Below are 112,073 nucleotides of genomic sequence, written 5' to 3'. Positions count from 1 at the left end.
GAAGCACAACATGACGCCGCTGGGCACCATGGCGCACGAGTACCTGCAGGCGTGCCAGTCGCTGGGCCCGCGCCTGCGCGATTCACAGGTCTTCGCGCTGGAGACCTGGGCCCGGGAATACCGTGGCGACCTGGGCATCGCGTTGTCCGACACCTACGGCTTCGACGCCTTCCTGCGCGACTTCGACATGTTTTTCTGCAAGCTCTTCGATGGCGTGCGGCACGATTCCGGTGATCCGTTCGAGTGGGGCGAGCGCATGCTCAAGCACTACGAGGGCATGCGCGTCGACCCGCAATCCAAGGCGCTGATCTTCTCCGACAGCCTGGACATGCCCAAGGTGGTGCGCCTGTACGAGCGCTTCCGCGGCCGCTGCAAGCTGGCCTTCGGCGTCGGCACCAACCTGACCAACGACCTCGGCTACACGCCGCTGCAGATCGTCATCAAGATGGTCCGCTGCAACGGCCAGCCGGTCGCCAAGCTGTCTGACGCGCCCGAGAAGACCATGTGCGACGACCCGGCCTACCTGGCCTACCTGAAGCAGGTGTTCGGCGTGCAATGAGGCTCATGCGGGTGTCGAATACCTTTCAGCAGCCGGGCGCGCGATACCCGCGCGGCCGGCTCGTATAATCGACCGATTCCACGCAAGCCGCCCGGACATGGACCCACGCGCCGACACACCCGAGCCCGTTCCCGCCGACCCGCTCGACACGCGCCACGCACGCGATGCCATCTTCGCGCGCATCCGCAACGCGCAGCGCCGGCCCGAGCAGCCGACGCAGGGCGAGCACGACGCGGTGGCCGATTATCTGGCGCGCCATCCGGCGGGGCCGCGCCCGCCGGTCTCCGGCAACCTCGCCGCGCATTTCGCCGAGCAGGCGCGGAAGATGGCCTCGACGCTCGATACCGTGGCCACCCTGGCGGAGGTGCCGGCCGCCGCGGCGCGCTATCTGTCCGGCCTGGGGCTGGGGTCGCGCGCGGTGGCCTGGAGCGCACTGCAGGCGCTCGACTGGACGGGCGCCGGCATCGCGGTCGAATGCCGTCCGCCCGTGCGCGATCCGCAGGCCGACCAGGACCACGGCGATCTGGTCGGCATCACCGGCTGCTTCTGCGCGATCGCGGAGACGGGTTCGCTGATGCTGTTGTCCGGTCCGGAGCAGGTGGCCTCCACCGCGCTGTTGCCCGAGACGCACATCGCGGTGGTGCCGCAGTCGCGCATCGTCTCCGATCTGGAAGCGGCCTACGCGCTGGTGCGCGCGGAGCGGGGCGAGCTGCCGCGCGCCACCAACGTCATCAGCGGGCCGTCGCGCACCGGCGATATCGAGCAGACCATCGTGCTCGGCGCGCACGGGCCATACCGCGTTCACGTGATCGTCGTGACGCAGGCCTGAGCGGCAAGAACCGCTGCCTGGGCGGCTACACTGGCGTCTTTGTCCATCCGGCGCGCCGGATGGCGCTGCTTTCGGAGAACGCTTTCGTGAAACGCCTCTGGCCCCTCGCTTTCCTGCTGTTCTGTCATCTGGCGCGGGCCGCCGATATCAACGGTGCCGAGCTGTCGCTGGGCTGGGGCGTGCCGTTCGCGGGCATCCTGCTGTCGATCGCGGTGGCACCGCTGCTCGCGCCCAGGCTTTGGCATGCGCACTACGGCAAGGTGGCGGCGCTCTGGGCGCTGATCCTGCTGGTGCCGTTCGGCATCGTGTTCGGCGTGGAGGCGGCCGTGGCCTGCGTCGTGCACGCGGCGCTCGGCGAATACATTCCGTTCATCGTGTTGATCGCGGCACTGTACGTCGTGGCCGGCGGCATCTGCGTGCGCGGCAACCTGCATGCCACGCCCCGGCTCAACACCGGCCTGATCGCGCTGGGCACCGGCCTGGCCAGCATCATGGGGACGACCGGGGCGGCCATGCTGCTGATCCGTCCGCTGCTGCGCGCCAACGAGGCGCGCCGGCATCGCGCGCACGTGGTGGTGTTCTTCATCTTCCTGGTTGCCAATGCCGGCGGCGCGCTGACGCCGCTGGGCGATCCGCCGCTGTTCCTCGGCTTCCTGCAGGGCGTGGACTTCTTCTGGACCGCCGCCAACCTGTGGCGCGAGACGCTGATGATGTGGGGCCTGCTGCTGGCGGTGTTCTTTGCGATCGACAGCTACTACTACCGCATCGGCCGGGAAGCGCTGCCCAACCTCACCGACGCCTCGCCCGACGACGCCGGCCCCCTGCGCTTCGAGGGCATGGTCAACTTCGTGCTGCTGGCCGGTATCCTGGGCCTGGTGCTGATGAGCGGGCTGTGGAAACCCGGCATCGTTTTCCACGTGATGGGGACCGAGGTGCTGTTGCAGAGCGTGGCGCGCGATGTCGGCCTGGTGGCGCTGGCCTTCGCCTCGCTGCGGCTGACGCCGGCCACGGCGCGCGCGGGCAACGCGTTCAACTGGGCGCCGATCCTGGAGGTCGCCAAGCTGTTTGCCGGCATCTTCATCACCATCGGCCCGGTCATCGCCATGCTCAAGGCCGGCGTGGACGGGCCGTTCGCCGCCGTCGTGCGGCTGGTCAACGACGGCGCCGGCCAGCCCGACAACGCCATGTACTTTTGGGCGACCGGACTGCTGTCATCGTTCCTCGACAATGCGCCGACCTACCTGGTGTTCTTCAACACCGCCGGCGGCGACGCGCGGATGCTGATGGCCGAAGGCGCGTCCACGCTGGCCGCGATCTCGGCCGGCGCGGTGTTCATGGGGGCCGGCACCTATATCGGCAATGCGCCCAACCTGATGGTCAAGGCCGTCGCCGAGAGCCGTGGGCTGCAGATGCCCAGCTTCTTCGGCTACATGCTGTGGTCAGGCGTCATCCTGGTCCCGATCTTCGTCCTGATGACCTTCGCTTTCTTCCGATAACCGCACGGTATTGCTGCGTATGAAACCCGGAATCCTTGTCACCCGCGCGATCTTTCCCGAAGTGCTGGCGCGGCTGCGCGAGACCTTCGACGTGGCCGACAACCAGGCGGATGCGGTCCATCCGCCCGAGGCATTGGCCGAGCGCCTGCAGGGCCGCGTGGGCCTGCTCGCCAACGCCGCCGATGCCATCAACGCCGACCTGATCGCCCGCGTGCCGACCCTGCGCGCGGTCGCCAACATGGCGGTCGGCTACAACAACCTGGACCTGCCGGCGATGACCCGCGCGGGCATTCTCGCCACCAACACGCCGGACATCCTGACCGAGACCACCGCCGATTTCGGCTGGGCACTGCTGATGGCGGCCGCGCGGCGCGTGCCGGAATCGGAGCGCTGGCTGCGCGCGGGCCACTGGAAGCGCTGGACGTACGACATGTTTCTCGGTGCCGAGGTCCATGGCAGCACGCTGGGCATCCTCGGCATGGGGCGCATCGGCCAGGCGCTGGCGCGGCGCGCGAGCGGCTTTTCGATGCGCGTGATCTATCACAACCGCAGCCGGCTGTCGCCCGAGATCGAGCGGGACACCCGCGCCACCTACGTCGGCAAGGACGAACTGCTGGCCCAGGCCGACCACCTCGTGCTGGTGCTGCCGTATTCCAGTGAGAGCCATCACGCCATCGGCGCGGCGGAACTGGCGCGCATGAAGCCGACCGCCACGCTGGTCAACCTCGCGCGCGGCGGCATCGTCGACGACGCGGCGCTGGCGCGGGCGCTGGCCGAAAAACGCCTCTTCGCGGCCGGGCTGGACGTGTACGAGGGGGAGCCGGCGGTGCATCCGGCTCTGCTGGAGGCCGAGCCTGTCGCACTGACGCCGCATATCGCCAGCGCCACGCACGGCACGCGGCTCGGCATGGCCAACCTGGCCGCCGACAACCTGATTGCCGCGCTGGGCTTCGGTCCGCGCGCCGGGCAGCCGCCCAATTTGTTGAACCCGGAGGCGCTGTCGGTACGGCGCGCCTCCGCCTGATCGGAAACCTATGGACTGGATGGTATTACTGACGTTGCTGGGCGTGGCCGTGGTGGCCGTGCTGTGTGTGTTGATCTGGCGCAGCGTATCGCGCCCGGCCGACAGCGATATGGCGCCGATGCTGGCGGCGCTGCGCGATGAGCTGGCGCGCGGCAACGAGCGCATCGAGCGCGAGCTGCGCGGCGCGATCGGCGAGACCGCGCGCATCGGCCGCAGCGACGTCTCGCAGCAGCTCGGGCAGTTCCAGCAGGTGCTGGCCACGCAACTGACCAGCGTCGCCACGGTGCAGAACAACCAGATCGACACCTTCGCCCAGCAGCTGACCAAGCTGACCGAGTCGAATACGCAGCAACTGGAGGCCGTGCGCCAGAACCTGCAGCAGCAGGCCCTGCAGGCCCGCGAAGAACAGGCCGGCGCGCTGCGCCGCTTCGGCGAGACCATGCAGCAGCAACTGGCGCAGCTGGCCGACGGCAACGAGCGGCGGCTGGCCGAAGTGCGCGCCACGCTGGAGCAGAAGCTCAAGGACATCGAGGCCAACAACGCGACCAAGCTCGACGAGATGCGGCGCACCGTCGACGAGAAGCTGCATGCCACGCTGGAGCAGCGCCTGGGCGAGTCGTTCAAGCTGGTGTCCGACCGGCTGGAGCAGGTGCATCGCGGCCTGGGCGAAATGCAGGCGCTGGCGCAGGGCGTCGGCGACCTGAAGAAGGTGCTGACCAACGTGAAGACGCGCGGCACCTGGGGCGAAGTCCAGCTCGAGATGCTGCTGGAGCAGATGCTGACACCCGAGCAGTACGACAAGAACGTCGAAACCGTGCGCGGCACCGGCGCGCGGGTCGAGTTCGCCATCCGCCTGCCCGGCAAGACCGATGCGGACCGCGAGGCGACTGTCTGGCTGCCGATCGATGCCAAGTTCCCCAAGGAACAGTACGAGCGTCTGCTCGATGCGCAGGAGCGCGCGGACGCGGAGGGCGCCGCCGTGGCCAGCCGCGAGCTGGAGGCGGCCGTGCGCAAGGAAGCGCAGACCATTCACGAGAAGTACATTGCGCCGCCGGCCACCACCGACTTCGCCATCCTGTTCCTGCCGACCGAGGGTCTCTATGCCGAGGTGCTGCGCCGCCCCGGCCTGACCGACGAGCTGCAGCGCAAGTTCCGCGTGACGGTGGCCGGGCCGACCACGCTGACGGCCATCCTCAACAGCCTGCAGATGGGCTTCCGCACGCTGGCGCTGGAGAAGCGCTCCAGCGAGGTCTGGCAGGTGCTGGGCGCGGTCAAGAGCGAGTTCGGCAAGTTCGGCGACGTGCTGGCCGCGACCAAGAAGACGCTGGAGCGCGCGGTCAGCAACATCGAGCAGGCCGAAGTCCGCACGCGCCAGATGAACCGCAAGCTCAAGGCGGTGGAAGCCCTGCCGAGCGATTCCGCGCAGACGCTGCTGGGGCTGGAGACGGCGCCGTTGCAGGACGACGCAGCCGAGGCGGATTGAACCAAAACGAAAGGGGCGGAAATTTCCGCCCCTTTTTTCGATGCGTGGATCGCGCTGCTGCCGTTTTCAGATTTCGTCCGGAACGTCGCGCAGGACGATCTCGATGCCGCCGAAACGCGCGGCCACCCAGTTGTAGGCGCGGCATGCCAGCCAGAGCGCGCCGAAGCCGACCAGCGCGTTGAGGATCAGGCCGCTCAGGACCACGATCGTCGGCAGTTCGCCGTAGCGGACGAATCCCACGAAGAAGAACAGCGCCACGACCGGCAGCGAGAAGCACAGATACACCAGCACCAGTGCACGCGCGGTGTGGGCAGGGTGAAGGTAGGCAATCTCCTTGGTCATCATGGCGTCAAGCAAATTGAGAGCAATCAAATTGGCGCAAAGTGTAGCGAATCGACCGACCCGCCGATACCCGCGCCCCGGGGGTGACGCAAAAAACCGACAGCCGGCGCCGCTGCAGGTAGCGTAAGGATCGCGTGGACGCCCGCCAGCGCTGGGTTGGCGGGTATCCGCATGCCGGCGCGGCCGGGTTCGGGCGGTCGCTCAGATCAGCCCGTCGAACAGCAGCAGTTGGACGGTGTCGCCCGCGTTGACCGGCCCTTGCTCGTGGGCGAGCACGACAAAGCAGTTGGCCTCGCTCATCGAGCGCAGCACGCCGGAGCCCTGCTGGCCGGTCAGGCGCACCTCCAGTTGCCCGCTGCCGTTGAGTGCAGCAATGCCGCGCTGGTATTCGGTGCGGCCGGGCCGCTTGCGGATCGGCGCCGCGCTGGTGGCCGGCACCAGCGGCGCGCCGGTCTCGGCCGCGCCCATCATGCGCAGCAGCGCGCCGCGCACGAAGTGGTAGAACGTCACCATCACCGCCACCGGATTGCCGGGCAGGCCGAACAGGACAGCGCTGCGGCCGTTCGAGGCGATTCGGCCGAAGGCCATCGGCCGCCCCGGGCGCATGGCGATTTTCCAGAAGGTCACGTCGCCCAGCTGCGCCATCATCTGCTTGGTGAAATCCGCTTCCCCGACCGAGACCCCGCCGGACGTGATGATCGCATCCGCGTTTTCGGCCGCGCTGCGGAACGTCGCTTCCATCGCGCCGGGGTCGTCGCGCACCACGCCCATGTCGATCAGCTCCACGCCCAGGTGCGACAGCATGCCGTGCAGCGTGTAGCGGTTCGAGTCGTACACGCAGCCGGCGTCCAGCGGCTCGCCGATGGAGCGCAGTTCGTCCCCGGTCGAGAAGAAGGCCACGCGCAGCCGCCGGCGCACCGGCACCTCGGCGACGCCGAGCGAGGCCAGCAGGCCGATGTCGGCCGGGCGCAGGACGCGGCCGGCGGTGAGCGCCGCGCTGCCCTTGGCGAGGTCTTCGCCGCGCAGGCGGCGGTTGTCGCCGGCGCGGACGGCATCGCGGGCAAAGCGCACCGTGGCGGCATCGCCCTGCGTGAATTCCTGCGGGATGACCGTGTCGCAGCCGGCCGGCATCACGGCGCCGGTCATCACGCGCAGGGCTTCGCCCGGGCCGGGCGCGCCGTCGAAGGCGGTGCCCGCGTAGGCGGTGCCGATCACGCGCAGCGCGAGGTCGTCACCGCTGCCGCCGTCGCGCGACAGCTCCGCGCCGGCAAAGGCGAAGCCGTCCATCGCGGAGTTGTCGTGCGCCGGCACGTCAATCGAGGACAGCACGTCTTCGGCCAGCACGCGGTCCAGCGCGCTGCGGATCGGCACGCGGGCCACGCCCGTCACCGGCTGCACGAAGTCGCGCATGATGGCTTGAGCCTGCGCCACGGGCAGCGCGTTCGGATCATAGTCGGACAGACAGGAGACGACAGAGGCTAGGGTGGTCATGGGAGGGCGGCGGCGCCAGCGGTGCTAGCGCCGTTCGGCGAGCTGGCGCAACTCGGCCAGCGTGTTGATGTTGGCAAAGGCGGCGGCATCGTCGAAGACGACCTCGACGCTCGGGTGGCGCGCGGTCCACGCATCGATCTTGCGGCCGCCCTGCTGCAGGTAGGTGATCAGGTCGTCGGCGAGGGCGGCATCGATCAGGCAGAACACCGGCTGCACTTGGCGACGCGGCCGGCCGTTCTCATCCGGCTCCAGCGTGACCGGCATCGCAATGCGCGCCCCGGCTTCGGCCAGCGCCGTCGAGAGCCTTGCGGCCAGGTCGGTTGGCACGAAAGGCGAGTCGCACGGCGCGGTCAGCAGGTAGGGTGTCTGGCATTGCTCGAGTCCCGCCAGGATGCCGGCCAGCGGCCCGGCAAAGTCGGGCACGGCATCCACCACCACCGGCACGCCGAACGACTCGTAGGCGGCCAGATTGCGGTTGGCATTGATCAGCACGTGGCCGACCTGCGGCGACAGGCGCATCAGCGCATGCATCGCCATCGGTGCGCCGTTGAACACCTGCAGGCCCTTGTCGACGCCGCCCATGCGGCTGCCCCGGCCGCCGGCCAGGATCAGGCCGGTGATGTCGGAAGTCGGAATCATGTGGAGGGATGCCGGCAACGTTCAGCCGCCGATATAGGACATTTCGATGCGCCGGCCGGTCGGCGGGGCGGTGCCGCTCGCGCGCAGTTCGGAATAGCGGTCCGTGCGGGCCTGCCAGACGGTGCGGATGGCGTTGGACACCTCCAGGTCGGACGCCCCGCCGCGCAGCAGGGCGCGCAGGTCGAAGCCCTGGGTGGCGAACAGGCACAGGTAGAGCTTGCCTTCCGTCGACAGCCGCGCACGTGTGCAGTCGTGGCAGAACGCCTGGGTGACGCTGGAGATCACGCCGATCTCGCCCGCGCCGTCCGCATAGCGCCAGCGCTCGGCCGTCTCGCCTGCGTAGTTGGCCGACAGCGGTTCCAGCGCGAACGCTGCCGACAGCCGCCGGATGACTTCGGCCGACGGCACCACCGAGGCCATCTCCCAGTGGTTGGTCACGCCCACGTCCATGTATTCGATGAAGCGCAGGATGATGCCGCTGTTCCGGAAGTGCCGCGCCAGCGGAACGATCTGGTCGTCGTTGTCGCCTTTCTTGACCACCATGTTGATCTTCAGCGGCGCCAGCCCGACGCGCTGCGCGACTTCGATGCCGTGCAGCACTTCGGCGACGGCAAAGTCGACATCGTTCATGCGTCGGAAAGTCGCATCGTCGATGGCATCCAGGCTCACCGTCACCCGCGTCAGGCCGGCGTCCTTGAGCGCCTGGGCCTTGCGGGCGAGCAGGGCGCCGTTGGTCGTCAGGGTCAGGTCCAGCGGCTTGCCGTCGCGGGTGTTCAGGCGCGCGAGCATCTCGACGAGTCGCTCGATGTCCTTGCGCAGCAGCGGCTCGCCGCCGGTCAGGCGGATCTTTTCGACACCGTGCTCGATGAACAGGCGGACCATTCGCTCGATTTCCTCGAACGACAGGAGTTCGCTGTGCTGCAGGAAGCGGTAGTCCTTGTCGAATACGTCCTTCGGCATGCAGTAGATGCAGCGGAAGTTGCAGCGGTCGGTGACGGAGATGCGCAGGTCGTGCAGGCGGCGACCGTACGTATCGGCCAGCCAGCCTTGCGCGGGCACGAGCGTGTCCGGTACGGCAGGCACCGTGGCGCGATGGTGCTGGCCGTCGCGCAGGTCGTAAAGGGGGATGACGGTTTCGGTCATGACGTGATGCAGCGCAGTGGGCCGGCTGATGCGGCGGCCACGCGCGTAGACAACTCCGAGTGTAGCGCACCCCCTCGTTTTGCGCGGGGGTCGCCAACCCGGCATGGTGTGCAGCGCACAGAAAAAAGGGCGGCCGAAGCCGCCCTCAGGCAATGCGTCGGCGGCTGGGCCGCCGGGGTCCCGCTGGCTGATTACTGGTCGGCGCCGTCCGTCGGACGGCTGGTTTCGACCAGGACCATCGGCCCCTGCTGGATCGGCGGCAGCGGCTTGCGCTCGCGCGGCACGCGCGGCGGCGTGACGGTGCGGGCGGCGTCTTCCTTCGCTGCCTGCAGCTTCTGCTCGTCGGTGTGGACCCACGTCATGCCGGCATCGGCCACCACGGCCTGCAGCGTGCCGATCGGCAGCGCCGGAGCCTTGGCCACCGTGCTGGCCACCGGTGCCGGCACTTCGGCAAGGGCCGTCACGATGGTGTCCGCGGCCGTTTCCGCCGGGGGCGTTGCTGCCACCACCGCAGCGACCGGCTCGGCCGGCTGCGCGGCCGGCAGCGTCGGGGCAGGCGTCACAGCCTCGGCGGCCTGCACCGGTTCCTGCACGACCGGCGCAGCGGTTTCGACCGGTGCCGGCGTTTCCACCGGCTGCACCGGCGCTGCCACGGTTTCGTGCTGCACCGGGGCTGCAGGCTGTGCGGCTTCCACCGCGGGCGGGGTCTCCACTGCCGGCTCGCCGGCTGCGGTCTCGCCCTCGCCCTCACTTTCGCCCTCGCCTTCGGTGCGCACGCCTTCCGCGCCCTCACGGTCACGGCGATAGCGATTGCGGCCACGGCGGCCGCGGCGACGGCGCTCTTCGCCTTCACCGCTGCCTTCCGCGTCCGGTGCTGCAACCTCGGCAGTGATTGCTTCGGCAGGCACGGTGGTGTCCAGCAGCGTTTGCGGGACCTGGGCGGCTGCGGTCGGATCGATCAGGCCTTCCACCGCAGTTGCGGCTGCGGCGCTGGCACCTTCCTTGGCCTGCTGCGTGTCGCGCTCGCGGCCTTCACGGTTGTCGCGGCTTTCGCGCGGTTCACGGCCCTCACGCGGTTCACGGCCCTCGCGGCCTTCGCGCGGTGCGCGCTCGCGGCGTTCCTGGCTGCGTTCGCGGCGGCCCTGGCCTTCGCGTGCTTCCTGGCCCTGCTGCGGCTGACGTGCCTCGACCGTTTCGCGCTCGGCGGTTTCTGCCGGCTGACGGTTGCGGTCGCGGCCGCCGCGCTGGCCTTCGCGTTGACCTTCACGCTGGGCCTGGCCCTCGCGGGCTTCGTTGCGGCCGCCGTCGCGGCCTTGGCCCTGACGCTGGCCGTCGCGGCCGGCTTGTTGCTGGCCCTGGCGTTCACCACGCTCCCCGCGCTGGCCGGTGCGGCCGCCGCGGTCCTGGCGGTTGCCGCGGTCGCGGCGGTTGCCGTCTTCAGCGCGCTTGGGCGTCTCGACGGGCGCGGCGACCACCGGCTCGGCCGGCTTGCCGCCAAACAGCGACTTCAGCCACGACACGAACCCGCCCTGTGCGGGCACCGGGGCCGGGGCCTGCGAGGCGGCCGGAGTCGCCTCGGCGCGGGCCGGCCGCTCGGAACGCGGCACCGACACCGGCGCCGGCTGTTCCGGCGTGATGCCCTTGACCGCCGCTTCCTGGCGCGGTTTGGCCGCTTCCTTGCGGGTGCTGTAGGCGGTGTCGGCCTCCAGTTCCTTGGCGGCTTCCTCGGCCATCTTGTAGCTGGCCTTGTTGTCGTCCAGGCGCGGATCGTCGTGACGCAGGCGCTCGAGCTTGTAGTGCGGCGTTTCCAGGTGCTTGTTCGGGATCAGCAGCACATTGACCTTGAAGCGCGTCTCGATCAGGTTGATGTCCGGGCGCTTCTCGTTGAGCAGGAACGCAGCCACTTCCACCGGCACCTGGCAGTGGATCGCGGCCGTGTTTTCCTTCATCGCCTCTTCCTGGATGATGCGCAGCACCTGCAGGGCGGACGATTCGGTATCGCGGATATGGCCCGTGCCGTTGCAGCGCGGGCAGGTAACGTGCGAGCCTTCGGACAGCGACGGACGCAGGCGCTGGCGCGACAGCTCCATCAGGCCGAAGCGGCTGATTTTGCCCATCTGCACGCGGGCGCGGTCATGGCGCAGCGCGTCCTTCAGGCGGGTCTCCACGTCCTTCTGGGCCTTGCTCGACTCCATGTCGATGAAGTCGATCACGATCAGGCCGCCCAGGTCGCGCAGGCGCAGCTGGCGGGCAATCTCATCGGCTGCTTCGAGGTTGGTACGCAGCGCGGTTTCCTCGATGTCGGCGCCCTTGGTGGCACGCGCCGAGTTCACGTCGACGGCGACCAGCGCTTCGGTATGGTCGATCACGATGGCGCCGCCGGACGGCAGCATCACCATGCGCGAATACGCCGATTCGATCTGGTGTTCGATCTGGAAGCGCGAGAACAGCGGAACGTCGTCGCGGTACTTCTTCACCCGATTCATGTTGTCGGGCATCACCACGCTCATGAAGGCGCGGGCCTGATCATAGATATCGTCGGTATCGATCAGGATCTCACCGATGTCCGGCTGGAAGTAGTCGCGGATGGCGCGGATCACCAGGCTCGATTCGAGATAGATCAGCAGCGGCGCCTTGTTCTCGACCGCGGCGCCGTCGACCGCCTTCCACAGCTGCATCAGGTAGTTCAGGTCCCACTGCAGCTCTTCGGCCGAGCGGCCGATGCCGGCGGTGCGGGCAATGATGCTCATGCCTTCCGGAACCTGCAGCTGCGCCATGGTTTCGCGCAGTTCCTGACGGTCTTCGCCTTCGATCCGGCGCGACACGCCGCCGCCGCGCGGGTTGTTCGGCATCAGCACGAGATAGCGGCCGGCCAGCGAGATGAAGGTGGTCAGGGCCGCGCCCTTGTTGCCACGCTCTTCTTTTTCCACCTGGACGATCAGTTCCTGGCCTTCGGCCAGCGCGTCCTGGATGCGGGCGGTGCGCACATCCACGCCGTTCTTGAAGTAGGCGCGGGCGACTTCCTTGAAGGGGAGGAAACCGTGCCGCTCTTCGCCGTAATTGACGAAGCAGGCTTCCAGCGACGGTTCGATGCGGGTGATGACACCCTTGTAGATGTTGCCTTTGCGCTGTTCGCGCCCGGCGGTCTCGATGTCGATGTCGATCAGTTTCTGGCCATCGACAATGGCGACGCGCAATTCTTCTTGCTGCGTCGCATTGAACAACATGCGTTTCATTGTTACCTCACTCCAATGCCGTGCGTACACGGCGCTGCATGGAGCACGCGCAGGCGGAGCGGGTGGTCAACGAATTGCCGGGGTGTCGGCCGACAAAAAACGGCGCGACGGGGCGCGGGCGAAAGAAATGAGGACGTCACGGGGCAGGGCGAGGCTCGCGTATGCGATTGGCGTCCTGTCACTCGCGCCGGGCCTTCGCGTTGTGCGGTCGGGCCAGCGGCGGCGAGTCGCGTGAAGCGACCACAAAGAGCGGATTGACGGACGGCCTGTCCGGGCGGAACCCGCGGCGGGGTGATCGGGCGGCATGCTGCTTGTTAGAGTTTTGCCGCCGGACCGCCATGGCAACGCGGTAACCGGATGGTCAGCCGGCCGGCACCAACTTTGGTGCGGCAAGGGCTTCTTTCACCAAGCGGGCGCCGTATGGATGTCCATTGGCGCCCGCCTTGAATTCTGTTCTACCAGCTGCTCGTTCCTCGCTGGCCGATGTTGCCGACGTGATCTTTGGTTCACGTCCTGCGCGATGGGACAACGGTGCGTGCTGCTTTTTCCGTACCGATCAGGACCGGCCACGTGTTTAGCTTTGTAACACACTTGGGCGGAGGATCGGCATGTTCCGGACGGAAACGGTGGCTGTGTACAATACCTGTTGTTTCGTCCCGACCGGCTCTTGCTGGCGCATAGACAACTGTCCAGCGAGAAAATTATATTGAAAATGAATGAGTTACGCCATCCATTTGATGGCCGCATTCAAGCGGCGGTGCGCGAGGCACTCGACGGCAAATCGGTCGCCTACGTTGAAATCGGCGAAGACGCGCAAGGGCAGCGGATCGACAACTTTCTGATGCGCTTGGCCAAGGGCGTGCCCAAGAGCCACATTTACCGCATCCTGCGCTCCGGCGAGGTGCGCGTGAACAAGGGCCGCATCGACGCGGAATACCGTCTGAACCTCGGCGATCTGGTGCGCATCCCGCCGCTGCGCATCGCCCAGCAATCGCCCGGGCAGGCCGAGGCAGCGCGTGCCGTGCCGGCCGCCGAATTCACGATTCTCCACGAAGATACGCACCTGCTGGTGATCGACAAGCCGGCCGGCGTGGCCGTGCATGGTGGTTCCGGCGTGGCGTTCGGTGTCATCGAGCAACTGCGCCGGTCGCGTCCGGAAGCGAAATTCCTCGAACTGGTGCACCGGCTGGATCGCGAGACCTCCGGCGTGCTGCTGCTGGCCAAGAAGCGCTCGGCGCTGGTTGCGCTGCACGAGCAGATCCGAGAAGGCCAGCTGGACAAGCGTTACTTTGCCGCCGTCAAGGGCGTCTGGCCGCATCAGCGCCAGCACATCAAGGCCCCGCTGTTCAAATACAGCACGCCGGAAGGCGAGCGGCGCGTGCGCGTGCAGGCCGACGGGCAGCCGTCGCACACGGTGTTCAACAGGGTGGGGGTGTTCGGCCCCTACACGCTGCTGGAGGCCGAGCTGAAGACCGGCCGCACGCACCAGATCCGCGTGCACCTCGCGCACGCCGGCTTCCCGATTCTCGGCGACGACAAATACGGCGATTTCGCGCTCAACAAGGCGCTGTCGCGCGCGAATGCGTCGCCACGGCTGGCCCGCATGTTCCTGCATGCGCACACGCTGCGGCTGACCCATCCGCAGAGTGGTGAAATCGTGACCTTCAAGGCACCGCTGCCGGCCGAGTGTGCCGCGTTCCTCAACGCGTTCTCCCCGCAGGATCCCGATCCCGATTCCGATGCCGCAGCAGCGCTTTGACCTGATCGTCTTCGACTGGGACGGCACCCTGATGGATTCGACGCCGGCTATCACCCGGTCGATCCAGCTGGCGTGCCGCGATCTCGGCCTGCCGGTGCCGGACGATGCGCATGCCCGCCACGTGATCGGCCTGGGCCTGCGCGATGCGCTCGAGTACGCGGTGCCGACGCTCGATCCGGCCGACTACGGCCGGCTGGCCGAGCGCTATCGCTTCCACTATCTCAACCGGGACGCGCAACTGGTGCTGTTCCCGGGCGTGCGAGAGATGCTGGAGGCGCTGCGCAAGCAGCACTACCTGCTGGCCGTGGCGACCGGCAAATCGCGCGTCGGTCTGCAGCGGGCACTCGAGACGACCGGCCTGATCGGCGTGTTCGACGATACGCGCTGTGCCGACGAGACCTTCTCCAAGCCCCATCCGGCCATGCTGCTGGAGCTGACCCGCGAGCTGGGCATGGACGTGGAGCGCACCGTGATGGTCGGCGACACCACGCACGATCTGCAGATGGCCGCCAACGCCGGGGCCGCCGGGGTGGCGGTCTCCTACGGCGCGCATCCGGCCGATGTGCTGCACGCGCTGGACCCGCTGTTCTGCGCCGGATCGGTCACCGAACTGCATCGCTGGCTGGCCGACCATGCCTGATTCCGCCGTGCCGACCGAGCCCGTGCGCATCTGTGCCGGCGCCGATCTGCTGGACGGCGGCCTCGGCGTGCGCTTTCCTGTTGAGGTGCGCGGGCGCCCGATGGGGGCATTCGTGGTGCGCTACGCAGGCGGTGTCCACGGTTATCTGAACCAGTGCGCCCATGTCCCGATGGAAATGGACTGGCAGGAAGGCCAGTTCTTTGAAAGCTCGGGCCTGTACCTGATGTGCGCGACGCACGGCGCGATCTACGAGCCCGATACCGGCCGCTGCGTCGGGGGACCGTGCCGGGGTGCGCATCTGACCAAGCTCGACGTCGCCGAGCGCGATGGCGACGTCTGGTGGCGGCCCGACGCGCTGTGCCGCCTGCCCGCCGCGCCCGACCCCGCCCCGGTACCGCCGGCGGCCTGACAACGACTCTCTTCGACTGCATTGTCCTAGTCCATGACCGATCCGACCCCGCCGAAATCGCCGGAAGAAGGCGCCGGCAAGCCCGATGAACTGGAGTTCACGCACCAGGCGGACCATCCGCTGGAGGCCGAGCTGCGCGATGCCGCTGCCGGCAAGCCGGCGTCCAGGCCCGGTCTGTTCGGCCGCTTCCGACATGGCGAGAGCGGCGCGCCGCGCGCATCGGGCGCCCCCGCCGGCTGGGAGCGCGACGTACTCGAGCGCGTCCTCCTGGCGGCGATCCGCGAGCAGCGCGCCGCCCGCCGCTGGCGCATCTTTTTCCGCTTCGTGACGCTGGGCATCATCGGCGGGCTGCTGTATCTGTTCGCCAGCTTCGAGGGCGAGACCGTCAGCTCCGGCCGCCATACCGCGCTGGTGACGCTCGATGGCGAGATCGCCGCCAACACCAACGCCAGCGCCGACAACATCAACGCCTCGCTGGAAGCCGCGTTCGCCGACGACAACACCGCCGGGGTGATCCTCAAGATCAACTCGCCGGGCGGCTCGCCGGTGCAGGCCGGCATGATCAACGACGACATCCGCCGCCTGCGCGCCAAGTACAAGAACATTCCGCTGTATGTGGTGGTCGAGGAGATGTGCGCCTCGGGCGGCTACTACGTGGCCGCCGCTGCCGACAAGATCTATGTCGACAAGGCCAGCATCGTCGGCTCGATCGGCGTGCTGATGGACGGCTTCGGCTTCACCGGCCTGATGGACAAGCTGGGTGTGGAGCGGCGCCTGCTGACGGCCGGCACCAACAAGGGCATGCTCGACCCGTTCTCGCCGGTGGCCCCGCAGCAGCGGCAATTCGCTCAGGCGATGCTCGACGAGGTGCACCAGCAGTTCATCGATGTGGTCAAGCAGGGGCGCGGCAGCCGCCTGAAGGACGATCCGCAGCTGTTCTCCGGCCTGTTCTGGACCGGTGCCAAGGCGGTCGATCTGGGCTTGGCGGACGGTATCGGCGGCACCGATTTTGTCGCCCGCAACATCATCAAGGCGCCGGACTTGGTCGACTACACGGTCAAGGAGAACTTCGCCGAGCGCGTGGCACGCAAGTTCGGCACGGCCATGGGCGCAGGGGCCATCAAGGCGCTGGCCGCGACCGGCCAGCTCAAGCTCCTGATGCAGCAGTAGGGGCGGCGCGGCGCCTCAGCGCGCCAGCAGCGAGAAGATGGTCGGCCGCTTGTGCAGGGCCAGCCGATCCGGGCGCCAATCGCCCACCGGCAGGGTCACCACCTGCTCGCTGGGCAGCGTCAGGTCCACCGCCACCGAAAGCAGCGTGCCCGGCGAGCAAGCTGCCTGGATCGCCTCCAGCAGTGCGCCGTTGCGGTAGGGCGTCTCGATGAACACCTGGGTCTGCCCCGCCGCGCGCGACGCCTGCTCCAGCGCGCGCAGCTTGCGCACACGTTCGCCCGCATCGACGGGCAGATAGCCGTTGAACGCGAAGCTCTGGCCGTTCAGGCCGGAAGCCATCACCGCCAGCAGGATCGAGCTCGGTCCCACCAGCGGTCTCACGCGCACGCCGTGTCGATGCGCCAGCCGCACCAGGTTCGCCCCGGGATCGGCCACCGCGGGCACGCCGGCCTCCGACATCAGTCCGCCATCGCGCCCGCCGACCACTGGTGCCAACAGGGCTTCCAGCTCCGATTCCGGCGTCTTGACGTTGAGCTCACGGATCGTGATGTCCTGCAGTGCGTGCGTCAGCGGCGCGGTTTCGGCCAGCTTCTTCAGCAGGGCGCGCGCCGTCTTGGCGTGCTCGGCGACAAAGTAGTCGAGCCGCGCGGTGATCTGTTGGACGCCGGCGGGAATCACCTCCGGCAGCGGATCGTCGGCGTCGCGCAGGCCGAGCGTGTTGGGGATCAGGTAGAGCGTGCCGGCCATGGCTTACGCGAACAGGGGGTAGTGCACGTTGCGCAGCATGGTGGTCAGCGCGATCAGCGGCAACCCGACCAGCGCGGTCGGATCTGGCGATTCCACGCGTTCCAGCAGTGCAATGCCCAGTCCCTCGGACTTCGCGCTGCCCGCAACGTCATAGGGGTGCTCCAGGTGCAGGTAGGCATCAAGCTCCTCGTCGGAGAGGCTCCGGAACGTGGCCAGCGTCCTGACGTCCTCGCTCTGGTGCTGGCCGGTGCGTCCGTCGTAGAGGCACAGCGCGGAATGGAATGTGACGGTGCGTCCGCGCATCCAGTGCAGCTGCGCCAGCGCGCGTGCATGGTCGCCCGGCTTGCCGACCTGCTTGCCGTCCAGCGTGGCGACCTGGTCTGAGCCGATCACCAGGGCGCCCGCATGCGCCGCGGCGACCTTCTCCGCCTTCTGCCGGGCCAGGCGCAGCGCGGTCTGGTCGGGCGATTCGCCGGGCGCGGGCGTCTCGTCGACCGCCGGCACCACGATCTCGAACGGCAGGCGCAGCCGTTCGAGCAACTCCCGGCGGTAAGGCGAACTGGACGCGAGAATCAGCGGCGGACGCATGGCGTGGGTCATAAGTGCTTGAAGATGCAGTGGATTTTGTGCGAAAACCTTTTGACGCCAGAGGTTTTTGCCCGTTATAATCCCGCGTTTCGCGGTTTGGCCGCGCAGTGTCGCAAACCGGGCGCCCGCGCGCAAGATGCGGGGAAGGTCTGGCGAAGCGGCGTGCACCAGGGTTTTTGCGCGGCAGCGAGGCGTTCAGCGGGTTCGATCTGTGAATTTTCGTGCATTCGATCTTTTCGCGTTCATCCGCGGCGGCGAGCAGGTGAGCGGTAGTCTCGGCTTGGCCGAGATGCCGCGCCTGCTGGCTGAGCAGGCTGCCGATGTGTCTACCGATGCGGGCAACCTCTTCCGCTGGCGGATGCAGGGTGTCATGCGCGACGAAGCGGTCGCCGCGGGTCAGTCGCCTCGTCAGCGTCTCTTCGTCGATCTGGAGGTGGGTGGCGCCGTGTGGCTGCAATGCCAGCGTTGCCTGCATGCCTATGAGCAGCCGCTGTCGGTGCGCACGCGCCTGGAAGTCGTTCGTTCGGAGTCGGAGGCCGATGCGGCCCCGCTGGACGACGACGAGGCGGATGTCATCGTCGGTTCGCGCGACTTCGACCTGATCTCGCAGATCGAAGACGAGCTGCTGCTGGCGTTGCCGGTGTCGCCGCGTCACGAAACCTGTCCGGACGCGGTGGAGCCGGAAGCGGCGGAAGCCGAGAAGAAGCCGTCGCCGTTCGCGGTGCTGGCAAACCTGAAGACAAAACATTAGGCATGCGCAAGCTTTGCGCGTGCCGATGGCGGTACGTTTCACACGCCTACCGGAATGGCTACGCTCCGGCTCCGTGTGATGTGATAAAATTGATCAAATTGCTTAGGAGTCATCATGGCTGTTCAACAAAACAAGAAGTCGCCGTCCAAGCGCGGCATGCATCGTTCGCACGACTTCCTCACCTCGGCCCCGATCGCTGTCGAGGCGACCACGGGTGAAGTCCACCTGCGTCACCACGTGAGCCCGAACGGCTACTATCGCGGCCGTAAGGTCGTCAAGACCAAGAACGACTGATGCGGTTTGCCAGTCTTCTGGCAAGCGTGTTGGGTTGGTCTGAACGCACCGGTTCATGATGCAAGCAAAAAAGCGGCAAGCCAATTTGCCGCTTTTTTGTTGATCGGGGTCCGGCGAATCGCGTACCGCACTGTGCACCGAGTTGTGTAGCATGGGCGCGCGCGCCATTGGCCTGAAGCACGTGAAACCGCACATCAGACTCGCATGACCATCAAGCTTGCCATCGACTGCATGGGTGGCGATCACGGCGTTGCCGTGACGATCCCAGCAGCGATCCAATTTCTCGCCGCACACGAAGACGTCGAAATGCTGCTTGTCGGGCAGCCCGATGTCATCGCGGCGGAGCTCAAGCGACTTCACGCCACGGCGCACTCCCGCATTCACGTCGTCGCCGCCTCCGAGGTGGTGTCGATGGACGATCCGGTTGAGGTCGCGCTGCGCAAGAAGAAGGACTCTTCGATGCGCGTGGCCATCAAGCAGGTCAAGGACGGCGCCGCGCAGGCATGCGTGTCTGCCGGCAACACCGGCGCCCTGATGGCCGTGTCGCGCTATGTCCTGAAGACGCTGGACGGCATTGATCGTCCGGCCATCGCCACCGCCATTCCCAATGAGAAGGGCGCAGGCACCACCGTGCTCGACCTCGGCGCCAATGCCGACTGCGAGCCCGCGCACCTGCTGCAATTCGCGCAGATGGCGTCCGCCATGGTGTCGGTTGTCGAACACAAGCCGCGTCCCACGGTCGGTCTGCTCAATATCGGCGAAGAGGTCATCAAGGGCAACGAGGTCGTCAAGCAGGCGGGCGAACTGCTGCGCGCGTCCGATCTCAACTTCTTCGGCAATGTCGAAGGCAACGATATCTTCAAGGGCACGACCGACATCGTCGTCTGCGATGGCTTTGTCGGCAACGTGGCGCTCAAGAGCACCGAGGGCCTGGCCAAGATGATCGGCGCGATGCTGCGCGACGAGTTCAGTCGCTCGTGGTTCACCAAGCTGCTGGCGATAGTGGCGCTGCCCGTGCTGACGCGCTTCAAGCGCCGGGTCGACCACCGCCGCTACAACGGCGCGGCGCTGCTCGGCCTGCGCGGGCTCGTCATCAAGAGCCACGGCTCGGCCGATGCCTATGCGTTCGAGTGGGCGATCAAGCGCGCCTACGATGCCGCGGCCAATGGTGTGATTGCCCGCATCGCGCAGGCATTCGAATCCCATCATGACCCGGCGGGCGCCGCGGTGCCGCTTTCCACCTCCGCTCCGGCCGCCGACGCCGCATAAGGGCGTCGTACCGGGTCACACGATTCCCACATCACACATGACACGTTACGCAAGGATCATCGGCACGGGCAGCTATCTGCCGCCCAAGCGGGTCACCAATCACGAGCTGGCCGCCCAGCTGGCCGAGCAAGGCATCGAGACGAGCGACGAATGGATCGTCACGCGCAGCGGCATCCGCGCGCGCCATTACGCCGAGCCTGATGTCACGTGCAGCGACCTGGCCGTGAAGGCCGCCGAGCGCGCCATCGAAGCCGCCGGCATCGATCGCGCCGAGATCGACCTGATTCTGGTGGCGACGTCCACGCCGGACTTCGTCTTCCCCAGCGCCGCCTGCCTGGTGCAGCAGAAGCTGGGCCTGTCCAACCACTGCGCGGCGTTCGATCTGCAGGCCGTGTGCTCGGGCTTCGTCTACGGGCTGGCGACCGCCGACAAGTTCATCCGCGCCGGCGGTTACCGCAACGCGCTGGTGATCGGCGCGGAAGTCTTCTCGCGCATTCTCGATTTCAATGACCGCACCACGTGCGTGCTGTTCGGCGACGGCGCCGGCGCGGTGGTATTGCAGGCATCCGACGAGCCCGGCATTCTGTCGACCGCCTTGCATGCCGATGGCAGCCATGCGGATATCCTCTGCGTGCCCGGCAACGTGGCCGGCGGCGCGATCAAGGGCAGTGCCTTCCTGTACATGGACGGGCAGGCGGTCTTCAAGCTGGCCGTCAACGTGCTCGACAAGGTGGCGCGCGAAGCGCTGGCGCTGGCGGAGGTCGAGTCCTCGCAGATCGACTGGCTGATCCCGCACCAGGCCAACATCCGCATCATGCAGGGCACCGCCAAGAAGCTCGGTCTGCCCAGCGAGCGCATGGTGGTGACGGTCGATGAGCACGGCAACACGTCGGCCGCGTCGATTCCGCTGGCGCTGGACGCCGCCGTACGCGACGGGCGTATCCAGAAGGGCCACCATGTGCTGCTCGAGGGCGTGGGCGGCGGCTTCACCTGGGGTGCCGCGTTGCTGCGCTTCTGACCGAATTTCGAGAAAAGACAACCAAACGCGCCATGACATTCGCTTTCGTTTTTCCCGGCCAGGGTTCGCAATCGGTCGGCATGCTCAATGCGTTTGCCGATCATCCTGTCGTCGCCGCCACGCTGGCGGAGGCCTCCGATGCACTGGGCCAGGATATCGGCAAGCTGATCGCTGAAGGCCCGGCCGATGAGCTGAACCTGACCACCAATACGCAGCCGGTCATGCTGACCGCCGCCGTGGCGGTGTACCGCGCCTGGCAGGCTGCCGGCGGTCCGACGCCGGCCGTGGTGGCCGGTCACAGCCTGGGCGAGTATTCTGCACTGGTCGCCGCCGGAGCGATCGCGTTCAAGGATGCCGTGCCGCTGGTGCGTTTCCGCGCCAAGGCGATGCAGGAGGCCGTGCCGGTCGGCGAGGGCGGCATGGCCGCGATTCTCGGCCTGTCGGATGACGACGTGCGTGCCGCCTGTGCCGAGGCATCGAGCGCCGGCGTGGTGGAGGCCGTCAATTTCAATGCGCCGGCCCAGGTGGTGATCGCGGGGGCCAAGGCTGCGGTCGAAAAGGCTTGCGAGATCGCCAAGGCCAAGGGCGCCAAGCGCGCGCTGCCGCTGCCCGTGTCCGCGCCGTTCCACTCCTCGCTGCTGAAGCCGGCGTCGGACCGTCTGCGGGAATACCTGTCCGGCGTGGCGGTCGGCGCGCCGGCCATCCCGGTCATCAACAACGTCGATGTGGCGTTGGTGAGCGATCCCGCCGCCATCAAGGATGCGCTGGTACGCCAGGCCGCTTCCCCGGTGCGCTGGGTCGAGACCGTGCAGAAGATGAAGGCCGACGGCATCGCCCGCGTGGTCGAATGCGGGCCGGGCAAGGTGCTCGCAGGTCTCACCAAGCGCATCGACGGCGACATTGTCGGCGATGCGATCTTCGATCCGGCTTCGCTGGAAGCCGTGCTGGTTCAACTCAAATAACGGAATCCGCATGACCCAAGCATTGAACAACCAGGTCGCTCTCGTCACCGGCGCATCGCGCGGCATCGGCCGGGCGATCGCCCTGGAGCTGGCGCGCCAGGGGGCCACCGTGGTCGGCACGGCCACCTCCGAGGCAGGCGCCCAGGCGATTTCCGCCTACTTTGCCGAAGCGGGTGTCAAGGGCGCCGGGGTGGTGCTCAACGTCAACGATGCGGCGCGCTGCGAAGCCGTGATCGACGAAGCCATCAAGACACACGGCGGCCTGAATATCCTCGTGAACAATGCCGGCATCACCCAGGACAACCTGGCGATGCGCATGAAGGACGACGAATGGATGGCCGTCATCGACACCAACCTGAGCGCCGTTTTCCGCTTGTCTCGCGCCGTGCTGCGTCCGATGATGAAGGCGCGTGGCGGTCGTATCATCAACATCACCTCGGTGGTGGGCTCGGCCGGCAACCCGGGCCAGGCCAACTATGCGGCCGCCAAGGCGGGCGTGGAAGGCATGGCACGGGCGATGGCCAAGGAAATCGGCAGCCGTAACATCACGGTCAACAGCGTTGCGCCCGGTTTCATCGATACCGACATGACGAAGGTGCTGTCGGACGAGCAGCATACCGCGCTGAAGGCGCAGATTCCGCTCGGCCGCCTGGGCATGCCGGAAGACATTGCCAATGCGGTTGCCTTTCTGGCGTCGCCGGCGGCGGGCTACATCACGGGCGCGACGCTGCACGTCAACGGCGGCATGTACATGGGATAAGGAAGCCGTCCCGGCGGCGATGTCATCGATGTGCCGTGCGAGGCATGGCCTTGTGCAGAAGCGGTGAGATCGCCGAATTAACTGGCTTTTAGCATCACGTTGAGCGTATTTTTTGCACGGTTGTCGGCGCGGTTTTTCATCGCGCAAACCTGCTAGAATGCGCGCACTTTTTGTCGAATACTTCCCTGGAGGGTTAAATGGACAACATCGAACAACGCGTCAAGAAGATCGTCGCCGAGCAACTGGGCGTGGCCGAAGCTGACATCAAGAACGAATCGTCGTTCGTCAACGATCTCGGCGCTGACTCGCTCGACACGGTTGAGCTGGTGATGGCGTTGGAAGATGAGTTCGGTATGGAAATTCCGGACGAAGAAGCTGAGAAGATCACCACGGTGCAACAAGCCATCGATTACGCTCGCGCCAACGTCAAGGCGTAAGCGTCGTCTTTCTCTTGGCATCGCGGGCCACAGAAGTGGCGCTCTCCGGCTTGGCCGGGCAGCGCGCTTTCTGTGGCCTTTGTCGCTGATATAGAGTCGCAGGAAAGCATAGTGAGCCGTCGTCGCGTAGTCGTTACCGGCCTGGGGCTGGTCTCTCCGGTAGGAAACTCGGTCGCCGAAGGGTGGGCCAATCTGGTCGCTGGCAAGTCCGGCATCGCCACCGTCACCAAATTCGATCCGTCTAACTTGGCCGTGCACTTCGCCGGCGAAGTGAAGGGCTTCAACGTCGAGGAGTACCTCTCGGCCAAGGATGCTCGCCAGATGGATACCTTCATCCATTACGGCATTGCCGCTGGGGTGCAGGCACTCAAGGACAGCGGCCTGGAGGTGAACGAGGCCAACGCCGAGCGTGCAGGCGTGCTGGTCGGCTCCGGCATCGGTGGCCTGCCGATGATCGAAGACACCCATTCCACGTACGTCGAACGCGGTCCGCGCCGGATTTCGCCGTTCTTCGTGCCGGGGTCGATCATCAACATGATCTCGGGGCACCTCAGCATCATGCATGGCCTGAAGGGGCCGAACCTGGCGGCGGTCACGGCTTGCACGACCGGGCTGCACAGCATCGGGTTGGCGGCGCGCCTGATTCAGGCGGGCGATGCCGACGTGATGCTGGCGGGTGGCGCCGAGTCGACGGTCTCGCCGCTCGGCATCGGCGGCTTCGCAGCAGCGCGCGCGCTGTCGACCCGCAACGACGATCCGGCCACCGCGTCCCGTCCGTGGGACAAGGATCGCGACGGCTTCGTGCTGGGCGAGGGTGCAGGCGTGATGGTGCTGGAAGAGTACGAGTCCGCCAAGGCGCGCGGAGCCAGGATCTACGCGGAGCTCGTGGGCTTCGGCATGAGCGGTGACGCTTATCACATGACTGCGCCCAACATGGATGGTCCGCGCCGCTGCATGCTCAATGCGCTGCGCGATGCCGGCATCAACACCGACCAGGTGCAGTACCTGAACGCGCACGGCACGTCCACCCCGCTGGGCGACAAGAATGAATCCGATGCCATCAAGGCGGCTTTCGGCGAGCACGCCCGCAAGGTCGTCGTGAATTCCACCAAGTCCATGACCGGCCATCTGCTGGGCGGCGCGGGCGGCCTGGAGTCGGTGTTCTCGGTGTTGGCGCTCCACCATCAGGTGTCGCCGCCGACCATCAATATTTTCAACCAGGATCCCGAGTGCGATCTCGATTACTGCGCCAATACGGCGCGTGACATGAAGATCGACGTGGCCGTGAAGAACAACTTCGGCTTTGGCGGGACCAACGGCACGCTGGTGTTCCGACGCCTGTGATGGAACCTGAGGCGCGGCCTGGTGCCGCGCCGTCGCTTCCCGCTGCGGCGGCAGCCTGTTCCGTGCAGTGCTTCGTGTTTTCACGGCAGTACCGGCGGATATGCCTGGTGGCGCGTGTTCTCACAGGGGCTGCGGTCCTGTCCGCGGTGTTTTGGGTCGCTGTGGCGTGGGGCGGCATGCTGCCGTCTTGGGCCTGGTATGCGATTGGCATGTTGGCGGTGACCGGGCTGCTTCCACTGATTTTCGCGCGTTCGCCACGATCGGTGGAACTGATGTGGCGAACCCATCTCAAAGACAATGGCGAGCCGGTCTCCGGGGCTTGGTGCACGGGACTGGTGACGGGTGGCGCCGTTCAAAACGTTCCCCTGCTGTGGTGGTGGGCTCCCGGTGAACGGGTGCTGGTCCTGGGTGTTGCCCAGAGGTGGTGGTGTCCGCGGATTTTCGTGCTGGCATCGCCATGGTTCGCCGCCGAATCGCTGCGTCGGGTGCGCAGGTTGTTGCGCCTCGGGCCACCTGTGTCTGGGGGCCTGGCATCCGGTGTGTCGTAGGTAAAATACAACGTTTTCAAGTCACAAAAATTCAAGGCGATACACTGCAGGTGAAGAATCCGTGAGTGAACGCGAAGCCGACCAGATCCTTGTCGAACGCGTCCAGCAGGGTGACAAGCGGGCGTTTGAACTGTTGGTGGTCAAGTACCACCGCAAGATCATCCGTCTGATCTCACGCCTGATCCGCGATGCCGCGGAGGTGGAGGATGTGGCACAGGATGCCTTCATCAAGGCGTACCGTGCGCTGCCCCAGTTCCGGGGCGAATCTGCGTTTTATACGTGGCTGTACCGCATCGCCGTTAACACGGCCAAGAATTACCTGGCGACCCAGGGCCGGCGTCCCGAGTCGTCCACCGATATCGACACCGAAGAGGCTGAAACTTTTGCCGACGGTGAACAACTAAGGGATATCAATACGCCGGACTCGATGCTGCACACCAAGCAGGTTGCCGAAACGGTCAATCGCGCGATGGAGGCGTTGCCGGAGGAATTGCGTACGGCAATTACGCTCCGCGAGATCGAGGGTCTGAGCTATGAGGAAATCGCTGAAGCGATGGAATGTCCGATCGGGACCGTCCGTTCGCGGATATTTCGAGCACGCGAGGCGATTGCCGAGAAATTGCGCCCCTTGCTGGGAACAGCAGAGGGCAAACGGTGGTAGCCAGCCGATATGACAAACCGGGCTGCCTGCGTCCAGGCTGCAAACGGTGAAATCTCGGGAAGTCTTCTCTCGGATCGTTGATTGAACGTTGGAGTTTTGGGGTCGGGAAATGGGTCAGGCTCAAATGCAGGCAGCAGACGCGGGGTTCGCCGAGCGGATTTCCGCTTTGATGGACGGTGAAGTGGCGGCACACGAAGCGGCCGCGGCCGTGGAGCTCGCCAAGGATGGCGAGGGCGCGGGGCACTGGCGCGAATATCAGCTGATCGGCGATGCGCTCCGGTCGGAGGATCTGCTGGGCGCGCACTCCACCGAAGCATTCCTCGGCCGTTTCTCGGCCAAGCTCGACGCGGAGCCGCACCTGCTGGTGCCGGCCGTGGCGCAGCGCGCGCAGACCGAAGAGAGGCACCGCTTCCTGGTTCGCCCGTCGTGGGTCCGCCGGGTCATGCCTTCGACCGCGGTGGCAGCGGCGGTGGCGGCCGTTAGCTGGGTTGTCGTGCCGCAATTGCGCGGCCCGACCGGCAGTGGCGATGCATCGCCCGCACTGGTCGCCAAGGCGCAGCAAGGCGCTGGTGCCCAGGCCGTGACGGTGTCGGCCGCGGAGAATACGCCCATGATCCGGGATGCGCGTCTGGACGAATACCTGAGCGCGCATCGTCAATCGGCAACCAACGGCGTGGTGGTCCCGTATCTGCGAGCGGTGGCCAATGGCGCGGCGAGCACCCAGGACTCCAGTCAGGAATAATGCGGGAATCCATGTCGAAGGTGTGGCACCCCGTTGCAGGGGCCGGTGCCCGCAAACTCCAGGCCGTCCGTCGGTCCGTCTTCCTTCTTCTTTGTGTCTCGGCGCTGTCGGTTGCGGCCCAATCGCAGCAGCCCGAGCCGATGCCGCGCAAGGAAGCCGCCTCGTGGCTGACGAAGATCCATCGTGCCGCGCTCAAGCAGAACTATGTCGGTACGCTGACGTATCAGCGCGGGTCCGGCATGCATTCGACGCGCATCCAGCATTACACCGACCTGTTCAACAACGAGTATGAACGCGTCGAGGCGCTCGATGGCAAGCAGCGCGAGATGCTGCGCCAGAACGACGTTGTCCGGAACCTGATCTACGAGGTCAAGCTGGTCGTGACCGAGAAGCAGGAGAACAAGGACAGCTTCCCGGCGCTGCTGGCCACGACCAACGGCGACGTCCTGGACCAGTACGACATGCGCCATCTGCCCGCCGAGCGCGTGGCCGGCATGGACTGCGAAGTCTTCCAGCTGGATCCCAAGGATGGCTTCCGCTATGCCTACCGGATCTGGGCGGAGCGCAGCTCGGGCTTGCTGATCCGTGCGCAGACCATCGGCGAGGATGGCAAGGTGCTGGAGCAGGTGGCATTCTCGCAAGTCGAGGTCGGCGTGCCGTCGGAGAAGCAGAAGATCCTGGCGGCCCTGAAGAGCGTGACGGGCTGGAACCAGTACGAAGTTGTTTCGCAGCCGACCAATCTTGCCGAGCAGGGCTGGGCCATCACCAGCCCCATCAAGGGCTTCCAGAAGATTCGCGAAGTGCGTCGGCCGCTGGGCGACATCGCGCCGGCGGGCAAATCGTCGTCGGGGTTCGAAGTGCAGCAGGTTGTTTTCAGCGATGGCCTGGCGGGGCTGTCGCTGTTCATCGAGCCGGTCTCGGAAAAGCGGTCGCGGCGCGAAGGTTTCATTTCGCAGGGCGCGACGCACGTGATGGTGCGGCGCATTGCCGACTTTTGGCTGACGGTGGTGGGCGAGGTGCCTTTTGCTACCATCAAGCAGTTCGGGGCGGCCGTCGACTACAAGCCGGTCTCTGCCAACGCGGCCAGCCGCCCGGCTAGCACGCCTTAATTCCTCTCTCTGGACTGAAGCGGTGTCGCCGCGGCGCCGTTGATGCCGTGCCGATCGCGCTCAGTCCACATTGATCTCACTGTTTCGGGGAGCTTGCATGCGTACCGCTCGAACCGTTTACGCCTTGCGTCTGCTTTGCGTTGCCGCCATCGTCGCTGCCGGTGGCGCGCTGATGCCGGCTTACGCGCAGAACGCCACCGGTAGCGTGGCGACGGGCACCTATGGCCTGCCTGACTTTGCCGATCTGGTCGAAAAGGTCAGCCCGGCGGTGGTCAATATCCGCACCACCGAGAAGGTGCGGATGCAGAACAACCCGAGCGATGACGACATGGCCGAGTTTTTCCGCCGCTTCTTCGGCGTGCCGATGCCGGGCACGCCGGGGCAGGGGCAGGGCCAGAAGCGCCGCAACGCCCCGCCGCAGGCCGAGGAGGAGCAGAGTCGCGGCGTCGGCTCCGGCTTCATCATGTCGGGCGACGGCTATGTGCTGACCAACGCTCACGTGGTCGAAGGCGCGGAGACGATCTACGTGACGCTGACCGACAAGCGTGAATTCAAGGCCAAGCTGATCGGCTCCGACAAGCGCACCGATGTGGCGCTGGTCAAGGTGGAGGCCACCGGCCTGCCGAGCCTGAAGCTGGGCGATTCGGACAAGGTGCGTGTGGGCGAGTGGGTGCTGGCGATTGGTTCGCCGTTCGGGCTGGACAACACCGTCACCGCGGGCATCGTGTCGGCCAAGGGGCGTGACACCGGCGATTATCTGCCGTTCATCCAGTCCGACGTGGCCGTGAATCCCGGCAACTCGGGCGGCCCGCTGATCAACCTGCGGGGCGAGGTGATCGGCATCAACAATCAGATCTTCAGCCAGAGCGGCGGCTACATGGGCATCTCGTTCGCGATTCCGATCGATGAAGCGATGCGCGTGGCCGAGCAGCTCAAGACGCAAGGCCGGGTGACGCGCGGCCGCATCGGTGTGGCGATCGACAATGTGCCGAAGGACGCAGCGGAGTCGCTGGGCCTAGGCCGTGCGCGCGGCGCCTATGTGGGCAATGTCGAGTCGGGTGGCCCCGCCGACAAGGCAGGCATCGAGGCCGGCGACATCGTCCTGAAATTCAATGGGCGCGACGTCGAGAAGGCCGGTGACCTGCAGCGTCAGGTCGGCGAGAGCAAGCCTGGTACGCGCGCCACCGTGCAGGTGTGGCGCAAGGGCGCGACGCGTGATCTGACGGTGACGGTGGCCGAGCTGCAGCCCGATACCAAGGTGGCGCAGCGGGGCAAAGGCGGCCAATCCGACAATGGCCAGCCGGGCGCCGGCAAGCAGAATGCGCTTGGGCTGGTGGTGGCCGATCTGTCGGAAGGCGCGCAGCGAGAGTTCAAGACGAAGGCAGGCGTCGAGGTGCAGGTGGCGGATGGCCCCGCCGCGCGCGCCGGCATCCGCCCGGGAGACGTGATCCTGCGCGTGGGCGACACCGATGTCACCAGCGCCAAGCAATTCAACGACGTGGTCGGCCGGCTGGACAAGAGCCGCATGGTGGCGGTGTTCGTCCGCCGTGGCGATGCCACGCAGGTCGTGACGATGCGACCGAGCACGGCGCGGGCCGGCGGCGGCCAGCCGTGATTCAGCTGACGCTCTACGGACGCGCTTACTGTCATCTGTGCGACGACATGAAGGTCGCGCTGGAATCGTTCCGGCGCGACTTTCCTTTTGTGTTGCACGAAGTGGATGTCGACAGTGACCCGACACTGGAGGATCGTTTCGGTGAGCTGGTGCCGGTGCTGCTGACAGGCACGCCGCAGACGCCGCGTGAAGCGGCGCGCGAGCTGTGCCACTACTTTCTGGATGGGCCGGCCGTGCAGGCGTGGCTGGCGGCGCAGACGCCCTCCGATTGACGCGGATGCGCCGCAAAAAGAGGCGCGGGAGACCCGCTGAAATCCGGTAAAATCGCCTGTTAGCGCCGATTTGCGCATTGCCGCATCGGCTTGGAATCCAACACCTCCCGCTGGCGCCGAAAGTGACGCCAGCCGTGCCGGACCCGCCTTCGCGTGCCTGGCACATGCGCCCGGGAAGGGCGCTTTTCGACGCTTTCGATGGACAATATCCGCAATTTTTCGATCATCGCCCACATCGACCACGGCAAATCGACGCTGGCCGATCGCATCATCCAGTTGTGCGGTGGGCTTTCCGACCGCGAGATGGAAGCCCAGGTGCTGGACTCGATGGATATCGAGAAGGAGCGCGGCATCACCATCAAGGCGCAGACCGCCGCGCTGTCCTACAAGGCTCGTGACGGCAAGGTCTACAACCTCAACCTGATCGACACGCCGGGGCACGTCGACTTCAGCTACGAAGTCAGCCGTTCGCTGTCCGCGTGCGAGGGCGCGCTGCTGGTGGTCGATGCTTCGCAGGGCGTGGAGGCGCAGACGGTTGCCAACTGCTACACGGCCATCGAGCTGGGCGTCGAGGTGGTGCCGGTGCTCAACAAGATCGACCTGCCGGCGGCCGACCCGGACAGCGCGATCCAGGAAATCGAGGACGTGATCGGGATCGACGCGCAGGATGCGACGCGCTGCTCGGCCAAGACCGGCGTGGGTGTGCCCGATGTGCTGGAAGCCCTGATCGCCAAGGTGCCGGCGCCCAAGGGCGATCCCGATGCGCCGCTGCAGGCGCTGATCATCGACTCGTGGTTCGACAACTACGTCGGCGTGGTGATGCTGGTGCGCGTGGTCAACGGCACGCTGCGCGCCAAGGACAAGGTGCTGCTGATGGCCACGGGCGCGCAGCACCTGGTGGAGCAGGTGGGTGTGTTCTCGCCGAAGTCGGTGCCGCGTGAATCGCTGTCGGCGGGGCAGGTGGGCTTCGTCATCGCCGGCATCAAGGAACTGAAGGCCGCCAAGGTGGGCGACACCATCACCCACGTGGCGCCGCGCAAGGCCGACGCGCCGCTGCCGGGCTTCAAGGAAGTCAAGCCGCAGGTGTTCGCGGGCCTGTATCCGGTCGAGGCCAACCAGTACGAGGCGCTGCGCGAATCGCTGGAGAAGCTGCAGCTGAACGACGCGTCGCTGCAGTTCGAGCCGGAAGTGTCGCAGGCGCTGGGCTTCGGTTTCCGCTGCGGCTTCCTTGGCCTGCTGCACATGGAGATCGTGCAGGAGCGCCTGGAGCGCGAGTTCGATATGGACCTGATCACCACCGCGCCGACGGTGGTCTACCAGGTCATGCAGCGCGATGGCACGACGGTCCAGGTGGAAAACCCTGCCAAGATGCCCGATCCGAGCAAGATCGAGTCGATCCTCGAGCCGATCGTCACGGTCAACCTGTACATGCCGCAGGAATACGTGGGCGCCGTGATCACGCTGTGCGAGCAGAAGCGCGGTTCGCAGATCAACATGAGCTACCACGGCCGCCAGGTCCAGCTCACGTACGAAATTCCGATGGGCGAGATCGTGCTGGACTTCTTCGACCGGCTGAAGTCCGTCTCGCGCGGCTACGCGTCGATGGACTACGAGTTCAAGGAATACCGTCCGTCCGACGTGGTCAAGGTCGACATGCTGATCAACGGCGACAAGGTGGACGCGCTGTCGATCATCGTCCACCGCTCCAACAGCGCGTACCGCGGCCGCGAAGTGGCCGCCAAGATGCGCGAGATCATTCCGCGCCAGATGTACGACGTGGCCATCCAGGCGGCCATCGGCAGCAACGTGATCGCGCGCGAGAACGTCAAGGCGCTGCGCAAGAACGTGCTGGCCAAGTGCTACGGCGGCGACATCAGCCGCAAGAAGAAGCTTCTCGAGAAGCAGAAGGAGGGCAAGAAGCGCATGAAGCAGGTGGGCAGCGTTGAAATCCCGCAGGAGGCTTTCCTGGCCATCCTGCGCGTCGAAGAAAAATAACCTGGACGAATCGCGTAACCGCGTCTCTCATTCATGAACTTCGCCCTGATCCTTTTCATTCTCGTCGTCTTCACCGGTGTGGCGTGGGTGGCCGACAAGCTGATGTTCCAGCGCCAACGCCAGGCCGCCGCCACGGCCGCGCTGGCCGAGTTCGACGCCCGTGCCCAGGCCCAGGTGCAGTATGGTGCCGTGGCCGACGTGGGCGCGGCGCGCGCGCAGCTGGCCGAAGAGACGCTGCGCATGCCCTGGTGGCTGGAATATACGGCCAGTTTCTTCCCGGTGATCGCCGCGGTGTTCCTGCTGCGTTCGTTCGTGGTGGAGCCGTTCAAGATCCCGTCGGGCTCGATGATCCCGACGCTGCAGATCGGTGATTTCATCCTCGTCAACAAGTACACCTACGGCGTGCGCCTGCCGATCGTCAACAAGAAGCTCGTCGAGCTGAATCAGCCGCAACGCGGCGATGTGATGGTCTTCCGCTACCCGAAAGACGAGTCGATGGACTACATCAAGCGCGTGATCGGGGTGCCGGGCGACGTGGTGAAGTACGACAACAAGCGCCTGACGATCAACGGCCAGCCTGCCATCTACGCGCCGCAGCAGGACTACATGTACGTGGAAGACACCGGGGACGCGCAACATCCGCGCATCACGTATTCCAAGCAGTACCAGGAAACGCTCGGCAGCGTTGCGCACAACATCCTCAACGATAACGACCGCCCGGCCTATGTGTCCGGTCCGGACGATTTTCCGTTCCGCGAGAACTGCACTTACAATCAGACCGGCTTTACCTGCAAGGTACCTGCAGGTCACTATTTCATGATGGGCGATAATCGCGACAACAGCGCGGATTCCCGCTACTGGGGCTTCGTGCCGGACAAAAACATCGTCGGGAAAGCGTTCTTCATCTGGATGAATCTGGGCGACTGGAAGCGGATCGGCAGCTTCCATTGATGCTGCCAGGGTTATCGGTCAGTCTCTTTTTTAAACTTCGGCAATTGCACAACGGGGGAAATGCAATGCGGATGCATCGGGCCGGTCTGGCGGCGCGTCGGGCGCGCGGTATCACCATGTTCGGGTTTTTGATCGCAATCGTCGTGCTTGTGACGGCGGTGCTGCCGGCGATCCGGGCCGTTCCGAGCCTGCTGGAATACCAGGCCATCCATCACGCCATCAAGATTGCCCGGGAGCGGGCGGCGACACGTGCGGACGTGGCGATCGCGTTCGACAAGCAGGCCGCGATCGACGACATCCAGGCGATCAAGGGCGAGGACCTGGAGGTGATCGAATCCAACGGCTCGGTGCAGATGGTACGGTTCTCCTACAAGCGTGAAGTGCCGCTGTACGGCCCGCTTGCCTTGCTGATCACCTATTCGGGGTCGCAGCGCTGAACATGAGTCTGGAAGCATTGCAGCAACGCCTTGGCTATCGCTTCAGCAAACCGGAGTTGCTGCAGCAGGCGCTCACGCATCGCAGCCACAACGCGATGCACAACGAGCGCCTGGAATTTCTCGGCGATTCGATCCTGAATTGCGCCGTGGCGGACATGCTCTATGGCATGTTCGGCAAGCTGGACGAGGGCGATCTGTCGCGCGTGCGGGCCAATCTGGTCAAGCAGCAGGCGCTGTACGAGATCGCGCAGATGCTGCTGTTGCCGGACGAGCTGCGCCTGGGCGAGGGCGAGCTCAAGAGCGGTGGGTTTCGCCGGCCGTCGATCCTGGCCGATGCGCTGGAGGCGATCTTCGGCGCGGTGTTCCTCGATGGCGGCTTCGATGCGGCTCGTACCCTGATCCGCAAGCTGTACATCCCGATCCTGGAGCAGGTCGATCCGCGCACGTTGGGCAAGGACGCCAAGACGCTGCTGCAGGAGTATCTCCAGGGTCATAAAATCGCGCTGCCGCAATACGCCGTGGTGGCCACGCACGGCGCGGCGCATAATCAGCAGTTCGAGGTCGAGTGCACGATCCCGAAGCTGGAGATCCGTGTCTCCGGCAGCGGGGCATCGCGGCGCGCGGCCGAGCAGTCGGCGGCCAAGCTGGCCCTGGAAGAAGCGCATCGCCTGGTGCCGCAGCTCGTCAAGCGCAGCCGCGCCGAGCGCACCGGCAAGACGCGCAAGCAGGCCACGCCGCCGGATCCGCAGTTGTCTCTCAGGTTGAAGGAATGACCGACACCCCATTGCAGCCTCCGCAGCCGCCGCAGTCACTCCCCGGCGTGCCGGAGGGGTTCCGCTGCGGCATGGTCGCCATCGTCGGGCGGCCGAACGTCGGCAAGTCCACGCTGATGAACGCCCTGGTGGGCCAGAAAGTCAGCATCACGTCGCGCAAGGCGCAGACTACGCGCCACCGCATCACCGGCATCCAGACCACCGACGATGCGCAGTTCGTCTTCGTCGATACGCCGGGCTTCCAGACACGGCATGCCACCGCGCTCAACCGCTCGCTGAACCGCGCCGTCACGTCGACCCTGACGTCGGTCGATGCGGTGCTGTTCGTGGTCGAGGCCGGGCGCTACGGTCCGGACGATGCGAAGGTCCTGTCGCTGCTGCCGCGCGAGACGCCCGTGATCCTGATCGTCAACAAGGTCGACCGGCTCGATGCGTACACGCGCGCCGAGATGGTCGCCGTGTTCCTGCAGGAGATGGCGCAAGTGTTTCCGTTCAAGGAAATCGTGCCGATGTCGGCCAAGAACCGGGACGACATCCTGCGGCTGCTCGGCATCGTCCGGCCGTACCTGCCCGAAGGCGAGCCGATGTATGACCCGGAGGCTCTGACGGACCGCAGCGAGCGGTTCCTGGCCGCCGAGATCGTCCGCGAGAAGGTGTTCCGCTGGACGGGCGACGAGTTGCCGTATTCGAGCACCGTCGTGGTCGACAAGTTCGAGACCGAGGGCCGCCTGCGGCGCGTGTTCGTCACCATCCTGGTGGATCGCGACGCGCACAAGGCGATGATCATCGGTGCCAAGGGCGCCAAGCTCAAGCAGATCTCCACCGAAGCCCGCATGGACATGGAAAAGCTGTTCGACGGCAAGGTCTACCTGGAGGTCTGGGTCAAGGTCAAGAGCGGCTGGGCCGACAACGAGGCCGGTCTGCGCGCCTACGGCTACGAATAGCCTTTCCCACGCACGCGTCGATGGCGGGACGATCCGATCCGATTCCGGACGAGGCGGCGGAGTGGCTGGCCGAGGAGGGCGTTGCCGGCGCCGCGCCGCGCAAGGGCTTTCCCGCCGCGCGCGCCGAGCATCGCGTCTCGCAGCAGCCGGCGTTCGTGCTGCACAGCTATCCCTATCGCGAGACCAGCCTCATCATCGACGTCTTCACGCGCGATCACGGTCGGATCGCGCTGGTGGCCAAGGGCGCCAAGCGGCCGCATTCGGCCTTGCGCGCCGTGCTGCAGACGTTCCAGCCGCTGTCGCTGTCGTGGAGCGGGCGCGGTGAGGTGAAGACCCTGACGCGCGCCGAGTGGGTCGGCGGCATGCTGCCGCTGGGGGGCGAGGGGCTGCTGTCAGGCTTCTACCTGAACGAGCTGCTGGTCAAGTTCGTTGCGCGGGAGGACGGGCACCCGGTGCTGTTTTCGCACTATGTGGAAACGCTCAACAAGCTCGCCCACGGCGAGCCTGTTGCCTTCACGCTGCGCGCCTTCGAGCGCGTGCTGCTGCGCGAGACCGGTTTTGCCGCCCAGCTTGACCGCTGCGTCGACGGCGAGCCCGTGCAGCCCGACGGCGACTACGTCTATCACCCCGAACGAGGCATCCGGCGCGCGCTGCCGAGCGATCCGTCCTCGTGGCCGGTGCTGCGCGGACAGACGCTGCTCGACATGGAGCGCGACGATTATTCCCGTCCGGCCACGGCCACGCAGAGCCGCAGCCTGATGCGGTTCCTGCTGCATTATCATTTGCACGGCACGCCGCTTTCGACGCGCCAGATCCTGATCGACTTGCAGAAACTATGATCTTTCATGCCTCGCCGGGTGTCATCGACCTTGGGGTCAATATCGACCACGTCGCCACGCTGCGCAACGCGCGCGGCACCACCTACCCGGACCCGATCGCCGCGGCGCTGCTGGCCGAGGAGGCCGGCGCCGACCTCATCACGCTGCACCTGCGCGAAGACCGCCGGCACATCAAGGACGCCGACGTGCGCGCATTGCGGCCGCAACTGCGCACGCGGATGAACCTGGAGTGCGCCGTCACGCAGGAGATGCTCGACATTGCGTGCGATATCGGTCCGCAGGACGTCTGTCTGGTGCCCGAGCGGCGGCAGGAGGTGACCACCGAGGGCGGTCTGGACGTGGTGGGCGGCTTCGCCAAGGTGCAGGCCGCGTGCCAGCAGTTGGCGGGCGCGGGCATCCGCGTGTCGCTGTTCATCGATCCGGACCCGGCGCAGATCGAGGCCGCCGCGGCGACCGGGGCGCCGGTCGTTGAGCTGCATACCGGCCGCTACGCGGAGGCCACCGACGACGCTGAAGTGAAGGCCGAGCTGGTGCGCATCGAGCGTGCGGTGGAAGAGGGCATCCGCTGGGGGCTGCGCGTCAATGCCGGGCACGGCCTGCACTACACCAACGTGCAGCCGATCGCGGCGATGGCGGGCATCCACGAACTCAACATCGGCCACGCCATCGTCGCGCATGCCGTGTTTGCCGGCTGGCAGAACGCGGTGCGCGAGATGAAGGCCATCATGGTGGCGGCACGCCTGTCGGCGACGACACCCGCGGCGGCGCATCCGGGCGTACCGGCATGAGCGAACCGCCCGCCGTCCCCTCGGTGTCCGGTGCCATCTATGGCATCGGTACCGACATCATCCAGATCGAGCGCGTCGAAGGCGTGATGCAGCGGACTCACGGCCGCTTCGCCGAGAAGGTGCTCGGCCCCGATGAACTGCGCATCTACCAGGCCCGCAAGGCCCGCTCGGAGCGGCGCGGCCTGGCGTTCCTTGCCACGCGCTTTGCCGCCAAGGAGGCGGTCTCCAAGGCCATCGGCCTCGGCATGCACTGGCCGATGACGTGGCGTGCCGTGCAGACCCTCAACCTGCCGTCCGGCCAGCCGGTGGTGCGATACAGCGGCGAACTGGCCGACTGGATCGCGCAGCGCGGCCTCCATATCCAGATCAGCGTGACGGACGAGCGCGACTACGCGGTCGCCTTCGCCGTCGCCGAACTGCAATCCAAGCCCTCCGCATGAATTCCATCACCAACAAGCAGAAGCGCCCCGGCCCGATCGTCCTCGACGTGGCCGGGCTCGTGCTCGGCCCTGACGATGTCCGCCGGATCGTGCATCCGCTGACCGGCGGCGTGATCCTGTTCGCGCGCAATTTCGAGTCGCGCGCGCAGTTGACGGCACTGACCGCCGCGATCCGGGCCATACGCGATGACGTGCTGATCTGCATCGACCACGAGGGTGGGCGCGTGCAGCGTGCCAAGCAGGACGGCTTCACGCATCTGCCGGCGATGTCCGCGCTGGGGCAGCTGTGGGACAGCGACGTCCTGGCCGCCACGCGCGCGGCCACCGCGTGCGGCTATGTGCTGGCGGCGGAATTGCGCGCCTGCGACATCGACCTGAGCTTCACGCCGGTGCTGGACCTGGACTATGGCACCAGCGGCGTGATCGGTGACCGCGCTTTCCACCGCGATCCGCGCGTGGTGACGATGCTCGCCAACCACCTGACGCTGGGCCTGCGCCTGGCCGGCATGGCCAACTGCGGCAAGCATTTCCCCGGCCACGGCTGGGTTCAGGCCGATTCGCACGTCGCCGTGCCGGTCGACGAGCGGCCGCTGCAGGCGATCCTCGACGAGGATGCCCAGCCGTACGGGTGGATGGGCATCGGCCTGCAATCGGTGATGCCGGCGCATGTCATCTATTCGGCGGTCGATCCGAACCCGGCGGGCTTCTCGCGCTTCTGGCTGCAGGACATCCTGCGCACGCATTACAACTTCGACGGCGTGATCTTCAGCGACGACCTGAGCATGGAAGGCGCCAGCGTCGCGGGGTCGGTGGTCGACGGCGCGCGCGCGGCGCTGGCGGCCGGCTGCGACATGGTGCTGATCTGCAATGCGCCGGACAAGGCCGACCAACTGCTGAACGAACTGGACGTGAGGATCGGCAAGGCTTCGCAGCGACGCATCCGCCGGCTGTTCGGCACCAAGGCGGCCAAGGACTGGTCGAAGCTGGCGCAGCAGTCGGCGTACCGGCAGGCGCTGCGGACACTGCGCGAGGCACGGCTGATCGCCTAGCGCGCAGGCGGGTGGGGTGCGAGGCCTTGCCGCGCCATCGCCCGCTCCGTCGTTTTTTCGCGGGCAACAAAAAAGGCAGCGCCAGGCTGCCTTTTTTGTTTGCAGAACGCCGAATCAGTTGGCGCGGCTGCGGTACTCGTGCGTACGGGTGTCGATTTCGATCTTGTCGCCGGTGCTGCAGAACAGCGGGACCTGGATCTCGAAGCCGCCCTTGATCTTGGCCATCTTCAGCACCTTGCCCGACGAGGTGTCGCCCTTGACGGCCGGCTCGGTGTATTCGATTTCGCGGACCAGCGTGGTCGGCAGTTCGACCGAGATGGCCTTCTCGTTGTAGAAGGTCACTTCGGCGGCCATGCCGTCTTCCAGGTAGTGGATCGCGTCGCCCATGCTGTCGGCTTCCACTTCGTACTGGTTGTAGTCGGTGTCCATGAACACGTACATCGGATCGGCGAAGTAGGAGTAGGTGCACTCCTTCTTGTCGAGGATGATCTGGTCCATCTTGTCGTCGGCCTTGAACACCGATTCCGACGGCGCGCCGGTCAGCAGGTTCTTGTACTTCATCTTGACGACAGCGGCGTTGCGGCCGGAGCGGCTGTATTCGGTCTTGAGCACGACCATCGGGTCGTTGCCGATCATGAAAACGTTACCAGCGCGGAGTTCTTGCGCGATTTTCAAGGCCATTTCTAATTTCCTGAAAAGTAAGAGGGTTCGATGCGTGCCGAGCAACGATGCAACCGCGCGATACCCTCGGGTCGCGCGAACCAGGTGAAAGCCGGGGCCGCACTCAAATTAGCCCGCTATTTTACCTGTTTTTCGCAGAACGCCACCAGATTCGCCGCGAGATCGCCCAGACACAACAGCGTGTGTTCCCACGTGGCGGCGCGGTCGCGCAGCGGTGCCAGGGCGGTGGCGAACGCGGGCCAGTCGAGTGAGGTGGGCTGCGCGTTCCAGGCATGCCAGAAGGTGGCGAGCGCATCGGCCGCCGCCTGCGGCAGGGCGGGGGCATAGCGGGCCAGAAAGGCGTCCAGCTTGGCGAGGTGGGCGTCGTCGCTTTGCGGGTAGATGTGCCAGACGAACGGGCGCAGCGCCCACTGGGCGCGCACGAAGGAATCTTCGCCCCGGACGAAGTTGACGTCGCAGGCCCACAGCAGTGCATCGTAGTGCTCTTGCGGCACGAAGGGCACCACGGCAACGCTCAGGGGGCCCTGTGTCCAGCGCGCGCCGGCTGCGGGGGCGGTTGCGCCGAGCTGTTCCGCGATCTGCGCCGCCGCCAGTCCTTCGGGGACCAGGCAGATCACCGGGCGGGCAGATGCCGCCCATTGCGCGATCAGCGAAGGCAGGGCGGGGTTGGGGTAAGCGAACAGGCTCACGCGCAGCGCGTCGGGCGCGTGCTGCATCAGGTCGTCCACGCCCAGCCGGTGCCAAAGCGTCCGGTGTGCCGTCGGGCTGGCTTCGAATGCCGCCCGCTGCGCGCCCAACTGAGCTTCGCGCAGCACGCCGCCCGTGCCGCGCGCCATGCCGGGAAAGAAGAAGTGCTTGACCAGCGGCAGCCGTGGATGCGGCGACTGCATCGCGTGGTGCGTGGCCACCCAGTCTTCCGCGCTCAGATATTCGAGGTTGATCCAGATCGGCGCCCGGCCTTGGCGGGCAGCATCGGCCATGCGCTGCAGCATGGGCTCGGGGATGTCGCAGGCGAAGGCTTCGACCACCACGTCATGCGGCGCGGCATGCGCATCCGCGGCCAGCAGCGCCGCGACGCCGGCGTCGTCGCTCCAGCGGCGGATGTCCACGCCCGAGACGCGCTGCGCAGCGGCGGCCGTGTCGACCGCCGGGCACAGCCGTTCGAATGCGCGCAGGTCGTCCACCCACAGCCGCACCGTATGGCCGTGCTCCTGGACCAGTTGCCGGGCCAGGCGCCAGCACACGCCGATGTCGCCGTAGTTGTCGACGACGCGGCAGAAGAGGTCCCAGGACGAGAGGTTGCGCATGCGCGGGGCGGGAGAGGCGAACGGGGCGACATTGTAGTCCGCCGCTTGCTCTACACTTGCAGCCTCCGCCAGCGCGAACGCCATGCCGTCCGACCCCACGCCACCCGATTCCCCCGAAGTCCCCGGGGTGCCGCCACCGGGCGCCCAGACGCCACCCGCACCCGCCGTCGACCCGAGCGAGGCGGCTTTCGATGCCAAGGCCCACATCGCCCGCCTGCCCAGCCTGCCGGGCGTCTACCGCTACTTCGATGCGCAGGGCAGCGTGCTCTACGTCGGGAAGGCACGCGATCTGAAGAAGCGCGTCTCGAGCTATTTCACCAAGACGCTGCTGTCGCCGCGCATCGCGATGATGGTGGCGAAGATCGCGCATATCGAGACCACCGTGGTGCGCAGCGAGGCCGAGGCGCTGCTGCTGGAGAACAACCTGATCAAGGCGCTGGCGCCGCGCTACAACATCCTGTTCCGCGACGACAAGTCGTACCCCTACCTGAAGCTCACGCAGCATGCGTATCCGCGCATGGCGTACTACCGCGGCGCGACCGATCGCAAGCACCAGTACTTCGGCCCGTTCCCGAGCGCGCATGCGGTGCGCGAGAGCATGCAGATCCTGCAGAAGGTGTTCCAGCTGCGCACGTGCGAGGACACGGTGTTCAACAACCGCACGCGGCCGTGCCTGCTGCACCAGATTCACCGCTGCACCGCCCCATGCGTGCAGGCGATCAGCGCGGAAGACTATGCCCGCGACGTGGCCAACGCCGCGGGCTTCCTGCTGGGCCGGCAGGATGAGGTCATGCAGACCCTGCAGGACAAGATGCAGCGGCATGCCGCGGCGCTGGAGTTCGAGCAGGCCGCGACGGTGCGCGACCAGATCGGGGCACTGTCGACGGTGCTCACGCGGCAGTCGGTGGAGGAGGTCGGCCAGGCCAGCGATATCGACATCCTCGCCGTGGCGATCAAGGGCGGCCATGCCTGCGTGAACCTGGCGATGGTGCGCGGCGGCCGGCACCTCGGCGACAAGGCGTACTTTCCGACCCACGTGGAGGAGGGGGCCGCCATCGTCGGCGTGGACGTCGAGGCCGACGTGCCGGAAGGCGCCGAGACGCAGCTCGAGCCGGCGCGCGATCCCGAGCGTATGGCGCGCGATATTCTCGAGGCCTTCGTCGCGCAGCATTATCTCGACCAGTTCGTGCCGCCGGTGCTGGTGGTCAGCCACCCGATCCGGGCGGCGGGGCTGATCGAGGCGCTGGCCGCGCAGGCCGGGCGGCGCGTGTCGGTGGTGCGACAGCCGCAGGGCGCGCGCCGCGCCTGGCTGGAGATGGCGGAGAAGGGCGCGGAGCTGTCGCTGGCGCGGCGGCTGTCGGAGCAGGGTAGCCAGCAGGCCCGCACGCGCGCGCTGGCCGAGACCATCGGCGTCGATCTGGAAGACCTCGCCGCCCTGCGCGTCGAGTGCTTCGACATCAGCCACACCGCCGGCGAGGCGACGCAGGCATCGTGCGTGGTCTTTCACAGCCACGCCATGCAGAACGGCGAATACCGCCGCTACAACATCCAGGACATCATTCCCGGCGACGACTACGCCGCCATGCGCCAGGTGCTGACGCGCCGCTACCAGAAGGTGGTCGAGCAGGCCGCCGAGGATGCGCCCGACATGCCCCGCGTCGTGCTGATCGACGGCGGCAAGGGGCAGGTGGAAGTGGCGCGCCAGGTCTTCGAGGAGCTGGGGCTGGACATTGGCCTGCTGGTCGGCGTGGCCAAGGGCGAAGGCCGCAAGGTCGGTCTGGAGACGCTGGTCTTCGCCGACGGGCGGCCGTCGCTGGAGTTGGGGCAGGGCAGCGCCGCGCTGATGCTGGTCGCGCAGATTCGCGACGAGGCGCACCGCTTCGCCATCACCGGCATGCGCGCCAAGCGGGCCAAGGCGCGCAACACCTCGCGGCTGGAGGAGATCGAAGGCATCGGGGCCAAGCGGCGGCAGCGGCTGCTGGCGCGCTTTGGCGGCCTGCGCGGCGTGATGGCCGCCAGCGTGGAGGAGCTGGCCACGGTCGAGGGCATCTCGCAGACGCTGGCCGAAGAAATCTACCGCCAATTGCACTGATCGGCGACAATGGCCCCTCGTGCCGCGCCGGGGCTGGAACCGCGCGGCGGTTGTCCTGTCGACTAGCCATGCCTTTCAACTTCCCGATCCTCCTGACCTGGCTGCGGGTCGCCATGATCCCGCTGGTGGTGGGCGTGTTCTACGTGCCGGATGCCTGGATGGCGCCGCCCGTCAAGAACCTGACCGCCGCGGCGTTCTTCATCGTTGCGAGCCTGACCGACTGGTTCGACGGATTCCTGGCGCGCCGCTGGAACCAGACTTCGGCGTTCGGCGCCTTCCTGGACCCGGTCGCCGACAAGTTGATGGTGGCCGCTGCGCTGCTGGTGCTGCTGGCGCTTGGCCGTGTGTCGGACGTCATCGCGCTCGTCATCATCGGCCGTGAGATCACCATCTCGGCGCTGCGCGAGTGGATGGCGCAGATCGGTGCCTCACGCAGCGTTGCGGTCAACTTCCTCGGCAAGCTGAAGACGACCTTCCAGATGGTCGCGATTCCGCTGCTGCTGTTCGAGGGCCGCCTGTTCGATGTGGTCGATGCGCGGGTGTGGGGGACGTGGCTGATCTATGTGGCTGCGGTGCTGACGCTGTGGTCGATGGCGTACTACATGAAGCTGGCCTGGCCGCAGATCCGGGAGCGCTCGAAATGAGCCCGCAAAAAACTTTTGCGCAAAGGTGTTGACGAGGACCATTCTTTTTTGCCATAATTTCGTTCTCGCGTTGCACTGAACGTAACGCGAAAGACCGGTGATGCAAAGGTTGTACGGCAGCGTCCCTGGTCAACAATGCGGGAATAGCTCAGTTGGTAGAGCGCAACCTTGCCAAGGTTGAGGTCGCGAGTTCGAGCCTCGTTTCCCGCTCCAGTTTGAAATGTGTGGCCGTGCCGGTGTTTGTGGTGCGGCGGTGCAACCGGTTACGCGGGAATAGCTCAGTTGGTAGAGCGCAACCTTGCCAAGGTTGAGGTCGCGAGTTCGAGCCTCGTTTCCCGCTCCAATCCCGAAGGGAAGCCACGCTTCCCTTTTTCTTTATCGGCGTGGCGAGTACGCAGTCCTGCGCGAATCGCTACAATGCTGGTTCAGCCCCTGGCGGGGTGGCAGAGTGGTCATGCAGCGGCCTGCAAAGCCGTGTACGCCGGTTCGATTCCGACCCCCGCCTCCAAGTTGCACGAAAAAGCCCTGATGCGTCATCAGGGCTTTTTTATTTCCGCGCTCAGGCACCGCCTTGGCCGCGCTGCCAGGACGATCTTCCTCATTTCCGTATCCGTCGCGCCGAGTGGCCAGTCATCGTTGTCGATCGGCCGGATGCGCTAATGGACGGGCCATGCTGCGGGTCGACCGTTCGATCTGTTTTTTCCTTCCCACATGCAGTGCGCCTGATCCATCTGCCGCAGGCTGGGTGCTGCGCTGGAAACGGCGCCTTGTCTTCTGGTGTCCGGTGGGTATCCCGGAGGGGGCGAGCCTCCCGTGTGGAGGCAAGGACGGAGGTCATGCTCGATCAGCGCGCGGCCGATCGGCGCATATGGGCCGCGTGTCGCCGGAGCGCGTTCACGCGCTGTGTTCCTCCATATCCGATCCGGGTGGGGTTCCTGCTTTGTGACGAATATGGATTGTGATGCCACCGGGAAAAATGATAAAACCCTATGGCAGACCCGCTGAGGATCCGTATTGCGCCTGGGTTTTCACAATTGTTTGCAATGTGACAAGAGTGGCCTTTTAGGATGATCTGGGCTCGAGTCGAAGTGCTCTGCACATGGCAGTGAGCCCGGAGCAAGGCCTCGCGCGGATGTCGGTGCCGCGCCATGGGCGGCCGGCGCGCGGAGGCATCGATGCGCCAGCCCAGGGCCCGATGATGAAGACACAGGGAGCTGGCCGGCACCCCATGCAGCGGTGACGGCCCTTGTCGGCACGTCGCTGCCGGACCCGGATCGCGGGGAAGGGCAACCCAGATGGCGATACATATTGCCTCGGTAGAAGACAACCAGGCACAGTCGGAGCTGATTCGAGAGATCCTGGTCTCGTCCGGTTACGAATGCGCATCTTTCTCGAGCGGCGACGCCTTCGTGAAGGCGTTGCGCGACCGCACGTTCGATCTGCTGCTGCTCGACTGGCAACTGCCGGACATCAGCGGCATCCAGCTGGTGAGCTGGGTGCGCCAGACGGTGGGCCCGGCGCTGCCGGTGCTGTTCCTGACCAATCGCTCGCTCGAGGATGACGTCGTGCGCGGGTTGGCGGCCGGGGCGGATGACTACGTGGTCAAGCCGGTGCGGCGCGCCGAACTGGTCGCGCGGGTCGGTGCGCTGTTGCGCCGCGCGGCGCCGCGTACCGGCGAATCGCTCGAGCGCATGCGGGTGGGGCCTTATGCGGTGGATCCGCTGGGGCGCGTGCTGACGCTGCATGGCTTGCAGGTCGAGCTGTCGCCGCGCGAATTCGATCTGGCGCTCTATCTGTTCCGCAACGTGGGCAAGTTGGTGCCGCGCGAACTGATCGAGCAGGCGGTCTGGGGCCGCAGCATCGGTCCGGACTCGCGCACGCTGGCCACGCATATCTCCAAGCTCCGGCTCAAGCTCGACCTCAACCAGAAGAATGGTGTCCGGCTGGTGTCGGTGTATTCCCACGGTTATCGTCTCGAAACCACCCAGGAAAATGCCGAAGCACACTGAGCCGCGGCCGCGCGGCTGGTTCTGTCTGGTCGCCTCGATCGGTGCGGCGCTACTGTGCTGTGCGATGTGGCGGCCGGCCACGGCGCAGCCGTCCGGCGCGGACGGCAACGATTTTCTCTACCGGGTGCAGCAGGGCGATACGCTGATCACCCTGGCCGCGCGCTACATGGAAGACGCGGAAGGCTGGCGCCTGCTGCAGCAGCGCAACCATATCGCCAACCCTTACAAACTGCCGCCGGGCTCCATCGTGCGCATTCCGTTCGACCGGATTCCCGTCGTGCCGGCGGCCGCGCAGGTCGTGTTTGCGCGCGATGCCGTGAATGGCGACCGCAAGCCGCTGCAGGCGGGAATGAAGTTGTCCGAGGACACCCTGATCGAGACCGGCGCGAAGGGCGCGATCACGCTGGCCTTTGACGACGGCACGCGCGTGACGGTGCCGCCCGGCAGCCGCGTGACGCTGGCGCGCGTGCGCAGTTTCGCCCGCACGGGGCTGATCGACGTGCGGCTGCAGGTCAAGGAGGGCGAGGCGGAGTCCACGGTGTCGCCCAGGAAGACCGGCGTTGGCCGCTATGAGATCTCGACGCCGGCCCTGGTGACGGGCGTGCGCGGCACGCGTTTCCGTGTGCGGGCGGACGGCGGGGCATCGACGGAGTCCGTGCTGGAGGGCAAGGTGGCGGTGCGCGCGGGGCGGCAGGCGCAGGCGGTTGGGGCCGGGTTTGGCGTGCGTGCCGCCGGCGGCCGCCTGAAGCGGGCCGTCTTGCCTGCCGCGCCCAGGCTCGATGCGGTGCCTGAACTGGTGCAGACGTCGTGCTTCAGGCCGACGTGGCAGCCGGTCAAGGGCGCCGTGGCCTATCGCGCGGTGATTGCGCGCGATCCGGAACAGACCGAGATCCTGTCCTACCAACTGAGCCAGACGCCCGCGGCCACGCTGTGCGGCGATGAGGACGGCACGTACACGCTGGCGGTGCAGAGCGTCGATGCGCTCGGCCTGTCCGGCCCTTCGGTGGCGCGGCCGTTTACGGTGCGCTTGCATCCCGAGGCGCCGTACATGATCCAGCCGGCGAAAGACAAGCCCTATCGCAGCGGGGAAACGGTCTTCGCCTGGGCCAGCGTGGCCGAGGCGGCAACCTATGATCTCGAGGCCGCCGCCGCGTCCGACTTCGCACAGCCCGTGGTCCGGCAGCACGGCCCGGAGGTGCGGGTCACGCAGCCGCTGCGGCCGGGCACCTGGTGGTGGCGCGTGCGCTCGGTCGACAAGGACGGCAAGACCGGACCGTGGAGCGATGCGGTGTCGTTCCGCGCGCTCGACATTCCCGCCGATGCGGTGCCGCCGCCCTCGGCCGGTGCCGGCGACGACGGCATGCTGCACGCACACTGGCGCGCGCTGGATCCCGCGCTGGCTGCCGCCGGCGCGCGCACGCGTGTCCAGTTGGCCGCCGAGCCGACCTTCGCCAAGCCGGTGGCCGATCTTGTCAGCGACAGCAACGAGGCGACGATTCCGCTGCCGCCGGCCGGGCCGTATTACATCCGCACCGGCATTGACCTCGGCGATGCGGCATCGGTGGTGTTCGCGCGGCCGCAGCGCATCGACATCGGCAGTTTCGTCGTCGATGCGCTGGGTGCGCCCGTGCAGAGCAGCGGGTCGAGCCTCCTCCTTGATGACCGGTCCGGCAACGCCCGTTCCCGATAGGCAGGCGGCCCGCGCCGTGGCGCTGCGGCCGGGGTTGCGTGCGCTGCTGGAGTGGGTGCTGCTGGTGGCGCTGGCCGTGCTGCTGACGTTCGGCGCGGTGCGCTGGAGCGTGGTGGCGCGCCTGGATGCGGCGCTCTACGACACGGTGCTGTCGCTGCATGGCCACGCGCCGCGCGACGATATCGTCATTGTCGCCATCGACGACCAGAGCCTCGAAGCCGTCGGCCGCTGGCCCTGGCCGCGTGCGCGCCTGGCTGAACTGGTGGCGCGCGTGGGCGCGGCGCATCCGCGTGCGGTCGGCGTCGATATCCTGCTGATCGAACCCGATCTGACCGACCCGGAAGGCGATCGCGCGCTGGCGGCGGCCTTTGCGCAGGCGGGCCAGGTCATCCTGCCGGCGCTGCCCGAGCGCACCGGGCAGGGGCGGGTGTTCCACTATCCCTTCCTCGGGATCGGCACGCACGTCGCGCACATCGATGCGGCGCCCGACCCGGACAGCGTGGTGCGCGGTCTCTACCTGGCCGAGGGCCCGCGCGGACATCTGCTCGACCACCTCGCGCTGCAGCTGGCCCGGCAGGCAGGCCCCGCACTGGCGGGCGACGTGCCGCGCCGCACGGAGATCGATGCCGACGGCTGGGCGCGCCGGGCCAACGTCGGCGTGAACTTTGCCGGGCCGGCGGGCACGTTCCGGCATGTGCCCGCGCTGACCCTGCTGCAAGGCGGGGTGCCGGCCGACGCCTTCGCGGGCAAGCTGGTGCTGATCGGCGCGACGGCGTCCGGCGTGTCCGATATCTTTGCCACGCCGACCTCGCGCACGATGAGCGGCGTGGAGGTGCTGGCCAACGCCACGCAGACCCTGCTCGACGGCAATGCGATCCTGCCTGCCTCGCGCACCGTGTTCTGGCTGGTGACGCTGCTGCCGCTGAGCCTGACCGCGTGCGCGCTGCTCTGGCTGACACCGCGCATGGCGCTGACGGCGGCGCTGGGGAGCGCGGGGCTGCTGCTGGTGGGCGTGGTGGCGGCGCTGGCCGGCTGGAACTGCTGGCTGCCGCCGTTCGCGGCGCTGGTCGGGCCGCTGGTGCTGTACCCGCTGTGGAGTTGGCGGCAGCAGGAGGCGGCGCTGCGCTTCCTGCGCGACGAGCTGCACCGGCTGGCGCGCGAGCCGGGCCTGCTGGCCGGCACCGGCCCGCTGGCGCAGACCGGCCGTACGCTGGATGCCCATATGGACGCGGTGGCGTCGCTCACCGACAAGCTGCGCGGGCTGCGCCGCTTCCTCGCCGAAGCGCTGGAGAGCCTGCCCGACGCCACCGTCATCTGCACGCACGACGGCGACATCCGCCTGGCCAACGGGCGCAGCGCCGACCTCGCGGCGCAGGCGCCGGTGTCCGAGCAGGACCGCGCCGCCGCCCTGGGCGATCTGCCGACCCTGCTGGCCTGCGCCTTTGAGGATCCGGCACCCGGCCAGCACTACTGGACACGCTGGCTGACCGCGCCCGACACCGCGCAGGAACCGGTGGAGCTGCGCACGCGCGACGGGCGCTCGATGCTGATGCATGCGGCCGCGCTGCGCGACGATGCCGGCCGGCCGATGGACATCATCGTCAGCTTCGCCGACATCACCGCCGTGCGGCAGGCCGAGCGCCACCGCGAGGAGGCGCTGCGCTTCATCTCGCACGACATGCGCTCGCCGCAGAGCGCCATCCTGGCGCTGATCGAGCTGCAGCGCGATGCGGGCCGGGCGCTCGGCCACGAGGCACTGCTGGCGCGCATCCAGCAGCTGTCGTCGCGGACGCTGGAGCTGGCCGATGCCTTCATCGACCTGGCGCGCGTGGAATCGCAGGAGCTCAAGCTGACCGACGTGGACCTGGTCGGCCTCGTGCTCGATGCCGCCGACGAGGTCTGGGCGCTGGCGAACCATCACCAGATCGAGGTGCGCGTCGATGCCGATCTCGAGGCTTCGGTGCGCGGCGAGCCGCGCATGCTGGTCCGCGCGCTGGTCAACCTGGTGAACAACGCCATCAAGTTCAGCCCGCGCGGCACGACCGTCACGGTGGCCGTACGCGAGGACGCGGACAGCTTCGCCGTGAGCGTGGCCGACCAGGGCGTGGGCATCGCGGCCGAGGACCAGGCGCAGCTGTTCCAGCCGTTCCGCCGGCTGCATGAGGCGGTGGCCGATGCGCCATCGGGCAGCGGCCTGGGGCTGGTGTTCGTCAAGACGGTGGTGGAGCGGCACGGCGGTCGCATCGCGGTGCGGAGCGTGCCCGGGCACGGGGCGACCTTCACGCTGTGGCTGCCGCGCGCATCGCGTCCCGGGGCGTTCTGACCGGAATGCGCATCTGGCGCGCACAGGTTGGACACAAACCATTTTCAATCATTTGCATTCCCCCTACGTTGTACGCCTACATTTGCATGGCCGACCGGCGCAACGTATCGGGGCGATTCGCCCGGCGCAGGGGCGGCGGCACCTGGGCGGGATCCGGTCGCACAGGCAGATGGACAGATCCACGACCGACCGGCCACCCAGAACGCCACGTATGGTGAGCAAGACCGCTACCGATGTATTGAGCGAGGGCGAATACGACAGCATGCGTATGCGCTTGCATCATGCCCTGCGCGGCGACGGGAATCCGCCGGGGGATGCATGGGTCTTGCGGGCCGGTTGGTGCTTTTTGGCGTCGTGCGACGCGGGATCGCCCGCGTGCATGGCGGCATGTCCGGACGCACAACGGAATCCCCAGCAATGAAAATCGGTTTGATCGACGCACATCTCGGACGCCTGCAGACGATCCACACGGCGCTGCGTCCGACACGGTTCGAATGCGTGCCGCTGTTCCTGTCGCGCCAGGTTTTCGAGGCCATCGACGAGAGCGGCATCAATCTCCTGATGGTCGGGGCACATGCGCACGACATGCCCGGGCTGTCGCTGGTGCGCAGCGTGCGCGAGCGCGTCGGCTCGGGTATGGCCATCGTCTACCTGGGCGACGGCCGGGCCGATACCGAGACCACCGATGCGCTCAACCATGGCGCCGACCTGTGCTTCCAGGGCGAGATCCGTCCGCCGGAACTGGTTGCGCGGCTCGACGCGCTGATCCGCCGCGTCGCCGTCAGCCGCGCCGTGCGCGCTGCCGAGATCAAGCTGGGCCATTACACCGTGGACCGGCAGAACCGCTCGATCCATCTGCGCGAGACGCCGCTGTCGGTGCACGCCCGCGAGTTCGAGCTTGCGCTGCTGCTGTTCGCCAATGTTGGCCGCATCCTGACGCGCACGGATATCGAATTGGCTTTGTGGGGACGCGAATTGAGTCCATACTCGAGAACATTGGATACGCATGTTTCGCGTTTGCGCAAGAAGCTGTTGCTGACGCCGGAGAACGGCCTGCGGCTGCGCGCGATCTACGGGCACGGCTTCTGCCTGGAGCGCGTAATGGATACGGTGCCTGCGGCCGAACTGTCGCAGGTGTTCTGACGATTTCTCCACCCTGTGTCATCTGCCACCATGCACATCCTCATCACCATCCTCATCGGCTTCCTGGCCGGCCTGGTTGCACGCTGGATCACGCCGGGCAGCGGCCCCAGCGGCTTCATCCTGACCACGGTGCTCGGCATTGCCGGCGCGCTGGCGGCAACCTTCCTCGGCCAACTGCTGCACCTGTATCGACCCGGACAGTCGGCCGGATTCATCGGTGCCGTGATCGGGGCGGTCGTGCTGCTGGTGGCCTATCACGCGATCGCGCGCAACCGCTGATGCCGCCGGCATGACGCCGGATGGGTCCAAGTGATGGGAAAGCCCCGCATGCCGGGGCTTTTTTCTTGCCGTGATTCGCGGGCGCCGGAAAGAAAAATGCCCTGATACCGGGGACAGCCTGGTACCAGGGCAAATACGGCCACGGCTCTCTCTTCCATGGCCGGGAGCGCACCCACGAGGGGTCGGTGCACAGTCAGGTTACGTGGGCGGTGCCGGGAGAATGCAAACCTTTATCAACGCTGCTGGTCAGCCGGTGCGCCGGGCGGGCGGCAGTGGAGGCGGGCATCGGACCTGAGGGTGGCCACAGGCGTCTCGGAGATGCCTTATACGCAAACTTATAGGATGTCGTATGACTTGGCCCGCAGCCTGGCCGATCGTGAAGGCGGAGAGCCTCAGGCCGATTCCGGTGGGACTGTTTCCGGGGCGGGATGTCCGGCCTGGCCGTGCGCGCGGCGCAGCCGTTCGCGGCTGTTGGACAGGTGCATGCGCATGGCCGCGCGCGCGGCTTCCGGGTCCTGGCGCGAGATGGCTTCGTAGATGCTGCGGTGTTCGCGGCTGACGGTCGCGCGCGATTCCGGTGTATTCAGGTAGCCGACCTGCGTCGGCGCGATCCGGCTGCGGGGGATCAGCGTCTTGCCGAGCTGGTCGAGCACGGCGACGAAGTGCTGGTTGCGGGTGGCGTGCGCGATCGCGAGGTGGAAGCGCAGGTCGGAGGCGGCGCTGTCGCTGCCGCTGGCCTGGTCCTGCTCGAACGCGTCCAGCGCGCTGCGCAGGCCGGTAAGGTCTTCCGGCGTGGCGCGCTGGGCGGCCAGGCCGGCGCATTCGGTCTCCAGGGCGACGCGCAGCTCCAGCATCGCCAGGATGTCCTGGAGCGTGGAGGCGGCACCCAGCTGGATCGCGGTCTCGGCCCGCGGCTCCAGCACGAAGCTGCCGATGCCGTGGCGGGTTTCGATCAGGGCCTTGGCCTGCAGCCGCGAGATGGCCTCGCGCACCACGGTGCGGCTCACGCCCAGCATGCCCATCAGTTCGGACTCGGTGGGCAGCTTGTCGCCGGGGCGCAGCGACCCCGAGGCGATGCGCTGGCCGATGTGGTCGACCACGGCCTCTGCGAGGCTTTGGGTGCGGCGCGCGAGCGTGGCGGGAGAGCCGGGGGCGGACATGCTGTTTCCGGTGGGGTGTTCGGGGTTTACCAGGGGTGTACCTGCAAGGACGTGTCCATTATAGTCCGATCGCATGTTGTACGACGACTGATAACATACGTGACGATCATGAATCACAACTCCGTGGAATATGCTGTTCGCACGCCGCGCATCACGCGCCTTCAGGTCATTCCGGTGGCGGGGCGCGACAGCATGCTGCTCAACCTGAGCGGCGCGCACGCGCCGTTCTTCACCCGCAACATCGCCATCCTGGAAGATTCCGACGGCCATCTCGGCGTGGGCGAAGTGCCGGGCGGCGAGGCGATCCGCAAGACCATCGAGGATGCGGCGCCGCTGGTGGTCGGCCAGCCGATCGGCGCGTACAACAACGTGCTGAACACGGTGCGCCAGCGCTTCGCTGACCGCGATGCCACCGGGCGCGGCACGCAGACGTTCGACCTGCGCACCACCGTGCACGCGGTGACCGCGCTGGAGAGCGCGCTGCTTGACCTGCTCGGCCAGCATCTGGGCGTGCCGGTGGCGGCCTTGCTGGGGCAGGGCCAGCAGCGTGCCGCGGTGCCGGTGCTCGGCTACCTGTTCTTCGTGGGCGATCGCACCCGCACCGACCTGGACTACGCCGATGGCAGCGACGCGACCGACGACTGGACGCACCTGCGCCACCAGGAGGCGCTGACGCCGGAGGCGGTGGTGAAGCTGGCGCGGGCGGCCCATGCGCGCTACGGCTTCAAGGATTTCAAGCTCAAGGGCGGCGTGCTCAGCGGCGACGATGAGATGACGGTGACGACCGCGCTGGCCGAAGCCTTCCCCGAGGCGCGCGTCACGCTCGACCCGAACGGCGCCTGGTCGCTGGCCGAGGCGATCCGCCTGTGCCGCGACAAGCACGGCGTGCTGGCCTATGCCGAAGACCCGTGCGGCGCGGAGAACGGCTATTCCGGACGCGAGGTCATGGCCGAATTCCGCCGCGCCACCGGGCTGCCCACCGCGACCAACATGATCGCCACCGACTGGCGCCAGATGTGCCACGCGGTCCAGCTGCACGCCGTGGATATCCCGCTGGCCGACCCGCATTTCTGGACCCTGCAGGGCTCGGTGCGCGTGGCGCAGATGTGTGCCGAGTGGGGCCTGACTTGGGGCTCGCACTCCAACAACCATTTCGACATTTCGCTGGCCATGTTCACGCACGTGGCCGCGGCGGCGCCGGGCAACATCACCGCCATCGACACGCATTGGATCTGGCAGGACGGCCAGCGCCTGACGTGCGAGCCGTTGCGCATCGCCGGCGGCGAGATCGCCGTGCCGACCGCGCCGGGGCTGGGCGTCACGCTCGACATGGCGCAGCTGGAGAAGGCCCATGCGCTGTACAAGCAGCACGGGCTGGGCGCGCGCGACGATGCCGCCGCGATGCGCTGCCTGGTGCCGGGCTGGCAGTTCGACAACAAGCGGCCGTGCCTGGTGCGCTGAGGCGCGGCTAGACCATCCGGGGCGGCGCTGCGCCGCTCCCCGCGGTTTCAACCCATAAAAAAGACATCCGGAGACAACGCGTGAAGACCATCAAGGGCCTGCGCTGGTGGATCATCGCACTGGTGTGCCTGGGCACCATTACGAACTACCTGGCGCGCAATTCGCTCGGCGTGCTGGCGCCGCAGCTCAAGACCGAGCTGGGCATGAGCACACAGCAGTATTCCTACGTGGTCGGCGCGTTCCAGGTCGGCTACACGATCATGCAGCCGGTGTGCGGGTTCATCGTCGACCTGATCGGCCTGCGCATCGGCTTTGCGCTGTTCGCGGTGCTGTGGTCGATTGCCGGCTGCCTGCATGCGGGCGCGTCGGGCTGGCTGTCGCTGGCGAGCTTCCGGGGGCTGATGGGGCTGACCGAGGCCGCGGCCATCCCGTCGGGCATGAAGGCGGTGGCGGAGTGGTTTCCGGACAAGGAGAAATCCGTCGCGGTGGGCTACTTCAATGCGGGCACGTCGCTGGGGGCCCTGCTGGCGCCGCCGCTGGTGGTGTTCCTGTCGCTGCGCTACGGCTGGCAGTCGGCGTTCGTGGTGACGGGGGCGCTGGGTTTTGTGTGGGCCGCGCTGTGGTATGGCTTCTACCGCTCGCCGCGCGAGCATGCCAAGCTGTCGGCCACCGAGCACGACCGGATCATCGGCGGGCAGATCCGCTCGGCGGGCGCCGCGCGCGGCAAGCGGCCGGTGCGCGAGGTGGTGACGTCGCGGCGCTTCTGGGCGATCGCGCTGCCGCGCTTCTTTGCCGAGCCGGCGTGGCAGACGTTCAGCTTCTGGATTCCGCTGTATCTGTCGAGCGCGCGGCACATGGACCTGAAGGAGATTGCGCTGTTCGCCTGGCTGCCGTTTCTGGCGGCGGACCTGGGCGGGCTGCTGGGCGGCTATCTGTCGCCGTTCTTCATGAAGTTTTTCCGCGTGCCGCTGATCTGGTCGCGCGTGTGCGGCGTGGTGCTGGGCGCGTTCCTGATGATCGGGCCGGCGTGCATCGGGCTGGTGGCGTCGCCGTATCAGGCCATCGCGCTGTTCTGCGTGGGCGGCTTCGCGCACCAGATGATCTCGACCCTGGTCAACACGCTCAGCGCCGACGTCTTCGATCCGGAAGAGGTGGGCACCGCCAGCGGCTTTGCCGGCATGGCTGCGTGGATCGGTGGCCTCGGCTTCTCGCTGATGGTCGGCGCGCTGGCCGACACCGTCGGCTACGGCCCGCTGTTCGGCCTGCTGGGCGCGTTCGATCTGATCGGCGCGACGCTGCTGATCCTGTTGATCCGCGGGCAGTCGCAGGAGGAGCGCGCGGCGCGCCAGATGCAGCACCACCTCTCCGCTTCCCATTGAGTTGATACCGATGTCCATGCTGCATCCTCCCCGCTTCGCGCTCCAGGCGCGTGAAGGCAATCACCTCCGCCTGGTCAGCGCCACGGGTGCCGCGATCGAACTCTTCGTGCTGGAGGAGGACATCGTTCGCGTGCTGGTGCTGCCCGACGGCGAACTGCGCGGTCCGGCCACCTGGTCGATCGCGCCGGGCACCGACGATACCCCGTTCGACGGGCGCGACCGGCGCGATCTGGGCGGCTTCGCGCTGCCGCCGTTCGAACTGCAGGTCGAGGCCGACACGCTGCGCCTGGAGACCGGCAAGATCCGCCTGAGCGTGGCGCTGGCCGGCGGCCACTGCGCCTGGGCGATCCGCCAGGGCGGGCAATGGCGCGCGGTGCTGTCGGACCGCGCCACCCAGGCATACAACTTCGGCTTCTGGGATGCGCAGGTCTATCACTACGTGCGGCGCGAGCCCGGCGAGATGTACTTCGGCCTGGGCGAGCGCGCCGGCGAGCTGGACCGCGCGCGCCAGCGCTACGAGATGCGCAACATCGACGCGATGGGCTACAGCGCGCGCACGACCGATCCGCTGTACAAGCACATCCCGTTCTACCTGACGTGGCAGCCCGAGGCCGCCGCCGGCTTCGGCCTGTTCTACGACACGCTGGCCGACTGCAGCTTCGACATGGGCCGCGAGCTGGACAACTACCACGGCCCGTACCGCTACTTCGCCGCGCAGCACGGCGATCTCGACTACTACTTCATCGCCTCGCCCGACACGCCGCTCGATGCCGTGCGCCGCTTCACGTGGCTGACCGGCCGGCCCGCCTGGATGCCCAGATGGGGCCTCGGCTATTCGGGCTCGACCATGACCTACACCGATGCGCCGAATGCGCAGGAGCGCATGGGCGAATTCATCGAGCGCTGCCGCGAGCACGACATCCTGTGCGATTCGTTCCACCTGTCGTCGGGCTACACGTCGATCGGGCCCAAGCGCTACGTCTTCAACTGGAACCGCGACAAGTTTCCGGACGCGCGCGGTTTTGTCGACGGCTATCTCGAGCGCGGCATCCGCCTGTGCGCCAACATCAAGCCGTGCCTGCTGCGCGATCACCCCGCATTTGCCGAGGCCGACAAGGCCGGCCTGCTGGTGCGCGACGCCCATGGCGAGCCCGCGTGGGTGCAGTTCTGGGACGAGGTGGGCGCCTATCTCGATTTCACCAACCCCGACACCGTGGCCTGGTGGAAGGCGCACGTGAAGCACGCCTTGCTCGACTACGGCATCGCCGCCACCTGGAACGACAACAATGAATTCGAGGTGTGGACGCCGGATGCGTTCGCGCAGGGCTTCGGCAAACCGTATCCGGTGCGCGAGGCCAAGGTGCTGCAGACCCAGCTGATGATGCGCGCCTCGCGCGATGCGCAGCGCGAGCATGCGCCGTCGGCGCGGCCCTTCCTGGTGTCGCGCTCGGGCGGTGTCGGCATGCAGCGCTACGTGCAGACGTGGTCGGGTGACAACACCACGTCGTGGGAGACGCTGCGCTACAACATCAGGATGGGCCTGGGCCTGGCGCTGTCGGGCGTGTCGAACATCGGCCACGACATCGGCGGGTTTGCCGGCCCGGCGCCGTCGCCCGAGCTGCTGGTGCGCTGGGTGGCGTGCGGCGTGTTCATGCCGCGCTTTTCGATCCACTCGTGGAACGACGATGCCACCGTCAACGAGCCGTGGATGTATCCGCAGGCCACCGGGCAGATCGCGGCGCTGATCAAGCTGCGCTATCGGCTGATCCCGTATCTCTACGAGCTGCTGTGGCAGTCCACGCAGGCCTACGAGCCGGTGCTGCGACCGACCTTCGCCGACTTCCCGGCCGACCGCCGCTGCTTTGCGGCATGCGACGACATGATGCTGGGCGCATCGCTGCTGGTCGCGCCGGTGGTGGAGGCGGGGCAGACCCGGCGCGAGGTGTACCTGCCGGCGGGCGCGCGCTGGGTGTCGTACTGGAGCGGCGAGGCCTTCGAGGGCGGGCAGGCCGTCACGCTGCCGGCGCCGTGGGACGAGCCGGTGATGCTGGTCCGCGAGGGCGGGGTGATTGCGCTCAACGTGGCCGAGCAGCATTTCGATCGGCGCGGCGACCGGCGCGGCTTCCTGGTGGTGCCGGTCCGGGGCGCGGGCGTGGCCGCCGGCGGCTGCATCGAGGACGACGGCGAAACCGAAGCCTGGCGCCAGGGCGAGCAGGGCCGCTGGCGCGTGCAGGCGGTCTCGGACGCGCACACGGTCACGCTGTCCGTCACGCAGGAAGGGCGCATGCCGGCGCGGGCCGATACGGTCGAACTCTGCCTGCCGGCCGGCGAGATGCGGCAGGTGCTGGCACCGCAGGCCCGCATCGTCGAGCAGGCCGTCGCGGGCGGCTGGCGCCGCTTCACGCTGCAGCTGCAGGCCTAGCGCCGCATTGAAGACACCCTACAAGAACCCAGAGGAGAGGAGAACCATGAAAACCATTCGCGCTGTCTTTGCCCTCAACCCCGTCTGCGCCTGCGTGGCGCTGCTGTGCGCCGGCGTATCGATGCAGGCCGCGGCGCAATCGTCGGTCACGCTGTACGGCGTCGTCGATACGGCATTCGCCTATTCCAGCAACCAGGGCGGCCATTCGAACACCTACATGAGCCAGGGCAACCTGCTGGCCAGCAAGTTCGGGCTGTCCGGCACCGAGGACCTGGGCGGCGGCACCCAGGCGCTGTTCCGGCTGGAGAGCGGCTTCAACTCCGCCACGGGCGCGCAGGCCGCGGCGGGCTATATGTTCAACCGGCTGGCGTTCGTCGGCCTCAGCGACAAGACTTACGGCGCGCTGACCCTCGGCCGCCAGTACACGCCGTACTTCCAGTACGTGGCGGCCCTGGGCCCGACCAACGTGCTGACCGGGGCCACCGGCGCGCACCCGGGCGATGTGGATGCGCTCGACACGACCCTGCGCTTCAACAACTCCGTCACCTACACGCTGCCCGTGATCGGCGGCCTGCAGGCGGGGGTGCAGTACGGCATGGGCGAGCAGCCGGGCAGCATCTCGGGCGGCAGCAGCTTCAGCGCGGCGCTGCGCTACGACTACCAGGCCTTTGCCTGGTCCGCCGGCTATATCCACCTGAAGAACATCCCGACCAGCAATTCGGTCGGCACCTTCGCCAACAACTCGCCCGTCAACAGCGGCTATGCGTCGGCGGACAGCGCCCAGCTGATCGCCACCGCGGCGCGCTATACGTTCGGCAAGCTGATGGTCGGCCTGAACTATTCGAACGTCCAGTACAAGCCGGGTGCGGGATCGCTGTTCACGCAAGCCGCGATGTTCAACAGCTATGGCCTGATCTCCACCTATGCGCTGACGCCGGCGATCACCGTGGCGGCCGGCTACAGCTATACCGCCGAGAAGGCCCGCAACGGCATCAGCTCGCCGGCGCGCTACCACCAGTTCTCGATGGAGCAGACCTACGCGCTGTCCAAGCGCACCGCGTTCTACGCGCTCGAGGCGTACCAGAAGGCCAGCGGCAAGACCTTGCGCACGGTGGGCGGCGTCAGCACCATCGTCGATACCGTGGCTTCGGTGGGGGACTCGCAGAACGGCACGCCGTCGAGCACCGGTCACCAGTTCGTGGGCATGGTGGGTATCCGCCATCTGTTCTGAGCCGGCTGCGATGCTGGAGGCGCGGCGGCTTCAATGCGGGTTGAGTCGATGAATGCATCCCTTTCCGGTGCCGCGGAACGCTCCGCGCCGGCCGGCAGATGGCTGGCGCCGGGTCCGGTGCACACCCTGCGCGCCGACACGCTCACGATGGACATCGCCCCCGCCGCGGGCGGGCGCATCGCCGCACTGGCCTCGGTCGATGCCGACGGCCGCCGCACGGACTGGCTGGCCCCGATGCCCGCGTCCTGCCTGCGCGACGGCTTCGACGGGCTGGCCTGGCCCAAGGCGGGCTGCTATCCGCTGCTGCCGTTCTCGAACCGCATCCGCGGCGGCCGTTTCCAATGGGCGGGCCGCGAGGTCTGCCTGGCGCCGCATCCGGGGCAGGCCCATGCGATGCACGGGGTCGCGCATGCACGGGCGTGGCAGGTCGATGCACTGAGCGCGTCATCGGCCGAGCTCAGCCTGCGCTACGTGCCGGTGGCGGAGGGCTGGCCGTGGCCGTTCGTCGCCACGCAGCGGCTCGCGCTGACGCCGGAAGGGCTGCACGCGGAGATGAGCCTGCGCAACGCAGGCGACACGCCGATGCCGGCGGGCGGCGGCTTCCATCCGTACTTCGCGCGCACGCCGGGCATGCGCGTGCGGTTCGAGGCCGACACGGTGTGGCCGATGGATGCGGACGAGGTGGCCACGGGGCGCCGTCCGGTCGGCGAGCGCGAAGCGTTTGGCGATGCGCGCCCGCTGCCGGAGGACAGCTTCAGCGTCTACTACAGCGGCTGGCGGCAACTGGCCGAAGTGCGGCATGCGAGCGGAGCGGTGCTGACGCTGCGCGCGGACGATCCGCTCGACCATTGCATCCTGCATGCGCCAGGCGGCGCCGGCTACTTCTGCCTCGAACCGGTGTCGCACGTGGCCGACGCGATCAACCTGTCGGCCCAGGGCTGGGACGGCACGGGGTTGCGCGTGCTGGCGCCGGGGGCGGCGCTGCATCTGCGCATGCGGCTGCTGCTGGCGGCGGCGTAGCGCTCGCGCGGGCGGCGCCGTTTTCTTGCGCGCCGCCCGATCCTGCCGAGGTTCCGCATTGCCCCGCGGCGCGGTGGCCGGGGCGGTCAGAAGACGTGCTTGACCCCGACCATCGTGCCCAGCTGGCTGCCGCCCGACGCGGGCGAAGCGCCGGTCGCCGCGCTGCTGACCGACAGCGCCAGGCTGCCGCCGTTGTCGATATAGCCCACGGTGGCATACACCGACGAGCGCTTCGACAGTGCGTAGCTGGCCCGCACGGCGCCAAGCCACGCCTTGTTGGCGCTGTTGTGATACCGGAGATGGAACGCCTCGCCGGCCAGCGTCAGCGCCGGGGTCACATCGTAGGCGGCGCCGGCGTAGAAGAGGTCGCTGCGCGGGGTGGCGAGCGCGCCGTTGCGGCGGCCGATCCAGCCCAGGCCGATCCGGGCGTTGTCGAACAGCGCATAGCCGCCGAGCGCGAGCCGGTCATCCTTGAGTGCGCTGGAGGTCAGGCCCGCGAAGGCACCCGGCCCGCCGCGCAGCGAGTCGTAGGCGGCGGAGAGGCCCCATCGGCCGGTTTCGTACATCAGCATGGCCGACCACTCGCGGCAGGCCAGGCTGTCGGTGGGGTTCTCGCCCGCGCAGTTGGTGCCCGAGGGGCTGGGCCCCGCGTTGACGGTGTCGCGGCCGAAGCTGTACGTGGCGCCGACCGTCAGGCCGCCGAACTTGCCCTTGTAGGCGATGGCGTTGTCGGCGCGCGCGTTGGGCAGGTAGTTGTCGAGCGAGCTGGAGCCGTAGGCATTCGGCCCGAGCAGGTCGGTATCGAGAGTGGCCCAGAACAGCATGGTGTACTGCCGGCCGAAGCTGAGCTGGCCCCAACTGCTGTTGGACAGACCCACCCAGGCCTGCCGGCCGAACAGGCGGCCACCCTGGTTGGCGGTGCCGCTGTCGGTCGCGAAGCCGGACTCCAGCGCGAACAGCGCCTTGGCGCCGCCACCCAGGTCTTCCATGCCGCGCAGCCCCCAGCGCGACGGCACCGTGCCGCTGAGGTTGGGCATGCGCACGACGCTGTTGCCGGTCGTGCCGATGCGGTTGACATATTCGACGCCGGTATCGACGACACCGTACAGCGTCACGGACTGGGCGCTTGCCAGGGCGGGGGCGGCAAGCAGCAGCGAAAGCGCCAGCGGGTGCAGTTTCATGGGGTCTCCTCCTTGTGGTTGTTCAGCGGTGCGCCTGGGCGGCGCGTCGATCCTGGCCGTCCGGCCTCGCGCGGGCCGGTACGGTGCTGGAGCGATGGGCGGACTCGGTCCGGTGATGTGCGTGTGTGCGGTACCTCCCGGTCAGGACATGGCGCTGGGTTGTGGGCTCGCCGTCAGGCCGTGTAGTCGGGCTGGCGCGCCGGCGCGGCCTCGGCGAAGGCGGGGTGCGTGCCCGCGTGCGCATGCACGGCCAGCACGCGCTCGAAGCGATCGAGCGGGCAACCCATGCGCAGCGCGTTGGCGACCTGCGGCACGAGCGCCACGTCCGCCAGCGTCGGCGCGTCGCCGAAGCACCAGGGGCCGTGTCCGTGGCTGGCCAGCAGGCGTTCCACGCTGGCCAGCCCCTCGTCGATCCAGTGGCGGTACCAGGCGTCCTTCTGCTGCGGCGTCACCTTCAGTTCGTCCTGCAGGTAGCGCAGCACGCGCAGGTTGTTGACCGGGTGGATGTCGCAGGCGATGGCGCTGGCCAGCTCCAGCACGCGGGCCCGCCGCAGCGGATCGGCGGGAACGAGGCGCGGCTGCGGATGGCGCGCGTCGAGGTAGTCGATGATCGCCAGCGACTGGCCGAGCCGCAGCGCGCCGTCGACCAGCGTGGGGACGCCCGCCGACGGGTTGACGTGCGCGACGTAGTCTGCCGCGCGATGCTCGCCGGTGCGGATGTTGACCGGCAGGTAGTCGTACGGCAGACCCTTGAGCGCCAGCGCGATGCGCACGCGGTACGACGTGGAGCTGTTGAAGAAGCTGTAGAGCTGCATGGCGTCAGGCGATGCGGACGTTCAGTTCACCCAGGCCGTCGACCCCCGTCGCGATGGTGTCGCCGGGCTTGACCGCACCCACGCCCTCCGGGGTGCCGGTGAAGATCACGTCGCCCGGTTCCAGGCGGAAGAACTGCGACAGGCAGGCCACCGTCTCGGCCACCGACCAGATCAGGTGCGAGACGTCGCTGCGCTGCTTCACCTCGCCGTTGACGGTCAGCCAGATGCCGGCCTGCCGCGGGTGGCCGATGTCGCTGGCGCGGCGGATCGGCCCGACCGGCGCGGAGACGTCGAAGGCCTTGCCGATCTCCCACGGGCGGCCCATCTCGCGCATCTTCATCTGCAGGTCGCGGCGGGTCATGTCGAGGCCGACGGCGTAGCCCCACACGTGGTCGAGCGCATCGTCCACCGCGATGTCGGCGCCGGCCTTGCCGATCACGGCCACCAGCTCGGCCTCGTAGTGGTAGTTCTGCGTCTGCGTGGGATAGGGCAGCGCCAGCGTCTGGCCGTCGGCCACCGGCACGATGGCATCGGCCGGCTTGCAGAAGAAGAACGGCGGCTCGCGGTCGGGGTCGAAGCCCATCTCGCGGGCATGCGCGGCATAGTTGCGGCCGACGCAGTAGACGCGGCGCACGGCGAACTGTTCGCTGCTGCCGGCAACGGGAATGGCGGTGAGGGCGGGGGGCGTGAAGACGTAGGTCATGGTCGGTTCGGATCGGAAGGGTGAGCGGGGCCGGCGGCGGCGCCGGCCGGCACGCCGCGTCGGCAATCGGGAGCGGCCGGGGTCAGGTGCGCGCCTCGCGCAGCAGGTTGAGCGCGGCCAGCACGGGGCGGTCGGAATAGCTGAACAGCACGGCGTCGTCCTGCGCGTCGAGGCGCACCGGTGCCCACGACGGCACGACGAACACGTCGTGCGGCGCGAACGCGAACCGTGCCTCGCCGATGTGCGCCGTGCCGCGGCCTTCCACCACGCAGTAGACGGTGGCATCGGTGCTGCGATACGTCTTGCCCCGGAAGCCCGCCGGCAGGTACTGCATGAAGGTGGCGATGGTCGGCATCGGCCAGCCGCCGGTGGCCGGGTTGACGTAGCGCAGCTTGACACCGTCCCATGGGTCGAGCTCGCCGTGGCGGTAGAGCGTGTCCAGCGCTTCGCGCGAGCGTTCGTACGGGTAGCTGAAGACCGGCGAGGTGGGATCGCTCACCCGGTGCCGCACCGGCACCATGTTGTGGCCGAAGCGCGCGAAGCTGTCGCCCTCGGGCCGCGTCACCGGCTGCTGCGCTTCGGGGTGGTTCTCGGCGAAGCCTGCATCGAACTGCTGCACCAGCGGAATGTCCAGGCCGTCGAGCCACACCACCGGCTCGCCGCCTTCGTCGAGGCGCGGGCAGCCGTGGTCGTGCCAGGTCCAGGACGGCGTGATGATGAAATCGCCCGGATGCATGGTGGTGCGCTCGCCGTCGACGGCCGTCCACGCGCCCTTGCCCTCGACGATGAAGCGCAGCGCCGACTGCGTATGGCGGTGGCTGGGCGCGATCTCGCCCGGCAGGATCAGCTGCAGGCCGGCATACAGCGTGGAGGTGATGCTGGAGCGGCCGGGCAGTCCCGGGTTCTCCAGCACCAGCACGCGGCGCACGGCCTCTTCGGCGCTGATGACGCGGCCGGCCTGCATCACCAGCGGGCGGATCGCCGCGTATTGCCAGTGCGCCGGCACGATGCGCGGCTTCGGCTCGCGCGGAACGAGCGCATGGAGCGACTCCCAGAGCGGCGCCAGGCCCATCCCGCCGAGCTGGCTGTAGTAGGTGTCGCGCTCAGGCGGCAGTGTCTGCGAAGTCATGGCGCGGCCCTCACAGTTCGACGAAGACGTGGCCGTCTTCGATCTTGATCGGATACGTCCGCACGTCGCGGCTCAGCGGCTCGCACATCGCCTTGCCCGAGCGCACGTCGAACTTGCCCTGGTGCAGCGGGCATTCGATCTCGTGGCCGTCGAGGAAGCCGTCGCACAGGCGGGCGTGGCCGTGGGTGCAGAGGTTGTCGGTCGCGAACACTTCGCCCGCGACCCGGTAGAGCGCGATCTCCGCCTCGCCGGCATCGACGGCGATCACGTCGTCGTCGGGCAGGTCCGCGACGGGGATGAGCTTGAACCAGGTTGTCGTCATGGCAGGTCTCAGATCGGATAGATGATCGAGTTGGGGATCATTTCGCTGTCGAACACGCAGAGGCGCGACGCAAGCTTCAGCCCATCGTCCGTGCGGACGATCGCGTCGATGTAGCGGCCGACGTTGAAGACCGTCGACAGCTCGTCCGGCTTGGTGCGGAACACGGCGTAATTGGCCTGTGCCTCGATGCGGTCGCCCTCGACGCGCGTCACCTGGGGCAGGCTGATCACGTGGCGCTGGTAGTAGGGGTCGTGGAAGATCGTCTCGGTCATTCCGTACACCCGGTCCTTGAGCATCCCCTTGCTTTCGAACGACAGGGTGGCCAGCGGATAGCCGCGCTCGTGGTTTTCGCGCGGCTGGACCTTGTAGATGCATTGGTCGAGGAAGAACTCGGGCCAGGCGTGCCAGTCGCCGTTGTCCACGGCGGCGGCATAGCGGGTATAGAAATCGATCAACTGCTGGTAGGTCGCGAAATCAAGCATGTCAGAGCTCCATCACCGTGCGCCAGTATTCGTACATGCCGCGGATCAGCGTCTCGGTGACCATGTGGGCGGTCTCGCCGATCTCGCGTCCGCCCAGCTCGGCGAGGGTCTGGTGGCCGGGCTTCTGCTCGAAGCCTTCCTGCGAGAACTCGATGACTTCGCCGTCGTCCGCCGACACGAAGCCGGCCGGGCCGAACAGGTTGGCCTGGCGCAGGCGGCGCTGCGTCATGTCTTCGGTGTCGTCCTCGAAGCCGAAGTGGGTCCAGACAAAGTCGAACGATCCGTGGCCGTTCGGCTGGATGTGCCGCGTCGAGACCGAGTTGACCTGCTGCTGGATGATCACGCTCGGAAAGATCGTCATCATCACGGCGGTCGGCGTGCCCCACCACGGCTCATGCACGACGTCGAGAAAGCGCGGGTCGTGCAGCGCCATCTTTTCCTTGAAGCTGCTGACGCCCGAGGTCACGTCGCCCTTGCCGCCCGAGCCGCGCGTGGAGATCATCGCCGCGTGGCGATGCAGCGCATCCATCTTCAGTTCCGACTTGTTGTCGGCGCGCCAGAGCCCGAACGTGACGAACCACGTATGGAGCAGGCCGGGGTGGTAGGGGTCCTTGATGTTCTCCTGCATGAGCTTCCAGTTGCCCGGAATGCGCTGGCGGTTGTAGCCGAGGATCTTCAGCTTGCGCCCGTCGAAGACCCGATCGAAGTAGCCCAGGATGGTGGGGCCGAGAAACGCTTCGAGCGACGGCAGGCCGTGGTCGAACGACGCGAAGATGACGCCGTTGCGCACGGCCACGTTCAGTTGGGTGAGGCCGTGCTGCTTCGGGTCGAAGTCGCTCGGCATGCCGCCGTTGACCTTGCCGTCGGCCTTGACGCCCCGGCGGAACGGCACGCCGATCAGGTTGCCCTTCAGGTCGTAGTTCCACTGGTGATAGGGGCAGGTGAAGTCCTTGCGGTTGCCCGACTTCTCTCTGCAGAAGCGCACGCCGCGGTGCGCGCAGACATTCTCGACCACCGCGATGCCGTGATCCGGCGTGCGCGTGACGATGACCGAGCGCTCGCCGATCGCCGTCCGCTTGAAATCGCCCGGGTTGGGTATCTCGGCTTCGAGGCCGACGTAGCACCAGTGGCCGGCATAGAACAGCCGCTCCAGCTCGCGCTGGTAGACCGCCTCGTCGGTGTAGGCCCGGAACGGGATGCGGCTCGATCCGCTGTCCTTCCACAGCGGCTTCGAGAAGCTGAGCGGGGATTCCTTCATGCTTTGTCTCCTGTGTTTTTGTGGAGGCCGGTGGGGTGAGGCTCAGACGCCCACCGCGTAGAACGCATCGGCGTAGACGTGTTCGGCCGGCACGCCGCGCTGGCGCAGCAACAGGCTGGCCGCATCCACCATGACCGGTGCCCCGGCCAGGTAGGCGCGCCATCCCCGCAGGTCGGCCCAGTCGCTCGCGACGGCGTCGGTGACGACGCCCGAGCGGTAGCGCGCATCCGCGCTGGAGGTGGCGACGACGACATGCGTGTGCAAGTTCGGCAGGCGTTCGCGCAGGGCGTCCAGCCAGTGCGTTCCGTACACATCGGCCGGCGAGCGCACGCCGAAGTAGACGTGGACCGGATTGGCCATGCCGGCCTCGGCCATGCCCCGCAGGATGGAGAGGATGGGCGCAAGCCCCGTGCCGCCGGCCACGCAGATGACCGGGTCGGTGTTTTTACGGCGCAGGTAGGCCGTGCCCAGCGGGCCGCTGACGCGCACGTCGTCCCCGACCTTGAGTTCGGCCGCCACGTAGGAGGTCACGCGTCCGCCCGGCACCAGCCGCACATGGAACTCCAGCGCCTGTCCCGCATCGGCGACCGCCATGGAGTAGGGCCGCACATGCCGCGGCGTGAACTGCAGGGTCGCGTACTGGCCCGGCGAGAACGCGAGCGGCTTGGCCAGCTCCAGGCGGATCCGCTTGATGTCGTGCGTCATGTCCTCGATCGCGACGACCTTCGATTTGATGATCCTGGCCGGGTGCACGACGATCTCGTCCACCTCCGGCAGTTCGATCGCGCAGTCTTCGACCAGCGTCGTCTGGCAGGCCAGCACGGTCTGGCCCGGCGCGGAGGGCGCGTTGATCTCGGTGCCGCCGGTGGCGACGACGTTGCCCGAGAGCACGCGGCAGCGGCACGTTCCGCAGCGTCCCGACATGCAGCTGTACGAGATGGGAACCTGATGCGCGCGCAGCACTTCGAGCAGGTTATCGCCGGCGCGCGCGCTGACGATGCGCTGCAGCGGGGTGAGGGTGACGTCCATGGCCAGTGTCTCCGGGCTGGTCTGTCTGTAGGTGTGGACGCATCATGACGCGCTTGACGCCATCCATAAATAGAAGCAACCTGATGTGTCATATCACTCGCAGTGATAATGCGAGACGGCGAGGAGACACGCCATGGAACTGCAAGACATCGACCTCAACCTGCTGGTCGTCTTCAACGAATTGCTCAGGCAGCGGCGCGTTTCGGCCGTCGCCGAGACCCTCGGCATCACGCAGCCGGCGATCAGCAATGCGCTGAACCGGCTGCGCAAGCTGCTGGGGGATGAACTGTTCGTCCGCACATCGAAAGGGATGATCCCGACGCCGTTTGCCGAGACGCTCGCCGAGCCGATCGCCTACGCGCTCGGGGCGATCTACAACTCGCTCAACGCCACCTCCAGGTTCGAGCCCGCCACCAGCACACGCGCCTTCACGATCGCGATGACGGACATCGGCGAGATCTATTTCCTGCCGACGCTGATGCGCCGGCTGGCTAGGGACGCGCCCGGCGTCACGGTCAGTACGGTGCGCAACCACGCCGATACGTTGCGCGATGAGATGGAAGCGGGGCGCGTGGACCTGGCGATCGGTTTCCTGCCCGACCTGAAGTCGGGCTTCTTCCAGCGCCGGCTGTTCCGGCAGCGCTATGTGTGCCTGTTCCGCAAGGGCCATCCGCTGGCCAAGCGCGGCATGACGATGGAGGGTTTTCTGGAGGCCGAGCATGTGTCGATCGTCGCGGAAGGCACCGGCCACGGCATGGTGGACGCGACGATCCTGCGCGCCGGCTTGCCGCGGCGCGTAAGCCTGCATGTGCCGCACTTCATCGCGCTCGGGCACATCCTGCAGTCGACCGACCTGATCGCGGTGGTCCCGCAGGCGTACGCGACGCGCACGCTCAAGCCGTTCGGCCTCGACACGGCCGCGTGTCCGGTCAAGATTCCGGACATCACCATCAACGTGCTCTGGCACGCGCGCAACCACCGCGAGCCCGGGAACCAGTGGCTGCGGCAGTTGCTGTTCGAGACCTTTGCGATCTAGCGAAAATGCGGCGGGCAGTCCGCCACGCAGGCGGCGCTGCCCGCGCGACGGCTTGATGATGCGATGGCTCAGGCGCCTTCGGTGACGGCGGGCAGGGCGCCCTGCGTCTCGACGTGCCGGGCCTGCGCGCCGCACAGGAAGATCGCGAACGATGCGATGGCGGCCGGCACGGCGACCAGCAGGAACAGCAGCTGGAACCCGATGTTCGCGGCCAGCAGCACGCCGCCGATCAGCGCGCCGCATACCGAGCCGAGGCGCCCGATGCCGAGCGCCCAGCTGATCCCCGTCACGCGGCTCGCGGTCGGGTAGAACTGCGCGGCGAACGCATTGGCGCCGATCTGCGAGCCGCTGATGCAGAAGCCCACGCCCGTGACGGCGATGGCCAGCATCGTCCCCTGCGACACGCCGGTCAGCACCAGGAAGCCGGCACCGAGCCCATACGTGCAGCACAGCACCACCGTGGCGGGATACCGGTCCATCATGCGGCCGATGACCAGCGCGCCGACCGTCCCGCCAAGCTGGTACATCACCGCGATGCGCGACGCCAGGGCCAGCGCCACGCCGCCCGAATGGATCAGCGTGGGTAGCCAGTTCGTCATCAGATAGACGATCAGCAGGCTCATGAAGAACACCGACCACAGCAGCAACGTGCCCGTCCGGAACGCGGGCAGGAAGAGCTGCCTGACCGGCGACCCCAGCGCGCCTTTCGCTGCCGTTTCATGGAGCACGAAGCGCGTGTCCGGTGTGACCTGCACCGGCGCGATCCGGTTGAGCAGCCGGCCGACCGCGGCGCTTTGTCCGCCCTTGGCCACCAGGTAGCGGACCGACTCGGGCAGCGCGAACACCATCACCGGCAGCAGCAACAGCGGGATCACGCCGCCGAACAGCAGCACGCTGCGCCAGCCGAACTCCGGCACCAGCTGGGCCGCGACGATGCCGCCGAAACCCGACCCCAGCGTGAAGCCGCAGAACATCACGGTGGTCAGGAACGCGCGGCGGCGCTCGGGGCAGTACTCCGAGGTCAGGGCGATGGCGTTCGGCATCGCCCCGCCCAGCCCGAGCCCGGTGAGGAAGCGCAGCGCGACCAGTGCGCCGACCGACGGCGCGAACGCCGACAGCACGCTCGCCAGGCCGAAGGCCCCGACCGTGAACAGCAGCGTCTGCTTGCGCCCGATGCGGTCGGCCAGCGGGCCGAAGATCAGCGCGCCGACCATCAGCCCCGCCAGCCCGGCGCTGAATACGGTGCCCAGGACTGCGGGGCCGATGTGCCAATCCTGCGCCAGCGCCGGCGCGATGAAGCCGACGCATGCCGTATCGAATCCGTCGATGGCGACGACGAAGAAGCACAACAGCACCACGCTCCACTGGAACGCGGAAAAGCGCTGGCGGTCGAGCCAGGCGCGGACGTCAATCACGGGACTTGGGGGCAGCATGATGTCTCCTTCACGCTCTTGTGTGGTGTGTGCCGCGAAGCGTGCCCGCGCGTCAGGGCACAGTCCAGTCGGATGGTGAATGCCCGCCATTCACGGGATTGATATTGGGCGCGCCTGGCGCATGCCGCGCTGCGGTACCGCGCGGGGCGGGATCTTGCCGGTGCCGGGCGGCGCGGCAGCGGCCGCCATGCGCCGCCGGGATGGCCGCACGGGCGCTCGGGCTATGATGGCTGCCTTCGTCTTCGTCCACGCGTATCCCATTGCGCGGCGCAGCGCCGGTGTCCCGGCGGGGCGCCCGCAAGACGCTGCAAATGCGAGACGCCGCCAACCTTCCGCTCGGGCCACCCATGTCATTGCGCGCACTGCGAACCCTGGTCGCCATCGTCCACCACGGCACGTTCGCGCGCGCCGGCGAGGCGATCGGGCTCACGCAGTCGGCCGTCAGCCTGCAGGTCAAGGCGCTCGAAGACGAATTCGGCGTGCGCCTGTTCGACCGCTCGCGGCGCCAGCCTGCGCTTACCGAGGCCGGCCGCATCGTGCTTGCGCAGGCCGAGCAGATTCTCGCCCTCTACGACCACATCCCGGACTCGCTCAGCGATGAGAAGGCCCTGGTCGGACGGCTGCGCATCGGCGCCATCCAGACCGCGCTGTCGGGGCCGCTGCCCGATGCGCTGCTCGCGCTGCGCCGGGACCATCCGCTGCTGCGCGTGCACGTCGCCGCCGGGATGTCCGCCGAGCTGGCGCAGCGCGTCGCGGCCGGGGAGCTCGATGCCGCGATCACCTCGCAGCCGGTGCGCCCGCATCCGGCCGAGCTCACCTGGACCACGCTCTACGAAGACCGCTTCTGGCTGCTCGCGCCGCCGCAGCACGCTAACCACGATGCCCGCAAGCTGCTCGAGGAACTGCCGTTCATCCGCTTCGACGCGCAGGCCTGGGCCGGCCGGATGATCGCGGCGGAACTGCGCCGCCTCGGGGTGCGCGTGCGCGAAGAAATGGTGCTCGATAGCCAGGAGGCGATCGTTCGCATGGTCGCCAGCGGCCTGGGCGCGGCCATCGTCGCGCTGTCCGACGCGGTGCTCGCGCATCTCCCGCCCCTGGTGCGCTTGCCGTTCGGCCAGCCGCAGCTGCGCCGGGCGGTCGTACTGCTCGAGCATGCGTCACGTCCCGCGCAACGTTTCGCGCAGGCGCTGACCGATGCGGTGACCCGTTCTGCCATGAGAATTTCTCATCGTCAGAACGACAAATAACAATTATTGCTTCTATGTCTACGTGATAACTTGGGCGCCGTCACCGCTCCATGCCCCGCGCCCAATGTTCCACGTCGACCTGCTCATCCGTTCTGCCCGCCGCCGCCGGCCCGCCCTTCGCACGGGAGTCCCGTCATGACGGGCGCCGTGCTGCTCGCGCTCGCGCCGGTTGCGCTGCTGGTGGCGCTGGGCCACCTCATCCGGCGCACCGGCTTCGTGGCCGACGCGTTCTGGCCGCAGGCCGAGCGCCTGTGCTACTACATCCTGCTGCCCGCGCTGTTCATGCACAGCCTGGCGACGGCCCACGTGCAATCGCTGCCGGTGGCCGCGCTGGCCTGCGCCCTGATCGGTTCGACCGCCATGGTCGCGCTGATGGTGGTCGCCGCGCGTCCGTTGCTGAAGGTGGACGGGGCCGCGTTCACGTCGGTGTTCCAGGGGGCGATCCGCTTCAACAACTATGTCGGCGTGTCGCTGGCGGCCGGCCTGTTCGGCGCGAAAGGCGTCGCGCTGGCGGCCGTGTGCAACGCGGCGATCGTGCCGTCGGTCAACCTGATGTGCGTGCTGGTCTTCGCGCGCTACGGATCGGTGCGGCTGCGCGGCGCCGCGGTCGCGCGGCAGATCGTCACCAATCCGCTGGTGGTCGCCTGCGTCGGCGGGATCGCGCTGCAGGTCGGCGGCATCGAGATACCGGCCATCGTCGAGCCGGCGGTCCGGGCGCTCTGCAGCGCGTCGATGCCGCTGGGCCTGCTGTGCGTGGGCGCCGCGCTGAACCTGGGCGAGAGCCGTTCATGGTTCGGGCCGATCTGCGTGTCGTCGGCGTTCAAGTTCCTGCTGATGCCGGTCTCGACGTTCATGATCGCGCGCATGGTCGGCCTGGGCGAGGTCGCGATGACGGTGGCCCTGCTGTTCCAGGCGCTGCCGACGGCATCGTCGTCCTACATCATGGCGCGCCAGCTCGGCGGCGATGCGCCGCTGATGGCGGGCATCACGGCCGCGCAGACGATGCTGGCGGCCCTCGCCATCCCGGTCGTGACCGCGGGGCTGATGGCGCTGCGGCCGCTGCTCTGAGGCCGGCCGGCGCCGCGCGCCATCCGGCTTTCCGTATCAACGAAACAGGAACGCACTCATGCATGCCATGTTGTCTTCGAAGGTATCGACCCTGGCTCCATCCCCGATCCAGCTGATGGCCGCGAGAACGCGCGAGGCGCGTGAGGCCGGCCAGGACGTGGTCGATCTCACGCTCGGCGAGCCCGACTTCGCCACGCCCGAGCACATCTGCGAAGCCGCGCGGCGGGCGATCGCCGACGGCCTGACGAAATACACGCCGATCAGCGGACTGGCGCGCCTGCGGGAAGCGGTCGCCCGCAAGTTCCGCGACGAAAACGGCATCGAATGCACGGCGGCCGAGACCCTCGTCGGCTGCGGCGGCAAGCAGGTGATTTACCAGGCGTTCGTCGCCACCATCGATCCTGGCGATGAAGTCTTGATCCCGGCACCGTACTGGTCGTCCTACGCCGACATCGTGACCCTGTGCGGCGGCATCGTGAAGCCGCTTCCGACCACGCCCGAGAGCGGCTACGCACTGCAGCCGCAGACGCTGGCCGCGGGCATTTCGGCGCGGACCAAATGGCTCGTGCTGAATGCGCCGAGCAATCCCAGCGGAACCGCCTACACCGCGGCGCAGCTGGAGGCCTTTGCCGAAGTCCTGCGCCGCAGCGGCAACCCGCGCCTGCTCATTCTCGCCGACGACATCTACGAGCACATCGTCTTCGATGGCCTGCGGTTCGCATCCTTTGCCGCCGTCGCGCCGGATCTGCGCCACCGCACGCTGACGGTCAACGGCGTGTCCAAGGCGTACGCGATGACGGGCTGGCGCGTCGGCTACGGCTGCGGGCCGAAGCCGCTGATCGATGCGATGGCGAACGTGCAGATGCAGGTCAATTCCCATACCGCCTCCATCTCGCAGGCCGCCGCGATCGCCGCGCTCGAGGGGCCGCAGGACGAGCTGGCGCGCCGGCGCGCCATCTTCGAGCAGCGCCGCGACAGCCTACTGAGCCGCCTGGGCGGCATCGCGGGCCTGCGCACCCCGCGTCCGCAGGGCGCGTTCTTTCTGTTCCCGGACGCGCAGGCCTTCATCGGCCGACGCACGCCCGAAGGGTGCGCCATCGACGACGACCAGGCGCTCGCCGCCTATCTGCTGGACAGCGGCGTCGCGGTGGTCCCGGGTTCGGGTTTCGGCATGCCGGGTTGCCTGCGCCTGTCGTACGCGACATCGGAGGCGCGGCTCGAGCTGGCGGCAACGCGACTTGCCGGCGCGCTGCGCAGGCTCGGCGACTGATCTGGGGTGAAGACGATGTTGAATATAAGCATCGCCTTTTGAGGCTTTTATAGCGTCGAGTATTAGTCATCAGGCGGGCATGCTGCTCGCCATGACTGCCAAGCGCCCCGACCCCTCGCCGGCCAGCCCGGCCCCGATCTCGATTGCCCTGGGCAAGCGTGTCAAGCAATGCCGGCACGCCGCCGACAAGTCCCAGGAAACGCTGGCCTTCGAAGCGCACGTCGACCGGACCTATATCTCGTCGATCGAGCGCGGCATCGCCAACCCGTCGGTCGAGACGCTGGCCAATATCTGCCATTGCCTGGGGGTCACGCTCTCCGAACTGTTCGCGCCGCTGGACGGCGTATCGCTCGCACCGACCGGCAGGCGGCGGGCCAACACGGCGACACCGCCGGAGATCAAGCGCGGCCGGCTGCGGTGAGGGTGCGTGAGGGGCGGTCAGGCGCGAGCGGGGCGTTCATCGCTTTCCGATCGGGCGTCGGCACCGTTGGGTAATACCGGCGCGTCTGCATGCGCGCCCTGCTCGCGGTAAGTGGCGGGTGGCACGCCAAACTGCTTGCGAAATTCGCGGCCGAGGTGCGACGCGTCGGCGAAGCCGCAGCTCAGCGCGATGTCGGCAACCGTCCGATCGGAACTCGTCAGCAGCCACGCGGCGGTGCCGAGCCGCACGTGTTTCGCGAACGCCTGCGGGCTTCTGCCGGTCTCGGCCTTGAACAGCCGTTCGAGCTGCCGAGTCGACATGTCGAGCTTGCAGGCGAGCGCCTTGAGCGGCAGCGCGCCCCCCACATGCTGTTCCATCAGCAGAATCGCGCGCTTGACCTTCGGGTGTGTCGCGGGCTCCAGGCCTGGTGGATGCGGCTGCGGTGCGTTCCCTTTCTGCATCTCGCCAACGAGCAGGATGCGCAGCGCCTTCTGCACGGTTGCGTGGTCGAAGTGGCGTAGCAGGATCGCCGCGGCGACGTCGATCGATGCGCGCCCGCCCGAGCACGTGATCCTGCGCCGGTCGATCACGAACAGGCGGTCGGCGATCAACAGGTCCGGATCGGCTGCGGGAAAGCGCTCGATGAAATCCCAATAGTGGAACCAGCTCACGCAGGTGCGGTGCCCCTCCAGCACCCCCGCGCGCATCAGCGTGAACACGCCGGTACAGATGCCGACGACCGTTGCGCCGTCGGCGGCCGTGCGGCGGATGAAGTCGAGCGTTTCGGGCCCCGCCTGCGGCCCTGAGTGCAGCAGCCCGCCGACAACGACCACGTAGTCGAACGGCTGTACCTCGTCAAAGGTTTCCCACGGCGTGATCTGGATGCCGCAGCTTGCACGCACCGGTGCCAGCGTCTCACCGATCACACTCCATGCGCAGCGCACCGGCTTGCTGTAGTCGCCGTCATCGGCGGACAGCCGCAGCATGTCGACGAACCCCGAGAACGCCGTCAGCGTGAAGTTCGGCAGTAGCACGATGCCGAAACGGATGCGTTCGGGCATCGATTCGGCGCGGGGCAAAGCGGGTACGTCGGATGTCATCGCGGCAAATCTCATCGTGCCGGGCGGGCGGTCTCTCTGTTGACGCAGGCGGCAACCGGGGGCGTGACCAGAAGGACCCGTGGGCGGCGCGGGTGCAGCCAGCGTCGCCGATCGGCTCCGCGCGGACTTGTGGTTTTGCTTCGCAAATCATCGCCAAAGCGTCCACTCGCGCTGGTCGGCACGCCGCTTGGCGGCGGTATCCCACGCTGATGCCGTTTTTGTTCTATCGGCCAATGTAGCGCTTTGGTGTACTGGCGTCCAATGTGACTCAACGCGTGTCCCCGCAAAGGCTGCCAGATGAACGTCAGCGTCTTCGACCTGTTCAAGATCGGTATCGGCCCGTCCAGCTCGCACACGGTCGGCCCGATGATCGCCGCTTGCCGTTTTGCCTCGCATATCGAAGACGCCAATCGCCGCGGCGATCGGGATCATCTACAAGGAAACCGCGTCGATCTTCGGCGCCGAAGTCGGCTGCCAGGGTGAGGTTGGCGTGGCGTGCTCGATGGCCGCGGCCGCGCTCGCCGCCGTGATGGGCGGCACGCCCGACCAGGTCGAGAACGCCGCGGAGATCGGCATGGAGCACAACCTCGGCATGACCTGCGATCCGGTCGGCGGCCTGGTGCAGATTCCCTGCATCGAGCGCAACGCGATGGGCGCGATCAAGGCGCTGAACGCATCACGCATGGCGCTCAAGGGCGACGGCACGCACTACGTGTCGCTCGATTCGGTCATCAAGACGATGCGCGAGACGGGCGCCGACATGAAGACGAAATACAAGGAAACGTCGCGCGGCGGCCTGGCCGTGAACGTCATCGAATGCTAACGAAGGGTCCATCAGCATGAGCCGCTACTCGATATTCAACCTGTTCCGCAACGGCCTGTCGTACCACCAGCACTGGGAGCGGCAGTGGAAGAGTCCTGAGCCGAAGCGCGAGTACGACGTCGTGATCGTCGGCGGCGGCGGGCACGGCCTGGCAACCGCGTACTACCTCGCGAAGGAGCACGGCATCACCAACGTCGCGGTGCTCGAGAAGGGCTGGATCGGCGGCGGCAATACCGCGCGCAACACGACGATCGTGCGCTCGAACTATCTGTGGGACGAATCGGCCGCGCTGTACGAGAAAGCGATGAAGCTGTGGGAAGGGCTGTCGCAGGACCTGAACTACAACGTGATGTTCAGCCAGCGCGGCGTGATGAACCTCGCGCACACGCTGCAGGACGTGCGCGACACCGAGCGCCGCGTGAACGCGAACCGGCTGAACGGCGTCGACGCCGAATTCCTGACGCCCGCGCAGATCAAGGCCATCGAGCCGACGATCAACCTGAACAGCCGCTACCCGGTGCTCGGCGCATCGATCCAGCGGCGCGCTGGCGTCGCCCGGCATGACGCGGTGGCGTGGGGCTTCGCGCGCGGCGCGGACCGTGCGGGTGTCGACATCGTCCAGAACTGCCAGGTGACGGGCATCCGCCGCGAAGGCGGCCATGTCGTGGGCGTCGATACGGTGAAGGGCTTCATCAAGGCGAAGAAGGTCGCGGTGGTCGCGGCCGGCAATACGACCACGCTGGCCGACATGGCCGGCATCCGCCTGCCGATCGAAAGCCATCCGCTGCAGGCGCTGGTGTCGGAGCCGATCAAGCCCGTCGTCAACTCGGTGATCATGTCGAACGCGGTGCACGCCTACATCAGCCAGTCCGACAAGGGCGACCTCGTGATCGGCGCGGGCATCGACCAGTACACGGGCTTTGGCCAGCGCGGCAGCTTCCACATCATCGAAGGCACGCTGCAGGCCATTGTCGAGATGTTTCCGGTGTTCTCGCGCGTGCGGATGAACCGCCAGTGGGGCGGCATCGTCGATGTGTCGCCGGACGCGTGCCCGATCATCGGCAAGACCGACGTGAAGGGCCTGTACTTCAACTGCGGCTGGGGCACGGGCGGCTTCAAGGCGACGCCGGGCTCGGGCTGGGTGTTCGCGCACACGATCGCGCGCGACGAGCCGCATCCGCTGAACGCGCCGTTCGCGCTTGAGCGCTTCTATACGGGGCACCTGATCGACGAGCACGGCGCCGCCGCCGTCGCGCACTGAACCCGACCACCACCAGGAGAAGGAAACATGCTGCTGATCGAATGTCCGTGGTGCGGGCCGCGCGCCGAATCCGAGTTCACGTGCGGCGGCGAAGCCGACATCGTGCGCCCGGTCGCCAACGAGAACATGAGCGACCGTGAATGGGGTGATTACGTGTTCATGCGCGAGAACAAGCGCGGCCTGCACCGCGAGCAATGGCTGCACACGCAGGGTTGCCGCCGCTGGTTCAAGGTCGAGCGCGACACGCTCACCTACGAGATCAAGGGCTACGAAACGTTTGGCGGCATCGCCGCCCGTGCAAACGAAGGGGGCGCCAGCAAATGAGCCAGCAAGACCGTCTCGGTACGGGTGGCCGTATCAATCGTGCGATTCCGCTGACGTTTACGTTCAACGGCCGCACGTATCAGGGCTTTCAGGGCGACACGCTGGCGTCTGCGCTGCTCGCGAATGGCGTGCATTTCGTCGCGCGCAGCTTCAAGTACCACCGTCCGCGCGGGATCATGACGGCGGGCGTCGAGGAGCCGAACGCGGTGGTGCAGCTCGAGTCGGGCCCGTACAGCGTGCCGAATGCGCGCGCGACCGAGATCGAGCTATACCAGGGGCTCATCGCCACCAGCGTGAACGCCGAACCGTCGCTCGAAAACGATCGCTATGCGATCAGCCAGATGTTTTCGCGCTTCCTGCCCGCCGGTTTCTACTACAAGACCTTCATGTGGCCGCGCAAGATGTGGCCGAAGTACGAAGAAAAGATCCGCGAAGCGGCCGGCCTTGGCAAGGCGCCCGACATGCGCGACGCGGACCGCTACGACAAGTGTTACGCGCACTGCGACGTGCTCGTCGTGGGTGGCGGCCCGACGGGGCTCGCGGCCGCACACGCGGCGGCGATGGCCGGGGCGCGCGTCATCCTGGTTGACGACCAGCGGGAGCTTGGCGGCAGCCTGCTGTCGTGCCGCGCGGAAATCGACGGCAAGCCCGCGCTGCAGTGGGTCGAGAAGACCGAAGCCCAGCTGCGCAAGCTGCCCGACGTGAGTATCCTCACGCGCAGTACCGCGTTCGGCTATCAGGATCACAACCTCGTGACCGTCACGCAGCGCCTGACGGATCATCTGCCGATCTCGATGCGCAAGGGCACGCGCGAGCTGCTGTGGAAGGTCCGCGCCAAGCGCGTCATTCTCGCAACGGGCGCGCACGAGCGGCCGATCGTGTTCGGCAACAACGACCTGCCGGGTGTGATGCTCGCGGGCGCCGTGTCCACGTACATCCATCGCTTCGGCGTGCTGCCGGGGCGTGACGCCGTCGTGTTCACGAACAACGACCGCGCCTACCAGACCGCGCTCGATCTGAAGGCGTGCGGTGCGAAGGTCACGGTCGTCGACGCGCGCGCACCCGGCAACGGTGCGCTGCCCGCCGTTGCGAAGCGCCAGGGCGTAACGGTGATGCATGGCGCGGTGATCACGGCTGCGTCCGGCAAGTGGCGCGTGTCATCGGTCGACGTCGCGTCTTACGCGAATGGGCAGGTGGGCGGCAAGCAGAAGACGCTGCCGTGCGACCTTGTCGCGACGTCGGGCGGTTTCAGCCCGGTGCTGCACCTGTTCGCGCAATCGGGCGGCAAGGCCCAGTGGAACGATGACAAGGCGTGCTTCGTGCCGGGCAAGACCGTGCAGGCCGAGGCGAGCGTCGGCGCGGCAGCGGGTGAATTCGCCCTTGCGCACGCGCTGCAGCTTGCAGTGGATGCGGGGGGCGAGGCTGCACGGGCGGCGGGTTTCACGGCCGCGCAACGCGCTGTCGCACCGCGGGTCGCGGAAACGGCCGAAGGCGCGCTGCAACCGCTGTGGCTCATCGGTAGCCGCGAGGCCGCTGCACGCGGGCCGAAGCAGTTCGTTGACTTCCAGAATGACGTGGCGGTCACCGACATCCTGCTCGCCGCGCGCGAGGGTTTCGAGTCGGTCGAGCACGTCAAGCGCTACACGGCGATGGGCTTCGGCACCGATCAGGGCAAGCTCGGCAACATCAACGGGATGGCGATTCTCGCCCAGGCGCTCGGCAAGTCGATTCCGGAAACGGGCACGACGACGTTCCGCCCCAACTACACACCCGTGTCGTTCGGCACGTTCGCGGGCCGCGAGCTGGGCAACTTCCTCGACCCGGTCCGCAAGACCTGCATCCATGAGTGGCATGTCGAGCACGGTGCGCTGTTCGAAGACGTCGGCAACTGGAAACGACCCTGGTATTTTCCGAAGAGCGGCGAAGACCTGCATGCGGCCGTGAAGCGCGAGTGCCTGGCGGTGCGCAACGGTGTCGGCATGCTCGATGCGTCTACGCTCGGCAAGATCGACATCCAGGGTCCCGACGCGGTGAAGCTGCTGAACTGGGTGTACACGAACCCGTGGGGCAAGCTCGACGTCGGCAAGTGCCGCTACGGGCTGATGCTCGATGAGAACGGGATGGTGTTCGACGACGGCGTGACCGTGCGCCTCGCCGACCAGCATTTCATGATGACGACCACGACGGGCGGCGCAGCGCGGGTGCTCACCTGGCTCGAGCGCTGGCTGCAGACCGAGTGGCCCGACATGAAGGTGCGGCTCGCGTCCGTCACCGACCACTGGGCGACGTTCGCGGTGGTCGGCCCGAAGAGCCGCAAGGTCGTGCAGAAGGTGTGCCAGGACATCGACTTCGGCAGCGAAGCGTTCCCGTTCATGAGCTATCGCAACGGCACCGTCGCGGGCGCCAGGGCGCGCGTGATGCGGATCAGCTTCTCGGGCGAACTGGCCTACGAAGTGAACGTGCCGGCCAATGCCGGGCGCGCGGTGTGGGAAGCGCTGATGGCCGCGGGTGCCGAGTTTGACATCACGCCGTACGGCACCGAAACGATGCACGTGCTGCGCGCGGAAAAGGGCTACATCATCGTCGGCCAGGACACCGACGGTTCGATCACGCCATCCGACCTCGGAATGGGCGGCCTCGTCGCGAAGACGAAGGACTGCCTCGGCAAGCGTTCGCTCGCGCGTTCCGATACCGCAAAGGCGGGCCGCAAGCAGTTCGTCGGCCTGTTGACCGACGATGCGCAGTGCGTGCTGCCGGAGGGCGCGCAGATCATCGACAAGGACACGCAGGTCCGCGTGACGGAACCGACGCCGATGATCGGCCACGTGACGTCGAGCTACTACAGCCCGATCCTGCAACGTTCGATCGCGCTGGCGGTGGTGAAGGGTGGTCTGGGCAAGATGGGCGAGAGCGTCGTGATTCCGCTGGCCAACGGCAGGCGTGTCACCGCGAAGATCGCGAGCCCGGTTTTCTACGATACGGAAGGGGTGCGTCAGCATGTGGAATGAGACGAGAAGCGAGGCACAGGTGGCGGGCATGGGCGGCGTGCGCCTCGAGTCGCCGTGCGTGGGCGCGGCCGAGCTGCTGCGGACGTGGCAGGCCCGTGCGCCGGATGCATTCATGCTGCGCGAGCGGCCGTTTCTGGATCTCGTCAACGTGCGGGGCGAGTTGAGCGACCCCGCGTTCCTCGCCGCGTTCGAGCGCGTGATCGGCTGCCGGCCTCCGGCCGCACCGAATACGGTTGCGCGCAGCGCCGAGTACGACGTGCTGTGGCTCGGCCCCGACGAGTGGCTCGTGCGCTCGAACGGCCCTGTGCGGGCAGGCGTGCTCGAGGCGAAGCTGGCACAAGCCGTACAGGGTTCGTATGCCGCGGCGGTCGACGTCGGCAGCGGCTATACGGTCATCGAGATCAGCGGCAAGCGCGCGCGCGACGTGCTCACGCGCGGCTGCCCGCTCGACCTGCATCCGCGCGCGTTCAAGCCGGGCCAGTGCGCGCAATCGCATTGCTTCAAGGCGTCGATTGTGCTGATCCCGATCGGCAACGACACGTACGAGATCGTCGTGCGCCGCAGCTTCGCCGACTATCTTGTCCGCATCATGCTCGATGCGGCCACGCCATTGACATCATGAAGCCGATCGACACCCCTTTCAGTGACCCGCTCGCAGCGCTCGATCTGTCGCGCCTTCCGGGGCGGGGCTGGAGCGTGTTCGTCGATGCGTTGACCGTGCCCGTGCGGATCGGCATCCATCCGCACGAGCATGGCGCCCCGCAGCCGATCGTGATCGACGCGCACCTCGGCTACGGCTGCGAACCGCGCGAAGACGGCGACTGGATCGACTACGACGGCTATTGCACGCAGGTCACGGCGTTTCTCTCCGGCAAGCCGCATACGCGCCTGCTGGAGACGCTGGCCGCCGAGATCGCGGAGTGGTCGTTTCGCGAATGGCCGGCGCTCGGCTTGCTGACCCTCGCCGTGCATAAGCCGAAGATCCGGCCCGGCACGCAACGCGTCGGCGTTGCGCTCGAGTGGACCCGGGCCGATTACCTGCGGCGCTGCGGGAAGGTGGCCTGACGCCCGGCCGGTGCCGATGGCGCCGCCGGCAAGTGCATGTCGGGTCTCGCACATCGACACCCGGGGCGCCACGGCTGCGCTTGAAGATGCTGCCGCGCCGGTCGGCGCAGCCGCGGCACGAAGCGCGATGCGCAACAACCGGGGTGTCGTCGATCTTGGGATCATCGGCGAGGGGTCGAAGTCGGCCGCGACGTCGAAACGCTGAAGCATGGCTCGAAGACGCGCAATCGCAGCGATCCGGCATCCCGATCAGGGACTCGACACGGAAAGGTCGGCCACCGTTGCATTGCGATCGTGGCCGGCTTGCGTTGGACTCACTGGAATACGACGGTCCGGTCTGCGTTCAGGAAGACCCGCCGTTCAATGAACGCCTTGACCGCGCGCGCGAGTGTCAGGCATTCGACGTCGCGGCCGACGGCCAGCAGGTGTTCAGGCCGGTACGAATGATCGACCCGCTCGACCACCTGCTCGATGATCGGGCCTTCGTCGAGATCGTCGGTGACAAAGTGCGCGGTCGCGCCGATCAGCTTGACGCCGCGCGCATGGGCCTGGTGATAGGGCTTCGCACCCTTGAAGCCGGGCAGGAAGGAGTGGTGAATGTTGATGGCGCGATTGACGAGCTTCTTGCTCGTCTGCGCAGAAAGCACCTGCATGTAGCGCGCGAGGATCACGAGCTCCGCGCCGCTTGATTCGAACAGGTCCAGCCACTGCGCTTCCTGCTGCGCCTTTGTTTCCGGTGCGATCGGGAAGTGGCGGAACGGCAGGTCGTGCTGGCGCGCCAGCGGTTCCAGGTCAGGGTGGTTCGAGGCGATGCCGACGATGTCCATCTTCAGTTCGCCCATGCGCCAGCGGAACAGCAGATCCGCGAGGCAATGCTCGAGCTTCGACACCATGATGAGCACCTTCGGGCGAGCCTGGGCGTCGTGGATTGCCCACTGCATGTCAAAGGCTTCCGCAATCGGGGCGAACTCCTGCCTCAGCACGTCGACGGGCAGCGCGTGTGCATCCGTCGGATGAAATACGCAGCGGACAAAGAAGCGGTGGTTCAGGTCGTCATCGAAAACGGTCAGCTCGTCGATGTAGCAGTGGTGGCGCTCAAGCAGGCCGACGACGGCGGCCACCTGGCCGGGGGCGCTCGGGCACGACAGCGTCAGAATGAATGATGGTGAACGGGACAGCGCGTCCATGCGATTCCTCTTTTGGGGTTGACCGACCGGCGGGCGCATCGTGCGTACGCGCGTGCCATGCGCGCAGTAGAGCAGGGCGAAGGATGGTTCGGATAGAACCAAATCGCCGCCTGGGTGGTCTTGGCCCGCCAATCGACTGGGTCCACGGCAGGCAAGCCCAACATCGACGACCTCATCACGCACACGCTCCCGCTCGAGCGCATCCATGAAGGCGTTGTGCCGATGAAGCGCGGCGAGTCGATCCGCTACCACCAGGCCCGCACGCCGACGTCCAAGTCGATTCCGGTGATGCTGGTGCCGAGCCAGGAGTCTTTGCGGTAGGTGGGATACGGCAGGTCAGGCAGTCGTTGGCGCGTTGCGTTGACTGGGCGCCAGTCGGTTTGGCATGTCCGTCGTCAGCTGGATCCGCATGGATTGACTGCCATGCAAGTTGCCTGCATGGCGCCTATGCGACGGACAAGAAATGAAAAAGGGTTTGCAGGAATTCACCTGCAAACCCTTTCATATTCTTGGTGGGGCGTGAGTGACTCGAACACTCGACCTACGGATTAAGAGTCCGCTGCTCTACCAACTGAGCTAACGCCCCCGAAGAAATGAGACTATATCAAGGTTTTTCAGATCGCGCTAGCCCTTCGTGCGATTTTTTTTCGAAAACGCGGCATCGCTGGGCAGCGCCTCGACAAACTGAGCCAGTCCGCGCGTCGGATGCTTGTCGCGGTGGCGCACGATCAGCAGTGGGCGAGCGATGCGCGGCAGGCCGCTGTCCACGATGCTCAGTCGCCCGTCGCGCAGGGCGTCGTTCACCACGTGCCGCGACAGGCAGCTGATGCCGTAGCCCGCAGCCACCGTGCGCTGGATCGCTTCCGAATGCCCGAGTTCGAGTGCGACATGCAGGGGGCCGACGGCGGCGGCGATGCGGCTGTCGATCAGTTCGCGCGTGCCCGAGCCGGGTTCGCGCATCAGCCAGGCCGCCTGCCGCAGCGCCGCGTGCGAGACGCGACCGTGCGCGAGAGGGTGGTCGGGCGCGGCCACGATCACCATCTCATCTTCCATCCAGGGCTCGATCTCCAGGGCTTCGCCGCGACACGAGCCTTCGATTAGGCCCAGGTCCACGTCGAAGCGCAGCACGGCGTCGACCACGTCCTGCGTATTGCCGATCAGCAGGTCGAGCTGGCTGTCGGGGGCGATCTGCTGGCGCAAGCGCGCGAGCAGGGCGGGCAGCACGTAGTTGCCGATGGTGCTGCTGGCCGCGAGCTTGAGGCGCACGCTGGGCTGCTGCGTGGCGAGCTCCAGCGCATCCGCGTGATCGAGCAGCGCCTGGGCTTGCGGTAGCAATTGCCGTCCGAGCGCGTTCAGGTGCAGGCGGCGGCCGTGCCGGTCGAACAGCGGTTGCGCCAGCGCGGACTCCAGTTCCGCCAGCGCCGCGCTCACCGCGGACTGCGACAGGCTGAGCTGCGCGCCGGCGGCCGTCGTGGTCTCGCTGCGCGCCACGGCCACGAAGACGGACCATTGGCGCAGGGTGACGCGTGGCACCTTGTTATCCATAAAATCGATCATTCATAGGAAAATTACCCATTTCTCATGTTATCACGGTGCGCATATCGTTATGCGAATAACGAATAAGCAAGGCGAGCGTGATGACGACAGCGCAAAAGCAGTGGGCGGCCGAGGGCGGGCTCCGGTGGGACGGGCGCATGTTGGCCGGCGCAGGCCTCCTGGCGGGCTGCGCCGGCGTGGCGATGATCGCGGGCGCGACGGCATGGGCCGGCCACCTGGGCCTGAGCGCGCTGACGCTCGCCATCCTGCTGGGCATGGCGATCGGCCACGTGCCGGGCCACCAGCGCTGGCTGACCGCGGGCACCATCCAGTTCGCGCGGCACACGCTGCTGCGCGCCGGCGTGGTGCTGTACGGCGCGCGGCTCACGCTCGCGCAGGTGCACGACCTCGGCGCGAGCGGCGTGGTGATTCCACTGCTGGTGCTGGCGGCAACCATGCTCTCGGGCGCGTGGGTCGGCACGCGTGTCTTCGGCCTGTCTCGGTCGCAGGCGGTGCTCGTGGCGGCGGGTAGCGCGGTGTGCGGCGTGGCGGCGGTGCTGGCCGTGGCGCCGGCGGTGAGGGCCTCGCCGCGCGAGACGGCGGTCGCGATCGCCAGCGTGGTGCTGTTCGGTACCGCCGGCATCTTCCTCTATCCGTGGCTGTACGCGCTGGCGATGCATGCCGGCGTGGCCGTGGCGCCCGCGCATTTCGGGGTCTACATCGGTTCGACGCTGCACGAGGTGGCGCAGGTGATCGCCGCCGCGCGTCCGCTGGGCGATGACGCGGCCAATGCCGCCGTGGTCAGCAAGATGGTGCGGGTCCTGGCGCTGGCGCCGTTGCTGGTGGTGCTCGCCTGCACGATGCCGGCAGAAGGGCTGGCTTTGGAGGCCGGTTCGGGCGAAGGCGCGCTGCGCAGGGCGGCCGGTCACGCGTGGCGTGCGATGCCGTGGTTTGCGGCCGGTCTGTTGGGCGTGACGCTGCTCAATTCCGCCGGCGCCATCCCCGCCACGTGGCACGCGCCGATCGACGCGATCGATACCGGCATGCTGGCCTGCGCGATGTTCGCCATCGGCACGCAGACGCATGTGCCGATGCTGCTCAAGTCCGGCGTGCGTCCGCTGCTGTGCGCGGGGGTGCTGTGGGTCGGGCTGGTTGCGGGCGGTGCGGCGATCAACGCCGGGGTGCGCTGGCTGGCGGGCTGACGCGGGTGTCGCTCGTCAGGGTCCGCAGGTCGTCGCGCAGGCGTTGCGCTTCGGCGTGCGCGAGGGTGCCGTCGATCTCACCGTGCAGTGCCTGCCAGACCGGCAGTGCGCGGGTCAGCGCCTTCAGGCCGGCCGGGCGCAGGCGCAGCAGCCGGCTGCGCCGATCGGCCGGGTTCGCCTCGATCGCCACCAGGCCGCGGCGCTCCAGTGGCTTGAGCGCCGCGGTGAGCGTGGTCCGGTCCATCGCCAGCAGTTCGGCCACTTCGCCCATCGACGCGGGCTGCGGTCGGTTCAGCGACATCAGCAGCGAGAACTGCCCATTGGTCAGGTCCAGCGGCCGCAAGGCTTCGTCGAAGCGCCGGGCGAGCGTGCGCGCCGCGCGCTGCACATGCAGGCACAGGCACGTATCGCGCACCAGCAGCGTGGTCTCGAGCGGGATGGCAGCGGCGGGTGATCGGGGCATGGTTTGACTTTGACGGATGCCTTATTAGTATTGATATCAACGTAATTCGTCAAGCATCGTCCATCCTCACGTCAAGGAGGTCCGGTCATGCAGCAGCATCCTGTTGTTTCGAGAGAGGAATGGCTGGTCAAGCGCCGCGCGCTGTTGGCCAGAGAGAAGGAGGCGATTCATCAGCGCGATGCCATCACCGCCGAGCGGCTGGCGCTGCCGTGGGTCAAGGTCGACACACGCTATGTGTTCGATACCGCGTCAGGCAAGAAGACGCTGGCCGACCTGTTCGACGGCCGCAGCCAGCTGATGGTCTACCACTTCATGCTCGGTCCGGGCTGGGCGGCCGGCTGCCCGGGCTGCTCGCTGGTGGCGGACCACCTGGGCGGAACGCTCGCGCACCTGAATCATCACGACGTCACGTTGATCGCCGTGTCGCGCGCGCCGCTGCCCGAGATCGAGGCCTACCGGCAGCGCATGGGCTGGCAGTTTCCGTGGGCCTCGTCGTTCGGCACGACCTTCAACCATGATTTCCGTGTCAGCTTCACCCCGGACGAACTGGCCAGCGGCGCCGTCGACTACAACTACACGTCCACCCAATCGGCGCAAGCCAACGACGAACTGCCCGGCCTGAGCGCCTTCTACAAGGACGAGGCGGGCAACGTGTATCACACGTACTCGACCTACGCGCGCGGGCTCGAAGACCTGATCGGCACCTTCCTGATCCTCGATCGGGCGCCGAAGGGGCGCAATGAGTCCGGCCCCATGGAATGGGTGCGCCGTCACGATGAATACGGGGATGCCCCGAAGGCGAACGCCTGCTACGAGGGCTGAGGGGGTGGGGCGATCAAAGACGTGGTGCCCGAGGCCGGGGTCGAACCGGCACGCGCCGGTGAGGGCGCAGCGGATTTTAAGTCCGCGGTGTCTACCAATTTCACCACTCGGGCACGGCGGCCGGTGTGGACATGATGCGTACCGGCGCCGCAAATGAAAACGCCCCGCACGAAGCGAGGCGTTTTGTTTTTTGGCTCCCCGACCTGGGCTCGAACCAGGGACCTACGGATTAACAGTCCGGCGCTCTACCGACTGAGCTATCGGGGAACAGCGAAGAAATGAATTGTAGCTAGGTTCTCTTCAGCGCGTCAACACTTTTTTGCGATGACGATGAAGAAAGTTGCCGATCACCGTTCCAGGTACTGTTCCTTGTCCTTGACGTCCTTCCATTCCTCGGCGTCGGGCAGGGGCGATTTGGTCTTGGTGATGGACGGCCAGCCGGCTTGCGCCAGCTCGGCATTGATGGCGATCCACTTCTGCTGGTCGGCAGGGACGTCTTCTTCGGCGTAGATGGCGTTGACCGGGCATTCGGCCACGCAGACCGCGCAGTCGATGCACTCGTCCGGATCGATGGTCAGGAAGTTCGGGCCTTCACGGAAGCAGTCGACGGGGCAGACGTCCACGCAATCGGTGTACTTGCAGCGGATGCAGCTTTCGGTAACGACGTGAGTCATTTCGCTTGAAGAAGAAGCTAGGAATTCGTGGGGTCCCGGTCGAAGGCGGTGCCATGCCGGGAATCCCCTATTGTAGCGCAGCCCTCGTGCCCGACGGCCGGCACCCGTGTGGCCCGTCAGACAGTTTTCGCATGTGAATATGCGCGGGCGCGGGGGTGGAGCCGGTTCGGCTACTGCGCGTGCTCGATCACCATCTGCACGCGGGTGATGCCGTTGAAGGTGTTGTTGTCCAGCCGGTAGGCCACGTACGCCGAGGCGCCGAGCGGTTCGGCGTGGTTGAACCAGATCGCGTCGAAGCGCTGCTTGCCGCGCCCGAGCTGCAGCTTCAGGTGCTTGTCCTTGAGCACGGCCTGCGACAGCACGTCGAACTCGCCGCAGAAGCTCGGCGCCGGAAAGCCCTGGCCCCAGACGTGGGTTTCGAGCAGCTCCACGAACTGCGGCGTGAAGCACTCCGCTTCGGCCTCGCCGTCGGTTTCGAGCACCCGCGAGAGCAGGGACTCGTTCAGCCATTCGCGGCCGACCGCCTCGAAGGTCTCGACAAAGCGGTCGAAGCCGTCCGCATGCAGCGACAGCCCGGCCGCCATCGCGTGGCCGCCGAACTTGACGATCAGCCCGGGGCAGCGCTTGTGCACGGCGTCCAGCGCATCGCGCAGGTGGAAGCCGGGGATGGAGCGGCCCGAGCCCTTGATGACGCCGTCGTCGCCCGGCGCGAAGGTGATCACCGGCCGGTGGAACTTGTCCTTGAGCCGCGAGGCGACGATGCCGATCACGCCCTGGTGCCAGGTCTCGTTGTAGACGGCGATGGTGTGGCGGCCGGCGCCGTCCATGCTGGCCAGCGTGGACGCGAGGATCGCCATGGCCTCCTGCTGCATGCCGGCCTCGATTTCGCGACGCTCCCGGTTCATGCCGTCGAGCTCGGCGGCGATGGCCATGGCGCGGTCGAAATCATCGGTCAGCAGGCATTCGATGCCGAGCGACATGTCGGCCAGGCGGCCGGCGGCGTTCAGGCGCGGGCCCAGGCCGAAGCCGAGGTCGAAGGTGGATGCGCGCCGCGCCTCGCGCCCGGCCACGCGGAACAGCGCCGCGATGCCGGCGCACATCCGGCCCGCGCGCATGCGCTTGAGGCCCTGCGCCACCAGCAGCCGGTTGTTGGCATCGAGCCGGACCACGTCGGCCACGGTGCCGAGCGCCACCAGGTCGAGCAGCGCGTCGAGGCGTGGCTGGTTCTGCGGCGTGAAGGCGCCGCGGTTGCGCAGCTCGGCCCGCAGCGCCAGCAGCACGTAGAACATCACGCCCACGCCCGCCAGGTGCTTGCTCGGAAAGCCGCAGCCCGGCTGGTTCGGGTTGACGATCACGCGGGCCTCGGGCAACTGCGCGCCCGGCATGTGGTGATCGGTGACGACGACGTCGATGCCCAGCGCGTTGGCCGCCGCCACGCCCGCCACGTCGGCGATGCCGTTGTCGACGGTGACGAGCACGTCCGGCCGCTCGCGCGCGGCCAGCGCGACGATCTCGGGCGACAGGCCGTAGCCGTACTCGAAGCGGTTGGGCACGATGTAGCCGACCTGCGCGCCCAGCATGCGCAGCCCGCGCACGCCGACCGCGCAGGCGGTGGCGCCGTCGCAGTCGTAGTCGGCGACGATCAGCAGGCGCTTGCCGGCGGCGATCGCGTCGGCCAGGTAGCGCGCCGCGTCGTCGATGCCCTTGAGCTGCGTGGGCGGCAGCAGGTCGGTCAGTTCGGTCGATAGTTCGCTGGGTCGGGCCACGCCGCGCGCGGCCAGGATGCGCGCCAGGATGGGATGGATACCGTGGCCGGCCAGCAGGCTGGCGGTCTCGGCGGAATGCGGACGGATGGCGATGCGGGTCATTCAGGCAGGGATGGAAAGCGGGGACAGCGCATCGCGCAGGGTGCGCGGACGGCTCAGGCGGCGCAGCCAGCCGAGCGGCCCGCCGGCCAGCTCGCGGCGGGTGATGCGGTAGTGGGCGTAGTGCGAATCGCCGCTCAGCACCAGCGAGACGGCGTCGATGCGGCCGTCGGCCAGCGCGTCGGCGGCCGGGGCGAACCAGTCGCGGTCGCAGGCGCGCAGCGCTTCGATCCAGTCGTACCAGTCGGCCGACAGGAACGGGGCGCCGGCGGCGTCGAGCAGCACGGCGGCGCCGGTGCCGTCGGCGGGCAGGTCGGCCAGCGTCGCGGCGCTCAGCTCGGTCGCGCCGGCGGCGCGGCACAGGCCGGCGAAGAACGGATCGGCGCCGACCATGCGCTCGGCGATCGGCCGGGCGTCGACCAGCGCGCCCTGGCCGAACAGCCACACCGAATTGACCGGCAGCAGGCCGCGCGCGTCCCGTGCCCGGTTGACGGGGTGGTCGTACCACGTCATCTGCACCTCGTTCTGGAACTTGCGCCAGGCGCGTTCGTGTTCGCCCTGATGCATCCAGATGTCGATATTGTGGCCGGCGGCGCGCTGCGGGGCGGCGGCACGCAGTTCACCGAACGGCGCGTCGGCCAGGTACCAGCGGGCGGGGTGGGGCGCCTCCAGCGTCAGACCCGACTCGGCGATCAGCGGGGCGATGGCCTGGTGCAGCGCTTCGGCGTCGTCCGCTTCCAGGCGCAGCCGGCCGGGGTCGAGCATCACCAGGTGGTCCCGCGCGGCGTGGATATGGATCGGCTGCAGGCAGGCCCAGGTGCGGGTGTCGGCGGCAGCGCCGTCGGCCAGGCGCATGTACGGCGCGGACGGCAGCGTGCCCGCCGGCAGTCCGGCGTGCTCGGCCAGCCAGCGCTCGTGCGGCAGCGTGGGCAGGTACGCGTCGTCGTGGCGCTCGCGGCCGGCCTCGCGGGCGCGGGCAAGCAACCTTTCGAGGCCGGGCAGGGTCAATTGACGGTAAGCATCGTCCGCCACCTCGGCCGCCGGCGCACAAAACGGGACAATCAGGGTGAGTTCGGGAATCATGGCCCCGAGATTGTAAACTTCCGGCTGGCTGGCGAGGGCGCCGGCTACATCACATCCAATGGGGACGCCCCTTTGAAATTTCCATACGAATGGCAGATCGGCTGGCGTTACACGCGCGCGAGCAAGCGCGCCAGCCGCAACAGCTTCATTTCCTTCATCTCGCTCATCTCCATGCTCGGCATCGCGCTGGGCGTGGCCGCGCTGATCGTCGTGCTGTCGGTCATGAACGGCTTCCAGAAGGAGGTGCGCGACCGCATGCTGTCGGTGCTGTCGCACATCGAGATCATGGCGCCGGGCAGCCTGCCCGACTGGCAGCGCACCGCGAATGAGGCGATGCAGAACAAGGAGGTCGTGGGCGCGGCGCCGTACGTGGGCGCGCAGGCCATGATCACGCGCGACGACGCGGTGCGCGGCGTGCTGCTGCGCGGCGTGTCGCCGGCCGACGAGCCCAAGGTGTCGGACATCGCCAAGGATTTCAAGTCGGGCACCATCGACGATCTCCGGCCCGGCGAATTCGGCATCGCGCTGGGCGCCGAGATGGCGCGCGGCCTGGGCGTGCGCCAGGGCGACAAGGTCACGCTGGTGGCCCCGCAGGGCACCATCACGCCGGCGGGCGTGCTGCCGCGCCTGAAGCAGTTCACCGTGATCGGCACGTTCGAATCCGGCCACTACGAGTTCGACAGCTCGCTCGCCCTCATCAACATGGAGGATGCCGAGCGGCTGTTCCGGCTGACCGGCCCGACCGGCGTGCGCCTGAAGCTGGTCGATATGCAGCGCGCGCCGCAGGTGGCCGAGGCGCTGTCGCGCACGCTGACCGGCGAGCTGTACATCCGCGACTGGTCGCGCCAGAACAAGAACTGGTTCGCCGCCGTGCAGACCGAGAAGAAGATGATGTTCATCATCCTCACGCTGATCATCGCGGTGGCGGCGTTCAACCTGGTCTCCACGCTGGTGATGACGGTGACCGACAAGCAGGCCGACATCGCCATCCTGCGCACGATGGGCGCGCAGCCGGGCTCCATCATGAAAATTTTTATTGTGCAGGGTGTGGCGATCGGCTTTATTGGTACCCTTTTGGGCGTGCTGTTCGGCACGCTGATCGCTTACAACATCGACGTGATCGTGCCGGCCATCGAGCATCTCTTCGGCGTGCAATTCCTGCCCAAGGACATCTACTTCATCAGCGAACTGCCCTCGGACCCCCGCGTGAACGACATCGCAACCATCGGCCTCATTTCCTTCGTGCTCGCCTCGGTGGCGACGCTGTATCCGAGCTGGCACGCCTCGCGCGTGAACCCGGCGGAGGCGCTGCGCTATGAGTGAGGCCGTGATGACCGCCAACGAGACCACGCACCGCGCCGAGTGGGGCGATACCGCGGTGCTGCAGGCGCAGGGACTGGTCAAGGCGTTCAGGCAGGGGGGGCTGAATGTCGATGTGCTCAGGGGCGTCGACATCCGCATCGGCGTGGGCGAGAAGGTCGCCATCGTCGGCGCGTCGGGCTCGGGCAAGAGCACGCTGCTGCATGTGCTGGGCGGGCTGGACGTGCCGACCTCGGGCCGCGTGTCGCTGCTCGGCAAGCCGTTCACCGCCATGAGCGAGCGCGAGCGCAATACGCTGCGCAACCGCGCGCTGGGCTTCGTCTACCAGTTCCACCACCTGCTGCCGGAGTTCACCGCGCTCGACAACGTCGCCATGCCGCTGCGCATCCGCGGCGAGAACGAAGCGCAGGCGCGCCATACCGCGCAGGCCATGCTGGCGCGCGTGGGCCTGGGCGAGCGCACGGCGCACCGGCCGGGCGAGCTGTCCGGCGGCGAGCGCCAGCGGGTGGCGATCGCGCGCGCGCTGGTGGGCTCGCCCGCCTGCGTGCTGGCCGACGAGCCCACCGGCAACCTCGACGACCACACCGCCGGCGAGGTCTTCGACCTGATGCTGGAGCTGACGCGCACGCTCGGCACCAGTTTTGTCATCGTCACGCACGATATCGACCTCGCCGGGCGCTGCGATCGCATCCTGCGTCTGCGCGACGGACATCTGCACCAGGAACGGTAAGCAACGCACCCGCCCGCCGCGCACCGCCATGTGGATCGACACCCACTGCCACCTCGATGCCCGCGAATTCGATGCCGACCGCGATGCGGTGATCGAGCAGGCGCGGGTAGCGGGGGTCCGCCACATCGTGGTGCCGGCGATCGCGCGCTGGAACTTCGATGTGGTGCGCGCGCTGGCGCACCGGCAGGCCGGCTGCTGTTACGCGCTCGGCATCCACCCGCTTTGCGCCGCGCAAGCCAGCGATGACGACCTGATCGAACTGCGCCGGCAGGTCGCCGCGTCGATGGACGACCCGCGCTTCGTCGCCATCGGCGAGATCGGGCTCGACTTCTTCATCCCCGATCCGCAGGTCGAGCGGCAGAACGCCGTCTACCAGGCGCAACTGAAGATCGCGCGCGAGTTCGACCTGCCGGTGCTGCTGCATGTGCGCAAGTCGCAGGATCAGGTGCGCAGCGCGGCGGCCAGAGCGGGCGTGCGGCGCGGCATCGCGCATGCCTTCAACGGCAGCGACGACCAGGCCCGCCACTACATCGAGACCGGTTTCAAGCTGGGCTTCGGCGGCGTGCTCACCTTCTCGCGCGCCCATCGCATCCGGCGGCTGGCCGCGGAGATGCCGCTCGAATCGATCGTGCTGGAAACCGACGCGCCCGATCTCGCCCCGGCCTGGCTGGTCGACGACCAGTTCAGCGAGCAGGTCGGCACGCGCAACGCACCGGCCGAGGTGGCCGGAATCGCCGCCGCGCTGGCGGCGCTGCGCGGCATTGCCGTCGACACGCTGGCTGCGCAGGCCCGGCGCAACAGTGTCGAGGCCATTCCCCGTCTGGCGGCGCTGCTCGAATCCTGACCCGCACCGATGCGCGCCCTGCTGATCGGCTTCGTCGCGGGGTGCATGGCGCTGCAGACGCGGCCGGCGCTGGCGCCGGTGTGGCAGCCGGCGCTGCTTGGGCTTGCTTGCCTGCTGGCGATGGCGTTGCTGCGGCGCGGCGCTCGGTTGCCCAGGCTCGTTCCCGTGATGGCCGCGCTGGTGGCGGCCTGCGCCGGCTTCGGCTGGAGCGATTGGCGCGCGCAGCAGCGCTTGTCCGTGGTGCTGGCGCCCGCATGGGAGGGCAAGGACATCCGCGCGACGGGCGTCGTGGCCGAGCTGCCCGAGGTCACCGAGGACGCCACGCGCTTCCTGTTCCGGATTGAATCCAGCGACGCGGGCGATGCCGTACCGCCGCGCGTGCGGCTGTCGTGGTACGGCCTGCGCAGCTGGCATGAGCGGCAGCGGGAGGCGGAGGCCGCCACCGATCGCCGCGCCGGCATTCCCGATCTGCAGCCCGGCCAGCGCTGGCAGCTGACGCTGCGGCTCAAGCGGCCGCACAGCCTGATGAATCCCGGCGGCTTCGATGGCGAATACGCGATGCTTGCCGACGATGTCCGTGCCGCGGGCTACGTGTACACGGGCAAACGCGCGCGCAATGCGTTGATGGGCGAAGCCGATGCCGGTTCCGGTGTTGGGCTCCGTGTCGAGCGCTGGCGCGCCGCGGTGCGGCGGCACCTCCTGGCTGCGCTGCCCGAGGCACGCTACGCGCCGGTGATCGTCGCGCTGGTGGTGGGCGACCAGAGCGGCATCGCGCAGGCGGATTGGGAGCGCTTCCGCCGCACCGGCATCAGCCATCTCGTCAGCATTTCCGGTCTGCACATCACGATGATCGCCGGGCTGTTCGGCGCACTGTGGATGGCGCTGTGGCGGCGCTCGTTCGGCCTGGCCCGCTGGCTGCGCACACCGCTGCCGCTGCGCATGCCGGCCCAGCGTGCGGGCGCCGTCGCCGCCATGGCGGCGGCGTTTGCCTATTGCCTGCTGGCGGGGATGGGCGTGCCGGCGCAGCGCACGCTGCTGATGCTCGCGACCGTTGCCGTGGCGCGGCTGGCCGATCGCAGCGTGCCGGTCAGCCTGTCGCTGTGCTGGGCGGCGGCCTTGGTGGCGCTGGTGGACCCGTGGGCGGTCATGTCGGCGGGAGGCTGGCTGTCGTTCGGCGCCGTGGCGGTCATCTTCCTGGCCGCGCGGATCGTTGCCGCCGATGCGCGGGACGACGGCCGCCGGCCCGCCTGGCCGGTGCGCGCCTGGCGCGGCCTGCGCGGCGCCGCGCGCGTCCAGCTGGCCGTGACGTTCGGCCTGCTGCCGTTGACCTTGCTGCTGTTCCAGCAGGTCTCGGTGGTGTCGGCCGTGGCCAACGCGCTGGCGATCCCGGTGGTCAGCTTTGTCACGACGCCGCTGGCGCTGATGGGCACGGCGTTGCCCGAGCCATGGTCGCAGCCGGTGCTGATATGGGCCGAGGCCAGCTTCGCCTGGCTCATGCCGTGGCTGGATGCGCTGGCGCTGCCCGGCGGGTCGGTGTGGGTGGCGCCCGCCGCGCCGGCCTGGGCCTGGGGGCTGGCGGTGGTCGGTGTGCCGTTGCTGCTCGTGCCGGGTGGGTATCGCGCCTGGGCCTGGCGGGCGCAGGGCGCGGTGCTGCTGCTGCCGATGCTGCTGGCACGCGCACCGGCGCCGCCGCCGGGCGAGTTCCGCATGGTCGCATTCGACATCGGCCAGGGCGCCGCCACGCTGGTCGAGACGGCCGGCCACCGGCTGCTGTTCGATACCGGTCCCCGCCAAGGCGACCTGGCCGATGCCGCCGATCGCGTGATCGTCCCGTATCTGCGCGGACATGGGGTGCAGGCCATCGACACGCTGGTGGTCAGCCATGAGGATAGCGATCACGCCGGCGGCACCGAAACGGTGATGGCCGGTGTGCCGGTGCGCACCATGCTGGCGTCCCTGCCGCCCGGCCACCGGCTGGAGCGGCAGGCCCGCGCGCTCGGCATCGAGCCCGCAGGCTGCGTGGCCGGGCAGCGCTGGGCATGGGACGGCGTCGCCTTCGAAATCCTGTATCCGGTGCAGGTGCCCTCCGATCGGGCGGCCGTGTCCAGCAATGCCCGCAGCTGTGTGCTGCGCATCGCCAACGCGCGCTACGCCGCCATGTTGGCCGGCGACATCGGCCGCGCCCAGGAAGCGGCGCTGATTGCCGCCGAAGCGCCGGAGCGGCTCATGGCAGATATCTTGCTTGTGCCCCATCACGGCAGCAGGACGAGCTCCAGCGGCGCGTTCCTGGACGCGGTCTCGCCGCAGGTGGCGGTGTTCCAGGTCGGCTACCGCAACCGGTACGGTCATCCGCATCCGCAGGTCTGGCAGCGCTACGGCGCGCGCGGCATCGAGCGGCTGCGCACCGATGCCACCGGGGCCGTCGTCATCGAGACGCGCGGCGATGCGCTGGCGGTGCGGACGGCGCGGTCGATGCGGCCGCGCTACTGGTCCTCGGCGCTGGAGGTGGCCGCCCTGGCAGAGACCACGGAGCCCACGGGCGCGCAGCCGTAAGACAGGGGGCTGCGGCGGGTTTGCCCAAGTTGTGGACAGCAAAACCGCTGTGCTATAAAAACCACATGCCGCGCGCTGCGCGGTGGCGTCATCAGGGGGAGAACAGCATGGCTGTCCGGTTCTACGATGAAATGCTCAGCTGGCATGGCGAGCGTAGTCCCCATGCCGCCGAGCCGGCCTCGCCGGCACTGATGCGGCAAGGCGAGGTGCGCGGCCACTACGGACGCTTCGCCGAATGGCTGGACAACCAGTCGGCCGCGACGCTGGAGAACAAGCGCGCCGAAGCCGACCTGATCTTCCGCCGCGTCGGCATCACCTTCGCGGTCTACGGTGACAAGGACGAATCGAACAGCGGCACCGAGCGCACCATTCCGTTCGACATCATTCCGCGCATCTTCCCGGCCGGCGAATGGGCGACGCTCGAGCGCGGCCTGCGCCAGCGCGTCGATGCGCTCAACCGTTTCCTGTACGACATCTACCACGCGCAGGACATCATCCGCGCCGGCCTGATCCCGCCCGACCAGATCTACAACAACGCCCAGTACCGCCCCGACATGCTCGGCGTGGACGTGCCGCGCGACATCTACGCGCATGTCGCCGGCATCGACATCGTGCGCGCCGGCGAGGGCGAGTTCTACGTGCTGGAAGACAACCTGCGCGTGCCCTCGGGCGTGTCGTACATGCTGGAAAACCGCAAGATGATGATGCGGCTGTTTCCGGAGCTGTTCGCGCGCAACCGCGTGGCGCCGGTGGCGCATTACCCCGACCTGCTGCTCGACACGCTGCGCAGCGTGTCGCCGCAGAGCATCTCCGACCCGACCGTGGTGGTGCTCACGCCCGGCATGTACAACTCGGCGTATTTCGAGCATGCCTTCCTGGCGCAGCAGATGGGCGTGGAGCTGGTCGAGGGCCACGACCTGTTCGTCAAGGACGATCACCTCTACATGCGGACCACGCAGGGCCCGCAGCGCATCGACGTGATCTACCGCCGGGTCGACGACGACTTCCTCGACCCGCTGGTGTTCCGCCCCGATTCCCAGCTGGGCGCGGCGGGCCTGCTGTCGGTCTACCGGGCCGGCAACGTCACCATCTGCAACGCCATCGGCACCGGCGTGGCCGACGACAAGTCGATCTATCCGTACGTGCCCGACATGATCCGCTTCTACCTGGGCGAGGCGCCGATCCTCAACAACGTCCCGACCTACATGTGCCGGCGCCCGGACGACCTGCAGTACGTGCTTGACCACATGGGCGAACTGGTGGTCAAGGAGACGCACGGTGCGGGCGGCTACGGCATGCTGGTGGGGCCCGCGGCCACGCAGGAGGAGATCGCCGCCTTCCGCGAGGTGGTCAAGGCGCGGCCCGGGCAGTACATCGCGCAGCCGACGCTGGCGCTGTCCACCTGCCCGACCTACGTGGAGGCCGGCATCGCCCCGCGCCACATCGACCTGCGCCCCTTCGTGCTGTCCGGCAAGGACGTGCGCATGGTGCCCGGCGGCCTGACGCGCGTGGCATTGCGGGAGGGGTCGCTGGTGGTCAACTCGTCGCAGGGCGGGGGCACCAAGGACACCTGGGTGCTCGAGCGCTGACCGGCCGCCATGCGAGCCATTGCCTCCGACCGACGCACACACCGAACAGAACAGGGGAAGCCATGCTGAGCCGCACCGCCGACCATCTCTTCTGGATGGCGCGCTACACCGAACGGGCCGAAAACACCGCCCGCATGCTCGACGTCAACTATCAGACCTCGCTGTTGCCGCAATCGGCCGAAGTGGCGGAGCAGGGCTGGTGGGCCATGCTCGACATCTCCGAGCTGACGCAGGTCTTCGACGCACGCTACGGTCTGCTGTCGCGAGACGACGTGATCGACTTCATGGTGCGCGACATGACCAATCCGTCGTCGATCATGAGCTGCCTGCGCGGCGCCCGCGAGAACGCGCGGGCCGTGCGCGGCTCCCTGACCACCGAAGTGTGGGAGACCATCAACACCACCTGGCTGGACGTGCAGCGCATGATCGCCGACGGCATGCTGCGCGACGATCCGCCGCAGTTCTTCGAGTGGGTCAAGTTCCGCTCGCACCTGTCGCGCGGCGTGCAGGCCGGCACCATGCTCAAGGACGACGCCTTCCACTTCATGCGCCTGGGCACCTTCCTGGAGCGCGCCGACAACACCGCGCGGATTCTCGACGTGAAGTTTCAGTCCACCCCCACGCGCGACGAGGCTGCCGCCGAGCACGCCGATTTCTATCACTGGGCGGCCGTGCTGCGCTCGGTGTCGGGCTTCGAGGTCTACCGCCAGATCTACCGCAACGTCATCACGCCGACGCGCGTGGCCGAACTGCTGATCCTGCGCAGCGACATGCCGCGCTCGCTGCTGGCCAGCATGGACGAGGTGGTGGCGATCCTGTCGACCGTGCGGAACAGCCAGTCCGCCGAGACCGAGCGGCGCGCTGGTAAACTGCATGCCGACCTGCGCTACGCCCGCATCGAGGACATTTTCGCGGTCGGCCTGCATCCGTGGCTGACCCATTTCCTGGAGCGGATCAACGATCTGGGCAATGGCATCAGCCAGGATTTCCTGGTGCCGCTCGATGTGGTGTGATAGCAGGCGCACTTTGTGTCCATCAGGGCGTCGCTTCGGGGCGGCGTTCGCGTCACCGTGAAATATCTGATCCAACATACGACGGCCTACCGCTACGCCGAGCCGTTACGCCACAGCGTGCACGAACTGCGGCTCACGCCCCGCAGCGGCCGGCTGCAGCAGGTGGATAGCTGGCAGATCCACGTGCCCGGCAACCTGACGCGCGCCACCGACGGGTTCGGCAACGTCGTCCATCACTTCACCCTGGGCGGCCGCTCGGACACCATCACCATCGACGCGCGCGGCGTGGTGGAGGCGCCCGCCGACGTGGCCGTCGCCAGCCAGGGCTTTGCCGATGCGCCGGACCAGGGCCGCTACCGCGTGTCGCCGCTGTACTTCCTGAGCACGACGCCGCTGACGTCCGCGCCGCCCGAGATGATCGCGTTCGCGCGGGAACACGCGCTGGTGGTGGGCAGCGCCGAGTCGGCGCTGGCACTGGCGCACGCCGTTGCCGAGCGCGTGCGCTACAAGCCCAACACCACCGACGTCGGCACGGCCGCCGCCGAGGCCTTTGGCCTGGGCACGGGCGTCTGCCAGGACCAGGCGCAGGTGATGGTGGCCTGCTGCCGGGCACTGGGCGTGCCGGCGCGCTATGTCAGCGGTTACTTCCACGCCGAGGGCGAGCCCGACCTGGCCAGCCACGCCTGGGCCGACATCTGCCTGGACGCCGAGGCGCACCTGTGGTGCAGCATCGACGTGACCCACCGCTGCTTCACCGACCACCGGCACGTGCGCCTGGCGGTCGGCCGCGACTACCAGTCCGCCGCGCCGATCCGCGGCGTGCGCCAGGGCGGCGGGGCCGAGACGCTGGACGTGCGCATCTCCATCGAGCCGCTGCCGGCCGAAGCCGCCTGAATAAGCCCTCCAAGCGCGCCGGACGGTTGCGGTCGGCGCGCTAGAATGCATCCAACCACCCGATTCGCCGCTCCCTTCGCCCCATGACTTACTGCGTCGCCATGCGCCTGGACGCTGGCCTGGTCTTCCTGTCGGATTCCCGCACCAACGCGGGCGTCGACGCCATCTCCACCTTCCGCAAGATGACCGTCTTCGAGCGCGAAGGCGACCGCGTGATGGTGCTGCTGACCGCCGGCAATCTCGCCATCAGCCAGGCCGTGCGGCAGGTGCTGACCGAGGCGCGCGACAAGGCGCGCTCGCTGTGGACGGCGCGGGACATGTTCGAGGCCACCACCATCGTCGGCGAGGCGGTGCGCGAGGTGTACGACCGCGATGCCGCGGCGCTGGCCAAGGCCAAGATCGACTTCAACGTCAGCATCATCTTCGGCGGGCAGATCGGCGGCGAGCGGCCGCGCCTGTTCAACGTCTACGCCGCCGGCAATTTCATCGAAGCCACGCCCGAGAACTGCTACTTCCAGATCGGCGAGGCCAAGTACGGCAAGCCCATCATCGATCGCCTGATCCGTGCGTCGCTGCCGCTGGACGAAGCCGCCAAATGCGCGCTGATCTCGATGGATTCGACGCTGAAATCGAATATTTCGGTGGGGTTGCCGCTCGACCTGCTGGTCTACGAAGCCGACTCGCTGCGCGTGACGCGCTTTGTCGCCATCGACGAAGAGAATCCGTACTTCGCGATGATCCGCAGCACGTGGGGCAAGCGCCTGCGCCAGGTCTTCGCCGAGATCGAGGATCCGGACTGGCAGACCGGCACCCATCCCGCGCATCCGCTGCGCCGGGCGGGCCACCCCACCGCAGAAGTCGAGCCGGTCCGCATCGCGCCGCCGGCCGCACCGCCCGCGGCGGAGGGCGCTGCCGTGCCGCAGCGCGCGCCGGGGCCCGCGTTCGGGCAGGGCGCCGCGGCGCGGCGCGTGGCCGGCGGATCGCACGAACCACACTGAACCCGACGTCGGAGGCGCTGGCCGATGCGCGACGTGATGCTCTTTTCGCATGCCAACGGTTTTCCCGTCGGCACCTACCGGAAGATGCTGGACGTGCTGTCGGAGACCTTCGACATCCACGCGGTCGAGCGCTTCGGGCACGATCCGCGTTTCCCCGTGACGCGGTCCTGGCCGGGGCTGGTCAAGGAGCTGCTGGCCGAGATCGACGCGCAGCCCGAGCCGGTCTGGTTGGTCGGCCATTCGCTGGGCGGATTCCTGAGCCTGATGGCGGCGCTGCGCCGGCCCGGGCGCGTGCGCGGCGTGCTGATGCTCGATTCCCCCGTCATCGCAGGCTGGCGGGCCAGGCTGCTGCGCATGGCGCAGTGGCTCGACATCGACGCGCGCCAATCCCCCGCGGCGGCCACCAAGAACCGTCGCAACCTGTGGCCGGACCTCGATTCGGTCTGGACCCACTTCAAGGCCAAGCGCAAGTTCGATCGCTGGGACGAAGACGTGCTGCGCGACTACGTCGAGCACGGCACCGAGCCCACCGGCCGCGACGGCGAGCGCACGCTGCGCTTCTCGCGCGACATCGAATACCGGATCTACCGCACGCTGCCGACCAACATGGGGCGCAAGGTCGCCGGCGGTGCGCCGTTTCTGGTCAGCTTCGTGGCCGGCACGCGCTCGCGCGAAATCCGCCAGGTCGGCCTGACGGCGACCCGCCGCCTGGTGGGCCGTCGCCTGCGCTGGATCGAGGGCAGCCACCTGTATCCGATGGAAAAACCGCTGGAAACGGCGGGGCTGATCCGCGAACTGATCGACGAAATGCGCGCAGAGGCAGGCGCCATGCGGCACGCCGCCTGAACGGGCGAATTCGGCGGCGCCGACACGGATCGGACAGGGCACCTTTGCTATAATCCGGCTTTCCCCGGCAAGCCAGGTTTATGACCAAGTTCGTATTCGTCACCGGTGGCGTTGTGTCCTCGCTCGGCAAGGGCATCGCCGCCGCCTCGCTCGCGGCCATCCTTGAGTCGCGCGGCCTCAAAGTCACCCTCCTCAAACTCGATCCCTACATCAACGTCGACCCGGGCACGATGAGCCCGTTCCAGCACGGCGAGGTGTTCGTGACGGAGGACGGTGCAGAAACCGACCTCGATCTTGGCCACTACGAGCGCTTCGTCTCGGCCAAGATGCGCAAGGCCAACAACTTCACCACCGGCCAGATCTACGAATCCGTGATCCGCAAGGAGCGTCGCGGCGAGTATCTCGGCAAGACGGTGCAGGTCATTCCGCACATCACCAACGAGATCCAGGCCTTCATCGAGCGTGGCGCCAAGGCGTCGCACGATGGCAAGGCAGACGTGGCGATCGTCGAGATCGGCGGCACGGTGGGCGACATCGAGTCGCTGCCGTTCCTGGAAGCCGCGCGGCAGATGAGCCTGCGCCTGGGCCGCAACCAGGCGGCGTTCGTGCATCTGACGCTGGTGCCGTTCATCGCCAGCGCCGGCGAGCTCAAGACCAAGCCGACCCAGCACTCGGTGCAGAAGCTGCGCGAGATCGGCGTCCAGCCGACCGCGCTGCTGTGCCGCGCCGACCGCCCCATCCCCGATGACGAGCGCGCGAAGATCTCGCTGTTCGCCAACATGCCGCAGGACGCGGTGATCTCGGTGTGGGACGTCGACACCATCTACAAGATCCCGCAGATGCTCAACGAGCAGGGCCTCGACCGCATCATCTGCGAGGAGCTGCGCATCGATGCACCGCCGGCCGACCTGTCCATGTGGTCGCGCATGGTGCACACGCTGGAGAACCCGCAGCACGAGATCACCATCGGCATGGTCGGCAAGTATGTCGACCTGACCGAGTCGTACAAGTCGCTGATCGAGGCGCTGCGCCATGCCGGGCTGCACACCTCGACGCGCGTCAACATCGAGTACATCGATTCCGAAGAGCTGGAGTCGGGCCATACGCAGGTGCTGGAATCGCTCGACGCGATCCTGGTGCCGGGCGGCTTCGGCAAGCGCGGCACGGAAGGCAAGATCCGCGCGATCCAGTACGCCCGCGAGAAGACTGTGCCGTACCTGGGCATCTGCCTGGGGATGCAGCTGGCCGTCATCGAGTTCGCTCGCCACGTGGCCGGCATGCAGGACGCCAACAGCACGGAATTCAACCTCGAGACCGAGCATCCGGTGGTGGCGCTGATCACCGAATGGCAGGATCGCGACGGCCGCGTTGAAAAACGCTCGGCCGACTCCGACCTGGGCGGCACCATGCGCCTGGGCGCGCAGCGCGTGCCGGTCCAGACCGGCACCAAGGCGTCGCAGATCTATGGTGCTGAGGTCAACGAGCGCCACCGTCATCGCTACGAAGTGAACAACCACTACGTGCCGCAGCTGGAGAAGTCCGGGATGATCATCTCGGCGCGCACGCCGTCGGAAAACCTGCCGGAAATGATGGAGCTGCCGGGCGCGATGCACCCGTGGTTCGTCGGCGTGCAGTTCCACCCGGAATTCACCTCGACACCGCGCGACGGCCACCCGCTGTTCAAGGCCTATGTGGAAGCCGCGCTGGCGCATCGTCAGCGCCAGGCACAACGCGCGGTCGCCTGAGCGGCAGCGCACGGGAAACACGATGAAACTCTGCGATTTCGAGATCGGCCTCGACCGTCCGTTCTTCCTGATTGCCGGCACCTGCGTGATCGAGTCCGAGCAGATGGCGATCGACACCGCCGGTACGCTCAAGGAGATCACCGGCGCGCTGGGCATTCCGTTCATCTACAAGTCGTCGTTCGACAAGGCGAACCGCTCGTCGGATGCGTCGTTCCGCGGCCTCGGTATGGAAGAGGGCTTGCGCATCCTGGCGGAAGTCCGCCGCCAGGTGGGGGTGCCGGTGCTGACCGACATCCACGAGATCGACGAGATCAAGCCGGTGGCCAGCGTTGTGGACGTGCTGCAGACGCCGGCCTTCCTGTGCCGCCAGACCGATTTCATCCGCGCCTGCGCGCAGAGCGGCAAGCCCGTCAACATCAAGAAGGGCCAGTTCCTCGCGCCGCACGACATGAAGAACGTCATCGACAAGGCGCGCCACGCCGCCCGCGATGCCGGCCTGCCCGAAGACAGCTTCATGGCCTGTGAACGCGGCGCTTCGTTCGGCTACAACAACCTGGTGTCGGACATGCGCTCGCTGGCGATCATGCGCGAGACCGGCGCGCCGGTGGTGTTCGATGCCACGCACTCGGTGCAGCTGCCGGGCGGCCAGGGCACCAGCTCGGGCGGCCAGCGCGAGTTCGTGCCGGTGCTGGCCCGCGCCGCCGTGGCCACCGGCGTGGCCGGCGTCTTCATGGAAACGCACCCCGATCCCGCCTGCGCGAAATCGGACGGTCCGAATGCCGTGCCGCTGCGCCGCATGAAAGACTTGCTGTCGGTGCTCAAGGAACTGGACACGCTGACCAAGCGCAACGGCTTCCTCGAAAACCAGTTCGACTGATTCCACCCGACCGGCGGCCTCTTGTGCCGCCGCCGTCGTTTCCGATTCGGCTTCCGGAGAGAGACATGGCTGCTGGCTACATCCTCGCGTCCGTGGACGTGACCGATCCTGTGCAGTACGAGCAATACAAGGTGCTGTCGACCCGGGCCATGCAGGCCCATGGCGCGGAACCGCTGGTGCGCGGCGGCAAAACCGAACCGCTGGAAGGCGAATGGAACCCGACGCGCGTGGTCGTGCTCAAGTTCAAGAGCTACGATGCCGCCAAGTCGTTCTACGACAGCGAGGAATACCATGCGGCCCGCGACGCGCGCGCTAAGGCCGCCCACGTGAACATGATTGTGGTCGAGGGCGTCTGAGAGCGGCCACAGTATCACCTGCTTCAAAAAGACCAAGAGGAAATACATGAGTGCCATCGTAGATATCATCGGGCGCGAAGTGCTGGACTCGCGCGGCAATCCCACCGTCGAATGCGACGTGCTGCTGGAATCGGGCGTGATGGGCCGCGCGGCGGTGCCGTCGGGCGCCTCCACCGGCTCGCGTGAAGCCATCGAGCTGCGCGACGGCGACAAGGGCCGCTATCTGGGCAAGGGCGTGCTGAAGGCCGTCGAGCACATCAACACCGAGATCTCCGAAGCCATCATGGGCCTGGACGCCTCCGAGCAGGCGTTCCTGGACCGCACGCTGATCGACCTGGACGGCACCGAGAACAAGGGCCGCCTGGGCGCCAACGCCACGCTGGCCGTGTCGATGGCCGTGGCCAAGGCCGCCGCCGAGGAAGCCGGCCTGCCGCTGTACCGCTACTTCGGCGGTTCGGGCGCGATGCAGATGCCGGTGCCGATGATGAACATCGTCAACGGCGGCGCGCACGCCAACAACAGCCTGGACATCCAGGAATTCATGGTGATGCCGGTCGGCCAGCAGAGCTTCCGTGAAGCCCTGCGCTGCGGCGCCGAGATTTTCCACGCGCTCAAGAAGATCATCGCCGACAAGGGCATGAGCACGGCGGTGGGCGACGAGGGCGGCTTTGCCCCGAACTTCGCCAGCAACGAAGAGTGCCTGAACACCATCCTGTCGGCGATCGAAAAGGCCGGCTACCGTCCGGGCGAAGACGTGCTGCTGGCGCTGGATTGCGCTGCCTCCGAGTTCTACCGCGACGGCAAGTACCACCTGGACGGTGAAGGCCTGCAGCTGTCGTCGGTGGACTTCGCCAACTACCTGGCGAACCTGGCCGACAAGTTCCCGATCGTCTCGATCGAAGACGGCATGCACGAGAGCGACTGGGACGGCTGGAAGGTCCTGACCGAAAAGCTCGGCAACAAGGTCCAGTTGGTGGGCGACGATCTGTTCGTCACCAACACGCGCATCCTGAAGGAAGGCATCGAAAAGGGCATCGCCAACTCGATCCTCATCAAGATCAACCAGATCGGCACGCTGACCGAGACGTTCGCCGCCATCGAGATGGCCAAGCGGGCCGGCTACACCGCTGTGATCTCGCACCGCTCGGGCGAGACCGAGGACAGCACCATCGCCGATATCGCGGTGGGCACCAACGCCGGCCAGATCAAGACCGGCTCGCTGTCGCGCTCGGACCGCATCGCCAAGTACAACCAGCTGCTGCGCATCGAGGAAGATCTGGGCGACATCGCCAGCTACCCGGGCAAGTCGGCGTTCTATAACCTGCGATAATCTGTCGCAGTTCGCCAGACCGTGCGACCGCCGATGAGGCGGTCGCGTGGTATCTGGGGTGCCTGATGCTTCATCACGCCTGATGCCATGCGCCTGATTACGCTGTTCCTGCTGCTGTTGCTGCTTGCCATCCAGTATCCGCTCTGGCTGGGCAAGGGCGGCTGGCTGCGCGTGTGGGACATGCAGAAGCAGGTGGCGTCGCAGAATCAGCGCAACGCGGAGCTCAAGCAGCGCAATCTGAAGCTCGAAGGCGAAGTGAAGGACCTGAAGGAAGGCACGGGCGCTATCGAAGAGCGCGCGCGCTACGAGCTCGGCATGGTCAAGGACGACGAGGGCTTCGTCCAGTTCGTCGCGCCGGCCCCCAAGACCAGCGAGACCCCGCTGCCGCCGCCCGCCGCGCTGCAGCCGAATCACCGGCACTGAGCGTGCCCGGCGAACGCGCCGTCGACGCGTTCGTTTTCTCTGAAGCTTCTCTGAAGCGTTCCCCGCCTTACCAGTAGTACGGATAGCCCAGGACGGGCGCGCCGTAGCTGAAGCCCCATCCGCCGCCATGGTGGCGCCATCCGCTGCCGTAGAAGACCGAATAGCTGCCGTAATACGGATACGGATACGGATACGGCGCGTAATAGGGCGTGGCCACGTATTCGCGGACCTGTGCCGCGCGCTCGGCGGCGCGGTCGGATTCGCGCAGTGCCTTGGCGTTCAGCTCGTCGAGCTTCTTGCGGTCTTCGGGCGTGACCGGTGCGGCGGCGGTGGCCGGCGCATCCGATTGCAGGCGGGCGGTGTAGGGCATGCCGCCCGGGCCGCGCGGGACGGCGACGCAGGCGGCGGTCAGCGCGGCGGCCAGGGCAGGCAGGGTGAGCGTGGCCGCGCGGGGCAGGAAGGGCTGGGACATGATGCGCTCTCGCAAAGTGGCGTCAGGTGTATCGGACCGACGCTTGGAGCGGCAGCCGCGCGCGAAAGTGCCGCTGCTGGCGCATCTTCATAGTATGTCGCCGGCGCGTGCCCCGGTGGTCAGTGACGCTGGTCGGAGGCGCTCTGCACGCCCTGCACCACGGTGTCCTGCGCGAACAGCTGCGCACAATCGACGGCGTCGAACGCGTAGTGCTGGCCGCAGAACTCGCAATCGATTTCCACCTTGCCGCCGCGCTCCTGCAGGATGTCGTCGATCTCTTCCTGGCCCAGCGTGCGCAGCATCGCGCCGACCCGCAGCCGCGTGCACGAGCAGCGGAAACGCGGCAGGACCGGCTCGAACATGCGGATGCCGGCGTGCTCCATCTCTTCCCAGTAGAGCCGCTTGATGAGCGTGTCGACGGGCTGCTCCAGCAGTTCGTCCCGGCGCAGCGTCGCGCCGAGCTGGCAGACTCGCTCCCAGGTGTCGAGGTCCTGGCCGTGCACGTCTTCGCGCAGCGGCTGGCCGGTCTCGCCTACTTCCGCGGGCCCATGGCCGGGGTGGCCTTCCATCGCGCCGCCGTAAGACGGCAGTCGCTGCAGTAGCATGCCCGAGGCGATCTTGTCGTCGGCGGCCAGCCACAGCCGCGTGTCGAGCTGCTCGGAGGTCTGCATGTAGTGCTCCAGCACGGCGGTCATGCTGGTGAGCGGGCCATGCTCGTCGGACAGCGGGACGATGCCCTGGTAGGGCTGCTGGCCGGGCAGTTTGTCCTGCGGATCCAGCGTGATGGCGAAGCGGCCGTGGCCGTGCTGGTTGACCAGCGACGCCAGCGTGGCGTCGTCCGCGATCTGGGCGCCTTCGACCAGCTTGGCGGTGGCGCGCATCGACAGGTCGGAATTGCACTCCACCACCAGCATGCGCAGCGGCCCGTCACCGTGCAGCTGCATGATCAGCGCGCCGTTGAACTTCAGGTTGGCCGACAGCAGCGCGGCGGCGGCCATCATCTCGCCCAGCAGCGTGCGCACCGGGGCGGGGTAGTGGCGGCGGCGCAGGACTTCCTGCCAGGTTCCCTCCAGCCGCACCAGTTCACCGCGCACCGGGGCGGCGTCGAATACGAATTTCTTCAGCTCGTCAGTCATCCATCGATCCGTTTCAATTGCTGCTTGTACATCGCCTGGCGTACCGCGTACGTCTCGGTGTTGAGGCGCATCTTGGCGATGTCGTCGTCCGTCAGTTCCCGCACGGCCTTGGCCGGCGCGCCCAGGATCAGCGACCGGTCGGGGAAGACCTTGCCTTCCGTCACGATCGCGCCGGCGCCCACCAGGCAGTCGCGGCCGATCACCGCGCGGTTGAGCACCACTGCCTGGATGCCGATCAGCGAGCCCTCGCCGATGGTGCAGCCGTGCAGCATGGCCTGGTGGCCGATCGTCACGCGGTCGCCGATGTCGAGCGGGCAGCCCGGGTCGGTATGCAGCACGGCGCCTTCCTGCACGTTGCTGGCTTCGCCCACGACGATCGGCTCGTTGTCCCCGCGGATGACCGCGCCCGGCCACACGCTCGAGCGTGCCTTGAGCACCACGCGGCCGATCACGGTGGCCTCCGGCGCCACATAGGCATCGTCGTCAATGGTCGGGACGGCGTCGCCGAGTTGGTAGAGGGCCATGCGTTCGGTCTCCAGAATCCGCGTAGATGGGGGAAAAATGCGCGCCTTCAAGCGCGGCCGGGCGGCCGGCTCGACACGTCGAATTAAAATGCCGGAAAGCCCGGATTGTACGCCCATGACCTCATTCCAGCCGCCTGCCATGTCACTGCGCCACGAGGCGCTGGCCGCCCTGTGCCTGACCGATCCCGCCGACAAGGCCGACGCCACGCTGCGCCTGGGCGAGCGTGCCCGGGCGGCGGACGATTCCGCGTGGCTTGCCGACGCGCCGATCGTTGCGCCGGCCGCCGGCATCCCGGGTCGCCCGGCGGCGCCGGTGCTGGTGCCGCCCAGCGAGGTGCCGCGTCGCCGCGCGATCGATACGCCGCACGGGCGGGCCGTGCTGCTGCATGCGCTGGCGCACATCGAGTTCAACGCCATCAACCTTGCGCTCGACGCCGTGTGGCGCTTTGCCGGCATGCCGGTCGCGTTCTATCGGGATTGGATGCGCGTGGCGGCGGAGGAGGCGACGCACTTTTCGCTGCTGTCGGCCCATCTGGCCACGCTCGATTGCCGCTATGGCGATCATCCTGCCCACGACGGTCTGTGGCAGATGACCGAGAAGACCGCCGCCGACCCGCTCGCCCGCATGGCGCTGGTGCCGCGCACGCTGGAGGCCCGCGGGCTGGACGCCTCGCCGCCGATCCGCGCGAAGCTGGCCGCCGCCGGCGACATGGCCGCTGCCGGCATCCTCGACATCATCCTGCGCGACGAAATCGGCCACGTGGCGGTCGGCAACCGCTGGTACCGCTGGTTGTGCGAGCGCGCCGGACTGGACCCGCTGCCGACCTATCGCCGGCTCGCCGAGCAGTACGGCGCCCCGCGCCTGCGCGGCCCGTTCAACCTCGATGCCCGCCGCCAGGCCGGCTTCGACGACGACGAGATCGCCGCGCTCGAGGCCAGCTTCTAAGCCGCGCGCGCCGGGCGGGGCACCGGTATAATCGCCAGAAAAACGAACGACCGTTCGATTCCTTCCCGGCGAGGCAACCATGGACTCCACCACCCCCACGCTACCGGCCGCGCGTCTGGCTTCCCGCTCGACCTATCTGCCCGTGCGCGGCTTGCGCTACCACATCCGCGAATGGGGCGAGCCGGGCGCGCCGATCCTGTTCCTGTTCCACGGGTGGATGGATGTATCGGCCTCGTTCCAGTTCCTGGTGGAGGCGTTGCGCGAGCGCTGGCATGTCGTCGCGCCGGACTGGCGCGGCTACGGCCTGACCGCGTGGGCGACCGACGCGCCCGGTGTCGATTCGTACTGGTTCGCCGATTACCTGGCCGACCTGGAGGCCATCGTCGATCACTACCAGCCGGATGGCCAAGTCACTCTGGTCGGCCACAGCCTGGGCGCCAACGTGGTGTGCCTCTACGCTGGCGTGCGGCCCGAGCGCGTGCGCCGCGTGGTCGACCTGGAAGGCTTCGGCATGCCCGCGTCCAGGCCGTCGCAGGCCGCGCGCCGCTATGCACGCTGGCTCGACGAACTGAAGGACGAGCCGCGCCTGATCACCTATGCCACCCTCGACGACGTGGCCGCCCGGCTGCAGAAGACCAATCCGCGCCTGCCGGCCGACAAGGCGGCCTTCCTGGCGCGGCACTGGTCGCGCCAGAACGCGGACGGCCGCTGGGAAATCCTCGGCGACCCCGCCCACAAGATCGTCAACCCGCAGCTGTACCGGCTCGATGAGGTGATGGAGATCTGGCGCCGCGTGGCCGCGCCCGTGCTGCACGTCGAGGCGGTCGATTCTCCGACGCTGATCGCGCTGGCGGGCGACGTGCCGCTGCCCGAGTTCAGGTCGCGCTTCGCGGCGTTCCCGGATTTGCGCGAAGCGAGGATCACCGATGCGGGCCACATGCTGCATCATGACCAGCCGGAGCAGGTGGCGGCACTGGTGGAGGCCTTCTGCAAGGCGGCGTGAGCGTGGCCGTTCAGTCGAGAAACCGCTGTGCCGCACCGGGCGGCGGCAGGATGCAGGTGTCCGAGCAGCCGAACCAGCGATAGCGGTTGCGCGCCACGCAACGGTAGAGCGCATCGCGTATCGGCAAGGGCACAGCCCAACCGAGCCACGCAAGCCGCCACGGCCAGCCCAGCGCATGCAGGATGCGCAGCGCGGCGGCGCTTTCGCGCCATGCGCGGCCGTCACGCACGAACAGCACGGTGTCGACATCTTCCGGGTCCACGTCCGCCGCACGCAGCAGGGCGCGGCCGGTCTCGCCCTGCATCGATGCGAAGCGCAGCACGCCGCGCCGGTCGTGCTTCAGCAGGAACCGCGCGAAGCCGCTGCAGAGCAGGCACTGCGCATCGAAGACAACGATCATGCGGATGCCGTCGTGGCCAGGTCGAGATGCCCCCGATACGCGGCCACGACACCGAGCAGCGGCACGCTGGCGCGCACGTTGAAGTGCAGCCGGTCGCCGTCGCCGGTTTCTTCGGCCACCACTTCCGGCCGCAGCCAGGCGGGGCAGGGGATGCCGAGAAAGCGCAAGCCCCGCAGGCGCATGTGAAGGGCGCGGTCGACTGCCTCCAGCGTAAAGCGCAGCCGCACCGCGCCCAGCCGTTCGACGAGGTGCCCGTCGCCGAGCGACAGGGTGGAGTGCATGACTTGGCGCGGGAACTGGCGCGTCCAGGTTTCCTGTGCCGAGGCGGCTTCGAGCGTGAAGCGGATCGGCCCGCGCGTCATCGTGCGCGGGGTGCGGATGCACCAGGCCAGCCAGCGCGCGGCGCGCGAGGCGGGCGGCTGGGTTTCGACCTCGCCGTGCAGCACGACCCGGCCGCTGAGCCGGTGGAATGCCTGTACGGCCGGGGCAAGCTGCGCGTAGCGCGCGCCGAGCAGGGTTTCGTAGAGCGAGGCGGTCATGCAGGCGTGTCCTGCATGGTGATGGCGAGGCCCTCGGTTTCGCGCGCGAAATCCGCCAGGGTCAGCAGGCCGATGCACGGCCGTGCGCCGCGCTGCGGCAGCGTGCCTTCGAGAAAGCGGCGCACCAGCGCGGCAGCAGCCAGCGTCGGCACGTACGGGCCGTCGCCGCGCGCGGCCACCAGGTGCCATACGCGGGCCCGCGCCTGGTGGCCGCCATCGCGCCCCTCGACGCGGACGTGCATGGCGCCGGCGTCCGATCCGTAGGGCAGGAGCCACTCCGATACCGCTTTGAGCCAGCGCGCGTGGCGCGACCAGTCCCGCACGAGGCCGGCCTGCGCCAGCGCCGCCATCAGATTCATCCCCCGATGCAGCAGGCGTAGCTCGAGCCCCGCGCCGAAGCGCACGCGCGGGGAGCCGGGGTAGCGCGCCGGAAACAGCGTCAGGTCCGGCACATCGCAAGGCGACATCAGCCGCTCGCCGACGGGCGTGGGGTAGCGGTGCCGCCAGGTGCCGCGCCAGCCGAACACCGGTTCTCGCGGGGAGGGCAGCGGCTTGCCGCAATAGCTCAGGATCGCCTGCACGGTCGACAAGCCGCGCTCCGTCCGGTTGCCCGGGCTGATGCCGATGTCGATTGCATCCACCGCGGCGAGGCCCTGTGCCAGGTGATCCGCCGCCGCGCCGGACAGCGCCGGCACCGAGCTGGCGCCGCTGACGACCAGCACGCCTGCTTGCTTGGCCGCCGCGTCCAGCGTTGAGATGTCCTGGACGAAAGCGCGTCCGTCCGCGAGGTCGATGTAGTGCACGCCCGCAGCGATGCAGGCTTGCGCGACGCGATAGTCCTGCCCCTGGAAGGGGCCGCTGGCGTGGATCAGCATGTCGGGCGCCAGCGCGCGCAGCTGCCGGGGCAGCGTATCGGTGCTGATGTCCAGCGCCGCGGCGTGCAGCCGGGCGCGGGCGGTCGGCCGCAGCGTTTCGACCAGCGCCGTCGCCCGGTCCAGGGAGCGGCCCGCCACCGTGATCGTGAGCGCCCCGTGTGCAGCCAGGCGCCTGACCAGCCGCTCGCCGAAAAAACCATAGCCGCCGATCACCACGACGTGCTTGCCGGGTTCGCTGTACGCGGGCATGGCCCTTACTCCGCCGCCGCGTGCAGCCTGGACTGCAGGTTCGTGTCGTTGCTGGTGTGCGTGTGCACCAGTGTCTTGTCGGGATTGGCATAGCGATAGGCGCGCCGCAGCGCCATTGCCACCTCGTGGAAGCCCGACAGGATCAGCTTCTGCTTGTTCGGATACAGCGCGATGTCGCCGGCGGCGAACACGCCCGCGCGCGAGGTTTCGTAGGCCGTGGTCTCGACCACGATGCGCCCGGCGCGCATCTCGACGTCCCAACTGGCGATCGGGCCGGGCTCGGAGACCAGGCCATAGAGCGCGATCAGCTCATCGCACGGGAGCCGGGTCTCGCCTTCGCGCTGGCGTAGGGCGATGCCGGTGAGGGTGCCGTCGGGCGCGCTGTCCAGCCGGCCGATCATGCCGACCTGGAAGTCCATCTCGCCGGCGGCCACGGCGGCGCGCATCCCGGCGACCGACGCGTCGGCCGCGCGGAAGCCCTCGCGCCGGTGCACCAGCGTCACGCGCGCGGCGGTCTTGCGCAATGCCAGCGCCCAGTCCAGCGCCGAATCGCCGCCGCCGGCCACCACCACGTGCTTGTCTGCGAAGCGCGCGGTATCGCGCACCGCGTAGTGCAGGTGGCGGCCTTCCAGCGCCGCGGCCTCGGGCAGCGCGACGCGCTGGGGCGCGAAGGCACCGTTGCCGGCGGTGATCAGCACGGCGGCGCAGTCGAACACGTCGCCAACGCTGGTGGTGACGCGGAAGCGCCGGCCGTGCTCGCCTTCGATCGTCTCGACGGTCTCGGCGCGGCGGCCGCACAGGATCGGGTAGCCGAACGGCGCGCACTGCGCCAGCAGCCGGTCCACCAATTCCTGTGCCGTGCAGGACACCAGCGCCGGGATGTCGTAGATCGGCTTTTCCGGGTAGAGCTCGGTGCATTGGCCGCCGGGGCGATCCAGCACATCCACCAGCACGCACGACAGCCCGAGCACGCCGGCCTCGAACGCCGCGAACAGGCCGACCGGCCCGGCGCCCACGATCAGCACGTCGATGCGCTGTTCGACGGGCGGGAGGGGGGCGGCGGAAAAGGCGGTCTCGGCGGTCATGGCAAGGCGAAGGGAACGAAACGAAACAATGGGGGCACTATAGCGCGCCGCGCCGCCCATGCCGCCAACGCCAGCGTGGCCAGTCGGGTCTTCCCGCGGGCATCGGCGGTGCGCGAACGGCAGTTACCCCGCGGCCGCGTCGCGGCAGTAAAATGGCGGAATGCTCAAACGCTCCGCTTCCGCTCCCATTAACGCCGACCTGCACTGCCACTCCACGGTGTCGGACGGCCTGCTCGCACCCCGTGAAGTCGCCGCCCGCGCCGCCGCCCATGGCGTGACGCTGTGGGCGCTGACCGACCACGACGAGGTCGGCGGCCAGGCCGCCGCGCGCGAGGCGGCCGAATCGCTCGGCATGGACTACCTGGCGGGCGTGGAAATCTCCGTCACGTGGGCCGGCCGCACGCTGCATATCGTCGGCCTCGGCATCGATCCGGACGATGCGGCCCTGGTGCAGGGCCTGGCGCGCACCCGCTCGGGCCGCTGCGCGCGCGCCGAAGACATGGCCGAGGCCCTGGGCAAGCTGGGCATCCACGGTGCCTACGAGGGCGCGCTGTCATACGCCGGCAACCCGGACATGATCTCGCGCACGCATTTCGCGCGCTTCCTGGTCGAGCACGGCCATTGCCGCGACATCGCCGAGGTGTTCGACCGCTACCTGGGCGAGGGCAAGCCCGGCTTCGTGCCGCACCGGTGGTCCCGCCTGGCCGACGCCATCGGCTGGATCCGGGGCGCCGGCGGCGTCGCGGTGATGGCGCATCCGGGCCGCTACACGCTGACGCTGCTCGAGCACGGTGCGCTGTTCGACGAGTTCAAGGATCTCGGCGGCGAGGGCGTCGAGGTCGTCACCGGCAGCCACACGCCCGACCAGTACGCCTGCTATGCCGATGTGGCGCGCCGCTACGGCCTGCTGGCCTCGCGCGGATCGGACTTCCACGGCCCCGGCGAGGGCCGGGTCGAGCTGGGCGAGCTGCCGCCGCTGCCGGACAACCTGACGCCGGTGTGGAGCCGGTGGCTGTCCTGAGCCCGCAGCCCGCCGGCCGCGCATGTCCCAGTTCTTCCAGATCCATCCGACCACGCCGCAGGGGCGGCTGATCCGCCAGGCGGTGGAAATCATCCGCGCCGGCG

108 protein-coding genes, 6 tRNA genes and 1 pseudogene (2 of these 115 cut by a window edge) are annotated in these 112,073 nt (G+C 67.7%); 79 read left to right on the top strand and 36 right to left on the bottom strand.

The window, feature by feature from the left end; translation table 11 throughout:
- The 5 genes from pncB to GO999_RS11325 form a co-directional block, all read left to right on the top strand.
- Positions 1-559, top strand: the end of a protein-coding gene (pncB, locus tag GO999_RS11345; RefSeq protein WP_020831557.1) for a nicotinate phosphoribosyltransferase. The gene continues 611 nt to the left of window position 1, outside the view; only the last 559 of its 1,170 coding nucleotides appear in the window; its start codon lies off the left edge, out of view; its stop codon occupies positions 557-559.
- A gap of 97 nt (positions 560-656) precedes the next feature.
- A complete protein-coding gene (locus GO999_RS11340) occupies positions 657-1,388 on the top strand; it encodes a LutC/YkgG family protein (protein WP_028852854.1) in 732 nt (243 codons plus the stop codon).
- 59 nt (positions 1,389-1,447) lie between these two features.
- A complete protein-coding gene (locus GO999_RS11335) occupies positions 1,448-2,884 on the top strand; it encodes a sodium:proton antiporter (RefSeq protein WP_016723268.1) in 1,437 nt (478 codons plus the stop codon).
- A gap of 19 nt (positions 2,885-2,903) precedes the next feature.
- On the top strand, positions 2,904-3,908 hold the full coding sequence (locus GO999_RS11330; protein WP_028852856.1) for a 2-hydroxyacid dehydrogenase: 1,005 nt from the start codon (positions 2,904-2,906) through the stop codon (positions 3,906-3,908).
- 10 nt (positions 3,909-3,918) lie between these two features.
- A complete protein-coding gene (locus GO999_RS11325; RefSeq protein WP_016723266.1) occupies positions 3,919-5,391 on the top strand; it encodes a DNA recombination protein RmuC in 1,473 nt (490 codons plus the stop codon).
- A 66-nt stretch (positions 5,392-5,457) separates the two neighbouring features.
- Here the strand turns inward: GO999_RS11325 and GO999_RS11320 are convergent, their stop codons facing one another.
- The 5 genes from GO999_RS11320 to GO999_RS11300 form a co-directional block, all read right to left on the bottom strand.
- Positions 5,458-5,736 (bottom strand): hypothetical protein, encoded by a 279-nt coding sequence (locus GO999_RS11320; RefSeq protein WP_016723265.1) that lies wholly within the window; start codon positions 5,734-5,736, stop codon positions 5,458-5,460.
- Between the two features lie 198 nt (positions 5,737-5,934).
- Positions 5,935-7,224 (bottom strand): molybdopterin molybdotransferase MoeA, encoded by a 1,290-nt coding sequence (gene moeA / locus GO999_RS11315; protein WP_118872322.1) that lies wholly within the window; start codon positions 7,222-7,224, stop codon positions 5,935-5,937.
- Between the two features lie 24 nt (positions 7,225-7,248).
- Positions 7,249-7,863 carry a molybdenum cofactor guanylyltransferase MobA gene (mobA, locus tag GO999_RS11310; RefSeq protein ID WP_016723262.1) on the bottom strand — a complete coding sequence of 205 codons (615 nt, stop codon included), beginning with the start codon at positions 7,861-7,863 and terminating at the stop codon, positions 7,249-7,251.
- 21 nt (positions 7,864-7,884) lie between these two features.
- Entirely contained in the window at positions 7,885-9,006 is a 1,122-nt protein-coding gene (gene moaA / locus GO999_RS11305; RefSeq protein ID WP_011000991.1) for a GTP 3',8-cyclase MoaA, read from the bottom strand.
- A gap of 191 nt (positions 9,007-9,197) precedes the next feature.
- A complete protein-coding gene (locus GO999_RS11300) occupies positions 9,198-12,242 on the bottom strand; it encodes an Rne/Rng family ribonuclease (protein ID WP_019717862.1) in 3,045 nt (1,014 codons plus the stop codon).
- A 712-nt stretch (positions 12,243-12,954) separates the two neighbouring features.
- On the opposite strand from GO999_RS11300, the gene GO999_RS11295 reads away from it, so the two are divergent.
- The 4 genes from GO999_RS11295 to GO999_RS11280 are packed head-to-tail and all read left to right on the top strand — an operon-like array spanning position 12,955 to position 16,220.
- The gene (locus GO999_RS11295) at positions 12,955-14,001 is read left to right on the top strand and encodes an RluA family pseudouridine synthase (protein WP_028852860.1); all 1,047 of its coding nucleotides are present in this window, start codon (positions 12,955-12,957) and stop codon (positions 13,999-14,001) included.
- On the top strand, positions 13,982-14,641 hold the full coding sequence (locus GO999_RS11290; RefSeq protein WP_016723259.1) for an HAD-IIIA family hydrolase: 660 nt from the start codon (positions 13,982-13,984) through the stop codon (positions 14,639-14,641). The genes GO999_RS11295 and GO999_RS11290 overlap by 20 nt, the downstream gene beginning before the upstream one ends.
- A complete protein-coding gene (locus GO999_RS11285) occupies positions 14,634-15,050 on the top strand; it encodes a Rieske (2Fe-2S) protein (protein WP_011000995.1) in 417 nt (138 codons plus the stop codon). The genes GO999_RS11290 and GO999_RS11285 overlap by 8 nt, the downstream gene beginning before the upstream one ends.
- A 33-nt stretch (positions 15,051-15,083) precedes the next feature.
- Positions 15,084-16,220 carry a S49 family peptidase gene (locus tag GO999_RS11280; protein ID WP_028860386.1) on the top strand — a complete coding sequence of 379 codons (1,137 nt, stop codon included), beginning with the start codon at positions 15,084-15,086 and terminating at the stop codon, positions 16,218-16,220.
- Between the two features lie 15 nt (positions 16,221-16,235).
- Here the strand turns inward: GO999_RS11280 and GO999_RS11275 are convergent, their stop codons facing one another.
- Both GO999_RS11275 and GO999_RS11270 read right to left on the bottom strand, forming a co-directional pair.
- Entirely contained in the window at positions 16,236-16,967 is a 732-nt protein-coding gene (locus tag GO999_RS11275; RefSeq protein ID WP_211906231.1) for an SAM-dependent methyltransferase, read from the bottom strand.
- Positions 16,968-16,970: 3 nt separating this feature from the next.
- Positions 16,971-17,567, bottom strand: coding sequence for a Maf-like protein (locus GO999_RS11270; protein WP_211906230.1), 597 nt, complete (start codon positions 17,565-17,567; stop codon positions 16,971-16,973).
- A gap of 199 nt (positions 17,568-17,766) precedes the next feature.
- Here GO999_RS11270 and GO999_RS11265 point away from each other — a divergent pair, with 199 nt between their 5' ends.
- The 22 genes from GO999_RS11265 (at position 17,767) to nagZ (ending at position 37,553) form a co-directional block, all read left to right on the top strand.
- A complete protein-coding gene (locus tag GO999_RS11265; protein ID WP_016723254.1) occupies positions 17,767-18,306 on the top strand; it encodes a YceD family protein in 540 nt (179 codons plus the stop codon).
- A 114-nt stretch (positions 18,307-18,420) separates the two neighbouring features.
- Positions 18,421-18,600 (top strand): 50S ribosomal protein L32, encoded by a 180-nt coding sequence (rpmF, locus tag GO999_RS11260; RefSeq protein ID WP_011001000.1) that lies wholly within the window; start codon positions 18,421-18,423, stop codon positions 18,598-18,600.
- A 204-nt stretch (positions 18,601-18,804) separates the two neighbouring features.
- Positions 18,805-19,869, top strand: a complete 1,065-nt coding sequence (plsX, locus tag GO999_RS11255) for a phosphate acyltransferase PlsX (protein WP_111374760.1) — start codon at positions 18,805-18,807, stop codon at positions 19,867-19,869.
- Positions 19,870-19,906: 37 nt separating this feature from the next.
- Positions 19,907-20,887, top strand: a complete 981-nt coding sequence (locus tag GO999_RS11250; RefSeq protein ID WP_016723252.1) for a beta-ketoacyl-ACP synthase III — start codon at positions 19,907-19,909, stop codon at positions 20,885-20,887.
- 32 nt (positions 20,888-20,919) lie between these two features.
- Entirely contained in the window at positions 20,920-21,849 is a 930-nt protein-coding gene (fabD, locus tag GO999_RS11245; RefSeq protein WP_011001003.1) for an ACP S-malonyltransferase, read from the top strand.
- A 10-nt stretch (positions 21,850-21,859) separates the two neighbouring features.
- A complete protein-coding gene (fabG, locus tag GO999_RS11240; protein ID WP_011001004.1) occupies positions 21,860-22,609 on the top strand; it encodes a 3-oxoacyl-ACP reductase FabG in 750 nt (249 codons plus the stop codon).
- 197 nt (positions 22,610-22,806) lie between these two features.
- A complete protein-coding gene (acpP, locus tag GO999_RS11235) occupies positions 22,807-23,046 on the top strand; it encodes an acyl carrier protein (RefSeq protein ID WP_003268817.1) in 240 nt (79 codons plus the stop codon).
- A gap of 111 nt (positions 23,047-23,157) precedes the next feature.
- Entirely contained in the window at positions 23,158-24,390 is a 1,233-nt protein-coding gene (fabF, locus tag GO999_RS11230; protein ID WP_011001005.1) for a beta-ketoacyl-ACP synthase II, read from the top strand.
- A 609-nt stretch (positions 24,391-24,999) separates the two neighbouring features.
- Positions 25,000-25,599 carry an RNA polymerase sigma factor RpoE gene (rpoE, locus tag GO999_RS11225; protein WP_003264474.1) on the top strand — a complete coding sequence of 200 codons (600 nt, stop codon included), beginning with the start codon at positions 25,000-25,002 and terminating at the stop codon, positions 25,597-25,599.
- 109 nt (positions 25,600-25,708) lie between these two features.
- A complete protein-coding gene (locus tag GO999_RS11220) occupies positions 25,709-26,341 on the top strand; it encodes a sigma-E factor negative regulatory protein (protein ID WP_028860391.1) in 633 nt (210 codons plus the stop codon).
- An 11-nt stretch (positions 26,342-26,352) separates the two neighbouring features.
- Positions 26,353-27,450 carry a MucB/RseB family sigma factor regulatory protein gene (locus tag GO999_RS11215; protein ID WP_028852865.1) on the top strand — a complete coding sequence of 366 codons (1,098 nt, stop codon included), beginning with the start codon at positions 26,353-26,355 and terminating at the stop codon, positions 27,448-27,450.
- Between the two features lie 97 nt (positions 27,451-27,547).
- Entirely contained in the window at positions 27,548-29,065 is a 1,518-nt protein-coding gene (locus GO999_RS11210; protein ID WP_016723247.1) for a DegQ family serine endoprotease, read from the top strand.
- The gene (locus GO999_RS11205) at positions 29,062-29,337 is read left to right on the top strand and encodes a glutaredoxin family protein (protein WP_019717871.1); all 276 of its coding nucleotides are present in this window, start codon (positions 29,062-29,064) and stop codon (positions 29,335-29,337) included. Before GO999_RS11210 ends, GO999_RS11205 begins: the two co-directional genes overlap by 4 nt.
- Positions 29,338-29,535: 198 nt before the next feature.
- Positions 29,536-31,332 (top strand): translation elongation factor 4, encoded by a 1,797-nt coding sequence (gene lepA / locus GO999_RS11200; protein ID WP_016723245.1) that lies wholly within the window; start codon positions 29,536-29,538, stop codon positions 31,330-31,332.
- A 33-nt stretch (positions 31,333-31,365) separates the two neighbouring features.
- Positions 31,366-32,283, top strand: coding sequence for a signal peptidase I (gene lepB, locus GO999_RS11195; RefSeq protein ID WP_011001011.1), 918 nt, complete (start codon positions 31,366-31,368; stop codon positions 32,281-32,283).
- Between the two features lie 65 nt (positions 32,284-32,348).
- Positions 32,349-32,720 carry a DUF4845 domain-containing protein gene (locus GO999_RS11190; RefSeq protein ID WP_016723244.1) on the top strand — a complete coding sequence of 124 codons (372 nt, stop codon included), beginning with the start codon at positions 32,349-32,351 and terminating at the stop codon, positions 32,718-32,720.
- Between the two features lie 2 nt (positions 32,721-32,722).
- Positions 32,723-33,493 carry a ribonuclease III gene (gene rnc, locus GO999_RS11185; RefSeq protein ID WP_011001013.1) on the top strand — a complete coding sequence of 257 codons (771 nt, stop codon included), beginning with the start codon at positions 32,723-32,725 and terminating at the stop codon, positions 33,491-33,493.
- Entirely contained in the window at positions 33,490-34,437 is a 948-nt protein-coding gene (gene era, locus GO999_RS11180) for a GTPase Era (protein ID WP_023470297.1), read from the top strand. The genes rnc and era overlap by 4 nt, the downstream gene beginning before the upstream one ends.
- Positions 34,438-34,457: 20 nt before the next feature.
- Positions 34,458-35,276: a DNA repair protein RecO gene (gene recO, locus GO999_RS11175; protein WP_011001015.1), complete on the top strand. Its 819-nt coding sequence runs from the start codon at positions 34,458-34,460 to the stop codon at positions 35,274-35,276.
- Positions 35,273-36,064 carry a pyridoxine 5'-phosphate synthase gene (gene pdxJ / locus GO999_RS11170; RefSeq protein WP_011001016.1) on the top strand — a complete coding sequence of 264 codons (792 nt, stop codon included), beginning with the start codon at positions 35,273-35,275 and terminating at the stop codon, positions 36,062-36,064. Before recO ends, pdxJ begins: the two co-directional genes overlap by 4 nt.
- Positions 36,061-36,504 (top strand): holo-ACP synthase, encoded by a 444-nt coding sequence (gene acpS / locus GO999_RS11165; protein WP_197368407.1) that lies wholly within the window; start codon positions 36,061-36,063, stop codon positions 36,502-36,504. The genes pdxJ and acpS overlap by 4 nt, the downstream gene beginning before the upstream one ends.
- Positions 36,501-37,553 (top strand): beta-N-acetylhexosaminidase, encoded by a 1,053-nt coding sequence (nagZ, locus tag GO999_RS11160; protein WP_058908498.1) that lies wholly within the window; start codon positions 36,501-36,503, stop codon positions 37,551-37,553. The genes acpS and nagZ overlap by 4 nt, the downstream gene beginning before the upstream one ends.
- A 114-nt stretch (positions 37,554-37,667) precedes the next feature.
- Here nagZ and efp read toward each other — a convergent pair whose 3' ends face one another.
- Both efp and earP read right to left on the bottom strand, forming a co-directional pair.
- Positions 37,668-38,228 (bottom strand): elongation factor P, encoded by a 561-nt coding sequence (gene efp / locus GO999_RS11155; protein ID WP_028852870.1) that lies wholly within the window; start codon positions 38,226-38,228, stop codon positions 37,668-37,670.
- A gap of 122 nt (positions 38,229-38,350) precedes the next feature.
- Complete coding sequence (gene earP, locus GO999_RS11150) at positions 38,351-39,541, bottom strand: elongation factor P maturation arginine rhamnosyltransferase EarP (protein ID WP_058908497.1); 1,191 nt, start codon at positions 39,539-39,541, stop codon at positions 38,351-38,353.
- 82 nt (positions 39,542-39,623) lie between these two features.
- Between earP and uvrC the strand changes: the two genes are divergently transcribed.
- The 10 genes from uvrC to GO999_RS11100 all read left to right on the top strand — a co-directional run bounded on the left by uvrC (position 39,624) and on the right by GO999_RS11100 (position 49,721).
- Entirely contained in the window at positions 39,624-41,633 is a 2,010-nt protein-coding gene (uvrC, locus tag GO999_RS11145; RefSeq protein WP_028852872.1) for an excinuclease ABC subunit UvrC, read from the top strand.
- 68 nt (positions 41,634-41,701) lie between these two features.
- Entirely contained in the window at positions 41,702-42,277 is a 576-nt protein-coding gene (gene pgsA / locus GO999_RS11140) for a CDP-diacylglycerol--glycerol-3-phosphate 3-phosphatidyltransferase (RefSeq protein WP_016724974.1), read from the top strand.
- Between the two features lie 137 nt (positions 42,278-42,414).
- Positions 42,415-42,490: transfer RNA gene (locus GO999_RS11135), tRNA-Gly, on the top strand.
- A 54-nt stretch (positions 42,491-42,544) separates the two neighbouring features.
- Positions 42,545-42,620 (top strand) — tRNA-Gly (locus GO999_RS11130).
- Between the two features lie 91 nt (positions 42,621-42,711).
- Positions 42,712-42,785 (top strand) — tRNA-Cys (locus GO999_RS11125).
- 787 nt (positions 42,786-43,572) lie between these two features.
- On the top strand, positions 43,573-44,286 hold the full coding sequence (locus GO999_RS11120) for a response regulator transcription factor (RefSeq protein ID WP_011001023.1): 714 nt from the start codon (positions 43,573-43,575) through the stop codon (positions 44,284-44,286).
- Positions 44,270-45,976: a FecR family protein gene (locus GO999_RS11115; RefSeq protein WP_211906229.1), complete on the top strand. Its 1,707-nt coding sequence runs from the start codon at positions 44,270-44,272 to the stop codon at positions 45,974-45,976. Before GO999_RS11120 ends, GO999_RS11115 begins: the two co-directional genes overlap by 17 nt.
- Positions 45,945-48,299: a CHASE2 domain-containing protein gene (locus GO999_RS11110; RefSeq protein ID WP_211906228.1), complete on the top strand. Its 2,355-nt coding sequence runs from the start codon at positions 45,945-45,947 to the stop codon at positions 48,297-48,299. The genes GO999_RS11115 and GO999_RS11110 overlap by 32 nt, the downstream gene beginning before the upstream one ends.
- Positions 48,300-48,716: 417 nt before the next feature.
- Positions 48,717-49,442, top strand: a complete 726-nt coding sequence (locus GO999_RS11105; protein ID WP_071012563.1) for a response regulator transcription factor — start codon at positions 48,717-48,719, stop codon at positions 49,440-49,442.
- Positions 49,443-49,472: 30 nt separating this feature from the next.
- Positions 49,473-49,721, top strand: coding sequence for a GlsB/YeaQ/YmgE family stress response membrane protein (locus GO999_RS11100; RefSeq protein WP_011001027.1), 249 nt, complete (start codon positions 49,473-49,475; stop codon positions 49,719-49,721).
- Between the two features lie 392 nt (positions 49,722-50,113).
- Here GO999_RS11100 and GO999_RS11095 read toward each other — a convergent pair whose 3' ends face one another.
- Complete coding sequence (locus GO999_RS11095; RefSeq protein WP_019717878.1) at positions 50,114-50,881, bottom strand: FadR/GntR family transcriptional regulator; 768 nt, start codon at positions 50,879-50,881, stop codon at positions 50,114-50,116.
- 108 nt (positions 50,882-50,989) lie between these two features.
- Here GO999_RS11095 and gudD point away from each other — a divergent pair, with 108 nt between their 5' ends.
- From gudD to GO999_RS11070, 5 genes are all read left to right on the top strand, one after another.
- On the top strand, positions 50,990-52,342 hold the full coding sequence (gene gudD, locus GO999_RS11090) for a glucarate dehydratase (RefSeq protein WP_071508319.1): 1,353 nt from the start codon (positions 50,990-50,992) through the stop codon (positions 52,340-52,342).
- An 80-nt stretch (positions 52,343-52,422) separates the two neighbouring features.
- On the top strand, positions 52,423-53,721 hold the full coding sequence (locus tag GO999_RS11085; protein ID WP_016725742.1) for an MFS transporter: 1,299 nt from the start codon (positions 52,423-52,425) through the stop codon (positions 53,719-53,721).
- A 10-nt stretch (positions 53,722-53,731) separates the two neighbouring features.
- Complete coding sequence (locus GO999_RS11080; RefSeq protein ID WP_211906227.1) at positions 53,732-56,143, top strand: glycoside hydrolase family 31 protein; 2,412 nt, start codon at positions 53,732-53,734, stop codon at positions 56,141-56,143.
- A gap of 46 nt (positions 56,144-56,189) precedes the next feature.
- Entirely contained in the window at positions 56,190-57,374 is a 1,185-nt protein-coding gene (locus tag GO999_RS11075) for a porin (protein ID WP_211906226.1), read from the top strand.
- 48 nt (positions 57,375-57,422) lie between these two features.
- Positions 57,423-58,394: an aldose 1-epimerase gene (locus GO999_RS11070; protein ID WP_211906225.1), complete on the top strand. Its 972-nt coding sequence runs from the start codon at positions 57,423-57,425 to the stop codon at positions 58,392-58,394.
- Positions 58,395-58,480: 86 nt separating this feature from the next.
- On the opposite strand, the gene GO999_RS11065 is transcribed toward GO999_RS11070, so the two are convergent.
- The 8 genes from GO999_RS11065 to GO999_RS11030 form a co-directional block, all read right to left on the bottom strand.
- A complete protein-coding gene (locus GO999_RS11065; RefSeq protein ID WP_211906224.1) occupies positions 58,481-59,575 on the bottom strand; it encodes a porin in 1,095 nt (364 codons plus the stop codon).
- Positions 59,576-59,748: 173 nt separating this feature from the next.
- Entirely contained in the window at positions 59,749-60,390 is a 642-nt protein-coding gene (gene maiA, locus GO999_RS11060) for a maleylacetoacetate isomerase (protein WP_211906223.1), read from the bottom strand.
- 4 nt (positions 60,391-60,394) lie between these two features.
- Entirely contained in the window at positions 60,395-61,093 is a 699-nt protein-coding gene (locus tag GO999_RS11055) for a fumarylacetoacetate hydrolase family protein (RefSeq protein ID WP_019717885.1), read from the bottom strand.
- A gap of 82 nt (positions 61,094-61,175) precedes the next feature.
- Entirely contained in the window at positions 61,176-62,222 is a 1,047-nt protein-coding gene (gtdA, locus tag GO999_RS11050; RefSeq protein ID WP_028852881.1) for a gentisate 1,2-dioxygenase, read from the bottom strand.
- Between the two features lie 10 nt (positions 62,223-62,232).
- Positions 62,233-62,544: a non-heme iron oxygenase ferredoxin subunit gene (locus GO999_RS11045; RefSeq protein ID WP_011001038.1), complete on the bottom strand. Its 312-nt coding sequence runs from the start codon at positions 62,542-62,544 to the stop codon at positions 62,233-62,235.
- An 8-nt stretch (positions 62,545-62,552) separates the two neighbouring features.
- Positions 62,553-63,026, bottom strand: coding sequence for an aromatic-ring-hydroxylating dioxygenase subunit beta (locus GO999_RS11040; protein ID WP_011001039.1), 474 nt, complete (start codon positions 63,024-63,026; stop codon positions 62,553-62,555).
- Position 63,027: 1 nt separating this feature from the next.
- Positions 63,028-64,284, bottom strand: coding sequence for an aromatic ring-hydroxylating dioxygenase subunit alpha (locus tag GO999_RS11035; protein ID WP_019717887.1), 1,257 nt, complete (start codon positions 64,282-64,284; stop codon positions 63,028-63,030).
- A 42-nt stretch (positions 64,285-64,326) separates the two neighbouring features.
- The gene (locus GO999_RS11030) at positions 64,327-65,313 is read right to left on the bottom strand and encodes a 2Fe-2S iron-sulfur cluster-binding protein (RefSeq protein WP_016725112.1); all 987 of its coding nucleotides are present in this window, start codon (positions 65,311-65,313) and stop codon (positions 64,327-64,329) included.
- A 133-nt stretch (positions 65,314-65,446) separates the two neighbouring features.
- Here GO999_RS11030 and GO999_RS11025 point away from each other — a divergent pair, with 133 nt between their 5' ends.
- Positions 65,447-66,349, top strand: a complete 903-nt coding sequence (locus GO999_RS11025; RefSeq protein ID WP_011001042.1) for a LysR family transcriptional regulator — start codon at positions 65,447-65,449, stop codon at positions 66,347-66,349.
- 68 nt (positions 66,350-66,417) lie between these two features.
- On the opposite strand, the gene GO999_RS11020 is transcribed toward GO999_RS11025, so the two are convergent.
- A complete protein-coding gene (locus GO999_RS11020) occupies positions 66,418-67,782 on the bottom strand; it encodes an MFS transporter (RefSeq protein ID WP_029240265.1) in 1,365 nt (454 codons plus the stop codon).
- Between the two features lie 347 nt (positions 67,783-68,129).
- On the opposite strand from GO999_RS11020, the gene GO999_RS11015 reads away from it, so the two are divergent.
- The 4 genes from GO999_RS11015 to GO999_RS11000 all read left to right on the top strand — a co-directional run bounded on the left by GO999_RS11015 (position 68,130) and on the right by GO999_RS11000 (position 71,788).
- Positions 68,130-69,029, top strand: coding sequence for a LysR family transcriptional regulator (locus tag GO999_RS11015; RefSeq protein ID WP_016725747.1), 900 nt, complete (start codon positions 68,130-68,132; stop codon positions 69,027-69,029).
- 135 nt (positions 69,030-69,164) lie between these two features.
- Positions 69,165-70,097: an AEC family transporter gene (locus GO999_RS11010; RefSeq protein ID WP_211906222.1), complete on the top strand. Its 933-nt coding sequence runs from the start codon at positions 69,165-69,167 to the stop codon at positions 70,095-70,097.
- Between the two features lie 58 nt (positions 70,098-70,155).
- Positions 70,156-71,367, top strand: a complete 1,212-nt coding sequence (locus tag GO999_RS11005; RefSeq protein WP_019717891.1) for a pyridoxal phosphate-dependent aminotransferase — start codon at positions 70,156-70,158, stop codon at positions 71,365-71,367.
- A 79-nt stretch (positions 71,368-71,446) separates the two neighbouring features.
- Complete coding sequence (locus GO999_RS11000) at positions 71,447-71,788, top strand: helix-turn-helix domain-containing protein (RefSeq protein ID WP_011001047.1); 342 nt, start codon at positions 71,447-71,449, stop codon at positions 71,786-71,788.
- 17 nt (positions 71,789-71,805) lie between these two features.
- On the opposite strand, the gene GO999_RS10995 is transcribed toward GO999_RS11000, so the two are convergent.
- The gene (locus tag GO999_RS10995; protein ID WP_165591473.1) at positions 71,806-72,888 is read right to left on the bottom strand and encodes a GlxA family transcriptional regulator; all 1,083 of its coding nucleotides are present in this window, start codon (positions 72,886-72,888) and stop codon (positions 71,806-71,808) included.
- Between the two features lie 297 nt (positions 72,889-73,185).
- Between GO999_RS10995 and GO999_RS10990 the strand changes: the two genes are divergently transcribed.
- The 7 genes and pseudogenes from GO999_RS10990 to GO999_RS10960 all read left to right on the top strand — a co-directional run bounded on the left by GO999_RS10990 (position 73,186) and on the right by GO999_RS10960 (position 79,369).
- Positions 73,186-73,371: a serine dehydratase beta chain gene (locus GO999_RS10990; RefSeq protein ID WP_011001049.1), complete on the top strand. Its 186-nt coding sequence runs from the start codon at positions 73,186-73,188 to the stop codon at positions 73,369-73,371.
- A pseudogene (locus GO999_RS10985) lies at positions 73,301-73,711 on the top strand (L-serine ammonia-lyase, iron-sulfur-dependent, subunit alpha); the annotation flags it as partial. The gene GO999_RS10990 and the pseudogene GO999_RS10985, both read left to right, overlap by 71 nt.
- Before the next feature lie 16 nt (positions 73,712-73,727).
- Positions 73,728-74,972 carry a sarcosine oxidase subunit beta family protein gene (locus GO999_RS10980; protein ID WP_211906221.1) on the top strand — a complete coding sequence of 415 codons (1,245 nt, stop codon included), beginning with the start codon at positions 73,728-73,730 and terminating at the stop codon, positions 74,970-74,972.
- Between the two features lie 27 nt (positions 74,973-74,999).
- Entirely contained in the window at positions 75,000-75,296 is a 297-nt protein-coding gene (locus GO999_RS10975) for a sarcosine oxidase subunit delta (protein WP_011001052.1), read from the top strand.
- Positions 75,293-78,304, top strand: a complete 3,012-nt coding sequence (locus GO999_RS10970) for a sarcosine oxidase subunit alpha family protein (RefSeq protein WP_211906220.1) — start codon at positions 75,293-75,295, stop codon at positions 78,302-78,304. The genes GO999_RS10975 and GO999_RS10970 overlap by 4 nt, the downstream gene beginning before the upstream one ends.
- Complete coding sequence (locus GO999_RS10965) at positions 78,294-78,926, top strand: sarcosine oxidase subunit gamma (RefSeq protein ID WP_020831603.1); 633 nt, start codon at positions 78,294-78,296, stop codon at positions 78,924-78,926. The genes GO999_RS10970 and GO999_RS10965 overlap by 11 nt, the downstream gene beginning before the upstream one ends.
- Positions 78,923-79,369, top strand: coding sequence for a dihydroneopterin aldolase (locus GO999_RS10960; protein WP_071507404.1), 447 nt, complete (start codon positions 78,923-78,925; stop codon positions 79,367-79,369). The genes GO999_RS10965 and GO999_RS10960 overlap by 4 nt, the downstream gene beginning before the upstream one ends.
- Positions 79,370-79,683: 314 nt before the next feature.
- Here the strand turns inward: GO999_RS10960 and purU are convergent, their stop codons facing one another.
- A complete protein-coding gene (purU, locus tag GO999_RS10955; protein ID WP_011001056.1) occupies positions 79,684-80,556 on the bottom strand; it encodes a formyltetrahydrofolate deformylase in 873 nt (290 codons plus the stop codon).
- 120 nt (positions 80,557-80,676) lie between these two features.
- Between purU and GO999_RS10950 the strand changes: the two genes are divergently transcribed.
- Positions 80,677-80,877, top strand: coding sequence for a hypothetical protein (locus tag GO999_RS10950; protein WP_235187944.1), 201 nt, complete (start codon positions 80,677-80,679; stop codon positions 80,875-80,877).
- Positions 80,878-81,066: 189 nt separating this feature from the next.
- Here GO999_RS10950 and GO999_RS10945 read toward each other — a convergent pair.
- Both GO999_RS10945 and GO999_RS10940 read right to left on the bottom strand, forming a co-directional pair.
- Positions 81,067-81,142, bottom strand: a tRNA-Lys gene (locus GO999_RS10945).
- Between the two features lie 38 nt (positions 81,143-81,180).
- Positions 81,181-82,101 carry a LysR family transcriptional regulator gene (locus GO999_RS10940; protein ID WP_211906219.1) on the bottom strand — a complete coding sequence of 307 codons (921 nt, stop codon included), beginning with the start codon at positions 82,099-82,101 and terminating at the stop codon, positions 81,181-81,183.
- Positions 82,102-82,193: 92 nt separating this feature from the next.
- On the opposite strand from GO999_RS10940, the gene GO999_RS10935 reads away from it, so the two are divergent.
- On the top strand, positions 82,194-83,294 hold the full coding sequence (locus tag GO999_RS10935) for a YeiH family protein (RefSeq protein ID WP_211906218.1): 1,101 nt from the start codon (positions 82,194-82,196) through the stop codon (positions 83,292-83,294).
- Here GO999_RS10935 and GO999_RS10930 read toward each other — a convergent pair.
- A complete protein-coding gene (locus GO999_RS10930) occupies positions 83,263-83,757 on the bottom strand; it encodes a MarR family winged helix-turn-helix transcriptional regulator (protein WP_064477698.1) in 495 nt (164 codons plus the stop codon). The two genes, GO999_RS10935 and GO999_RS10930, sit on opposite strands and share 32 nt — an antisense overlap.
- Positions 83,758-83,844: 87 nt before the next feature.
- On the opposite strand from GO999_RS10930, the gene GO999_RS10925 reads away from it, so the two are divergent.
- Positions 83,845-84,579: a DUF899 domain-containing protein gene (locus tag GO999_RS10925; RefSeq protein WP_028860415.1), complete on the top strand. Its 735-nt coding sequence runs from the start codon at positions 83,845-83,847 to the stop codon at positions 84,577-84,579.
- A gap of 22 nt (positions 84,580-84,601) precedes the next feature.
- Here GO999_RS10925 and GO999_RS10920 read toward each other — a convergent pair.
- The 5 genes from GO999_RS10920 to GO999_RS10900 all read right to left on the bottom strand — a co-directional run bounded on the left by GO999_RS10920 (position 84,602) and on the right by GO999_RS10900 (position 88,201).
- Positions 84,602-84,692, bottom strand: a tRNA-Leu gene (locus GO999_RS10920).
- Positions 84,693-84,770: 78 nt separating this feature from the next.
- A tRNA-Asn gene (locus GO999_RS10915) sits at positions 84,771-84,846 on the bottom strand.
- 80 nt (positions 84,847-84,926) lie between these two features.
- Positions 84,927-85,253 (bottom strand): ferredoxin FdxA, encoded by a 327-nt coding sequence (gene fdxA, locus GO999_RS10910; RefSeq protein WP_011001064.1) that lies wholly within the window; start codon positions 85,251-85,253, stop codon positions 84,927-84,929.
- Positions 85,254-85,423: 170 nt separating this feature from the next.
- On the bottom strand, positions 85,424-87,121 hold the full coding sequence (recJ, locus tag GO999_RS10905) for a single-stranded-DNA-specific exonuclease RecJ (RefSeq protein WP_019717973.1): 1,698 nt from the start codon (positions 87,119-87,121) through the stop codon (positions 85,424-85,426).
- A complete protein-coding gene (locus GO999_RS10900) occupies positions 87,122-88,201 on the bottom strand; it encodes a Regulatory protein, RpfE type (RefSeq protein ID WP_020831663.1) in 1,080 nt (359 codons plus the stop codon).
- Positions 88,202-88,273: 72 nt separating this feature from the next.
- Between GO999_RS10900 and GO999_RS10895 the strand changes: the two genes are divergently transcribed.
- The 14 genes from GO999_RS10895 to ftsB all read left to right on the top strand — a co-directional run bounded on the left by GO999_RS10895 (position 88,274) and on the right by ftsB (position 103,719).
- Complete coding sequence (locus GO999_RS10895; RefSeq protein WP_011001067.1) at positions 88,274-89,524, top strand: lipoprotein-releasing ABC transporter permease subunit; 1,251 nt, start codon at positions 88,274-88,276, stop codon at positions 89,522-89,524.
- A complete protein-coding gene (lolD, locus tag GO999_RS10890) occupies positions 89,517-90,251 on the top strand; it encodes a lipoprotein-releasing ABC transporter ATP-binding protein LolD (protein WP_011001068.1) in 735 nt (244 codons plus the stop codon). The genes GO999_RS10895 and lolD overlap by 8 nt, the downstream gene beginning before the upstream one ends.
- Before the next feature lie 28 nt (positions 90,252-90,279).
- On the top strand, positions 90,280-91,095 hold the full coding sequence (locus tag GO999_RS10885; RefSeq protein ID WP_016725802.1) for a TatD family hydrolase: 816 nt from the start codon (positions 90,280-90,282) through the stop codon (positions 91,093-91,095).
- Between the two features lie 9 nt (positions 91,096-91,104).
- A complete protein-coding gene (locus tag GO999_RS10880; RefSeq protein WP_071623882.1) occupies positions 91,105-93,648 on the top strand; it encodes a DNA internalization-related competence protein ComEC/Rec2 in 2,544 nt (847 codons plus the stop codon).
- Between the two features lie 107 nt (positions 93,649-93,755).
- The gene (locus tag GO999_RS10875; RefSeq protein ID WP_016721677.1) at positions 93,756-95,237 is read left to right on the top strand and encodes a circularly permuted type 2 ATP-grasp protein; all 1,482 of its coding nucleotides are present in this window, start codon (positions 93,756-93,758) and stop codon (positions 95,235-95,237) included.
- 62 nt (positions 95,238-95,299) lie between these two features.
- Positions 95,300-96,250, top strand: coding sequence for an alpha-E domain-containing protein (locus GO999_RS10870; RefSeq protein WP_011001072.1), 951 nt, complete (start codon positions 95,300-95,302; stop codon positions 96,248-96,250).
- A 57-nt stretch (positions 96,251-96,307) separates the two neighbouring features.
- A complete protein-coding gene (locus GO999_RS10865) occupies positions 96,308-97,144 on the top strand; it encodes a transglutaminase family protein (RefSeq protein WP_016725806.1) in 837 nt (278 codons plus the stop codon).
- Positions 97,145-97,227: 83 nt separating this feature from the next.
- Positions 97,228-98,142 (top strand): proteasome-type protease, encoded by a 915-nt coding sequence (locus GO999_RS10860; protein WP_028852903.1) that lies wholly within the window; start codon positions 97,228-97,230, stop codon positions 98,140-98,142.
- 24 nt (positions 98,143-98,166) lie between these two features.
- Positions 98,167-98,988, top strand: coding sequence for an alpha/beta fold hydrolase (locus GO999_RS10855; RefSeq protein ID WP_011001075.1), 822 nt, complete (start codon positions 98,167-98,169; stop codon positions 98,986-98,988).
- 80 nt (positions 98,989-99,068) lie between these two features.
- Positions 99,069-100,733, top strand: a complete 1,665-nt coding sequence (gene pyrG / locus GO999_RS10850) for a CTP synthase (protein WP_011001076.1) — start codon at positions 99,069-99,071, stop codon at positions 100,731-100,733.
- A gap of 22 nt (positions 100,734-100,755) precedes the next feature.
- Complete coding sequence (gene kdsA / locus GO999_RS10845) at positions 100,756-101,610, top strand: 3-deoxy-8-phosphooctulonate synthase (protein WP_011001077.1); 855 nt, start codon at positions 100,756-100,758, stop codon at positions 101,608-101,610.
- Positions 101,611-101,675: 65 nt separating this feature from the next.
- The gene (locus GO999_RS10840; protein ID WP_011001078.1) at positions 101,676-101,966 is read left to right on the top strand and encodes a DUF1330 domain-containing protein; all 291 of its coding nucleotides are present in this window, start codon (positions 101,676-101,678) and stop codon (positions 101,964-101,966) included.
- Positions 101,967-102,012: 46 nt separating this feature from the next.
- Complete coding sequence (gene eno, locus GO999_RS10835) at positions 102,013-103,296, top strand: phosphopyruvate hydratase (protein ID WP_011001079.1); 1,284 nt, start codon at positions 102,013-102,015, stop codon at positions 103,294-103,296.
- A gap of 87 nt (positions 103,297-103,383) precedes the next feature.
- On the top strand, positions 103,384-103,719 hold the full coding sequence (ftsB, locus tag GO999_RS10830; RefSeq protein WP_011001080.1) for a cell division protein FtsB: 336 nt from the start codon (positions 103,384-103,386) through the stop codon (positions 103,717-103,719).
- Positions 103,720-103,786: 67 nt separating this feature from the next.
- Here the strand turns inward: ftsB and GO999_RS10825 are convergent, their stop codons facing one another.
- From GO999_RS10825 to GO999_RS10815, 3 genes are all read right to left on the bottom strand, one after another.
- Positions 103,787-104,191, bottom strand: a complete 405-nt coding sequence (locus GO999_RS10825) for a hypothetical protein (RefSeq protein ID WP_104070693.1) — start codon at positions 104,189-104,191, stop codon at positions 103,787-103,789.
- Between the two features lie 119 nt (positions 104,192-104,310).
- Complete coding sequence (hslO, locus tag GO999_RS10820; RefSeq protein ID WP_016725810.1) at positions 104,311-105,327, bottom strand: Hsp33 family molecular chaperone HslO; 1,017 nt, start codon at positions 105,325-105,327, stop codon at positions 104,311-104,313.
- Positions 105,324-105,851 (bottom strand): gamma carbonic anhydrase family protein, encoded by a 528-nt coding sequence (locus GO999_RS10815; RefSeq protein WP_011001083.1) that lies wholly within the window; start codon positions 105,849-105,851, stop codon positions 105,324-105,326. Before GO999_RS10815 ends, hslO begins: the two co-directional genes overlap by 4 nt.
- Before the next feature lie 115 nt (positions 105,852-105,966).
- On the opposite strand from GO999_RS10815, the gene GO999_RS10810 reads away from it, so the two are divergent.
- Both GO999_RS10810 and GO999_RS10805 read left to right on the top strand, forming a co-directional pair.
- Positions 105,967-106,797, top strand: coding sequence for a ferritin-like domain-containing protein (locus tag GO999_RS10810; protein ID WP_020831668.1), 831 nt, complete (start codon positions 105,967-105,969; stop codon positions 106,795-106,797).
- A gap of 79 nt (positions 106,798-106,876) precedes the next feature.
- Entirely contained in the window at positions 106,877-107,800 is a 924-nt protein-coding gene (locus tag GO999_RS10805) for an alpha/beta fold hydrolase (RefSeq protein WP_211906217.1), read from the top strand.
- Positions 107,801-107,810: 10 nt separating this feature from the next.
- On the opposite strand, the gene GO999_RS10800 is transcribed toward GO999_RS10805, so the two are convergent.
- Genes GO999_RS10800 through GO999_RS10785 form a run of 4 tightly spaced genes read right to left on the bottom strand, consistent with a single transcriptional unit; the run spans position 107,811 to position 110,948 of the window.
- Positions 107,811-108,200: a thiol-disulfide oxidoreductase DCC family protein gene (locus tag GO999_RS10800; protein WP_011001086.1), complete on the bottom strand. Its 390-nt coding sequence runs from the start codon at positions 108,198-108,200 to the stop codon at positions 107,811-107,813.
- Complete coding sequence (locus GO999_RS10795) at positions 108,197-108,739, bottom strand: DUF4166 domain-containing protein (protein WP_211906216.1); 543 nt, start codon at positions 108,737-108,739, stop codon at positions 108,197-108,199. The genes GO999_RS10800 and GO999_RS10795 overlap by 4 nt, the downstream gene beginning before the upstream one ends.
- Complete coding sequence (locus GO999_RS10790; RefSeq protein ID WP_211906215.1) at positions 108,736-109,863, bottom strand: saccharopine dehydrogenase family protein; 1,128 nt, start codon at positions 109,861-109,863, stop codon at positions 108,736-108,738. Before GO999_RS10790 ends, GO999_RS10795 begins: the two co-directional genes overlap by 4 nt.
- Positions 109,864-109,868: 5 nt before the next feature.
- Entirely contained in the window at positions 109,869-110,948 is a 1,080-nt protein-coding gene (locus GO999_RS10785) for an NAD(P)/FAD-dependent oxidoreductase (RefSeq protein ID WP_071012733.1), read from the bottom strand.
- A 160-nt stretch (positions 110,949-111,108) separates the two neighbouring features.
- Here GO999_RS10785 and GO999_RS10780 point away from each other — a divergent pair, with 160 nt between their 5' ends.
- Complete coding sequence (locus tag GO999_RS10780; protein ID WP_011001090.1) at positions 111,109-111,969, top strand: 3',5'-nucleoside bisphosphate phosphatase; 861 nt, start codon at positions 111,109-111,111, stop codon at positions 111,967-111,969.
- A gap of 22 nt (positions 111,970-111,991) precedes the next feature.
- On the top strand, positions 111,992-112,073 hold the 5' end (the start) of the coding sequence (locus GO999_RS10775) for an L-threonylcarbamoyladenylate synthase (protein WP_011001091.1). Its footprint extends 542 nt past the window's final position; 82 of the gene's 624 nt are visible here — the first part of the coding sequence; the start codon lies at positions 111,992-111,994; its stop codon lies off the right edge, out of view.

The sequence above is a fragment of the Ralstonia nicotianae genome (assembly GCF_018243235.1).
In the GTDB taxonomy this organism is placed as follows: domain Bacteria; phylum Pseudomonadota; class Gammaproteobacteria; order Burkholderiales; family Burkholderiaceae; genus Ralstonia; species Ralstonia nicotianae.
The sequence above is the reverse complement of the archived record's forward strand: the minus strand, read 5'-3'. Positions and strand labels throughout refer to the sequence as shown.

Excerpts from the sequence above, each read along its gene's own strand:
- GO999_RS11035 (WP_019717887.1), bottom strand. The coding sequence starts at position 64,284 with ATGAAGGAATCCCCGCTCAGCTTCTCGAAGCCGCTGTGGAAGGACAGC.
- GO999_RS10785 (WP_071012733.1), bottom strand. The coding sequence starts at position 110,948 with ATGACCGCCGAGACCGCCTTTTCCGCCGCCCCCCTCCCGCCCGTCGAA.
- GO999_RS11335 (WP_016723268.1), top strand. The coding sequence starts at position 1,448 with ATGGCGCTGCTTTCGGAGAACGCTTTCGTGAAACGCCTCTGGCCCCTC.
- GO999_RS11220 (WP_028860391.1), top strand. The coding sequence starts at position 25,709 with ATGGGTCAGGCTCAAATGCAGGCAGCAGACGCGGGGTTCGCCGAGCGG.
- GO999_RS11105 (WP_071012563.1), top strand. The coding sequence starts at position 48,717 with ATGAAAATCGGTTTGATCGACGCACATCTCGGACGCCTGCAGACGATC.
- GO999_RS10815 (WP_011001083.1), bottom strand. The coding sequence starts at position 105,851 with ATGGCCCTCTACCAACTCGGCGACGCCGTCCCGACCATTGACGACGAT.
- GO999_RS10840 (WP_011001078.1), top strand. The coding sequence starts at position 101,676 with ATGGCTGCTGGCTACATCCTCGCGTCCGTGGACGTGACCGATCCTGTG.
- moeA (WP_118872322.1), bottom strand. The coding sequence starts at position 7,224 with ATGACCACCCTAGCCTCTGTCGTCTCCTGTCTGTCCGACTATGATCCG.
- era (WP_023470297.1), top strand. The coding sequence starts at position 33,490 with ATGACCGACACCCCATTGCAGCCTCCGCAGCCGCCGCAGTCACTCCCC.
- GO999_RS10940 (WP_211906219.1), bottom strand. The coding sequence starts at position 82,101 with ATGGATAACAAGGTGCCACGCGTCACCCTGCGCCAATGGTCCGTCTTC.
- GO999_RS11120 (WP_011001023.1), top strand. The coding sequence starts at position 43,573 with ATGGCGATACATATTGCCTCGGTAGAAGACAACCAGGCACAGTCGGAG.
- lolD (WP_011001068.1), top strand. The coding sequence starts at position 89,517 with ATGAGTGAGGCCGTGATGACCGCCAACGAGACCACGCACCGCGCCGAG.
- GO999_RS11100 (WP_011001027.1), top strand. The coding sequence starts at position 49,473 with ATGCACATCCTCATCACCATCCTCATCGGCTTCCTGGCCGGCCTGGTT.
- gudD (WP_071508319.1), top strand. The coding sequence starts at position 50,990 with ATGAATCACAACTCCGTGGAATATGCTGTTCGCACGCCGCGCATCACG.
- GO999_RS11115 (WP_211906229.1), top strand. The coding sequence starts at position 44,270 with ATGCCGAAGCACACTGAGCCGCGGCCGCGCGGCTGGTTCTGTCTGGTC.
- fdxA (WP_011001064.1), bottom strand. The coding sequence starts at position 85,253 with ATGACTCACGTCGTTACCGAAAGCTGCATCCGCTGCAAGTACACCGAT.
- purU (WP_011001056.1), bottom strand. The coding sequence starts at position 80,556 with ATGGACGCGCTGTCCCGTTCACCATCATTCATTCTGACGCTGTCGTGC.
- fabD (WP_011001003.1), top strand. The coding sequence starts at position 20,920 with ATGACATTCGCTTTCGTTTTTCCCGGCCAGGGTTCGCAATCGGTCGGC.
- rnc (WP_011001013.1), top strand. The coding sequence starts at position 32,723 with ATGAGTCTGGAAGCATTGCAGCAACGCCTTGGCTATCGCTTCAGCAAA.
- GO999_RS10930 (WP_064477698.1), bottom strand. The coding sequence starts at position 83,757 with ATGCCCCGATCACCCGCCGCTGCCATCCCGCTCGAGACCACGCTGCTG.
- pdxJ (WP_011001016.1), top strand. The coding sequence starts at position 35,273 with ATGATCTTTCATGCCTCGCCGGGTGTCATCGACCTTGGGGTCAATATC.
- mobA (WP_016723262.1), bottom strand. The coding sequence starts at position 7,863 with ATGATTCCGACTTCCGACATCACCGGCCTGATCCTGGCCGGCGGCCGG.
- GO999_RS11290 (WP_016723259.1), top strand. The coding sequence starts at position 13,982 with ATGCCGCAGCAGCGCTTTGACCTGATCGTCTTCGACTGGGACGGCACC.
- fabG (WP_011001004.1), top strand. The coding sequence starts at position 21,860 with ATGACCCAAGCATTGAACAACCAGGTCGCTCTCGTCACCGGCGCATCG.
- GO999_RS10810 (WP_020831668.1), top strand. The coding sequence starts at position 105,967 with ATGACCTCATTCCAGCCGCCTGCCATGTCACTGCGCCACGAGGCGCTG.
- GO999_RS11065 (WP_211906224.1), bottom strand. The coding sequence starts at position 59,575 with ATGAAACTGCACCCGCTGGCGCTTTCGCTGCTGCTTGCCGCCCCCGCC.
- GO999_RS10900 (WP_020831663.1), bottom strand. The coding sequence starts at position 88,201 with ATGATTCCCGAACTCACCCTGATTGTCCCGTTTTGTGCGCCGGCGGCC.
- GO999_RS10790 (WP_211906215.1), bottom strand. The coding sequence starts at position 109,863 with ATGCCCGCGTACAGCGAACCCGGCAAGCACGTCGTGGTGATCGGCGGC.
- GO999_RS11070 (WP_211906225.1), top strand. The coding sequence starts at position 57,423 with ATGAATGCATCCCTTTCCGGTGCCGCGGAACGCTCCGCGCCGGCCGGC.
- GO999_RS11095 (WP_019717878.1), bottom strand. The coding sequence starts at position 50,881 with ATGTCCGCCCCCGGCTCTCCCGCCACGCTCGCGCGCCGCACCCAAAGC.
- uvrC (WP_028852872.1), top strand. The coding sequence starts at position 39,624 with ATGCCGTCCGACCCCACGCCACCCGATTCCCCCGAAGTCCCCGGGGTG.
- GO999_RS11000 (WP_011001047.1), top strand. The coding sequence starts at position 71,447 with ATGCTGCTCGCCATGACTGCCAAGCGCCCCGACCCCTCGCCGGCCAGC.
- GO999_RS11190 (WP_016723244.1), top strand. The coding sequence starts at position 32,349 with ATGCGGATGCATCGGGCCGGTCTGGCGGCGCGTCGGGCGCGCGGTATC.
- maiA (WP_211906223.1), bottom strand. The coding sequence starts at position 60,390 with ATGCAGCTCTACAGCTTCTTCAACAGCTCCACGTCGTACCGCGTGCGC.
- GO999_RS11010 (WP_211906222.1), top strand. The coding sequence starts at position 69,165 with ATGACGGGCGCCGTGCTGCTCGCGCTCGCGCCGGTTGCGCTGCTGGTG.
- GO999_RS10795 (WP_211906216.1), bottom strand. The coding sequence starts at position 108,739 with ATGACCGCCTCGCTCTACGAAACCCTGCTCGGCGCGCGCTACGCGCAG.
- GO999_RS10970 (WP_211906220.1), top strand. The coding sequence starts at position 75,293 with ATGAGCCAGCAAGACCGTCTCGGTACGGGTGGCCGTATCAATCGTGCG.
- GO999_RS10880 (WP_071623882.1), top strand. The coding sequence starts at position 91,105 with ATGCGCGCCCTGCTGATCGGCTTCGTCGCGGGGTGCATGGCGCTGCAG.
- GO999_RS10960 (WP_071507404.1), top strand. The coding sequence starts at position 78,923 with ATGAAGCCGATCGACACCCCTTTCAGTGACCCGCTCGCAGCGCTCGAT.
- GO999_RS11055 (WP_019717885.1), bottom strand. The coding sequence starts at position 61,093 with ATGACCTACGTCTTCACGCCCCCCGCCCTCACCGCCATTCCCGTTGCC.
- GO999_RS11040 (WP_011001039.1), bottom strand. The coding sequence starts at position 63,026 with ATGCTTGATTTCGCGACCTACCAGCAGTTGATCGATTTCTATACCCGC.
- GO999_RS10800 (WP_011001086.1), bottom strand. The coding sequence starts at position 108,200 with ATGATCGTTGTCTTCGATGCGCAGTGCCTGCTCTGCAGCGGCTTCGCG.
- GO999_RS10875 (WP_016721677.1), top strand. The coding sequence starts at position 93,756 with ATGGCTGTCCGGTTCTACGATGAAATGCTCAGCTGGCATGGCGAGCGT.
- eno (WP_011001079.1), top strand. The coding sequence starts at position 102,013 with ATGAGTGCCATCGTAGATATCATCGGGCGCGAAGTGCTGGACTCGCGC.
- GO999_RS11215 (WP_028852865.1), top strand. The coding sequence starts at position 26,353 with ATGTCGAAGGTGTGGCACCCCGTTGCAGGGGCCGGTGCCCGCAAACTC.
- GO999_RS10885 (WP_016725802.1), top strand. The coding sequence starts at position 90,280 with ATGTGGATCGACACCCACTGCCACCTCGATGCCCGCGAATTCGATGCC.
- GO999_RS11075 (WP_211906226.1), top strand. The coding sequence starts at position 56,190 with ATGAAAACCATTCGCGCTGTCTTTGCCCTCAACCCCGTCTGCGCCTGC.
- GO999_RS11250 (WP_016723252.1), top strand. The coding sequence starts at position 19,907 with ATGACACGTTACGCAAGGATCATCGGCACGGGCAGCTATCTGCCGCCC.
- recJ (WP_019717973.1), bottom strand. The coding sequence starts at position 87,121 with ATGACCCGCATCGCCATCCGTCCGCATTCCGCCGAGACCGCCAGCCTG.
- GO999_RS11295 (WP_028852860.1), top strand. The coding sequence starts at position 12,955 with ATGAATGAGTTACGCCATCCATTTGATGGCCGCATTCAAGCGGCGGTG.
- ftsB (WP_011001080.1), top strand. The coding sequence starts at position 103,384 with ATGCGCCTGATTACGCTGTTCCTGCTGCTGTTGCTGCTTGCCATCCAG.
- GO999_RS11045 (WP_011001038.1), bottom strand. The coding sequence starts at position 62,544 with ATGACGACAACCTGGTTCAAGCTCATCCCCGTCGCGGACCTGCCCGAC.
- GO999_RS11005 (WP_019717891.1), top strand. The coding sequence starts at position 70,156 with ATGCATGCCATGTTGTCTTCGAAGGTATCGACCCTGGCTCCATCCCCG.
- kdsA (WP_011001077.1), top strand. The coding sequence starts at position 100,756 with ATGAAACTCTGCGATTTCGAGATCGGCCTCGACCGTCCGTTCTTCCTG.
- GO999_RS10860 (WP_028852903.1), top strand. The coding sequence starts at position 97,228 with ATGACTTACTGCGTCGCCATGCGCCTGGACGCTGGCCTGGTCTTCCTG.
- pgsA (WP_016724974.1), top strand. The coding sequence starts at position 41,702 with ATGCCTTTCAACTTCCCGATCCTCCTGACCTGGCTGCGGGTCGCCATG.
- gtdA (WP_028852881.1), bottom strand. The coding sequence starts at position 62,222 with ATGACTTCGCAGACACTGCCGCCTGAGCGCGACACCTACTACAGCCAG.
- GO999_RS11300 (WP_019717862.1), bottom strand. The coding sequence starts at position 12,242 with ATGAAACGCATGTTGTTCAATGCGACGCAGCAAGAAGAATTGCGCGTC.
- plsX (WP_111374760.1), top strand. The coding sequence starts at position 18,805 with ATGACCATCAAGCTTGCCATCGACTGCATGGGTGGCGATCACGGCGTT.
- hslO (WP_016725810.1), bottom strand. The coding sequence starts at position 105,327 with ATGACTGACGAGCTGAAGAAATTCGTATTCGACGCCGCCCCGGTGCGC.
- GO999_RS11340 (WP_028852854.1), top strand. The coding sequence starts at position 657 with ATGGACCCACGCGCCGACACACCCGAGCCCGTTCCCGCCGACCCGCTC.
- GO999_RS11110 (WP_211906228.1), top strand. The coding sequence starts at position 45,945 with ATGACCGGTCCGGCAACGCCCGTTCCCGATAGGCAGGCGGCCCGCGCC.
- GO999_RS11275 (WP_211906231.1), bottom strand. The coding sequence starts at position 16,967 with ATGGCCGGCACGCTCTACCTGATCCCCAACACGCTCGGCCTGCGCGAC.
- GO999_RS11015 (WP_016725747.1), top strand. The coding sequence starts at position 68,130 with ATGTCATTGCGCGCACTGCGAACCCTGGTCGCCATCGTCCACCACGGC.
- GO999_RS10990 (WP_011001049.1), top strand. The coding sequence starts at position 73,186 with ATGAACGTCAGCGTCTTCGACCTGTTCAAGATCGGTATCGGCCCGTCC.
- GO999_RS11030 (WP_016725112.1), bottom strand. The coding sequence starts at position 65,313 with ATGGACGTCACCCTCACCCCGCTGCAGCGCATCGTCAGCGCGCGCGCC.
- GO999_RS10935 (WP_211906218.1), top strand. The coding sequence starts at position 82,194 with ATGACGACAGCGCAAAAGCAGTGGGCGGCCGAGGGCGGGCTCCGGTGG.
- GO999_RS10975 (WP_011001052.1), top strand. The coding sequence starts at position 75,000 with ATGCTGCTGATCGAATGTCCGTGGTGCGGGCCGCGCGCCGAATCCGAG.
- lepB (WP_011001011.1), top strand. The coding sequence starts at position 31,366 with ATGAACTTCGCCCTGATCCTTTTCATTCTCGTCGTCTTCACCGGTGTG.
- GO999_RS11320 (WP_016723265.1), bottom strand. The coding sequence starts at position 5,736 with ATGATGACCAAGGAGATTGCCTACCTTCACCCTGCCCACACCGCGCGT.
- GO999_RS11325 (WP_016723266.1), top strand. The coding sequence starts at position 3,919 with ATGGACTGGATGGTATTACTGACGTTGCTGGGCGTGGCCGTGGTGGCC.
- GO999_RS10825 (WP_104070693.1), bottom strand. The coding sequence starts at position 104,191 with ATGTCCCAGCCCTTCCTGCCCCGCGCGGCCACGCTCACCCTGCCTGCC.
- acpS (WP_197368407.1), top strand. The coding sequence starts at position 36,061 with ATGAGCGAACCGCCCGCCGTCCCCTCGGTGTCCGGTGCCATCTATGGC.
- GO999_RS10870 (WP_011001072.1), top strand. The coding sequence starts at position 95,300 with ATGCTGAGCCGCACCGCCGACCATCTCTTCTGGATGGCGCGCTACACC.
- rpmF (WP_011001000.1), top strand. The coding sequence starts at position 18,421 with ATGGCTGTTCAACAAAACAAGAAGTCGCCGTCCAAGCGCGGCATGCAT.
- earP (WP_058908497.1), bottom strand. The coding sequence starts at position 39,541 with ATGCGCAACCTCTCGTCCTGGGACCTCTTCTGCCGCGTCGTCGACAAC.
- recO (WP_011001015.1), top strand. The coding sequence starts at position 34,458 with ATGGCGGGACGATCCGATCCGATTCCGGACGAGGCGGCGGAGTGGCTG.
- pyrG (WP_011001076.1), top strand. The coding sequence starts at position 99,069 with ATGACCAAGTTCGTATTCGTCACCGGTGGCGTTGTGTCCTCGCTCGGC.
- GO999_RS11080 (WP_211906227.1), top strand. The coding sequence starts at position 53,732 with ATGTCCATGCTGCATCCTCCCCGCTTCGCGCTCCAGGCGCGTGAAGGC.
- GO999_RS11330 (WP_028852856.1), top strand. The coding sequence starts at position 2,904 with ATGAAACCCGGAATCCTTGTCACCCGCGCGATCTTTCCCGAAGTGCTG.
- lepA (WP_016723245.1), top strand. The coding sequence starts at position 29,536 with ATGGACAATATCCGCAATTTTTCGATCATCGCCCACATCGACCACGGC.
- GO999_RS10965 (WP_020831603.1), top strand. The coding sequence starts at position 78,294 with ATGTGGAATGAGACGAGAAGCGAGGCACAGGTGGCGGGCATGGGCGGC.
- nagZ (WP_058908498.1), top strand. The coding sequence starts at position 36,501 with ATGAATTCCATCACCAACAAGCAGAAGCGCCCCGGCCCGATCGTCCTC.
- acpP (WP_003268817.1), top strand. The coding sequence starts at position 22,807 with ATGGACAACATCGAACAACGCGTCAAGAAGATCGTCGCCGAGCAACTG.
- GO999_RS10805 (WP_211906217.1), top strand. The coding sequence starts at position 106,877 with ATGGACTCCACCACCCCCACGCTACCGGCCGCGCGTCTGGCTTCCCGC.
- GO999_RS10780 (WP_011001090.1), top strand. The coding sequence starts at position 111,109 with ATGCTCAAACGCTCCGCTTCCGCTCCCATTAACGCCGACCTGCACTGC.
- GO999_RS10980 (WP_211906221.1), top strand. The coding sequence starts at position 73,728 with ATGAGCCGCTACTCGATATTCAACCTGTTCCGCAACGGCCTGTCGTAC.
- GO999_RS10995 (WP_165591473.1), bottom strand. The coding sequence starts at position 72,888 with ATGACATCCGACGTACCCGCTTTGCCCCGCGCCGAATCGATGCCCGAA.
- moaA (WP_011000991.1), bottom strand. The coding sequence starts at position 9,006 with ATGACCGAAACCGTCATCCCCCTTTACGACCTGCGCGACGGCCAGCAC.
- GO999_RS11210 (WP_016723247.1), top strand. The coding sequence starts at position 27,548 with ATGCGTACCGCTCGAACCGTTTACGCCTTGCGTCTGCTTTGCGTTGCC.
- GO999_RS11280 (WP_028860386.1), top strand. The coding sequence starts at position 15,084 with ATGACCGATCCGACCCCGCCGAAATCGCCGGAAGAAGGCGCCGGCAAG.
- GO999_RS11285 (WP_011000995.1), top strand. The coding sequence starts at position 14,634 with ATGCCTGATTCCGCCGTGCCGACCGAGCCCGTGCGCATCTGTGCCGGC.
- GO999_RS10925 (WP_028860415.1), top strand. The coding sequence starts at position 83,845 with ATGCAGCAGCATCCTGTTGTTTCGAGAGAGGAATGGCTGGTCAAGCGC.
- GO999_RS11025 (WP_011001042.1), top strand. The coding sequence starts at position 65,447 with ATGGAACTGCAAGACATCGACCTCAACCTGCTGGTCGTCTTCAACGAA.
- GO999_RS11020 (WP_029240265.1), bottom strand. The coding sequence starts at position 67,782 with ATGCTGCCCCCAAGTCCCGTGATTGACGTCCGCGCCTGGCTCGACCGC.
- GO999_RS11270 (WP_211906230.1), bottom strand. The coding sequence starts at position 17,567 with ATGACCCACGCCATGCGTCCGCCGCTGATTCTCGCGTCCAGTTCGCCT.
- GO999_RS10855 (WP_011001075.1), top strand. The coding sequence starts at position 98,167 with ATGCGCGACGTGATGCTCTTTTCGCATGCCAACGGTTTTCCCGTCGGC.